General features: G+C 67.9%; 107 protein-coding genes, 1 tRNA gene, 3 rRNA genes, 3 pseudogenes and 1 riboswitch (2 of these 115 only partly in view). Of the genes and pseudogenes, 32 read left to right on the forward strand and 82 right to left on the reverse strand.

From position 1 onward, the window contains the following. Both FY549_RS14990 and FY549_RS14995 read right to left on the reverse strand, forming a co-directional pair. A protein-coding gene (locus FY549_RS14990) for a type 1 glutamine amidotransferase domain-containing protein (RefSeq protein WP_126892905.1) crosses the window boundary here: on the reverse strand, window positions 1-81 show its beginning. Its footprint begins 489 nt before the window's first position; the window shows 81 of its 570 coding nt (coding positions 1-81); it begins with the start codon at window positions 79-81; its stop codon lies beyond the left edge, outside the window. Between the two features lies 1 nt (window position 82). After that, window positions 83-1,249, reverse strand: coding sequence for a glutathione-independent formaldehyde dehydrogenase (locus FY549_RS14995; RefSeq protein ID WP_105950087.1), 1,167 nt, complete (start codon window positions 1,247-1,249; stop codon window positions 83-85). Between the two features lie 208 nt (window positions 1,250-1,457). On the opposite strand from FY549_RS14995, the gene FY549_RS16585 reads away from it, so the two are divergent. Together FY549_RS16585 and FY549_RS15000 are read left to right on the forward strand one after the other, a co-directional pair. Continuing rightward, on the forward strand, window positions 1,458-1,634 hold the full coding sequence (locus FY549_RS16585) for a hypothetical protein (RefSeq protein WP_153244971.1): 177 nt from the start codon (window positions 1,458-1,460) through the stop codon (window positions 1,632-1,634). A gap of 92 nt (window positions 1,635-1,726) precedes the next feature. After that, on the forward strand, window positions 1,727-2,008 hold the full coding sequence (locus FY549_RS15000; RefSeq protein WP_199787650.1) for a hypothetical protein: 282 nt from the start codon (window positions 1,727-1,729) through the stop codon (window positions 2,006-2,008). 295 nt (window positions 2,009-2,303) lie between these two features. Here FY549_RS15000 and FY549_RS15005 read toward each other — a convergent pair whose 3' ends face one another. Together FY549_RS15005 and FY549_RS15010 are read right to left on the reverse strand one after the other, a co-directional pair. Further along, a complete protein-coding gene (locus FY549_RS15005; protein WP_105950089.1) occupies window positions 2,304-2,963 on the reverse strand; it encodes a TMEM175 family protein in 660 nt (219 codons plus the stop codon). Window positions 2,964-2,968: 5 nt separating this feature from the next. Further along, a complete protein-coding gene (locus tag FY549_RS15010) occupies window positions 2,969-3,709 on the reverse strand; it encodes an aldo/keto reductase (RefSeq protein ID WP_238695569.1) in 741 nt (246 codons plus the stop codon). Between FY549_RS15010 and FY549_RS16805 the strand changes: the two genes are divergently transcribed. The 5 genes from FY549_RS16805 (at window position 3,669) to FY549_RS15035 (ending at window position 11,213) form a co-directional block, all read left to right on the forward strand. Beyond that, entirely contained in the window at window positions 3,669-5,705 is a 2,037-nt protein-coding gene (locus FY549_RS16805) for a hypothetical protein (protein WP_162604560.1), read from the forward strand. The two genes, FY549_RS15010 and FY549_RS16805, sit on opposite strands and share 41 nt — an antisense overlap. Window positions 5,706-5,830: 125 nt before the next feature. Next, complete coding sequence (locus FY549_RS15020) at window positions 5,831-7,942, forward strand: site-specific DNA-methyltransferase (RefSeq protein ID WP_105950092.1); 2,112 nt, start codon at window positions 5,831-5,833, stop codon at window positions 7,940-7,942. Next, a complete protein-coding gene (locus FY549_RS15025) occupies window positions 7,942-10,494 on the forward strand; it encodes a DEAD/DEAH box helicase (protein WP_105950093.1) in 2,553 nt (850 codons plus the stop codon). The genes FY549_RS15020 and FY549_RS15025 overlap by 1 nt, the downstream gene beginning before the upstream one ends. Before the next feature lie 103 nt (window positions 10,495-10,597). Beyond that, entirely contained in the window at window positions 10,598-11,008 is a 411-nt protein-coding gene (locus FY549_RS15030; RefSeq protein ID WP_126892903.1) for a hypothetical protein, read from the forward strand. A gap of 4 nt (window positions 11,009-11,012) precedes the next feature. After that, a complete protein-coding gene (locus tag FY549_RS15035) occupies window positions 11,013-11,213 on the forward strand; it encodes a hypothetical protein (protein ID WP_105950095.1) in 201 nt (66 codons plus the stop codon). An 809-nt stretch (window positions 11,214-12,022) separates the two neighbouring features. On the opposite strand, the gene FY549_RS15040 is transcribed toward FY549_RS15035, so the two are convergent. From FY549_RS15040 to FY549_RS15070, 7 genes and pseudogenes are all read right to left on the reverse strand, one after another. Continuing rightward, entirely contained in the window at window positions 12,023-12,307 is a 285-nt protein-coding gene (locus tag FY549_RS15040) for an SDR family oxidoreductase (protein ID WP_199787651.1), read from the reverse strand. Window positions 12,308-12,356: 49 nt separating this feature from the next. Continuing rightward, on the reverse strand, window positions 12,357-12,905 hold the full coding sequence (locus FY549_RS15045) for a DUF488 family protein (protein ID WP_105950096.1): 549 nt from the start codon (window positions 12,903-12,905) through the stop codon (window positions 12,357-12,359). A gap of 70 nt (window positions 12,906-12,975) precedes the next feature. After that, window positions 12,976-13,800, reverse strand: a complete 825-nt coding sequence (locus FY549_RS15050) for an IS3 family transposase (RefSeq protein WP_234024242.1) — start codon at window positions 13,798-13,800, stop codon at window positions 12,976-12,978. A gap of 47 nt (window positions 13,801-13,847) precedes the next feature. Further along, complete coding sequence (locus FY549_RS15055) at window positions 13,848-14,132, reverse strand: transposase (protein ID WP_158698552.1); 285 nt, start codon at window positions 14,130-14,132, stop codon at window positions 13,848-13,850. A 422-nt stretch (window positions 14,133-14,554) separates the two neighbouring features. Then, window positions 14,555-14,632, reverse strand: a pseudogene (locus tag FY549_RS15060) (antibiotic biosynthesis monooxygenase); the annotation flags it as partial. An 82-nt stretch (window positions 14,633-14,714) separates the two neighbouring features. Continuing rightward, window positions 14,715-15,125, reverse strand: a complete 411-nt coding sequence (locus FY549_RS15065) for a GlcG/HbpS family heme-binding protein (RefSeq protein ID WP_105950099.1) — start codon at window positions 15,123-15,125, stop codon at window positions 14,715-14,717. A 130-nt stretch (window positions 15,126-15,255) separates the two neighbouring features. Then, window positions 15,256-15,567 carry a putative quinol monooxygenase gene (locus FY549_RS15070; protein WP_105950100.1) on the reverse strand — a complete coding sequence of 104 codons (312 nt, stop codon included), beginning with the start codon at window positions 15,565-15,567 and terminating at the stop codon, window positions 15,256-15,258. A gap of 107 nt (window positions 15,568-15,674) precedes the next feature. Here FY549_RS15070 and FY549_RS15075 point away from each other — a divergent pair, with 107 nt between their 5' ends. Further along, window positions 15,675-16,616 (forward strand): GlxA family transcriptional regulator, encoded by a 942-nt coding sequence (locus FY549_RS15075; protein WP_105950101.1) that lies wholly within the window; start codon window positions 15,675-15,677, stop codon window positions 16,614-16,616. 557 nt (window positions 16,617-17,173) lie between these two features. Here the strand turns inward: FY549_RS15075 and FY549_RS15080 are convergent. Beyond that, window positions 17,174-17,434, reverse strand: a complete 261-nt coding sequence (locus FY549_RS15080; RefSeq protein WP_126892901.1) for a transposase — start codon at window positions 17,432-17,434, stop codon at window positions 17,174-17,176. A gap of 154 nt (window positions 17,435-17,588) precedes the next feature. After that, the gene (locus tag FY549_RS15085; protein ID WP_105950103.1) at window positions 17,589-20,255 is read right to left on the reverse strand and encodes an excinuclease ABC subunit UvrA; all 2,667 of its coding nucleotides are present in this window, start codon (window positions 20,253-20,255) and stop codon (window positions 17,589-17,591) included. Window positions 20,256-20,280: 25 nt separating this feature from the next. On the opposite strand from FY549_RS15085, the gene FY549_RS16960 reads away from it, so the two are divergent. Next, complete coding sequence (locus FY549_RS16960) at window positions 20,281-20,520, forward strand: hypothetical protein (RefSeq protein WP_158698553.1); 240 nt, start codon at window positions 20,281-20,283, stop codon at window positions 20,518-20,520. A 130-nt stretch (window positions 20,521-20,650) separates the two neighbouring features. Here the strand turns inward: FY549_RS16960 and FY549_RS16595 are convergent, their stop codons facing one another. Together FY549_RS16595 and FY549_RS15090 are read right to left on the reverse strand one after the other, a co-directional pair. Further along, window positions 20,651-20,950, reverse strand: a complete 300-nt coding sequence (locus FY549_RS16595; protein ID WP_105950104.1) for a hypothetical protein — start codon at window positions 20,948-20,950, stop codon at window positions 20,651-20,653. Between the two features lie 246 nt (window positions 20,951-21,196). Further along, a complete protein-coding gene (locus FY549_RS15090; RefSeq protein WP_105950105.1) occupies window positions 21,197-21,796 on the reverse strand; it encodes a hypothetical protein in 600 nt (199 codons plus the stop codon). Window positions 21,797-22,069: 273 nt separating this feature from the next. Here FY549_RS15090 and FY549_RS15095 point away from each other — a divergent pair, with 273 nt between their 5' ends. The 6 genes and pseudogenes from FY549_RS15095 to FY549_RS15115 all read left to right on the forward strand — a co-directional run bounded on the left by FY549_RS15095 (window position 22,070) and on the right by FY549_RS15115 (window position 27,653). Next, complete coding sequence (locus tag FY549_RS15095; protein ID WP_262380993.1) at window positions 22,070-23,041, forward strand: metallophosphoesterase; 972 nt, start codon at window positions 22,070-22,072, stop codon at window positions 23,039-23,041. A 730-nt stretch (window positions 23,042-23,771) separates the two neighbouring features. Further along, window positions 23,772-23,923, forward strand: a pseudogene (locus FY549_RS16810) (IS3 family transposase); the annotation flags it as partial. Between the two features lie 249 nt (window positions 23,924-24,172). Then, window positions 24,173-24,901 (forward strand): VIT family protein, encoded by a 729-nt coding sequence (locus FY549_RS15100; protein ID WP_105950107.1) that lies wholly within the window; start codon window positions 24,173-24,175, stop codon window positions 24,899-24,901. Window positions 24,902-24,974: 73 nt separating this feature from the next. Further along, window positions 24,975-26,384: a ferric reductase-like transmembrane domain-containing protein gene (locus FY549_RS15105; RefSeq protein WP_105950108.1), complete on the forward strand. Its 1,410-nt coding sequence runs from the start codon at window positions 24,975-24,977 to the stop codon at window positions 26,382-26,384. 19 nt (window positions 26,385-26,403) lie between these two features. After that, window positions 26,404-26,859, forward strand: a complete 456-nt coding sequence (locus FY549_RS15110; protein ID WP_105950109.1) for an FMN-binding protein — start codon at window positions 26,404-26,406, stop codon at window positions 26,857-26,859. Further along, on the forward strand, window positions 26,856-27,653 hold the full coding sequence (locus FY549_RS15115; RefSeq protein WP_105950110.1) for an FAD:protein FMN transferase: 798 nt from the start codon (window positions 26,856-26,858) through the stop codon (window positions 27,651-27,653). The genes FY549_RS15110 and FY549_RS15115 overlap by 4 nt, the downstream gene beginning before the upstream one ends. Here the strand turns inward: FY549_RS15115 and FY549_RS15120 are convergent. The 3 genes from FY549_RS15120 to FY549_RS15130 form a co-directional block, all read right to left on the reverse strand. Further along, window positions 27,625-28,608 carry a sensor histidine kinase gene (locus tag FY549_RS15120; protein ID WP_105950111.1) on the reverse strand — a complete coding sequence of 328 codons (984 nt, stop codon included), beginning with the start codon at window positions 28,606-28,608 and terminating at the stop codon, window positions 27,625-27,627. The genes FY549_RS15115 and FY549_RS15120 overlap by 29 nt on opposite strands. Then, the gene (locus tag FY549_RS15125; protein ID WP_105950112.1) at window positions 28,605-29,279 is read right to left on the reverse strand and encodes a response regulator transcription factor; all 675 of its coding nucleotides are present in this window, start codon (window positions 29,277-29,279) and stop codon (window positions 28,605-28,607) included. The genes FY549_RS15120 and FY549_RS15125 overlap by 4 nt, the downstream gene beginning before the upstream one ends. Before the next feature lie 100 nt (window positions 29,280-29,379). Continuing rightward, entirely contained in the window at window positions 29,380-30,630 is a 1,251-nt protein-coding gene (locus FY549_RS15130; protein WP_199787652.1) for a sodium:proton exchanger, read from the reverse strand. Window positions 30,631-31,930: 1,300 nt separating this feature from the next. On the opposite strand from FY549_RS15130, the gene FY549_RS15135 reads away from it, so the two are divergent. The 4 genes from FY549_RS15135 to FY549_RS15150 all read left to right on the forward strand — a co-directional run bounded on the left by FY549_RS15135 (window position 31,931) and on the right by FY549_RS15150 (window position 36,192). Further along, complete coding sequence (locus FY549_RS15135; RefSeq protein ID WP_105950114.1) at window positions 31,931-32,248, forward strand: hypothetical protein; 318 nt, start codon at window positions 31,931-31,933, stop codon at window positions 32,246-32,248. A 13-nt stretch (window positions 32,249-32,261) separates the two neighbouring features. Beyond that, the gene (locus FY549_RS15140) at window positions 32,262-33,182 is read left to right on the forward strand and encodes a hypothetical protein (protein ID WP_105950115.1); all 921 of its coding nucleotides are present in this window, start codon (window positions 32,262-32,264) and stop codon (window positions 33,180-33,182) included. 74 nt (window positions 33,183-33,256) lie between these two features. Further along, window positions 33,257-34,249: a tyrosine-type recombinase/integrase gene (locus tag FY549_RS15145; RefSeq protein ID WP_105950116.1), complete on the forward strand. Its 993-nt coding sequence runs from the start codon at window positions 33,257-33,259 to the stop codon at window positions 34,247-34,249. Beyond that, a complete protein-coding gene (locus tag FY549_RS15150) occupies window positions 34,246-36,192 on the forward strand; it encodes a hypothetical protein (protein WP_149085716.1) in 1,947 nt (648 codons plus the stop codon). The genes FY549_RS15145 and FY549_RS15150 overlap by 4 nt, the downstream gene beginning before the upstream one ends. Window positions 36,193-36,434: 242 nt before the next feature. Here FY549_RS15150 and FY549_RS15155 read toward each other — a convergent pair. After that, window positions 36,435-36,511 (reverse strand) — tRNA-Pro (locus FY549_RS15155). Window positions 36,512-36,619: 108 nt separating this feature from the next. Between FY549_RS15155 and FY549_RS15160 the strand changes: the two genes are divergently transcribed. From FY549_RS15160 to FY549_RS15180, 5 genes are read left to right on the forward strand one after another with little or no spacing between them, the layout of a single operon-like run. After that, a complete protein-coding gene (locus tag FY549_RS15160) occupies window positions 36,620-37,228 on the forward strand; it encodes a GNAT family N-acetyltransferase (protein WP_149085717.1) in 609 nt (202 codons plus the stop codon). Continuing rightward, window positions 37,225-37,680, forward strand: coding sequence for a hypothetical protein (locus FY549_RS15165; RefSeq protein WP_149085718.1), 456 nt, complete (start codon window positions 37,225-37,227; stop codon window positions 37,678-37,680). Before FY549_RS15160 ends, FY549_RS15165 begins: the two co-directional genes overlap by 4 nt. Before the next feature lie 60 nt (window positions 37,681-37,740). Beyond that, window positions 37,741-38,409 (forward strand): lysoplasmalogenase family protein, encoded by a 669-nt coding sequence (locus FY549_RS15170; protein ID WP_149085719.1) that lies wholly within the window; start codon window positions 37,741-37,743, stop codon window positions 38,407-38,409. Then, the gene (locus tag FY549_RS15175; protein ID WP_149085720.1) at window positions 38,409-38,783 is read left to right on the forward strand and encodes an RNA-binding S4 domain-containing protein; all 375 of its coding nucleotides are present in this window, start codon (window positions 38,409-38,411) and stop codon (window positions 38,781-38,783) included. The genes FY549_RS15170 and FY549_RS15175 overlap by 1 nt, the downstream gene beginning before the upstream one ends. 39 nt (window positions 38,784-38,822) lie before the next feature. Beyond that, a complete protein-coding gene (locus FY549_RS15180; RefSeq protein WP_149085721.1) occupies window positions 38,823-40,205 on the forward strand; it encodes an HNH endonuclease signature motif containing protein in 1,383 nt (460 codons plus the stop codon). Window positions 40,206-40,457: 252 nt separating this feature from the next. Here FY549_RS15180 and FY549_RS15185 read toward each other — a convergent pair whose 3' ends face one another. From FY549_RS15185 to FY549_RS15280, 20 genes are all read right to left on the reverse strand, one after another. Beyond that, entirely contained in the window at window positions 40,458-41,405 is a 948-nt protein-coding gene (locus FY549_RS15185; protein WP_149085722.1) for an NUDIX domain-containing protein, read from the reverse strand. Window positions 41,406-41,467: 62 nt separating this feature from the next. Then, window positions 41,468-42,988 carry a ribosome biogenesis GTPase Der gene (gene der, locus FY549_RS15190; protein WP_062633891.1) on the reverse strand — a complete coding sequence of 507 codons (1,521 nt, stop codon included), beginning with the start codon at window positions 42,986-42,988 and terminating at the stop codon, window positions 41,468-41,470. Then, entirely contained in the window at window positions 42,981-43,679 is a 699-nt protein-coding gene (cmk, locus tag FY549_RS15195) for a (d)CMP kinase (protein WP_149085723.1), read from the reverse strand. The genes der and cmk overlap by 8 nt, the downstream gene beginning before the upstream one ends. Then, window positions 43,672-44,808 carry a prephenate dehydrogenase gene (locus FY549_RS15200; RefSeq protein WP_149085724.1) on the reverse strand — a complete coding sequence of 379 codons (1,137 nt, stop codon included), beginning with the start codon at window positions 44,806-44,808 and terminating at the stop codon, window positions 43,672-43,674. The genes cmk and FY549_RS15200 overlap by 8 nt, the downstream gene beginning before the upstream one ends. Continuing rightward, the gene (locus FY549_RS15205; RefSeq protein ID WP_149085725.1) at window positions 44,805-45,602 is read right to left on the reverse strand and encodes a pseudouridine synthase; all 798 of its coding nucleotides are present in this window, start codon (window positions 45,600-45,602) and stop codon (window positions 44,805-44,807) included. Before FY549_RS15205 ends, FY549_RS15200 begins: the two co-directional genes overlap by 4 nt. Beyond that, complete coding sequence (gene scpB / locus FY549_RS15210; RefSeq protein WP_200838801.1) at window positions 45,599-46,222, reverse strand: SMC-Scp complex subunit ScpB; 624 nt, start codon at window positions 46,220-46,222, stop codon at window positions 45,599-45,601. The genes FY549_RS15205 and scpB overlap by 4 nt, the downstream gene beginning before the upstream one ends. After that, a complete protein-coding gene (locus FY549_RS15215; protein WP_149085726.1) occupies window positions 46,212-47,084 on the reverse strand; it encodes a segregation and condensation protein A in 873 nt (290 codons plus the stop codon). Before FY549_RS15215 ends, scpB begins: the two co-directional genes overlap by 11 nt. Next, the gene (locus FY549_RS15220; RefSeq protein ID WP_164498181.1) at window positions 47,068-47,901 is read right to left on the reverse strand and encodes a ParA family protein; all 834 of its coding nucleotides are present in this window, start codon (window positions 47,899-47,901) and stop codon (window positions 47,068-47,070) included. The genes FY549_RS15215 and FY549_RS15220 overlap by 17 nt, the downstream gene beginning before the upstream one ends. Window positions 47,902-48,065: 164 nt before the next feature. Further along, the gene (gene xerD, locus FY549_RS15225) at window positions 48,066-48,968 is read right to left on the reverse strand and encodes a site-specific tyrosine recombinase XerD (RefSeq protein ID WP_149085727.1); all 903 of its coding nucleotides are present in this window, start codon (window positions 48,966-48,968) and stop codon (window positions 48,066-48,068) included. 2 nt (window positions 48,969-48,970) lie between these two features. Further along, window positions 48,971-49,567, reverse strand: coding sequence for an NUDIX domain-containing protein (locus tag FY549_RS15230; protein ID WP_149085728.1), 597 nt, complete (start codon window positions 49,565-49,567; stop codon window positions 48,971-48,973). Next, window positions 49,560-51,254, reverse strand: a complete 1,695-nt coding sequence (locus tag FY549_RS15235) for a CTP synthase (protein ID WP_149085729.1) — start codon at window positions 51,252-51,254, stop codon at window positions 49,560-49,562. Before FY549_RS15235 ends, FY549_RS15230 begins: the two co-directional genes overlap by 8 nt. A gap of 26 nt (window positions 51,255-51,280) precedes the next feature. Beyond that, on the reverse strand, window positions 51,281-52,963 hold the full coding sequence (gene recN, locus FY549_RS15240; RefSeq protein WP_149085730.1) for a DNA repair protein RecN: 1,683 nt from the start codon (window positions 52,961-52,963) through the stop codon (window positions 51,281-51,283). Next, window positions 52,960-53,880 carry an NAD kinase gene (locus FY549_RS15245; protein ID WP_149085731.1) on the reverse strand — a complete coding sequence of 307 codons (921 nt, stop codon included), beginning with the start codon at window positions 53,878-53,880 and terminating at the stop codon, window positions 52,960-52,962. The genes recN and FY549_RS15245 overlap by 4 nt, the downstream gene beginning before the upstream one ends. Then, window positions 53,877-54,674: a TlyA family RNA methyltransferase gene (locus FY549_RS15250; RefSeq protein ID WP_149085732.1), complete on the reverse strand. Its 798-nt coding sequence runs from the start codon at window positions 54,672-54,674 to the stop codon at window positions 53,877-53,879. Before FY549_RS15250 ends, FY549_RS15245 begins: the two co-directional genes overlap by 4 nt. After that, entirely contained in the window at window positions 54,671-54,850 is a 180-nt protein-coding gene (locus tag FY549_RS15255; RefSeq protein ID WP_149085733.1) for a hypothetical protein, read from the reverse strand. The genes FY549_RS15250 and FY549_RS15255 overlap by 4 nt, the downstream gene beginning before the upstream one ends. A gap of 49 nt (window positions 54,851-54,899) precedes the next feature. Next, entirely contained in the window at window positions 54,900-55,940 is a 1,041-nt protein-coding gene (locus FY549_RS15260; protein WP_149085734.1) for an HAD-IIA family hydrolase, read from the reverse strand. Beyond that, entirely contained in the window at window positions 55,941-57,779 is a 1,839-nt protein-coding gene (locus tag FY549_RS16815) for a primosomal protein (RefSeq protein ID WP_262380999.1), read from the reverse strand. It abuts the gene before it with no gap. A gap of 74 nt (window positions 57,780-57,853) precedes the next feature. Then, window positions 57,854-57,970 (reverse strand): 5S ribosomal RNA (rrf, locus tag FY549_RS15270). A 111-nt stretch (window positions 57,971-58,081) separates the two neighbouring features. Next, window positions 58,082-61,185, reverse strand: a 23S ribosomal RNA gene (locus FY549_RS15275). Window positions 61,186-61,597: 412 nt separating this feature from the next. Further along, a 16S ribosomal RNA gene (locus tag FY549_RS15280) occupies window positions 61,598-63,124 on the reverse strand. Together the 16S, 23S and 5S rRNA genes form the textbook arrangement of a ribosomal RNA operon. 588 nt (window positions 63,125-63,712) lie before the next feature. Here FY549_RS15280 and FY549_RS15285 point away from each other — a divergent pair. After that, window positions 63,713-65,050: a CoA transferase gene (locus tag FY549_RS15285; protein ID WP_149085735.1), complete on the forward strand. Its 1,338-nt coding sequence runs from the start codon at window positions 63,713-63,715 to the stop codon at window positions 65,048-65,050. Between the two features lie 9 nt (window positions 65,051-65,059). Here the strand turns inward: FY549_RS15285 and FY549_RS15290 are convergent, their stop codons facing one another. The 4 genes from FY549_RS15290 to FY549_RS15305 are packed head-to-tail and all read right to left on the reverse strand — an operon-like array spanning window position 65,060 to window position 68,704. Further along, window positions 65,060-65,872 (reverse strand): DUF4184 family protein, encoded by an 813-nt coding sequence (locus tag FY549_RS15290; RefSeq protein ID WP_149085736.1) that lies wholly within the window; start codon window positions 65,870-65,872, stop codon window positions 65,060-65,062. A gap of 12 nt (window positions 65,873-65,884) precedes the next feature. Next, window positions 65,885-67,186, reverse strand: coding sequence for a tyrosine--tRNA ligase (gene tyrS, locus FY549_RS15295; protein ID WP_149085737.1), 1,302 nt, complete (start codon window positions 67,184-67,186; stop codon window positions 65,885-65,887). A gap of 52 nt (window positions 67,187-67,238) precedes the next feature. Continuing rightward, window positions 67,239-68,063 carry a hypothetical protein gene (locus FY549_RS15300; protein WP_149085738.1) on the reverse strand — a complete coding sequence of 275 codons (825 nt, stop codon included), beginning with the start codon at window positions 68,061-68,063 and terminating at the stop codon, window positions 67,239-67,241. After that, entirely contained in the window at window positions 68,060-68,704 is a 645-nt protein-coding gene (locus FY549_RS15305) for a SatD family protein (RefSeq protein WP_149085739.1), read from the reverse strand. The genes FY549_RS15300 and FY549_RS15305 overlap by 4 nt, the downstream gene beginning before the upstream one ends. A gap of 59 nt (window positions 68,705-68,763) precedes the next feature. Here FY549_RS15305 and FY549_RS15310 point away from each other — a divergent pair, with 59 nt between their 5' ends. Next, window positions 68,764-69,348, forward strand: coding sequence for a DUF1349 domain-containing protein (locus tag FY549_RS15310; protein WP_149085740.1), 585 nt, complete (start codon window positions 68,764-68,766; stop codon window positions 69,346-69,348). Between the two features lie 42 nt (window positions 69,349-69,390). On the opposite strand, the gene argH is transcribed toward FY549_RS15310, so the two are convergent. From argH to infC, 23 genes and pseudogenes are all read right to left on the reverse strand, one after another. Continuing rightward, a complete protein-coding gene (gene argH, locus FY549_RS15315) occupies window positions 69,391-70,821 on the reverse strand; it encodes an argininosuccinate lyase (protein ID WP_149085741.1) in 1,431 nt (476 codons plus the stop codon). Beyond that, a complete protein-coding gene (argF, locus tag FY549_RS15320) occupies window positions 70,821-71,750 on the reverse strand; it encodes an ornithine carbamoyltransferase (protein WP_149085742.1) in 930 nt (309 codons plus the stop codon). The genes argH and argF overlap by 1 nt, the downstream gene beginning before the upstream one ends. Continuing rightward, window positions 71,747-72,952 carry an acetylornithine transaminase gene (locus FY549_RS15325; RefSeq protein WP_149085743.1) on the reverse strand — a complete coding sequence of 402 codons (1,206 nt, stop codon included), beginning with the start codon at window positions 72,950-72,952 and terminating at the stop codon, window positions 71,747-71,749. The genes argF and FY549_RS15325 overlap by 4 nt, the downstream gene beginning before the upstream one ends. Then, entirely contained in the window at window positions 72,949-73,866 is a 918-nt protein-coding gene (argB, locus tag FY549_RS15330; RefSeq protein WP_149085744.1) for an acetylglutamate kinase, read from the reverse strand. The genes FY549_RS15325 and argB overlap by 4 nt, the downstream gene beginning before the upstream one ends. Then, window positions 73,863-75,020: a bifunctional glutamate N-acetyltransferase/amino-acid acetyltransferase ArgJ gene (gene argJ, locus FY549_RS15335; protein ID WP_149085745.1), complete on the reverse strand. Its 1,158-nt coding sequence runs from the start codon at window positions 75,018-75,020 to the stop codon at window positions 73,863-73,865. The genes argB and argJ overlap by 4 nt, the downstream gene beginning before the upstream one ends. Continuing rightward, on the reverse strand, window positions 75,017-76,075 hold the full coding sequence (gene argC, locus FY549_RS15340; protein ID WP_149085746.1) for an N-acetyl-gamma-glutamyl-phosphate reductase: 1,059 nt from the start codon (window positions 76,073-76,075) through the stop codon (window positions 75,017-75,019). Before argC ends, argJ begins: the two co-directional genes overlap by 4 nt. Window positions 76,076-76,314: 239 nt before the next feature. Further along, on the reverse strand, window positions 76,315-78,462 hold the full coding sequence (locus tag FY549_RS15345; RefSeq protein WP_149085747.1) for a bifunctional hydroxymethylpyrimidine kinase/phosphomethylpyrimidine kinase: 2,148 nt from the start codon (window positions 78,460-78,462) through the stop codon (window positions 76,315-76,317). After that, window positions 78,459-79,307: a hydroxyethylthiazole kinase gene (thiM, locus tag FY549_RS15350; protein WP_149085748.1), complete on the reverse strand. Its 849-nt coding sequence runs from the start codon at window positions 79,305-79,307 to the stop codon at window positions 78,459-78,461. Before thiM ends, FY549_RS15345 begins: the two co-directional genes overlap by 4 nt. Beyond that, window positions 79,298-79,391: riboswitch (TPP riboswitch) on the reverse strand. (Overlaps the previous gene by 10 nt.) Before the next feature lie 7 nt (window positions 79,392-79,398). Next, window positions 79,399-80,370, reverse strand: a complete 972-nt coding sequence (locus FY549_RS15355; protein WP_149085749.1) for an NAD-dependent epimerase/dehydratase family protein — start codon at window positions 80,368-80,370, stop codon at window positions 79,399-79,401. A 241-nt stretch (window positions 80,371-80,611) separates the two neighbouring features. Beyond that, window positions 80,612-81,331 carry a DUF402 domain-containing protein gene (locus FY549_RS15360; protein ID WP_149085750.1) on the reverse strand — a complete coding sequence of 240 codons (720 nt, stop codon included), beginning with the start codon at window positions 81,329-81,331 and terminating at the stop codon, window positions 80,612-80,614. 59 nt (window positions 81,332-81,390) lie between these two features. After that, window positions 81,391-83,896 (reverse strand): annotated as a pseudogene (pheT, locus tag FY549_RS15365) (phenylalanine--tRNA ligase subunit beta). Then, complete coding sequence (gene pheS, locus FY549_RS15370; protein ID WP_149085751.1) at window positions 83,896-84,936, reverse strand: phenylalanine--tRNA ligase subunit alpha; 1,041 nt, start codon at window positions 84,934-84,936, stop codon at window positions 83,896-83,898. Before pheS ends, pheT begins: the two are co-directional and overlap by 1 nt. 45 nt (window positions 84,937-84,981) lie before the next feature. Then, window positions 84,982-85,905, reverse strand: coding sequence for an amino acid ABC transporter permease (locus FY549_RS15375; RefSeq protein ID WP_144882557.1), 924 nt, complete (start codon window positions 85,903-85,905; stop codon window positions 84,982-84,984). Beyond that, window positions 85,902-86,558, reverse strand: a complete 657-nt coding sequence (locus FY549_RS15380; RefSeq protein ID WP_060922531.1) for an amino acid ABC transporter permease — start codon at window positions 86,556-86,558, stop codon at window positions 85,902-85,904. The genes FY549_RS15375 and FY549_RS15380 overlap by 4 nt, the downstream gene beginning before the upstream one ends. A 63-nt stretch (window positions 86,559-86,621) precedes the next feature. Continuing rightward, complete coding sequence (locus FY549_RS15385; RefSeq protein WP_149085752.1) at window positions 86,622-87,530, reverse strand: glutamate ABC transporter substrate-binding protein; 909 nt, start codon at window positions 87,528-87,530, stop codon at window positions 86,622-86,624. Between the two features lie 46 nt (window positions 87,531-87,576). After that, a complete protein-coding gene (locus FY549_RS15390) occupies window positions 87,577-88,323 on the reverse strand; it encodes an amino acid ABC transporter ATP-binding protein (RefSeq protein WP_149086141.1) in 747 nt (248 codons plus the stop codon). Window positions 88,324-88,584: 261 nt separating this feature from the next. Next, on the reverse strand, window positions 88,585-89,547 hold the full coding sequence (locus FY549_RS15395; RefSeq protein WP_149085753.1) for a TAXI family TRAP transporter solute-binding subunit: 963 nt from the start codon (window positions 89,545-89,547) through the stop codon (window positions 88,585-88,587). Further along, window positions 89,544-90,917, reverse strand: a complete 1,374-nt coding sequence (locus FY549_RS15400; protein ID WP_149085754.1) for an ATP-binding protein — start codon at window positions 90,915-90,917, stop codon at window positions 89,544-89,546. The genes FY549_RS15395 and FY549_RS15400 overlap by 4 nt, the downstream gene beginning before the upstream one ends. 3 nt (window positions 90,918-90,920) lie before the next feature. Further along, the gene (locus FY549_RS15405; RefSeq protein WP_149085755.1) at window positions 90,921-91,592 is read right to left on the reverse strand and encodes a response regulator transcription factor; all 672 of its coding nucleotides are present in this window, start codon (window positions 91,590-91,592) and stop codon (window positions 90,921-90,923) included. 23 nt (window positions 91,593-91,615) lie between these two features. Then, window positions 91,616-92,428, reverse strand: a complete 813-nt coding sequence (locus FY549_RS15410; RefSeq protein WP_149085756.1) for a TrmH family RNA methyltransferase — start codon at window positions 92,426-92,428, stop codon at window positions 91,616-91,618. 88 nt (window positions 92,429-92,516) lie between these two features. Continuing rightward, window positions 92,517-92,903: a 50S ribosomal protein L20 gene (rplT, locus tag FY549_RS15415; protein WP_149085757.1), complete on the reverse strand. Its 387-nt coding sequence runs from the start codon at window positions 92,901-92,903 to the stop codon at window positions 92,517-92,519. A 31-nt stretch (window positions 92,904-92,934) separates the two neighbouring features. Further along, window positions 92,935-93,129, reverse strand: coding sequence for a 50S ribosomal protein L35 (gene rpmI / locus FY549_RS15420; RefSeq protein ID WP_025105280.1), 195 nt, complete (start codon window positions 93,127-93,129; stop codon window positions 92,935-92,937). A 72-nt stretch (window positions 93,130-93,201) separates the two neighbouring features. Next, window positions 93,202-93,840 carry a translation initiation factor IF-3 gene (gene infC, locus FY549_RS15425; RefSeq protein WP_149086142.1) on the reverse strand — a complete coding sequence of 213 codons (639 nt, stop codon included), beginning with the start codon at window positions 93,838-93,840 and terminating at the stop codon, window positions 93,202-93,204. 233 nt (window positions 93,841-94,073) lie between these two features. Here infC and FY549_RS15430 point away from each other — a divergent pair, with 233 nt between their 5' ends. Beyond that, window positions 94,074-94,472, forward strand: coding sequence for a DUF1844 domain-containing protein (locus FY549_RS15430; protein ID WP_025105282.1), 399 nt, complete (start codon window positions 94,074-94,076; stop codon window positions 94,470-94,472). An 18-nt stretch (window positions 94,473-94,490) separates the two neighbouring features. Here FY549_RS15430 and FY549_RS15435 read toward each other — a convergent pair whose 3' ends face one another. The 6 genes from FY549_RS15435 to FY549_RS15460 form a co-directional block, all read right to left on the reverse strand. After that, entirely contained in the window at window positions 94,491-95,288 is a 798-nt protein-coding gene (locus FY549_RS15435; protein WP_149085758.1) for an SseB family protein, read from the reverse strand. After that, window positions 95,272-96,018, reverse strand: a complete 747-nt coding sequence (gene priA / locus FY549_RS15440; RefSeq protein WP_149085759.1) for a bifunctional 1-(5-phosphoribosyl)-5-((5-phosphoribosylamino)methylideneamino)imidazole-4-carboxamide isomerase/phosphoribosylanthranilate isomerase PriA — start codon at window positions 96,016-96,018, stop codon at window positions 95,272-95,274. The genes FY549_RS15435 and priA overlap by 17 nt, the downstream gene beginning before the upstream one ends. A 112-nt stretch (window positions 96,019-96,130) precedes the next feature. Beyond that, window positions 96,131-96,766 carry an imidazole glycerol phosphate synthase subunit HisH gene (gene hisH / locus FY549_RS15445; RefSeq protein ID WP_149085760.1) on the reverse strand — a complete coding sequence of 212 codons (636 nt, stop codon included), beginning with the start codon at window positions 96,764-96,766 and terminating at the stop codon, window positions 96,131-96,133. Continuing rightward, window positions 96,763-97,380 (reverse strand): imidazoleglycerol-phosphate dehydratase HisB, encoded by a 618-nt coding sequence (hisB, locus tag FY549_RS15450; RefSeq protein ID WP_060922523.1) that lies wholly within the window; start codon window positions 97,378-97,380, stop codon window positions 96,763-96,765. The genes hisH and hisB overlap by 4 nt, the downstream gene beginning before the upstream one ends. After that, window positions 97,377-98,462: a histidinol-phosphate transaminase gene (locus tag FY549_RS15455; protein WP_149085761.1), complete on the reverse strand. Its 1,086-nt coding sequence runs from the start codon at window positions 98,460-98,462 to the stop codon at window positions 97,377-97,379. Before FY549_RS15455 ends, hisB begins: the two co-directional genes overlap by 4 nt. A gap of 108 nt (window positions 98,463-98,570) precedes the next feature. After that, complete coding sequence (locus FY549_RS15460) at window positions 98,571-98,939, reverse strand: LysM peptidoglycan-binding domain-containing protein (RefSeq protein WP_149085762.1); 369 nt, start codon at window positions 98,937-98,939, stop codon at window positions 98,571-98,573. A 285-nt stretch (window positions 98,940-99,224) separates the two neighbouring features. Here FY549_RS15460 and lexA point away from each other — a divergent pair, with 285 nt between their 5' ends. Further along, entirely contained in the window at window positions 99,225-99,917 is a 693-nt protein-coding gene (lexA, locus tag FY549_RS15465; RefSeq protein WP_149085763.1) for a transcriptional repressor LexA, read from the forward strand. Between the two features lie 63 nt (window positions 99,918-99,980). Here lexA and metE read toward each other — a convergent pair whose 3' ends face one another. Continuing rightward, entirely contained in the window at window positions 99,981-102,290 is a 2,310-nt protein-coding gene (gene metE, locus FY549_RS15470) for a 5-methyltetrahydropteroyltriglutamate--homocysteine S-methyltransferase (protein ID WP_149085764.1), read from the reverse strand. Window positions 102,291-102,311: 21 nt separating this feature from the next. Next, window positions 102,312-103,259 (reverse strand): methylenetetrahydrofolate reductase, encoded by a 948-nt coding sequence (locus FY549_RS15475; RefSeq protein ID WP_149085765.1) that lies wholly within the window; start codon window positions 103,257-103,259, stop codon window positions 102,312-102,314. Between the two features lie 184 nt (window positions 103,260-103,443). Between FY549_RS15475 and FY549_RS15480 the strand changes: the two genes are divergently transcribed. Further along, the gene (locus tag FY549_RS15480; RefSeq protein WP_149085766.1) at window positions 103,444-105,303 is read left to right on the forward strand and encodes a S9 family peptidase; all 1,860 of its coding nucleotides are present in this window, start codon (window positions 103,444-103,446) and stop codon (window positions 105,301-105,303) included. A 10-nt stretch (window positions 105,304-105,313) separates the two neighbouring features. Here the strand turns inward: FY549_RS15480 and smpB are convergent, their stop codons facing one another. From smpB to ftsE, 3 genes are all read right to left on the reverse strand, one after another. Then, a complete protein-coding gene (gene smpB, locus FY549_RS15485; protein ID WP_149085767.1) occupies window positions 105,314-105,790 on the reverse strand; it encodes an SsrA-binding protein SmpB in 477 nt (158 codons plus the stop codon). A gap of 68 nt (window positions 105,791-105,858) precedes the next feature. Further along, the gene (ftsX, locus tag FY549_RS15490; RefSeq protein WP_149085768.1) at window positions 105,859-106,773 is read right to left on the reverse strand and encodes a permease-like cell division protein FtsX; all 915 of its coding nucleotides are present in this window, start codon (window positions 106,771-106,773) and stop codon (window positions 105,859-105,861) included. After that, entirely contained in the window at window positions 106,770-107,876 is a 1,107-nt protein-coding gene (gene ftsE / locus FY549_RS15495; RefSeq protein ID WP_149085769.1) for a cell division ATP-binding protein FtsE, read from the reverse strand. The genes ftsX and ftsE overlap by 4 nt, the downstream gene beginning before the upstream one ends. A gap of 175 nt (window positions 107,877-108,051) precedes the next feature. Between ftsE and FY549_RS16820 the strand changes: the two genes are divergently transcribed. Continuing rightward, the gene (locus FY549_RS16820) at window positions 108,052-109,470 is read left to right on the forward strand and encodes a DUF2510 domain-containing protein (protein WP_149085770.1); all 1,419 of its coding nucleotides are present in this window, start codon (window positions 108,052-108,054) and stop codon (window positions 109,468-109,470) included. A gap of 59 nt (window positions 109,471-109,529) precedes the next feature. Here the strand turns inward: FY549_RS16820 and prfB are convergent, their stop codons facing one another. After that, window positions 109,530-110,639: a peptide chain release factor 2 gene (prfB, locus tag FY549_RS15505; protein WP_149085771.1), complete on the reverse strand. Its 1,110-nt coding sequence runs from the start codon at window positions 110,637-110,639 to the stop codon at window positions 109,530-109,532. Window positions 110,640-110,761: 122 nt separating this feature from the next. On the opposite strand from prfB, the gene FY549_RS15510 reads away from it, so the two are divergent. After that, window positions 110,762-112,006: an MFS transporter gene (locus FY549_RS15510; RefSeq protein ID WP_149086143.1), complete on the forward strand. Its 1,245-nt coding sequence runs from the start codon at window positions 110,762-110,764 to the stop codon at window positions 112,004-112,006. Window positions 112,007-112,053: 47 nt separating this feature from the next. On the opposite strand, the gene FY549_RS15515 is transcribed toward FY549_RS15510, so the two are convergent. The 4 genes from FY549_RS15515 to FY549_RS15530 are packed head-to-tail and all read right to left on the reverse strand — an operon-like array spanning window position 112,054 to window position 113,491. After that, window positions 112,054-112,494, reverse strand: coding sequence for a pilus assembly protein TadG-related protein (locus FY549_RS15515; RefSeq protein WP_149085772.1), 441 nt, complete (start codon window positions 112,492-112,494; stop codon window positions 112,054-112,056). Continuing rightward, window positions 112,491-112,925, reverse strand: coding sequence for a hypothetical protein (locus FY549_RS15520; RefSeq protein WP_200838757.1), 435 nt, complete (start codon window positions 112,923-112,925; stop codon window positions 112,491-112,493). The genes FY549_RS15515 and FY549_RS15520 overlap by 4 nt, the downstream gene beginning before the upstream one ends. Beyond that, window positions 112,915-113,310: a TadE/TadG family type IV pilus assembly protein gene (locus FY549_RS15525; RefSeq protein WP_149085774.1), complete on the reverse strand. Its 396-nt coding sequence runs from the start codon at window positions 113,308-113,310 to the stop codon at window positions 112,915-112,917. Before FY549_RS15525 ends, FY549_RS15520 begins: the two co-directional genes overlap by 11 nt. Before the next feature lies 1 nt (window position 113,311). Continuing rightward, a complete protein-coding gene (locus FY549_RS15530; protein WP_149085775.1) occupies window positions 113,312-113,491 on the reverse strand; it encodes a hypothetical protein in 180 nt (59 codons plus the stop codon). Window positions 113,492-113,682: 191 nt separating this feature from the next. Here FY549_RS15530 and FY549_RS15535 point away from each other — a divergent pair, with 191 nt between their 5' ends. Then, window positions 113,683-114,205, forward strand: the start of a protein-coding gene (locus tag FY549_RS15535) for an alkyl/aryl-sulfatase (protein ID WP_159463229.1). Its footprint extends 1,391 nt past the window's final position; only the first 523 of its 1,914 coding nucleotides appear in the window; the start codon lies at window positions 113,683-113,685; its stop codon lies off the right edge, out of view.

Raw genomic sequence — 114,205 nt, forward strand, 5'->3', positions numbered from 1 at the left:
GCGGGGTTGCTCGAGCTCAACGCGTTCGACTCCGTCGGCGGCGAGGATCGCGACCCTCTTGCCCTGAAGTTCTGCTGCCATCTCAGTTTTCCTTCGTTCCGTTTGACATGCCGGGCTTGATGAGGACCTTAGTCCAACCCTTGGACCTGGCGTCGAAGTTCTTGTAGGCATCGGCAGCCTGGTCCAGCGAGATCTCGTGGGAGACGATCCACGAAGGGGTCGCCTTGCCGGCCGCGATCAAGTCCCGCAGCTGGCGGTTGTACCGCTTGACCGGGGCCTGACCGCTTCCCATGGTCTGCCCCTTGAACCAATGTGTGCCGAAGTCGATGGCCGCCTTGCCCTGCTTGGCCAATTCGCCCTCGGCCCCCGGGTCCTGGGGGACGAACACGCCGACGGTGCCGATCCCTCCGGTGAAGCGGACCGCGTTGATGAGCATGTTCAAGGTGGCGGCGGTGTCCTCGTTGCCCTGCGGATCGTGGGCCTGGTAGCCCACGCATTCGCAACCACGGTCAGCTCCGAGCCCCATAGTCTCGTCCAGCACAGCCTGCACGGGGTCGACCTTGGAGTCGTCGATGGCAATCGCACCGATCTGCTCGGCCAGCGCGAGCCGGTCAGGGTGGCGATCGACCACCATCACCTTTGCTGCGCCCTTGATCATCGCGGACAGGGCGGCCATCAATCCGACCGGACCCGCCCCAGCGATCACAACGCTGTCGCCGGGGATCACGCCGGCCATCTCGGTGGCGTGGTAGCCGGTGGGGAAGATGTCAGAGAGCATGACGTAGTCGTTCTCCCTATCCTCCGCATCCTCGCCCAGGCGCAGCGCGTTGTGGTCACCGAAAGGCACGCGGAGAAGCTCCGCTTGGCCACCGCCATAGGGACCCATGTCGGCGAACCCATAAGCCGCACCGGCGAGTGATGGGTCGGGCTGAGTGGTGAGGCAGTAGTTGGTCAGGCCGCGTTCGCAGTTCTTACAGAACCCGCACGAGATGTTGAACGGGAGCACAACCCGGTCTCCGACCCTGACCTTCTCCACGCCACTACCGACCTCGATGACCTCCCCCATGTTCTCGTGCCCGAACGTCCGGCCCACCTCGAAGGAGGTCCTCCCCTCGTACATGTGGAGGTCCGAGCCGCAGATGTTCGTCGTCGTCACCCTGACCAGGACATCGGTGGGCCGCTCGATCTTCGCGTCCGGGACCTCCTTCGTGCTGACCTGACGGGGTCCCTCGTACACCACTGCTTTCATGTCTACTCCGATCTGATGGTGTTGCTCGGTAGCCTTCTGGCCTTGATAGCCTCCTGGCAGAGCCTTGACAATGCAGCCCTTCGCGAGGTAGCGGACACCCTCGGGAACCACGTGTCAAGGGGCTCGCCTTGCGTTGATGTGTGTAGCGATCGAGCCGGGGTGGTGCCCGGGTCCCGCTGCGCGGAACCCTCTCCCCCAGTCTCAGGGCATGGGGTTCTCGGATCAAAAGAGCCACAGTCGACACCCGACCAGCGTCGTCGATGCCTGGGATACCGCACTCGCGGATCACAGCAAGGAGATATTGATCCGACTGCGGGCCGAGGTTGAGCAGATTCAAGCCGAGGCTGACGCCTCGGACGACCTGGCGGACGAGCACACGAAATAGAACATCTGTTCTAAAATCGATAACCTGGCGGTCCGCAAGGAGGATCGGCAGTGGGTACATCGAAGCGATACGCGTCGGCGGCCGATCGCAGGATGGATACGCGCATCCTCGAGCGGATCGCCGCGGAGGCCGGCCCCCTGCAGTCGCTCTCGAGCGCCGACCTGCGCTTAGACGTAGAACCGGTGACGATCGACCCGCGGCCGAAGCCTGCGAAAGCGTGGGTGCGCTTCGGCGCCACGCCGGCGCTCGTCGACGCGGAGGTCTGCCGGTCGACAGCGGATGCCTGCGCGATCAGGTTCCGCGTGGGCGAGACGGAGATGAAGGCATGGGTATGGGCCTCGGCTGTCACCCCGGCCTCTCCTGCAAGGCGCTGAACGTCCCCTGTGGACGGTTTCTGCAGCGCCGCCAGCATCCTGGTTGCCTGGCATCGTGGATGACGACGAATGGCCGGGCTTCTCCCCTACCTGTGAGCGCTGCCTGGTGCAGCTGCAACCGTCGTGGAACCCGCCGACTTCCCCGGTCTGGCGGTGCCCGAATTGCGGCCTGGTGCGCATGTTCTAGCCGATCTGGCGGACGGCGAGCAAAGCAAGCCCGAAAACGTCGGACGACGGTAGGTCGCTATTCACTCGCAAGGAGCGTGCAGCTCCGAGGTACTATCCGCTCCTTCAGTCAACGAGCCATCTGATCGTGTCCCGGTTCAATACCGGGTCTGAACACGGGCTTTGCGGGGGAAATGACGTAGCTCAACGTTACAATCCCCGCCGCGATCAATCCAACACGCCAATTCCAGAACGCCAAGCCGAATGCCGCCCAATAGGCAGCGGCGGTAAGACCATACTTGATGGTAAGGCGGCGAAGATAAGCCTCGGTTAGCCTTCGATCGGGAAAACCTCTGGCGGTGGCGTACACCCACCGAAGAAACCACCAGGTCGCCGGTGCCGCTGCTATGCCCAGGTACCAAAGGGCGGCGGTCGTGCTGTCCGCATCTCCACCGAAATGTTCGACCAACTGGCGCGCGGGAAATGGAGTGATACTGACCGCAGCCAAAAAGCCGATGGTCAGCAGGTTGTAGCCGTGGTCGGTCTTCTCCAGCAGCTTGCCGCTGAAATGACTGTGGGACCAATAGAGGCCGATGAGGATCACGCTGAGGACGTAGGCGGCGTAGTCCGGTGCCAGCTTCAGGTAGGCCGCGGCGAGGTCGCCATCCTCAGGCCTCGGTGCGCGCAGTTCCACCACAGGGACGGTGATCGCGATCGCAAACACCGCGTCGCTGAACACCTCGAGCCGATCCGTCTCATGTTCGGTTCCCTTGAGAGAGAAGACCGCCATTCGAGCTAGAGCATCTCGAGCGGGCGACGGTCGCGTGGCCGAGGAAATGCCGCGTCGAGTGTCGCAAGATCGGCGTCGGAAAGGACGATATCTGCGGCTGCCCGGTTCTCCCGCACATGTGCGATCGAACTCGCCTTCGGAATCGCAATGAGGCCATCGTGCCGCAACGTCCAGGAAAGTGCGACCTGCGCAGGGGTAGCACCAACCTTAGCTGCGATCTTCACAAGGGAGGGATGGCTCGAGAGTCGTCCCTGCTCGACGGGACTATAGGCCATGACAGGCATTTCATGAGCGACGAGCCACGGCAACAATTCCAACTCAGGGCCTCGACGGACGAGATTGTAGAGAACCTGATCGGTCACGCAGCCATCCCCGCCGGCAGCAACAAGCTCGTCCATGTCGTCAGTATCGAGGTTGCTGACACCCCAATACCGAATCTTCCCGGCCGATTTCAGCGCCTCCATCGCTTCTATCGTCTCAACGAGCGGCACCGATCCCCGCCAGTGGAGCAGGTAGAGGTCGAGCCGGTCGGTGCCGAGACGTCTCAAGCTCGCCTCGCATGCGCGTGAAAGGCGTGCGCGCGAGGCGTTCTGCGGATACGCCTTGCTGACGAGGAACAACCGGCCGCACCGGTCGCCTAGCGCTTCGCAGATCAGCGCTTCCGCCGCGCCGTCGCCGTACATCTCGGCAGTATCAACGAGTGTCATGCCCAGCTCGACACCGGCGATCAACGCGGCGATCGGCAAGGAGAGACGGCGCAAGGACCGAGCGCGCAACCGTCGGAACCTGGACCCAGGAACGACGATCCTCCTTGAGCAGGGCAGCCCTTGGAGCGACGCTCCGACTGCGAAGATCGAGCAACTCGTCATCGCCATCGCGCCGACGGTAATGGGAGCAGGACGCCTCGCTGCCTACCTCCGCAGCGCGCCCCCGCTCGCTTCGTCAAGGGATCAGGCCATGCCACGCGCGGCACAGCGGCTCCTCCGGAAAGCTCGCACCGCAGACCTGAAAGTCGCCCTGCCCGCCTGTGGACAGTGCGGCGAAGAGCGCTTCCTGGAACAGACAAGTCCGACCGGAGAACGGCTCGGCGGGCGCTGCACGAAACGCCGCTACGCTGCGCCCTGCTCTATATGCGACAGGCTTCTACCAATCACGCGCCGCATTGGTGAGTCACAATTCTGCGCCAACTGCTGGCGGCGCGACCCGAGGTCGCGAAGGGAATGCGCGGAGTGTGGGCGGCTACGCACGACCCACTCCATCGTCGGCGACAAGCCGTACTGCAACGACTGCGTGCCGAAACCGCGGATCGTATGTTTCATCTGTCACGAGGTCCGGCGGCTTTACTCCGCACGCATCGGTACTGGAGTCTGTGAGAGCTGCTACATCTCGACCGCCGGGTTTATGAAGCCGTGCCCTGAGTGCGGTGACAAACGTGTGATCGCCCACGACAAGGACGACAGACTGGTGTGTGCAGACTGTGCCGGGAACGCACCACTTTTCACCTGCAATGAATGCGGAGGCGAACGGGGGGCACGGCGGACGCTGTGCTCGGGCTGCGATCTGGTGAAACAAGTCGAGGAGCTATTCTCCGAAGCGTCGGATAGCGACGCGCGTGCTGCCCTCGAACCTCTACGCCACTATCTCCTTTCCTACAAGCACGACGCGGACCGGCTTCTGCGCTGGATGAGCCGCAGCACTAGCATCGCGATCCTGCGGCGGATTCTCGATGGCGAGATCCCCATCAGTCAACGCGCGTTGGAGATGCCCGAGCATCCGCATGCAGCATTGCGCGTTCGGGCTCTGCTTGAAGTCACGGGATGTCTGACAGAAGAACGCGACCCCTGGGCGTCATATGAACAATGGGCGGATCAACTCATCGCGATTTGCCCAAAGGCGAACCGAGAGCAATTTACGATCTTCACCCGTTGGATCGTTCCTGCCACCGCGCGCGTGCAGATTCGACGACGAGGCATCACCGATAGCACCCTCAGCCGGGCCAGAGAGATGAGCCGCGCGGCGCTCGAATTCCTCCAGATGCTCGAAGCGCGGAACCTGTCGTTGCAATCCGCCCCGCAGTCGATCTTCGACGAGTTCGCTGCCTCGCGCCGCAGCAGAGCAATCGCGATCCGTCCTTTCATCCGATGGGCGAAACAGACCGGCGCGATGCGCCGAATCTCCGCCCCGGTACGACCCAAGTCCGCCCCGTCGCTCGCCTACAGCGAGGCCACCCATCATTCTTGGGTGTCTCGCTTCCTCGAAGACGATCAGCTGAACGAGGGAACGAGGCTCGTCGGATTGATGGTCGGTCTCTACGCAGCGCCGATCACACGGCTCGTCAAACTCCAAGACAAGAACATCGTCTATCGAGGCGAAACGGCGACGCTTTCCCTCGGGAACGCTCCGCTCCACCTAGCGCCACGCGTCACCGAACTGCTCGGCATGCAACTGGCGCAGCGCGCTATATCCCCGGAAGGATGGTTATTCCCATCACCCGCCCTTCCTGGCCGACACATCGACCCCTCGACGCTTACCAAACGCCTGAGAGACCTCGGCTGCGAGACCATCCTGCTGCGCGGCGCTGCGATGATCAACCTGACCGCTACCGTCCCGCTCGGACCCTTGGCGGATCTCACAGGGCGATCACTATCGGCGACAGGCAGATGGATCAAGTCATCGGGTAGCACCTATCTGGTGTACCCGGCGATCCGGGATCCCTCCCGTCCTGGTGTGTCCAGCCAGTAGAACACTGCCGGGAACTCGCGGCCTTCGTGTCCTCAGATGCTGTTGAGTAGGCTGAGATCGAGTCCGTGCCACTCGCGCACACGCGAGAACGGACTCGTTCTTGTCCTGCCAGAAGGAGCCCGCCCATGTCGCGCTTGTCGGACCTGCTGCGCACCGTCAATCAACTCGATCCGCAGCTCGCTAAGGACCTCGACAGCGAGATCCAGCCACTCCAGAAGCGTCTACCGTTCGGGCTCAACTTCGAGCGTCATGCGCCGGAGGCGGTGGAGCTTCCCGCGCACAAGATTCGCAAGATGAGCAAGGTTCGAGTGCTCCCTCCGAGAGGGGTGACGGGGCACGGCGACCAGCGCATCTGGACTGTCGATGGAATCAACGGAGAGACCGCCGACATCTCGACGCCGAACGGCGCGAAGATCGAGGCCGCCTCGGTGGCATTGGATGACCTGGTTCTCGTGGCCGAATTCCGTGACCGCATCTACCCCGGCCTGCGCCCCGACGGGACCATCGAGCGCGGCGGCAATAAGCCGTTCCATACGGTCATCAATGGCGAGAACTTCCACGTCCTGGAGCAGCTCACGTTCACGCACGAGAAGTCCGTGGATGCGATCTACATCGACCCGCCCTACAACACAGGATCGCGCGACTGGAAGTACAACAACGATTACGTCGAGGGCGACGACCTGTACCGGCATTCGAAGTGGCTGGCGTTCATGGAGCGGAGGCTGAAGCTCGCCAAGCGGCTCCTGAAGCCCGCGAGCTCCGTGTTGATAGTCACGATCGACGAGAAGGAGTACTTGCGCCTTGGCCTGCTACTGGAGCAGACGTTTCCCGAAGCGCGTATCCAGATGGTGACGAGCGTCATCAGTAGTCAAGGCTCAGTGCGTGACGGAATGTTCAGTCGGTCTGACGAATACATCTTCTTCGTGTTCATGGGGCAGATGGCAGCCGCCCGCACGACTGACGACATGCTGAACGAAGGCCAATCCGAGAGCAAGTCTCAGGTGTGGTTTCAATACGTTCGGACTGGCAAGGGGAACTTGAGGGCAGACTCGCCCAACTTGTTCTTCCCGATTTTTGTAGAGGAAGCAACCGGACGCATTGTTCGGGTAGGGGCGCCGATTCCGCTTGGGACGAGTGTCGAGACGGTGCCAGTCCCAGCGGGTGAGGTCGCGGTATGGCCGAAGACCGCCACGGGCGCGGAAGCTCGCTGGCGCACAGGGGTCGAGGTCGCGCGACGGCGGGTCGAGAAAGGGCTGATCAGAGCCACCAAGTCCCAGCGACGGGGACGAGGCTACTCGATCATGACGGTGAACCAGGGCACCGAGGATCAGATCGAAAAGGGCGAACTCAGTGTGACCGGCCGCAACCCTTTGACTGGCGCAGCCATCATAGACACGTCGATGGTGTCTCGTGATCGTGCAGCAAAGACAACTTGGAACAGGGTCTCTCATAATGCGGGATGGCATGGCTCGAAGCTCGTTGCGGGCCTTCTGCCGGGTCGTTCATTCCCATACCCGAAGAGCCTCTACGCAGTGGAGGATGCCCTGAGGTTCTTTCTATCCGACAAACCAAACGCGGTCATTCTCGACTTCTTCGCTGGTTCCGGGACGACAGCTCACGCTGTCATGCGCTTGAACAAGCAGGACGGCGGCCGCCGTCAGTGCATCTCGGTGACGAACAACGAAGTCTCGGCCGACGAACAGGCCGCTCTGCGCAGGAAGGGCGTGCGGCCTGGCGATCCCGAGTGGGAGAAGCTGGGCATCTGCGACTACATCACGAAGCCGCGCATCCGCGCCGCGATCACGGGCGAGACGCCCGACGGCGCCCCGATCAAGGGCGACTACAAGTTCGTCGACGAGTTCCCGATGGCTGAGGGGTTCGAGGAGAACGCCGCCTTCTTCACTCTGACGTACGAGTCGAAGTGGCTCGTCGGCGTGGACCGCGCGTTCGCGGCGATTGCTCCGATGCTGTGGCTACGCGCCGGTGCGGTCGGCTCTCGCATCGACTGGATCGAAGGCGGATGGGCGATCGCTGACAGCTACGGCATCCTTCGCGACCTTGACCAGGCCGCCGAGTTTGTCGAGGCACTGCGCGGGAAAGGCGGCATTCGGATCGTGTACGTCGTCACGGACGACGAGGGGCGGTACCAGCAGGTCGCCGACGAGATCCGCGGCGTCGAAACCGTCCGCCTATATGAAGACTACCTCCGCAACTGCGAGATGACGGGGGACTTCTGATGCGCTTCACGCTGAAGGACTACCAAGCAGACGCGGTCGGTGACACGCTGCGCGAACTGACCTCTGCGCGGGACTTCTACCGCAGCGCGAGCAGGCGAGTCTCGTCGGTGGCGCTGACGGCTACGACGGGCGCCGGTAAGACGGTCATGGCTGCGGCCGTGATCGAGTCGCTGTTCTGGGGCAGCGACGACTTCAGCATCGCGCCGGACCCCGGCGCCGTCGTGCTGTGGTTCAGCGACGACCCGGCGCTGAACCAGCAGACCAAGCATCGGCTGGAACAAGCGTCGGACCGCCTGCGCAACCGTCTCGTCACGGTCGAGCACCCGTTCAGATACCAGAAACTCCAGTCGGGCAACGTCTACTTTCTGAACACCTCGAAGCTGTCGAAGAACAGCCTGCTCGTGCGGGGCCGCGACGACTCCAACACCCTGCCTGGCTTCGACTCGCATGCAGACACAGTGCCGTTCACGTTCTGGGACACCCTGCGGAACACGATCGAGGACAACGACCTCACGCTCTACATGGTGCTTGACGAAGCACATCGGGGCATGGGCAAACGCCCGTCGGAGACGCCGACCATCGTGAAGCGCCTCATCAACGGCCACAATGACGTGCCGCCGGTGCCGATCGTCTGGGGCATCTCGGCGACTGTGCAGCGGTTCGAGGCTGCAATGAGCGAAGCCGAGGTGCAATCGAATCGTGTGCACCTCGCGACGGTGCAGGTGGACCCTGTGCGTATCCAGGAGTCGGGTCTACTGAAGGACGACATCGTGCTCGACTTTCCCGCGGAGACGGGTGATTTCAATACAGTGCTGCTGCGCCGGGGCGTCCGGAAGGTGAAAGGAATTTCTGCGGCCTGGACGGCGTACGCGAACGATCAGAACGAGGAGCCCGTCAGGCCCCTCATGGTGCTTCAGGTGCCGAACAAGCCGTCGCCGACGGAGGTCGCCTCGGCTATCGACGTGATCCGTGACGAGTGGCCTGAACTGGAGGCGGACGCGATCGCCCACGTCTTTGGCGAGCACACTGCGCAGACGTTCGGCTCGCACAGCGTGCCTTACATCTCCCCGGAGCGCGTGCAGGACGCCTCCTACGTCCGTGTGCTGCTTGCCAAGGACGCCATCAGCACGGGCTGGGACTGCCCGCGCGCTGAGGTCATGGTCTCGTTCCGCCCAGCGAGGGACGAGACGCACATCACGCAGCTTCTCGGCCGGATGATCCGTACACCGCTCGCCAGGCGTATCGAGGGCGACGACCTGCTCAACAGCGTCGAGTGCATCCTGCCGAAATTCAACAAGGCGACGGCCAGCCTCGTGCTGGAGCGGATCATGGGCAACGACCTGACCACGGGCGGCGGGACGGGACAGCGTGTCCTCGTCGACCCACAGGTCATGACGCCGAACCAGGCCGTCCCGGACGAGGTCTGGGAATTGTTCCAAGCCTTGCCTGCCGAGACACTGCCTCGCAAGCATGCGAACCCGATCAAGCGACTCACTTCGCTGGCACACGCGCTCGCGGCTGACCGGCTGCTAGCTGACGCGGGGAAGCTCGCCCACGAGCGCCTCCACGGTGTTCTGAACGGACTCTCGGCTCAGTATGCAAACGACCTGACGAAGGCGCTCAAAGACGTTCAGACGGTTGCTGGCGGCACCGTTCGCGGACAAGCACGCCACGGGCTCCGCCAGGACGAGTCGTGGACGGAGTACGCGGACGACCGCGCCATCCAGGACGCATATCGCACAGGCGCGCGGTCGATCACGCCAGACATCGCCCGTACCTACGTCGAACATCTCGCCGCGGACGCTGAGGACGAGGACGCCTACCGCGACGCGAACGTCCGAGTCGCAGCCCTCGCTATGCTGCCGCAGACCCGTCCCGCGCTCGATACCGAGGCCGACCGCATCGCACACGAGTGGCTCGGCAAGTACCGTGTCGCGATCAAAGACCTCTCCGAGTCAAGGCAGAGCCTCTACGCAGAGATCACCGCCATGAGCACGGACCCTCAGCTCATCTCAATGGCGTTGCCGAAGAACCGCCAGGAGGAGACGAAACGCGTCACCGGCGACTCCGAACAGCTCCTTGAACGACGGGCACTGCACTTGTTGGCCGACGACGAGGGCATGTTCCCGGTCGGGAAGCTGAACCCCGACGAGATCGAGGTGCTGGACGCCGAGATGTCGAGGGGCGGGGCTCTGGCCTGGTATCGGAACCCAACAGGCGGCCGCGATTCGATGAGCATCGCCTACCAGGACCGTCACGGCGAATGGCGCACACTGCGCCCCGACTTCCTCTTCTTCGCCAACGGCGAAGACGGAGTGCGAGCGAGCATCGTGGATCCCCACGGCCACTGGCTCCCGGACGCGGCGTGGAAGCTACACGGCATGGCGAGGTTCGCCGAGGCCTACGGGGACCAGTTCCACAGGATTGAGGCAATCAGCCGGATAGACGGGAAGCTCAGAGTGCTCGACTTGAAGCTCGCCGACGTGCGCGCGAAGGTGCTGAACGAATCCGACGCGCGGTTCGCCTACGACCGCGCCGCCGTGGACTATTGAGCGCAGGATCGTCTGCCACTCGTAGTCGTTACTCACCGGCTGAGATCGCGAATCAATGTCGTTGGTAACCGAGAATCTCAACCACAGGGACGGGGCGTGAGCGATGACAGATCCTGAGGCAACGCAGATGCCGATCTACAGTCAGGCGGAGGCATTCGCGAAGCGGCCTGGAATGTACATTGGACGGCCAATCCGAATCGACCGAGTGATGATCTTTCTGCACGGCTACGAGGTCGCGATCTTCCACGTCCGCTTGGCGCGCTTCCCCGAGATCGCCAAGGTGCACCAGTCGGGCGGTCCACTGTCACAGTTCCGCGCTCAGATGCGGGATGAAGGACGGTTGCGATGGGACAGCGTGGAGCTCACTGCGGTGGCCGAAGCAATCGGCTGGACAGGTGAAGAACCGCCCGTGCTAGATGATCTGACCGAAGAACAGCACCACGCCGCGATCTGGCGTCTTGTACCCCTGCTGGAGCGAATGTTTACATTGCCTGCTGCCGTCGTTGAATCTTGATGCGATGAGCGAACCAAAAATTGAGAACGATCTCGCCCTAATCGAGAAGGCCCAGCAGCTCGCCGGACACTTCCCTGACGCCGACGCACTCGACCGCGCCCGCCGCATCCTCAACGGCAGCACCACCCCGGCCGAGGCATACGCCGAGCTGGACGAGAAGTACGGGTCGAACGTCGAGGACGGGCGAAAGAAGTACGTCCGATGACACGCCCTGCTCAGCGTCAGCGCCCTAACGCCTCCCGAGGTCGCGCGAGCACATTCTGACTGGCCCGAGCTGTTCGAGGGACTCAGCGCTGAGCAAGTAAACGCCGTGCGCACAGTGCTAAGCATCCGGCTGCGCAGCGGGCAGAACCTGGACTACGGCACAGTGCGAGAGCTTGCGGTCCACGCACAGACCTGCCCGTTAGTTCACGCGTAGCACGCCTGCCTCATCCCTTCGAAGGTGCGTCAGCCTCTTCCGGTGGAACGGAGAACTATGGGGTAACAGTTCTCGCCTGGGTATGTCACTTCCACCAGTAGACCACAATCCCCTGCTCGTTCGTCTCTTCATCCCCTTCCCTGATCAACCGTTTTTCTTCGCCTTCCGGCAGACAGAGATAAAACGGAGGCGGAGCGCGCAGCGCGCGCAATGTCGAGCGATATAAGCCCGTAGGGCGCGTTCGAGATTGTAGGAACGGAGTCGCGGGAGCCGACGTATTCTCGACAGCCGGAAAGGTCAAAGAAACAGAGCTTCTGCTGCGCCGTGTCAGCGGCTCCTTCGCGCGTTCGCGCGCTCGTCGTTTGGTTTTCCACGGGATCACCGGATGGGGAGTTCCGTGCCGTCGATCGGGGGGCGGTTGCAGGCGCCCGCGCCGCCGCACAACTCCATGCCGTAGAGGGCGTAGAACGCCTCCGGGTTGACGAAGTTCGCGTAGACGCCCGGGGCCCCTTCCGGCCTGCGAGAGAACCAGCGTGTCGAGCTGGGCGTTGGTGTTGTGCCTCCCGTCCGTCACCGGTCGCGCCGCGACCCGCGTGTCAGCCGTTCTTCGCGGCCAGTCGGTCCGTCTCGCTGTCGTTCCGCCACCCGGCGGTCGCGCCGCCGTCGACGCTGTAGTTCTGTCCGGTCACCCAAGAGGACTCGTCGGAGGCCAGGTAGAGCGCCATGTACGCGATGTCCTCGCCCGTGCCGGGGCGTTGAATGAGCGCGTTGCCGACCTGCCAGGCCTTGCCCTCCGCGTCCACCGCCTTGTCCGTCGCCGGGGTGCTGACGATCGGCGCTTCCGACCCGCCGTAGTGCAGTGTGCCCATGGTGGACGACATCCATTCTCGGAATGACAACTCGGTCACATCGGCGAGAGGCTCGCTATGCCTACGGTTGCCCTTCCAGGTTAGTGGGCGGGTACCAGACCCGCTGCCCGTCCACCGACGCGAACGACGTGAGTGTGTGGGGTTTGGTGGAGGTGGCGCTCATGATGTCCTTCACAGAAATGTGGCGAACGAGCAGCGCATCCGCGATGAGAGACCGGTGGCAGCGCCACGGGACCGCTTCCGCGCACATGATCGCCACAATCTTCTCTTTTGCTCGATCGATCAGACGGTCTATTCCACGCGCGAAGGGCTCGGTTTGCATGTAGTCGGCGTAGCTTCGGAAGCTTTTGTTGCGCCAGGCGCCGTTGATGCTCTCCACATTCACTGGGGTGTGGCGGAGACCGCCGAGTTCTTCCATCCGCGCATAGTGCAGGCCTGCGTGCGTCAGGCTTTCCTCAAGCGCCTGCGCGCCGAATTGCGGGTTATGTCGGGAGCCGGGAACCGTCCGCACATCGATGAGTTGTTGCACGCCGTTGTTTTCGAGCAGCGCTATGAACTCCTCGATCGGGTGTGTGGAGTGACCGATGGTGAACACTGTCGAGGGTTGCATCCTGCTCCTGAACGGTTGCGAGCGGTCGGTGGAGCCTGACCCGGTTTCCCGGACGGTTTCTCTGTGTTGATCATGCCGCGGTTGCGGCGGGGTTGTGAAGTCGTTCGAACTCCACGGGGCTGAGGTTGCCGAGCGCGGTGTGCGGGCGGGTGGGGTTGTAGAAGCCCTCGATCCACTCGAATATCGCCGACGACAGCTCGGTCCGGGATGTCCAGGTTGAGCGGTCGAGGAGCTCGCGTTGCATCGTGGACCAGAAGGACTCGATGAGCGCGTTATCGACCGATGAGGCGACTCGCCCCATCGAGCCGAGCAGTCCGGCTTGCCTGAGTCGGTGGCCGAAGAGCCACGACGTGTGTTGCGCTCCTCGGTCGGCGTGGACCACGGTGCCAGGCTCGGGTCGGCGGCGCCAGCGAGCCATTTCGAGCGCGTCAACGACGATCTCCGCGGTGATTCTGTCTGAGATCGACCAGCCGACGACGCGGCGGGAGAACGCGTCGATCACTGCGGCGCAGTAAACCCACCCGTCTTTCGCGCGATGCTGCGTGATGTCACAGAACCAGAGCCGGTTCGGCTCGTGCGCGCGGAACTGTCGCTTCACGAGGTCCTCGTGCGTCGCCGTGTCCGGCTTCCAGCCTCGTCGTTTGCGTCGATGAGACACCCCGGTCAGGCCATCCAGGCGCATCACCCGGGCGACGCGCTTCTTGCCCACGTGGACACCGAGCCCGAGCCGCAGCTCGGCCAGCACCCGCGGGGCACCATAGGTGCCGCGCGAATCGCGGTGAACCCGCCGGATCGTCGCCGGGGGCGCCCTATCAGCGATCGTCCGCGGCGATGGCGGACGCGACGCCCACTCGTAGTATCCCGAGGTCGACACCCTGAGGAACCGGCAGGCCACCGCGACGGGAACCCCATCCGCGGCAAGCTCCTGGACCAACCGGAACCCTATTTTGGGAGTACGTTCTCCCGAGCGAGATAGGCGCTGGCGCGCTTGAGGATCTCATTCTCCATCTCCAGCACGCGGTTGCGGCGGCGCAGCTCGACCAGCTCCATATGCTCGTCGGTCGTGATCCCGGCCTTGCGGCCGGAGTCGATCGCGTCGCGGTTTATCCAGTTCCGAAGGCACGACTCGCTGATCCCCAGATCACGAGCGGTCTGACCGACAGGGTTTCCCTGGGCGACCAGATCCAGGGCTCGACGCCGGAACTCCGGCGAGTGGGCAGCAGGCATCTCACGGGCTCCTTCCGAGACGATCATCGCCTCAACTCAGGTGTCCGGGAAACCGTGTCAGGCTCCCCCCACGCTCGGCGTTTGCGCAGGTCAGCGGCTCGTTCGCCCAGTGGGCACATCAAGCGATAGACGCAAAGCCGACGTGATGAGGTCGTCGGTTCGATTCCCACAGGGGGCTCCGGCGAACAGCCCCTGACCTGCGGAAACGCAGGGCAGGGGCTGTTCGGGTCTGGTGGTCGCGCGATGCGCTGGCCTCACGGCTCTGCCCGACACCGACGTCGCTCTCCTCTGCGACGGACCCCTCGCGGCCGGCATCCTGTCCGTGTGTCGATAGGCCTCGCACCGCTCGGCAACGCAGCGTGACGTTGCGTCGCGACCTGGCTACGGCTCGGAGGGGCGCGGTTGTCTCGTGCGTTGGCGGACTACGGGAGCTTGGACGCGAGGAGGTCGGCCGCCATGATCTCGGGTGCTGCGCCGAGGAGGTGCTGGTTGGCCGTCAGGTCCGAGCCGTGACCGGCTACGTCGACGACGCACGCATCCAGCCTCGTGCCGGCCGGGGGCCGGGTTCGGTGCGGGTCGGTCTCAGAAGGCGCTGGCGGCGGCTTCGGCGACGGCCTGGTCTTGGACGCCGGTTCCTCCGCTGACGCCGACGGCGCCGACGACCTGGCCGTCGCGCTCGAGCGGGATGCCACCGGCGAAGATCATCACCCGACCGTTGTTGGAGGCGTTGATGCCGTAGAACTGCTCACCGGGTTGGGCGAGGTCGCCGAGGTCTTTGGTGGCTGTGTCGAACGCTCGGGCCGTGAAAGCTTTGTTGATCGAGATGTCGATGCTGCCCAGCCACGCTCCGTCCATCCGTACGTGAGCGACGAGATTGCCGCCGGCATCGACGACGGCGATGTTACTGGGCTGACCCTGCGTGCTGGATTCAGCTTCTGCTGCCGCGATGACACGTTTGGCGTCGTCCAACGACAATGTAGGAATAGATGGCATCAATTGCTCCTTCGAATGTGGCGTGCGCTTTGTGGCTCGAGCCGCTCCATAGCCGCCCGTTGGTTTGCCTGTTGAGTTTGTGACCGGCAGCGCTCGTGTTGTGTTCGCGTTGCGGACGTGCGTTGGCGGACTACGGGAGCTTGGACGCGAGGACGTCGGCCGCCAGGATCTCGGGTGCTGCGCCGAGGAGGTGCTGGTTGGCCATCAGGGCTGCGACGATGGCGCCGTCGGCGTGGGCGTCGCGAGCGGCCTCGTCGGGGAATGCATCGAAGATCCAGAAGGTGTCGGCGTGGGTCCTGACCGCGAACCAGACAATCGTTCCTACTTCTTCGTTGGCGAGTGCGACAGCGCCGGCGAGCAGATCGGCGACCGCGTCGTGCTGTCCATCGGCCGCGACGATCTTGGCGACGAAGGCATACGGAAGTGATGCGGGTGTGGACATGAGGGACTCTCCTTGAAATCGGGGTTCTTCGTGGGACGAGTTCAGCGTATGACGAGCGAGGGCCGGTGGGGAGTGGCGTATACGGCAGTATTGCTATTGTTTACGTCATGCGTATTGGACTGATCGCGATCGACGGCTGCTTCGGTTCGGCTATCGCGTCGATCATCGACATCGTGCGGGTGGCCGAGGGTGCCCGCGGCGATGTCGACCCGCGGATCGACCCGATCGAACTCGCCATCCTCGGACCGAAACGGCGAGTGACCACGACGGCATCGATGACCCTGTCGGTGGACCACCCGCTGTCGGAGTCCGGAGAGTTCGACGTGGTCGTTGTCCCTGCGCTTGGAACCCTTACGGCCGCCGCTACCAACGACGCCCTCCAGAGCCGAGATGCTCGTTCGGTCATCGCCTCGCTCGGGCGCCTCGACGAGGCGACCACCCGGATCGCCGCGGCGTGCACCGGCGTGTTCGCCGTCGCCGAGACCGGACGGATGCATCATCGGCGGGCGACGACCAGCTGGTTCCTGGGGCCGGAGTTCCTGAAGCGCTATCCGACCGTCGCCCTCGATCTCGACACCATGGTCGTGACCGACGGGAACCTCGTCACCGCCGGCGCCGCGTTCGCCCACATCGACCTCGCGCTCTCACTCGTGCGATCGATCAGCCCCGACCTGGCCCAACATGTCGCCAAGCTCCTCATCATCGACGAGCGCCCGTCGCAGGCGGCCTTCGTCGCTTACGAACATCTCCGGCACGAGGACTCGATCGTCGTCGAGTTCGAACGCTTCGTGCGCGCCCGCCTGGACGAACCGTTCAACGTCGCCTTCGTCGCGCAGTCACTTGGCACCAGCCGGCGCACCCTCGAAAGACGAGTCCGTGCGGCGCTCAACCTGACTCCGCTCGGCTTCGTCCAACGGCTTCGCATCGAACGAGCTCGGCACCTCTCAGCAACCACGGACCTCACCTCCGCCGAGATCGCGCTACGAGTCGGCTACGCGAACGCCGAGACTCTGCGCTCCCTCCTGCGTAGGGAGCGACACCGTTCCTGACCTATCGCCATGCCTGTAGCCGGTGTGCCAGTGCTCGACTGGAATCACCTCTCAGCACGTCGCGTCGACGCTCCTGCGTCGCCCCCTGAACGACCCACTCGACACGCCCGCAGCACAGGCCATGTGACGTGTCCCGGCTTCCCGGACGGTCGGAGTTGGGTGGCTGCGATGTCGCTGCGTTCTCGTCGAGAGCATCAGCAGACCCGATCAGAGTCGATTGGGATAGGACGCGAAGGCGGTCAGGTCAGGGCGGCCGAAGCCGGCCGGCGGGGTAGCGTCGGACACGTCGAGGTCTTTCGGATGGATGGCGTAGGAACCTCCATCGTCGGGAGACCTCGACGTCTATCCCGGGACCGCCACGCCAACGCCAACTACACCCTCATCTGGGAAGAGCCCGTTTACGGCACCTTCACCGGGCATTTTTGCGGGACAGTCTTACGGGAATCGAAGGCTTAGGTAGTTGCTGGGTTCTGGTCGTTCACCCGGATGGTCCGCACCTGTACCGGTGGACGACCGGCTATCGGGACAGCGGAAGCGGTGTGCGCGGGGCAGACCCGTCAGGAGCGGTCGAGTTCCTTCGCGAAGAACACGCTCGCGGCCTTGAAGACTTCGTTCGCCTTGCGCAGCTCAGCGTTCTCACCCCGCAGGCGCTTGTTTTCCTCGGCAACATCGGTGGGCACACCGGGACGCTGCCCGCCGTCGACTTCGCGACGGCGATGCCACACCCGCAACGTCTCCGCGCTCATACCAAGAAGCCCAGCGACATGGCGCACCGCGGTTATGAGATTCGGATGCGAGGGCTTCGCCTCGTCCAGCATCCGCAACGCCTTCTCCCGCATCTCGGGCGACTACTTCTGATTCATCAATTCCATCCTTGCTTGAAGAACGGAACGGAACGAAACCCAGAGCGATTCACCTTACCCGGCCAACGACGCACCCTCGACGTCTACACCCCCATCTGCAAAGAGCCGGTCATGCCCCTGACGTCAGCGTCGCGGCCTCGGCGAGGGCGGCGGCGAGATACGGTGCTGAAGCGCTGTTTCTCGACGCGGCGACCTCTGCTGGCGTTCCGGACGCGACCACTGTGCCGCCGTCGTCACCGGCTCCCGGCCCGAGATCGATGACGTAGTCGGCTGCGCCGACCACCCGCATGTCGAGTTCCACCATCACGACCGTGTTGCCCGCATCGACGAGAGTCTGAAGGTGGGTAACTAGACGGTCTGCGTCGGCACAGTGCAATCCGGAGGTCGGCTCATCGAGCACATACAGAGTGTCGCCGCGCTGCGCTCGTTGCAGTTCGGTGGCCAGCTTCACACGCTGCGCCTCCCCACCGGAGAGCTCTGTGGCCGGCTGTCCCAAGCGCAGATAACCGAGCCCGACATCAACCAGCGAGGTGAGTGAGCGCATCACGTCGTACTCGCCGGCGAAGAACTCGTGAGCCTCTTCGACGCTCATCGCGAGGATTTCCGCGATGTTGCGCCCTCGCCAGGTGATCTCCAGGGTGCTCGATTGATAGCGGGTGCCATGGCAGTCGGGACACACGGTGTAGACCGAGGGCAGGAAGAGCAGCTCGACCATCACGGAGCCTTCACCCTCACAGGTCGGGCAACGGCCGCCTGCGACATTGAAGGAGAACCGACCGGGCTTGTATCCGCGTGTCCGAGCTTCCGGCGTCTCGGCGAACCGGCGCCGCACATGATCGAAGAGTCCTGTGTAGGTCGCGACGTTGGAGCGGGGCGTGCGGCCGATGGGTTTCTGGTCGATGCTCACCACACGCCGGACCGTCGTGAGGTCGCCCTCGACCGACCCTCCGAGTTCATCGGACTCGTCAGTGAGGAGCAGGGTGTCGGCCTCTGCGTTGTCCTCCTCGATGCGACGGGTGTCTCCTTGCCTGGCGCCGATGAGGGCTGGCAGGACTTGACTGACAAGGCTGGACTTCCCCGACCCTGACACGCCAGTGACAGCCGTGAGCGTTCCGAGCGGTAGCGCCACAGATACGTCCCGCAGGTTGTTGCGGGTGACGTGCTCCAGCTGCAACCAGTCGTGGGCGGCACGGGGCTGGTGCGGTGGGAGGCCGCTGCCTCCGAAGATGTATCCGCGCGTCACCGACTCGTCGACCTCCGCGAGCCCGTCCGTGGGGCCGCTGTAGATCACGCGCCCGCCGCGTTCCCCGGCTCCGGGGCCGATGTCGACGAGCCAGTCCGCGTGCCGCATGACGTCGACGGAGTGTTCCACGACGAAGAGGCTGTTGCCGCGCTGCTTGAGGCCGTCGAGGATACCCAGCAGCGCGGTGACGTCGTGCGGATGGAGACCGGCTGACGGTTCGTCGAGGACGTAGACGACACCGAACAGTTCCGACGTGAGTTGCGTGGCGAGTCGAAGTCGTTGCAGTTCCCCCCCGGACAGTGTCGGCGTCGTACGGCTCAGCGAGAGGTAGCCGAGTCCGAGGTCGATGATGGGGCGCAGGCGGTCCAGCAGCTCGGCACCGAGGCGGGCTGCCGCGGCGCGCTTCTCGGCGGACCGATTCGGCGTGCGACGGACATCGGGTGCAGCGGAGTGCGCAGACCCGCCTGCAGCGACGCGTTGTGCGACGGCCTCGCGCCTGGTCTCGACGTCTATCGTTGCGCCGGAGGTCTCGTCCTCGAGGTCGGATTCGGCGACGACGGGCACGAGAAGTTCTGCCAATTCACGCAGTGGCAAGGCTGAGAAGTCGGCGATGTCCAGTCCTTCGAACGTGACCGTCAGCGCTTCGGGCTTGAGCTTCTTCCCCTGGCACACCGGGCACACCGCTGCGCTCATGAACTGGGCTACGCGGCGCTTCATCGACGCGCTCTTCGTGTTTGCGAAAGTGTCGAGCACGTATCGTCGCGCGCCGACGAACGTGCCTGAGTAGCTCGGTTCGATCCCCGCTTGGATCGCCCGTCGAGCCTCAGCGAGCGTGAGTCGCGAGTGAACCGGGACGAACGGAGTCTCGTCGGTGTAGAGGATCCAGTCCCGATCCTTCTTCGGCAGATCTTTCCACGGCACATCCACGTCATAGCCGAGCGCGACCAGCACATCGCGCAGCTGGTGGCCGTGCCAGGCGGTCGGCCACGATGCGATGGCGCGTTCCCGGATGGTGAGTGAAGGATCGGGGACCATCCGCTCCTCGGTCACCGCGTACACTCTGCCAATGCCGTGGCACTCGGGGCACGCGCCCTGCACGGTGTTCGCGGAGAAGTCCTCGGCGTAGAGCATCGGCTGACCATCTGGGTATGCACCTGCTCGCGAATAGAGCATCCGAACCACACTCGACAGCGTGGTGATGCTGCCTACAGAGGAGCGCGCGCTGCGCCCTCCGCGCTGCTGCTGCAAGGCGACTGCGGGCGGCATCCCAGTGATGGAGTCGACGTCGGGGACACCCGCCTGGTCGATCAGTCGCCGCGCGTACGGGGCAACTGACTCTAAGTAGCGCCGCTGCGACTCCGCGTACAACGTGCCGAAAGCCAAGGAGGACTTCCCGGATCCGGACACGCCCGTGAACACGACCATCGCGTCACGCGGAACCGTGAGATCGACGTCCTTGAGGTTGTGTTCCCGGGCACCACGCACCCGGACATCGGGCTGGACGTGGGGGGACGCTGAGGAAAGGTGATCCATTTCGGAACTGTACCAAGCGGCTCTCGTGGTAAGCAGGTTCATCGACCGTGGGAGGCAAGATGATGCGGCTGTCTACCGGCTCTTCAAGGTTCGTGGTGAAGGGCGCTTCGTCGGCATCGTCTTTACCAACACGTTCGAGGATTCCCTCCCCTCTACGGGAGCAGATGGGGCAACAGCGATACTCGCGCTGCTTCTTGGTCTCGGCATCCTTGGCGGGGGCGCCTGGCTGGTGACGACAAGTAGGAGGAGACGTCTCACGCGATGAAGAACCTCCCCACCGTCGCCGCCGGACGGAGATCACCGCGGTAGGTCCCTGTCGTCGATCTCACGCCAACCGCATCCGGCTCACTAGGTGGGCGTCTGTCCTGAATGCTCCTTGTAGAACCTCCGGGTTATCACTCAGTTACCGCAGCCCTACACCGAAAATCGACGACGATGGCGATCCTTGCTGGCGTCAAGAGCCACAAAACACATCGCGGATGTTCGACGTGCGGCGGACTCCTCCGCTCCTTGACTTTGTCGATGGCCACGGCACTGAGAATCAGTGCAGGCACGCCAAGCACGCTCCGCATGCTGCCCTGGAGCAGCACCACGTTCAGCTTGGGCGCGAGCTCCAGCAGCCGCAGGATTGTCTGGACACCGGCGTCCAGTTGGGCGATGTTCGGTGCCCGGTTGATGTACCAGGAACTCGGCACACTTGTGCATGCACGAGGAACCCGGGAAGTTCGTCGTCAGTCTTATGAATCTGGCGCTGCCGCACGCCGCACGCCGCACGGGCATGGTCATGGAGTTCACAGACGTACACGCTCCGAGCGTCACCCGCACACCACGAATCAACCTTTAGCAACACGCTCTAGTGGCGGTGGCTAATGGGCCCGAGATGGTCGACACGCCGGAGACGAGGCCGCGTAGAGCTGGGCGACAAGCAGCCGACTACCGGGTCAGAAGGCGACTTCGCCCGCCGGGGTAGCGCCGGCACCCTTTCCGCTCTCCTCCAGGTACCGTGCGTAATCCTCTTCGGGGTCGTACCGGTTCGGGTGGCCGTCGCCCCACAGTTCGTACTTCGTCTCGATCCTGCCGGGCGGGAATGAAGGCCAGCTCCAGTCTTCGCCGCGTGCGTGTGCCCACACCGCAGTTTCCAAGGCGGCGCGCGCGAAGTCGATGGCGGCGAGGACCGAGTCTACGAAGGCACTCCAGCGGTCTCGGTTCGAAGTGGGCCAGCCCCCGGATTCTTCGTCCCAGGAGCGATCTCGGTCTGTGTAGGAGATGCGCTGCGTCGAGAAGGTGGCGAGCTGCGACGCCCAGTCGGCCGGCAATCCCCGGGGAATGCGGAAGTGGATGGTTGCGTACTCGTCCGTCTCGTTGGTAAGTACGCGAACGCCGTAGCCGTCCCAGGTACCGATGACATAGCGAGTGCATGCGAGATGCGAGTAAAGAGGCGACGGGTCGATGTCTCGCACGTACTCGTCAGTGGTGGGGCGGGGGAAGTCCGGCAGTTCGATGTCTGACTGCGGCGTAGTCGAGGCGTGGATGTTAGTCATAAGCAGCTTTCTCTGAGTGGTTTGGACGCCTCCCTATGCGCGACAACATCGAGCCGGCAAGGCTCAGCTGTAGGTCGTCAAGCACGCGTGTTGAGACACCCGCGTTGGACAGAGCTCGCGTCGAGAATCGCCGAACGGAGGACAACGCTCCATGCGAACAGACTCGACGCATGTTTGCTTGAGATGCTTGCAGGATCGCCCGGTGCACGGCCGTGGTGCTCGCCGCTGAACGGAGTCGGGATGAGATTGTCTGAACACACAGAAAGGATCTCTTTGCCCGATCGGCGCGTCGCGGTGTGCGGCGACTGGCACGGCAATGCAGATTGGGCTCGTGTGGTCGCCCGGGCACTCCCGTCGCTGGCACCCGATGTGACGACGCTGCTGCACCTAGGGGATTGGCAGATGTCGCCGCGCGAGGTCGACGCGATCTTCGCCGACACGAACATCGACCGCTTCTACGTGGTCCTCGGGAATCACGACGACTACGGTCAGATCACTCCGCTGCTCGATCGACATCCCGGGGAAGCCGTAAGGGTATCCGAGCTCACCTGGATCCTCCCACGGCCAGCCCGCCTCACCATCGGCGGACGCTCTGTTCTGGCGCTTGGCGGCGCCGCGTCCGTCGATCGCGAGTCCCGCCAAGAAGGGCGGACCTGGTGGCCAGATGAGACGATCACCGATGACCACGTCGCGACAGCTGTCGCCGGTGGGCGGGCGGATCTGATGCTTACCCACGAGTCGCCGGCCAACAACCCCGTCCGCGCCGTTGGCCAGGTCTTGCGCACAAACCCGCACCGGTTTCCGAGGATGGCACTCGAGGCTTCCGCAGCATCACGCGCGCGCGTGAGCGAAGTCTGGGACGCTGTGCACCCGGAGCTTCTCATTCACGGGCACATGCATATCGCAGGAGGCGGACAGACCGATGATGGACGGCGGGTCGCTAGCCTCGGACGCGACGGCCACGAGTGGAACCTCGGGATCCTCGACATGCAGAACCTTCGGATGGCAACGCCGAGTCTCGCCGTCCTCCGCGGACTGGCGAACGACCAAGCTCCCCGCCTCACTCGTGCGCAGCGAATCAACGGCGCCGCAGAAGCCCTGCACTCGGGTGTCTTGGACGGACTCAAGCCGACGCCTCGTGCCCTCCGTGACGCCCAGGACTACGTCGACGGTGTCCGCAGTCTCGAGGAGATACTCGAAGAGGTCCGCCGCCGCCATACTCGAACCCGCCACGATGAGCCTTGACCGAGGAGAAGCCCCTCGCTTCAGGTGCGACCCTGCGCGGGCTAGCTGCAAGCATTCAGCTAGTCGCAGTCGCCACGCGAACAGCATCGACGCTGTTTCCCTCGACGGACGGCCGCAAGTATGTCTGTCGCTGTGCCAACCGTTTTGGTCAGGCTTATACATCGCGACTGTATAAGCCTGCGCCACGGCTCCCGCCGCATCCACCCTCCCCGCTATACGGCACCGCTGGGTGAGAGGCCATCTCCTGTTGCTTCAGCGGGAGGGCGGGAGCGGCAAGGTTCGAGCAGCGTCGAGCACGCATTCGACGGACCAGCAATCCTCCCTGACGAGTCTCTCTGGAGACGAGTGAACGCCTGGGCGTGAAGGTCTGACGAAAGCTCCAGTGCACGAGCAGCCCATCGCGGGACGAAGGCTATGTTCGCCGTGCTTCAGGCGACGAGGAAGAGCGAGCCGACGCTCGCGGCCGTCGAGATGAGTAGTCCGCCCGCGGCGGTCAAAAAGTCGCGCCGAGTCGAGTTGAGCACTCGTACGCCGCAAGAAGGCTTTGTTGTCGTAGGTAGGACGTGTGAGCCCATGTTCGGCGCAAATCGCGTCCCACTTCTCGTCCCTACCGATGAAGAGAACCATTGACGAGGGGTCGCCGGGAGGTGCGAGTTGTCCTCGAACTCGGCCTTCGCGAGCTCTTCCATCTTGCCGATCCGCGCCTGGGCATGATCGAACTCCTTGCGCGCGCCGATGGGCCCCCGGCAACGACTTCCGCCTCGCCATCGTAACCTGAAGCGAACGGACCTACTACCGGCGCCGTCGACAGCGAGCCCTCGGCAAGTTGCGCCCGTCGAATTCGAAGCCATCATGACCACACAGGCCGCATCCGCGGCCTAACACGAAGAGTCACCAAGACCCTCGGCAGTCCCACGGAGCTTCGATCAGACCGGGAGCTCGTCGTACAGCACAATCCACCCGCGGCTCAACGCTTCGGGACAACGGGGGCTGGCACTGGACGCTCCCCATTGACCTGAAGCTTCAGATCACGCCAGCGTTCCAAAGCGAGCCCAGTTGCGGTTTTGTATTGGATCCGCGATCATCTTGAATCAGTCTGCGAAACCAGTCGAAGGATGCTTAGCTAACGCCATGGACGACAACGCGCCTGAGGGCGCCCACCGCAACGAGCCTCACTCTGGCGATCTCGGTGGGCGATTGAACTGGCTGCGGGCAGGCGTACTTGGCGCCAACGATGGCATCGTTTCGGTTGCGTCGCTCGTCGTGGGCGTCGCCGGGGCGACGACGGATTTCGCGCCTCTGGTGACGGCGGGTATCGCAGGGCTGGTCGGTGGGGCGGTCTCGATGGCGCTGGGCGAGTACGTCTCGGTCAGCAGTCAGAGCGATAGCCAGCGGGCGCTGATCGCGAAAGAACGCCAGGAGCTGGTCGATGATCCCGCTGCGGAGCTCGAAGAGCTCACCGGTATCTACCAGGCGAAGGGGCTCACTCCCGAGACAGCACGCAAGGTCGCGGAAGAACTGACCGCCCACGACGTCCTCACCGCGCACCTGGAAGCAGAGCTCGGAATGACCGAAGACCACGTGGTGAGCCCGTGGGCTGCCGCTGGAGCGTCGGCTCTTGCGTTCACTATCGGTGGGTTGCTCCCGTTGCTGGCGATCTTGCTGCCGCCCGTCGACCTGCGCGTCCCGATCACGTTCATCGTTGTCCTGCTCGCGCTGGCGCTGACGGGGTTCGTGAGCGCGAGGATCGGCGGGAACCCTGCGGTCCGGCCGACGGTTAGGGTCGTGGTCGGCGGGGCGCTCGCTCTCGCCGCGACGTTCGCACTCGGGTCGCTTCTCGGAACGACCGGCGTTGCCTGAGAATCACCTATGACAGCTTCAGGTGCACAGCTTTCTTAAAGCTCTCTCAGAGGGCCGCGTGGACGATGGCGTCATGAGCACCCTCCGCACCGCCTCAACGTTCACGCCGACCTTGCGTGTATCGAAGCCCCGGGTCGCCACTTCGTGGTGGCGGGTCGCCGCACTCTGCGTGATCTGGGCGACGAGCTTGTTCGTCGTCGCACTGTGGGTGGCCGGGGGCGGGGTGACCGCCGTACTCAGTTTCTCTGCGGAGAGCGTGACCACTCTGGGACGGCTCTCCGGGCTTGTCGCAGCGAACCTGTTGCTCTATCAGGTGTTGTTGATGGCGAAGGTTCCGCTGTTCGAGCGGGGGTTTGGGCGTGAGGGGATCACGCGGTTTCATCGACAGGTCGGCTTCTGGTCGTTCTGGTTGATGGGTCTGCACATCCTGCTGCTGGTCATCGGGTACGCTGCGGCGGCGGGTGTGGGACTGTGGGATCAGCTGTGGAGTTTCGTCTGGGATTACCCGGGGATGCTGCTGGCAACTGCGGGAACCGGTCTGCTCGTGATGGTCGTGGTCACCTCGATCCGCCGTGCCCGCCGTCGCCTGCGGTACGAGTCATGGCATCTGCTACACCTGTACGCGTACCTGGGCGTCTTCCTCGCTCTGCCGCACCAGTTATGGACGGGAGCCGACTTCCTCGCATCAACACCGGCCACGATCTACTGGTGGTCGCTGTGGGCTATCGCAGCGGCAGCCGTCATGGTGTTCCGCGTCGTCGCACCGCTTGTCCGTTCCCATCGACACGCTCTCCGCGTCGACACCGTCGCACTCGATGGGGCAGCCGGTGTCACCGTGCGCATGTCCGGTCGGGACCTCCGTGCGCTGAAGGCACGGGCGGGCCAGTTCTTCGTGTGGCGGTTCTTGGATGGGCCAGGATGGATGCGAGGGCACCCTTTCTCCCTCTCGGCCGCTCCGGGCGACACCTACGCGCTTACGGCGCGCCTCGTCGGCGACGGCACGACACGACTCGCGTCGCTGCGTCCGGGCACCCGAGTGTTGGTGGAGGGTCCGTTCGGGGAGATGACCGGAGATCGCCGCAGCGGCCGGAAGCTCCTCATGATCGGTGCGGGAGCCGGAGTGGCCCCGCTCGTCGCGCTTCTCGAGGCGGAGCGATACGAGCCAGGTGACGCGGCCCTGGTCGTCCGGGACAGTGCGGACTCTGACGCTCTACTGCGGGAGCCGATCTCGTCGCTGATCCGTGAGCGCGGAGTGCGCCACTTCCCGCTCACCGGCCCCCGCGCGGGCGGCAACTCCCCGTGGCTGCCGGCCACCCACACCGCCTGGAATGGCCCCGATCTGCTCCGCTACATCGCCCCTGACCCGGACGAGTACGACGTCTACCTGTGCGGCCCCGACGGGTGGATGCGCGCACTACGAGAAGACCTCCAAGGCGCCGGCTTCACCGTCGACCGCATCCACTCCGAATCCTTCACTTCCTGAGCACCGAGGGAGCAACGCCATGAAGAAGATCATCTACGCACTCCTCGCGACACTGAGCGGGATCGTCCTCCTGTTCAGCTACCGCACCTCCCTCGACGCTGTTCCCCCCTCCGACATCGCCAGCCCCGCCAGCAGCACCACCCAGGGCACCAGCGGGTCGGCATCGACCACCACCGCCGGGACTACGACGGGGCTCGCGGACGGGACGTTCACCGGCGACACCACCCACACGCGCTACGGGCCCATCCAGGTGCAGATCACCGTGTCGGGAGGGAAGATCACCGACGCGCAAGCGCTCCAGTATCCCGACAGCAACGGTCGAGACCAACAGATCAACGCACACGCGATCCCGCTGCTGGTCTCCGAGACCGTCCAGGGCCAGAGCGCACACATCCAGATGGTGTCCGGCGCGACCTACACCAGCGACGGATACACGAGCTCGCTGCAGAGCGCTATCGATCAGGCACAACAATGACCACGCCAGACATCCACGTGCACGTGGAGCACATCATGGGCACCGCCATCAGCATCCACATCGTCGACCCGCGTGACGACGCTGCGGTCCGGGATGCGGTGCGGGCGTGCGTCTCGGAGCTCCGCGACATCGACCGCGTGTTCTCGCCCTACCGGGCCGAATCCGACATCAGCCGCATCCGGGCCGGTGACCTCCGCATCCAGGACGCTGACCCGCGCGTGGCAGAGGTCGCTGCCGCGTGCGCCGACTACGAACACGAGACCGGCGGGCTCTTCTCCGCATCTTGGCGGGGCGGGTTCGACCCCACCGGGTACGTCAAGGGGTGGGCGGTGGAACACGCGAGCAGACGACACCTCGCCCCTCTCCTCGTATGGTCACGGGCCGTCGGCATCAACGCCGGAGGAGACCTGCAACTGTTCACCGCACAGGGCTCGGACTGGGTCTGGGACGTGGGAATCGCAGACCCGTGTCGCCCCGGGAGCGTTGTCGCGACGATGCAGGTGACGAATGGTGCTGTGGCCACGTCCGGTCCCGCCGAACGTGGCAGGCACATCATTGATCCACGCACCGGTCACCGCGCGCACGGCATCGCCTCCGTCACCGTCGTCGCCGACACTCTCGCTCACGCAGACGTCTGGGCTACGGCCGCCATCGCCGCAGGCTCCTCCGACACCACCTGGATCGCCGCCTCCCGCACGAGGACCGGGCTGCTCGTCACGGATACTGGAGCCACCACACGGTGGATCGGGTCGACGCCCGTCGAGGTCACCTCGGCGTCGTCGTGGGCAGCGTAAGAAGGAACACTGTCCTTCCCGGGGACGTCGATTCGACGACAACGCTCCCTCCGGCGCGCTGTGCGACATCCCGCACCAGCGAGAGCCCGATCCCGAATCCGCGTCCACGGCCGCTGTCGGGAGAGCGAGCGAACCTCTCGAACACCTGAGCGGGGTCGATACCGGAGATCCCAGCCCCGTGGTCGGTCACACGTATCTCCACCCCGCTCGCCGACCGCCGTGCTGAGAGCTCGACCGAGCCGCCTGCCGGTGAGTGCGCGACCGCGTTATCCAGGAGTGCGACCAGAGCCCGCACGAGGGTCACCGGCAGCACCGGCACGACAGCGTCCACGACGTCGACGTCGATCCTCACAGCCGTGTCGTCCGCCAGGGAGCGGATCGCGGCTGTGGCGCCGCGAGCGGCGTCGGCGAGGACCGCTGATTCTCCGGCGAACGACTGTCCTTCTGCGGCGAGGAGCATGTCGGAGAGGACGTCGCGCATGCGATCCGCGTCTTCTCGCAGCTCGCGCGCCGTCGCGGTCACGTCCTCGCCGCGGTCCAGACGGCGCTGCAGGATCTGGATACGGCTCGTCAACGCCGTCAACGGCGTACGGAGCTCATGGCTCGCATCCGCGACGAACTGTCGTTGCCGCCGCAGAGCATCGCTCAACGGGAGTGCTGCTCGCCGCGCGGCGATACTCGCAACCACGGCCAGCAACAGCACCCCCACCGCACCGAGCAGGACCACGGCGGGCACGAGAACACTGATGTCGACGACGAAATCGTCCCCACCCGCACCCGGGAACCACCCGCCCTCGTGCCTCTCGCCCTCACGGCGCGACGACGACAGCACCACCGCGAGAAGAATCAGCACACCTCCGAGGACGATCACCCCGGACGAGACGCCCACCCAGACCGCGACGACCCGAGCCGCCCGCCGCACCTTCTCCGCATCCGGGTCTCTCTGCGCACTCATGACGGGTTCCCCGCACGATACCCGCGCGCTCTGACCGTCTCGATCATCTCCGGAGTCGTCTTCTTCCGCACATAGTGCACATACGTGTCCACGGAGCTCGCGGAATCACCGGCAGGGAACACCGCCCGGAGGATCTCCTCTCGACTGAACACATGGTCCGGACTCCCGCTGAGCACCTCCAGCAACGCGCTCTCCGTCGCCGTGAGCGTGATCCGGTACCCCGACGGGTCAAAGACCGCCTGTGCTGTCGGGGCGAAACTCCACTCACCGAGCTCGCGCCGCGCCCCACCCGACTGGAAAGCCCGCTGCAATGCGCGCAACCGCGCCAGGAGTTCCTCGTAGTCGAACGGCTTGACGAGATAGTCGTTCGCCCCACCGTCGAGCCCCGTGACCTTGTCGTCCACCGCGCCCAGGGCAGTCAGCATGAGCACCGGGGTCGTGATGTGCGCCGTGCGCACCGCGCGAACAAGATCGACACCGTCCATCCCCGGCAGCCGCCGGTCCACCACCATCAGGTCATACCGGGTACCCAGCGCCAAACGCAGGGCGACCTCGCCGTCGGACGCATGATCGACCCGATACGTCTCCGACAACACCTCGACCGTCATCGCCGCGATCAGTGGATCGTCCTCGACATACAGCACAGACGCGAGCTTCGAGGATCCCACCATGAGGTGATACTGCCACGCGCCACGGGCATCACGCTATGACTCACGACAAGCGCACAACGGAATCGAGCATCTCACTCACACAGCAGATGCCGTGCTCACGTCACTGCCAGGCAGCCGTCGGAGTCTCGCTGAGACGTTCCCGAGTAGGGGTGCGGCGGAACGGTGCCGTGAGAGTGGGCAGGATGTGTGCGCGGTGCGCGATGAGCATCCCCACGGCGATCAGCACCTGGATTGCTGAGAGGATGTAGCGGCCGGTGGTGTCGGTGACGAAGAACTGCACAGCGAAGATCGCTGCGAGGGCGACGGCCGAGCGCCAGTGGAAGCGCAGCGCGATGATGATCGCGACGCCCATGAGGGTCTGTGTGCCGGTGAGGACAAACTCTTCGATCTGGCGGGAGTCGAGTGGCAGGTCGCCTCCTCCGCCTCCGAAGAAGTGCGCGATGGGGAGGGATCCGACGAGCAGGCTCCACTGGTTGACCTTCGAGGCGATGAGGGTGCCGATGGCGGCGGCGCCCATGCCGCGCAGCGCGAAGAGCACGGCGATGATGAACTCGGGAGCCTCGGAGGCGAGTGGGGCGAGCCACTGGACGAGGAAGTAGCTGTCGATGCCGAGCGACGTCCCCGAATCCACGAGCGCGGTAGCGAACGGTTCGGCGCAGGCGAGGATGATCGCGGCCGACACGACGAACATCGAGATGACGGTGACGCGGCGGGCACGCGTCGGCATTCCGGCGATGTCGGCTGCCGCTCCGACGAACTCCTCTTCGCCGTCGTCTTCGACCCGGCTCGCGCGCCATAGGTACAGCACGAATCCGGTGATCAGGACGAGGCCGAACCAGATCGGGATGTTGCCCAGCAGCGGGATCGCGAATGCCAGCACCGCGAGGATGCCGAGGAATCCGACGTCGAGGCGCGCAGTCACGGGAAGGCCCAGACTCGACACCCGGCGCGTGTCGCCACGGCCAAGACCTCGATTGGCGACGATGAGGGCGACGATCACGACCAGCGGCCAGCCGAAGCCGAGCAGCAGCCGGTTGGACCCGGTCATGTTCGCGGCGGCGTACTGGGCGTAGTCGGGGTCCGAACCCGAGCGGAACGCGTAGTACAGGTCGACGGCGTACTCGGGGAGCACGGCGATCAGGGCGAGGATCGCAATCGCGAGGGCGCCGGAGATGTCCTTCTGCGCGGCTTCGGCGGCCCAGGCGAGCAGGAAGCTCGCAGCGACCACCGCGGCACCGAACACGAACAGGTCGACTACGGGGTTCGGGTGGAATGCGAGGATGCGGAACACAACGGCCGGGGCGGCAATCGTCAGGCACAACAGGATGCGGGAGATGAGGGCGCGAGGCATCGCGCTCTCCTTTCGGTCGGGCGCGACCGAAGAGACGACACAGCGGAGCTTCGGCCACACAGAGAGGCCGAAGGTCTCGCTCATCCCGGATCGGGACGGGGCACCGGACGATCTCCGTGAACGTCAGTATGTCGATGCACCCTCAGGCGCTACGGCCCGGAGCTACTCCCCTTCGATACCCCCAGTCTTCCGGCCGGCGAGCTTCGAACATGGCCGAGAGAACGGATTCGGAGCTTTTCGGGAGACCTGAAGCGGAATCGTAAGGCCGAAGCTAAGACACTTCTTATCTTTTCGCTGCGCCGAAAGCATGAGCGAGCGTTTCTCAAGCGCCACAGCCGGCGGCGCAGCCACTCAGAGCAACGGATGGCAGCATGACATGGCCTCGCCCAGACTAGCGATTCGGGGTGCGGGGTCGCCCACGGCAATGACGCCGAGACCCGAATGATAATGCTGGCACTTGACGTTCTCGCGTCTGGTAGACAACCATCCTGCAGCCCGACCACTGCTGGATGCGATCAGGCCAGGATTGCGAAGCGTGCACGAAATTCAGCATGTGGGACCGCTCGGGTGCGGCCGGGGTTATGTTCGGCGCGCTTCTCGAATAAGTCGGAGCAACTTCTGAGTACGAGCACGTTCAAGTCGTCCGTTTCGGAGTCGCAGCAATTGACGGCCGAGCCATCGCGCGAGCACGAACTCTGCCCGATCTGCCGCGTGCAATCGAGGAAGGGTGCGATGCGCTGCGACGAATCGTTCGCATTCTTCGAACCTTTCGTTCCACGCGCGATCCAGGGGATCCCACTCGAAAGCGGGTGAGACGTCGAGTCGAGCGCGCTGGTACGCGTTCAGGCCGCCTTCGAAGCGACGCTGATACCGAGCCCACTCGCCGAGATGGCGTTCCTCGTCCATGAGGGTCGTCCTCGCGCGAGTGTTCTCGCGTGGCGCGCGACCGTGGTGTCGCCAGTGATCTTCGTAGGCATGGAGAGAACGGATCCAGGTCGCTGCGCGGCGCTGAGGTACGACTTGGTCGTCAAGAACCAACGTCACCGCCGCGGCGAACCGGTCGGCGACGGGATCGACGGGCCCCTCCGCCCGTCGTAGTTGTTCAGCTTCTTGGTGGAGTTCTGCAGGGGTCGACGCGCGCACAGGGTCCTTTCATGGGCGAGACGGCTCGCCCAATGGACCTATGCGCGGTGTGCACCCGTCGTCAGACCGCGCCGAGCACACGCGTCGCTGTCGCTGAGTCGGCGGAGTCGCCCTAGACGGCTTCGTAGGGTTGCTGACATTTAAAGGAGGCGTCATCGTGCAGATCGACGACGAGCCGCAGGTCCGGGTGCTCGACGAGATGGACGGCGTCTTCGTCGTGACCACAGATGATGGAGTCGAGTACTGCCTCGACATGAACAACCGACAGGTCACCCGCACGGTAGAAGTGCGCACAGGGGTCCGTACGGTGCTCGACCCAGAATCCGCCGCGCTGGTCGCTGTCGCGACGTGCCGAGTCGGCGTTCCGATGGTGCTCCTCATCGACCGAGACGTCCCCGGAGTGTTGTTCACTCGCCGCACGTCCGCCACGGTGTTGAGCATCAACCAGGTGTCACGAACACCACTCCCGCAGTAGGAACAGCTGGACCATGGCCGATACCAAGGTCGACGATGAGGCCGACGACGGAGCCTTCGCGCCGAAGAAGGCGGCACGGTACTGGACGACGCTGGGGCCGGTCGTGACGGCTGCGGTGAACAAGACGGCGAGTCGGACGGGTCGGGAGGCGCGTTCGCTGTATCCGGTCGCGACGGCGTTCGTGCTGTGGGCGTGGCAGACCAAAGGCCTGGAACTCGACGTCGCACAGATGTTCCGGCGTCGACTGGTCGAAGAGTACGTCCACCGAGGGATGGAATCGTTCACGCGCGGGAGCCGGGCCACGTATCGCTCCGTCCTCCTCACCATCGTCGACACCGTGACCCCACCCTCAGAGGCCCCCTTCCCTATTCCTCGGTCTGATCCCACTCCGCCATACAACTCAGCTGAGATCGCTGCCCTCCGGAGCTGGGCCGGCGCCCAGGGGTCGACTGTCCGCCGTCGTGACGCGGCCGCCCTCCTCGCGATGGGGTTCGGAGCAGGCCTCGCGACCCGTGAACTTCTGTCGGTGCGCACCGGGGACATCGACGTGCGCGGGGACGACGTTCATATCCTGGTATGGTCGGGGCGACCACGGCTCGTCCCGGTTCTCCCTGCATGGCAACCCGCACTCCGAGAAGCGATAGAAGAGCTGGGCGACGACCAGTGGGTATTCCGTATTGGACGCACGGGGGTGCGGTCGGCTCAGGTCACCGACTTTTTACATCGGGGGCACAAGACAGAGCTGGATGTTAGGCCGGCGCGGATGCGGACGACTTGGTTGCTCACCCATCTGCAGGCCCGGACACCTCCGGGGGAACTCCTTCGTATCGCAGGGCTCGAGCACCTTGCGGCGCTGGATAGGATTCGACGGTTCCTTCCGTCGCGGGCACCACTTCCGCCATCGAAGTCCGACTTCGAGCGCTCTCGGGACTAGGCCGGTGCGCTGTGCTGCGGGAAGTGCGACACGCCGTACGCACGCTTTGGCGACTGGCCGCGTACACGGTGGTCATGAACCCAAACCACCGACTCAGCGACAACCTCGACGAGACCGCAGCACTACTCGCATCCCACCCGCAGCTGCCCGAGCTGGCCGCGCCCATCATCGTCAAGTACCGGCCCAACAGCGCCGCCCTGGCTGGCGCCTGGACGGCCACACGCTCCTTCACCGTCGAGACCGCAGCCGCGATGCTGCCGCACTCGTTCGATGTGGCTCGCCGGCTGATGACGATGTCCGCGTCGTTCCACATGTGGGTGTGGGCGCGGACGGGTACAGAGCTGACGATCCGTCGGGTCTACACGCAGAGCAACATCGACCGGTTTCTCGAGACGGTCCATAAGAACCGATCCGCGGGTCACCGGTGGGGCGTATCCCGTCAGCTGGTGAAGATCGGTCGCGAGCTCGCCGACGCCGACCTCATCGCCATCACGGCACCGCACGGCAAGGTCCGCTCCCCGTTCACGACGAAGCAGATCGCGTCGATGCACAGCTGGGCGAACTCGCTCACCACCGTGAAGAAGCGCCAGAACGCTCAGGCGCTCCTCGGACTGGCCGGCGGCGCTGGACTGACCGCGGCCGAGATCGTCAACGTCCGCGTCGCCGACATCCACCGCGACGGCGACGTCGTCTTCGTCGATGTCGTCGGCAAGCGTGCCCGACGCGTACCTGTGCGACACGCCTGGGCTCGGGTGCTGCTTCGCAGCATCGACGGCCGGGCCGACGCCGACCAGCGTCTGTTTCGTGGACCGCGGATCGCCGAGTACCCGCCCCGCATCATCCAGTCCTTCCTCACTGACCACCCCGCGCCCGTCCGTCCCACCCCGGCAGCGCTTCGTGCGGCGTGGTTGCTGCACCACATCAACAACAACGTGCCGCTGCCCGTGCTCCGTGAAGTGGCCGGGTTCGAGCACTACTCGACCCTCGTTCGGTACTACGAGCACGCGAACGTGCTGGATGTCGCTGACTTCACTGCTCAGCTCGTCGGAGCGGAGGTCGCACGATGACCTCCGTCGACATCGACTACTACCGCGCCTTCGACGACAACGACGACTGCGGCATCACCGAGCGCGAGGTCCTCGGTCGCGGCCGCGACCTCCAGCAGTTCGACGACTCCACTGTGGCCTTGGCGGAAACCCGCGTCCGGCAGTCCGGCATCCTCGAGCAACTCGACCGTTGGGCCGCTGAAGATGCCAAACGCGACGGTATGGGCGGACGACCCGCGATGATCTCCTACCGCGCCCTGCTCACCGCCCTCCTTCTTCTTGCTCAGGAAGGGGCCCCGCTCCACATCCGGCGTGCCGCGTACGTTCTTCAGCACAGGCTCTCCACGAAGTCCAGCGACCTCCTCGACCTGCCCGAGACGCCCACGAGCTTTGCTACCCATGTCGCCACAACGAAGCGCTGGTACACGAACACGATTCGCGCGTTCCACCGAATGAAGACCCTGATGGACCCCTACCCGCAGGAGCTCTACACTGCCAAGACCCACACTCAGATCCAGGAGATCCTTCGCAATCACGACGCAGAGCGCGCGGAGAAGTACAAGGCGCGCCTGGACGAGTACACCCGCCTTTTTATCCGCATGACGTTCATGCTCCAGCCGCGAGAAGTGCGTCGGGCTTCGAAGCAGATGGATCTCTCCTTCGACCAGACCTACATCGGCACACCCACCACCAAGGGGTACAGCCGCAAGCATCTCGCGAGCAAGGTCAAGGCTGAAAAGGGAGCCGATTTCGGCGAGGTCTCCCCTGGCCCCGTGGACGCCTTCGCCGGGTGGCACGTCAAGAGCGGCAAAGCTGAGCGCGTCGACAACCAGAAGGGCGAGGTCGACCAGACCGCACCTGAACGCGGGAAGTCGGGAGACTACGACTGGGGATGGGTGGCGAACCTGGCCGTTCGCGTCGACGCCGAGCAGCCCAGCTCAAAGCGGTTCCCGAGTCTCGTGGTCGCCGCGTCCCTCAGCATCCCGAACATGGAGGTCGCCGAAGAAGCTGCGCACCTCCTCGAAGCCGCAGCGATGCTCGACCTCGCCCCTGGTGTCGCCGACGCTGACAAGCAGTACTGGGCCAACGCCAAGCCCTTCCGACTCCTGAAGCCGGCATTGAAAACCGGCTTCACTCCGTCCACGGACTACCGATCCGACCGCGTCGGCGTCAAGGGTGGCCAGCACGGCGCCTTGTTCGTCGAAGGCGACGCGTACTGCCCGAGCACGCCGAAGCCCCTCCTGAACGCCACTCCGGATCGTCTCGGCGACGTGATCGACGTCGCAACGCATCGAGCCCGAATCGAAGAGCGGAAGGCCTTCCAGCTGCACGTCAAAGACAAGGCGAAGACGCCTGACGGAAAAGTGATGCTGCGCTGCCCGGCCCTCGGCGCCAGTCCGACGGTCACCTGCCCACTCCGCGAGATGATGCTCAGCGCGGCTAAGAAGGCCCGCCCCGAGGTCGAGCCCGAGACCCTGGAAGAAGAGTTCCTCGACACCATCTGCAAGAAGCACTCGGCCGCGTTCGACCTCACTGAGATGCAGGCCCCGCAGCAGGCCTTCGCCTACGGCACCGAAGAGTGGGAGACCTTCCACGACCACGCCCGCAACACCGTCGAGTCCGGAAACCATCAGCTCAAGGCATCAGGCGACGCAGACATCGAAACCGCCGGTCGCCGCCGCGTCCGCGGAATCGCCGCCGCACAGATCCTCGTCACACTCCTCATCGCGGCCCACAACATCCGGAAGATCGCAGCCTTCTTCAGCGACCGAGAGATCGAACGAGCGCGCACGACTCCACGTGTCCACACCATCCGCCGCCGCGACCGCGTCTGGGCCAATCGCTACACGAAGACCACAGGCAACGGCGACCTCAGTATCCCCCGAGGCGGTCGAGCATCGTCGCTGACGAACACACCGCCCGGCCAACCGAGCGAGCTCGCGCTGACACCAATGCGCACCTGAACGGCTCCGTACACTGACGACGCCCGCCGGCGGCACGCCCGGCACGCTCCCCGCTACACCAGGACAATCGAACGCGCCCGAAAACCGGGCGCGTTCGTGTTTTCGTCCCCAGAATCGTGCGGACTCGACCATATGAACTCGAATCCGATCTCGCAGACGCAGAAAAGGGAAGGGCACCTGCTCGAAGCAGGTGCCCTTCCCTTTCTCTAGCTGTTCTGCAATCAGTATTGCCAACAGCCCATTGGTCGGGCTGACAGGATTTGAACCTGCGACCCCTTGACCCCCAGTCAAGTGCGCTACCAAGCTGCGCCACAGCCCGTTGTTCTGCACTCTCGCGCAGGCAACTCCCCTATCTTAGCCGCACCGGGGGCCGTCTCGCGAACCAGGGCATTGCGGGGTGTCGGACGCTGCTTGTACCGTCGCCTGCATGTCGACGATCACGACCGCGCAGGCGACGACCGCCCGGTGGGACGACGTGCAGCACGCGCTCACCGGCGGCGGTGACGGGGCGAGCTGCCAGTGCATCTGGCCGATACTTCCGAACAAGGACTGGAACCGGACGACCACGCCGCAGCGCACGGAGATGTTCCGCGCCGAGATCGATGAGGGTCCGCCTCCGGGGCTGGTCGCGTACGTCGACGGTGAGGCCGCCGGCTGGATCCGTATCGGCCCGCGCACCCGGCAGGGCCGGATCCCCCGCACCCGCATGATCGCCGCGTCGAGCACCGAGCCATTCGACGACGAGTCCGTGTGGGCCGTGACCTGCTTCGTCGTCCGCAGGGAGAATCGGGGCACCGGGCTCAACGCGGAGCTGCTCGACGCCGCGATCGCCTTCGCGCGGGAGTCCGGCGCCCGTCTCATCGAGGGCTATCCGGTCGACACCCGCGGCGAGAAGCAGCGCGCGAACGATCTGTACCACGGCACGCTCGGGACGTTCCTGCGCGCAGGTTTCACGGAGAAGGCGGTGATGAAGCCGGGGCGCGTGCTCGTCGCCCTCGACCTGGCACGGAGCGGGACCGATAGCGTGAAGGGATGAGCGACGCGAACTCCTCCCTCGATGATCCCGACCTCGGTCCGCTCCACCGGGCGACCTCGGAGCTCGAGGACGGTTCCGTCCTCACGCACGACTGGTTCGTCGGCAGCGTCGAGGCCGACGGCAGCAGTTACGAGCTGATGGTCGAGGGCGCGTCGCCGGACGAGGTCGCGCCGCTGCTCCCCCGGCTGCGCACCGTCGTGGCCGACACGCCGCGACTGCGCCGCGTCGCCTCGGACGCCGTGGTCACGACGTTCAGCACCGGAGACCCAGACCCCACCGAGCTCGACGAGGCGACGGACGACCTGGACCTCGAGACCATCGAGGCCGCCGCCGACGGCACGGTCGTCCTCCACTTCACGGACACCTGCGGCGAGCACTTCCCGGAGGGCTATTGGCCCGCCGTGCACCTCGATGCCGAGGATGCCGTGGCGACGGTCACCGTCGAATCCTGAGACATACCGGGCCTCTCGAGCGTTTCAGGACGACGACGGCTGCGGTCATACGATGGAGGGATGCAGCGCCGCGCCCTCCCTCCCGCGATCGTGTGGGCGTTCGTCCCCTACCTCGTGGTCTCGCTCCTGCACGTCGTGCTCCTCGCGGCAGACCACGACCTCGCTGGCCCAACGAAGCTGCTGCTCATGCCGCTGCTCGCGGTGCCGGTCGTGGTGGGGGCGCGTCGGATCCACCCACCCGTGACGGTGGCCCTGCTCCTCCTCGCCCTGCTCTTCTCCTGGCTGGGGGACGGCGCGGGCGCGCTATTCCCCGCGGCACCCGAGCTTCCGCTCATGCTCGCCTTCTTCGGCCTCGCGCACATCGCCTACATCGTCCTCTTCGTCCGTCACCTGGTGCGCCGCCGCCTCCCGTGGTGGACCGCGATCTACGCCGCCTGGTGGCTCGCGATGATCCTCGTCCTTGGCCCGCACACCGGGCCGCTTCTCATCGGCGTCGCCCTGTACGGCCTGCTCCTCGCGGGCACCGCCGCGTTCGCCGCGCGCTGCCACCCGCTCGTCGCGACGGGCGGCGCCCTCTTCCTGGCGAGCGACACGATCCTCGCCTTCCGCCTCTTCCTGCCCGACGCACTTCCGGCCTGGAGCAGCCCGGCAGTGATGCTCACGTACACGCTCGGCCAGGGGCTGATCGTCGCCGGCACCCTCGTCTCCCTGCAACGGAAGGAACCCTGATGGTCGACAGCGCGCGGGTGGACAGCTGGCTCTGGGCCGTGCGTGTCTACAAGACCCGGTCGGCGGCGACCACCGCATGCCGTGCGGGGCATGTGCGCGTCAACGGCGACAAGGCGAAGGCCGCGCAGACCGTTCGCGTGGGCGATGAACTCCGCGTCCGGATCGCGGGCTTCGACCGGATCCTGATCGTGCGCCAGATCCTCGTCAAACGCGTCGGCGCACCACTGGCCGCCCTCGGCTACGAGGACCGGACGCCGGAACGCGAGCCGCAGGCAGCCCTCGGCGTCCGAGACCGCGGCGCCGGACGGCCGACGAAGCGGGAGCGTCGGGACATCGACCGCCTCCGTGGACGAGGCGATATACAGCACGAGTGAACCCTTCCTCGATTCGAACATACGTTCTAAAATCGGGGTATGACGAATCCACCGACCGCACCCCTCGATCTGGAGGAGCGGCGGCGCGTCCGAGACGCCTGGACGGAGACCCGTCGGCGTATCGCGATGTTGGAGGCAGAAGCTGCGGAGTTGCTGGTGGCGCAGATCGCTTTCCACGACGAGGATGTCGCCTCGGCTCCCCACCACCGCGATGCCATCCACCGCTCGATGGTTGCCGAGTTCGCCACGGCGGCGCGGCTTTCCACCGGCACCATGGAGTTCGCGTTCGCCGACGCTCTCGCCCTGAGCACGGCGCTCCCCCGCGTGCGAGAGGCGTTCCACACGGGTGCTCTGAGCTCCGCGCATGTGCGGGAGATCGCGCGGGCGAGCGCGATCGTAGACGAGGCCATCCGCAACCGCGTCGTCGCTCCCGAGACGATGGCGCTGTTCGAGGCGGCGGTGCTCGTCGTCGCCGAGGCCGAGACCGCGGCGCGCACGCGCGCGCATGCCCGCCGCGTCGCCTCCGCTCTCGTCGGCGAGACCATCACGGAGCGACACCGCCGAGCCGCGGACGAGCGATGCGTCACTGTGCGGTCAGTCGACGACGGCCTTGCGGTCCTGACGGCGATCCTGCCGGAATGGGCGGCGGTGGCGATCGCCGACCGACTGAGTCAGCTCACCCGCACGGTGATCCGGGCCCGTGGTGCGGCTCCCGCGTGCGCCTCGGGGTCTGCCGGTGACGCGGGGGCGACGCCTGACTCTCGCTGTGAGAGCACCATCCTGAGCGCCGACGGCGGAACGTTCGCGCTCGACCCTGAGGCGGAGCCGACCCCCACGGACACCCGCACCTGGAGCCAGGTGCAGGCCGACCTGCTGACCGATCTCCTCCTCACCGCCGACCCGAGTGCGGTCGAGGGCGAGGGCGTCACCGGGGTGCGCGGCCGCCTGCAGGTCACCGTAGCGGCGACGACACTCGGCGGACTCGACGACCGTCCGGCCGAACTGGACGGGCACGGCGCGCTCGACCCGGACATCGCCCGCGCTCTGGCCGGACGCGACGGCGGATGGACGCGCTTGTTCCTCGATCCGCACGGCCAGGTCATCGAGACGGACGCCTACAGCCCGACCGAGAGTATGCGACGACTACTCCGAGCCCGCGACCAGCAGTGCCGGTTCCCGGGGTGCCGCCAGCCCGTACACCGCTGCGACATCGACCACACCTGGGATCACGCGAAGGGCGGCCCGACTCGCGTCGACAATCTCGCGCACCTCTGCCGTGGACACCATGTGCTGAAACACCCCGACATCCCGGAGCCTCAGCGCTGGACGGTGAGGCAGCGCCCCGGTGGAGTTCTCGAATGGCGAAGTCCGCTCGGCGCGGTCCACACCGACCGTGCCCCACGTCGGGTCGCGTTCGTGTGAGTTTCGTGGGTCATCACGTCGACTGCGCGCACAGCGCAAACGTCGGTCAGTCAGTGCCCTGCGTCCGCGTGGGATCCCACAGCGGACGGGGCAAACCACAGCGGCCGAACGAGCAAGCGCCGGAGCCGACCGAGACGGACCGCGACGGCGAACGAGCAAGCCCCGGACCCTGCGGAGACAGACTCCGATGTCGGAAGGAGAAAACCCCAGAGAGCCGATCGGGGCGAATCCGGGAGCCCAGCGTCCCGCTCGCTACGCGTCGAGGAGGCGGAGGAGCCAGCCGCTCGGGCGCACCTGCGCCCCGGCGGCCTCGACGCGAGACTGCAGCTCGCGGTCACTGGTCACCGCGAGAACCGGCCGCGCGCTCGCGACCCGGCGTTCGACCTCTGCCACGATCGCGTCGTCACCGGCGCCCTCCGCGCGCACAACGTCGAGGGCCGAGCTCGCGACACCGGCTTCCGCGGCCGCGGCATCCGCGGGCGATCCCTCGGCGGACGCCTGCGCGATGTCCCGTGCGCGACCTTCCACGACGAGCGCCACCTCCGGGAACCAGGCGTCCCCCGCGAGCCCGAGGTCGTCCGCGGGCACGGAGAGTCCCGTCAGACGATCGCGCAGGCGTGCGGCTGCTCCAGCGCGATCCTTCCACCAGCCGTCCGGGACCGAGCCCACGACGTTGGCCGCGTCGACGACGACCACCGGGTGTGCCGACAGCTGCGCCCGCAGCATCGGCCACGCCGCACCGAAGCCGGGGTGGAGCGGCAGCCCGTCCACCTGCTCGATGGACACCCACGACAGCGCGACGCTCTCGGGGTCGCTGATCACGGGATCGAAGGGGGTCCGCACGTCCGCGACGACGGTGGTGTACGACCAGACGCCGAGATCGAGCACGCTCGTGAAACGCGGCCGCACCGCGCCGTCCGGCACCCCGGCCTCCTCCTGCGCCTCCCGTACGGCACCGACGATGGCTGCCTCACCCTCGTGCAGCGCTCCCCCCGGCAGGCCCCAGGTGCCGCCGAAGTGGCTCCACGCCACGCGATGCTGCAGCAGGATCCCGCGCTTCGGGTCAACGGCGAGGAGACCGGCGGCACCGAAGCGCCCCCAGTACCGCTCGCCCGTCGCCGCCACCACCCAGGCGTCGCCCGGATCGCGAGGCCCCTCGGGGCGACGCGGTTCACCGGCGGCAGGAGGTACGACAGTCACCCCCTCAGCTTTTCACAGCATCGGGGCTCCGGCGCCACCACCGCGACATGCGCGGCAACGACTCAGCGCTGGCGACGCTCCCGCACGCGCATGTTGATGACGATCGGCGTGCCCTCGAACGGGTAGAGCTCCCGCAGCCGGCGCTGGATGAACCGACGGTAGCCCGGGTCGAGGAAGCCGGTCGTGAACAGCACGAATGTCGGCGGGCGGGTCGAGGCCTGCGTGCCGAAGAGGATGCGCGGCTGCTTCCCGCCACGGACGGGGTGCGGGTGCTCGGCGACGAGTTCGGCGAGGAACGCGTTGAACTTGCCCGTGGGGATCCGGCGGTCCCAGTTCTCCAGCGCCATCTCCAGCGCCGGGACGAGTTTGTCGAGGTGACGGCCGGTCTTCGCCGAGATGTTGACTCGCGGGGCCCAGGCCACGTGGGCGAGGTCCTGCTCGATCTCGCGCTCCAGGTAGCGGCGGCGGTCGGCGTTCTCCAGGTCGTCGTCGTTGAGGCGATCCCACTTGTTGAACGCCAGGACGAGCGCGCGACCCGACTCGAGCACGAGGTCGATGATCCGCACGTCCTGCTCGCTGATCGACTCCGACACGTCGAGGACGACGATCGCGACCTCGGCCTTCTCCAGCGCCGCCGAGGTACGCAGCGACGCATAGAAGTCCGCGCCCTGCGCCATGTGCACGCGGCGGCGGATACCGGCCGTGTCGACGAGGCGCCACATCTTGCCGCCCAGCTCCACGACTTCGTCCACGGGGTCGCGAGTCGTGCCGGCGAGATCGTTGACGACGACGCGCTCCTCCCCCGCGGCCTTGTTCAGCAGCGAGGACTTGCCCACGTTCGGACGCCCCAGGATCGCGACGCGGCGCGGACCGCCGATCTCCTGCTTCGCCACCGCGGAGATCTCCGGCAGCTTCTCCAGCACGGCGTCGAGCAGGTCGGCCACACCGCGACCGTGGATCGCGGACACCGGGTGCGGCTCCCCGAGACCGAGGTTCCAGAGGGCGGCCGCTTCCGGCTCCTGACGAGCGTCGTCGATCTTGTTGGCGACGAGGAAGACCGGCTTGCCGCTCTTCCTCAGCAGCTTCACGACGTGCTCGTCGGTCGAGGTGGCGCCCACCATGGCGTCGACGACGAACAGGACGACATCGGACAGGTCGATCGCGACCTCGGCCTGCGCCGCGACCGAACGATCGATGCCGCGGGCGTCCGGCTCCCACCCGCCGGTGTCGACGAGGGTGAACCGACGGTCGTTCCACTCGGCCTTGTACGTGACACGGTCACGGGTCACACCCGGGGTGTCCTCCACGACAGCCTCACGACGGCCGAGGATGCGGTTCACGAGCGCAGACTTGCCGACGTTCGGCCGTCCCACGATCGCCACCACGGGGAGCGCCGGCAGGAACTCGATGCCGTCCTCACCGAGAGCCACCCCGGCGAGGAGCGCGGCGTCCTCGTCGTCGAGCTCGTAGTCGGCGAGTCCGGCGCGCAGGGTCTCCGCGCGCTGCTCGGCCAGCTGGTCGTCGATCTGCTCGAGCTTCTCGGCGAGCTGGTCGGGACCGCCTTCGTATTCGTCGTCAGCCACGGTCTGCTCCTCGGAGTCGTTCGATCACCGAAAGGACGGCGTCGATGGTCTGGGGGAAATCGAGTGCGGTCGAATCGACGACCTCCACGCCCTCGGCGGCGTTGAGGAAGTCGACGACGGCGCTGTCGGAGGCGTCGCGCTTGTGGAGAGCCGCCGCGACGGCGGCGGCGTTCTCGCCCGCGAGCTCTCCCGCACGGCGAGCAGCCCGTACCTCAGGCGCCGCGGTCAGCAGGATGCGGACCGGCGCGTCCGGGGCCACCACGGTCGTGATATCGCGTCCTTCGACGACGACGGCCGGATACGGCGCCTCGGCGACCAGCGCCCGGAAGAGCTCGTTGACCTGACTGCGCACCTCGGGCACGCGGGCCACGCCGCTCACGGCACCGGACACGCGCGGCTCGCGGATCGCCTCCGTCACGTCGACGTCGCCCACGCGCACGGTGCGGTCGTCCGGGTCGAGGCCGAGGCGGACCGGGAACTCGGCGGCCGCAGCACGCACGGCCTCGGCGTCGTCGGTGTCCGCTCCGCGATCGAGCACGTGCCATGCGAGGGCCCGATACGCGGATCCCGTGTCGAGATAGCCGAAGCCCTCGCGGCGCGCGATCGCCTTGGAGACGCTCGACTTGCCGGACCCGGCGGGCCCGTCGATGGCGATGAACTTCGTGGCGGAGACGGTGGAGGTGTCAGTCATTGGTGTTCCCTGCGATGCGCCAGCCGCGTTCCTGGAGCCCGGTGATCGCGCCGTGCAGCGCCGCGGGGTCGACACTGATCTCGGCGAGGCCGAACTGCGCGCCGGGAGAATGCTCCAGCCGCAGGTCCTCGACGTTCACGCCCAGCTCGCCGAGCTCGCCGAACAGGCGGCCGAGCTGGCCGGCGGTGTCGTCGACCATGACGACCAGTGTCTCGAAGCGTCGGTTCTGTCCGTGCTTGCCGGGGAGTCGTTCGACGCCGTCGTTACCCTGGCGGATGGTCTCCGCCAGGACGCGACGGGCACCGGGGGCGCCGGGCGCGCGGAGCGCATCGGCGACCTCACTCAGATCCGTTGCGAGGGCGTCGAGGATCTCGACCACGGGGCCGGCGTTGGCGCCGAGGATCTGCACCCAGAGCTCGGGGGCAGAGGCGGCGATGCGCGTCGTGTCCCGCACACCCTGCCCGGCCAGGCGGAGTGCGCCCTCCTCGGCCCCGGCGAGACGCCCGGCAAGGAGGCTCGCGACGACCTGAGGCACGTGCGAGGTGAGGGCGACGGAGCGGTCGTGCTCCTCGGGGGTCATCTCCAGCGGCATCGCGCCGACATCCAGAGCCAGCGCCTCGACCAGCGCGAGGTCTCGCGCAGAGGTGTCCTCGTCGCGGCACACGACCCACGGCCGTCCGATGAACAGGTCGGCCCGGGCGGAGATCGCACCGCCGCGCTCCCGACCGGCGAGGGGGTGCGAGCCGATGTAGCGGGCGAGGTCCACTCCGCGCTCCCGGAGCGTCCGGAAGGGCTCCAACTTCACACTCGCGACATCCGTCACGACGGCGTCGGGGTAGCGCTCGAGCTCGGCCTGGATCACGTCGGCCGTCACATCCGGCGGCACGGCGACGACGATGAGCACAGGGGCGTCGTCATCCTGCGGGAGACGTCCAGCCCCGTAGTCGACGGCGAGCCGCAACTGCGCCGGGGACGCATCCGTGAGGACGACGTCGATGCCCTTCGCGCGGAGGGCGTGACCGACGCTGGCGCCGAGCAGCCCGGCGCCGACGATGCGCACGGTGCCGGACAGGCGGGGCGCGACGGCACCGGCCTTCCGCGCCGCGGGCGCACTCGTCGTCTGGGTCATTCGGTCTCCTGCTCGCCTGGCGCCGCGGCGACACCGGATTCGCGGCGCGCGAGGGTCAACAGCGCGCCGAGTTCGATTTTACTCAGTTCCCGCGTCCGACCCGCCGGGAGGGTTCCCAGGTGCAGCGGACCGAACTGGCGCCGCACGAGTTCCGTGACGGGATGCCCGACCGCGGCCATCATGCGGCGCACGATCCGGTTGCGTCCTGAGTGGAGCGTGAGCTCGACGAGGCTCGACCCGCGGGAGGTGTCCAGCAGCCGGGCCTTGTCGGCGGCGATGGGGCCGTCTTCCAGCTCGATGCCCTTGGTGAGCATCGAGATGGTCTGCGCGGTCACCGTCCCCTCGACCTTCGCGATGTAGACCTTGGTAACGCCGAACGACGGGTGCGCGAGGACATGCGCGAGTTCGCCGTCGTTGGTGAGCAGCAGCAGACCGCTGGTCTCGGCGTCCAGGCGGCCGACGTTGTACAGCCGCTCGTCGTAGTCCTTCGTGAAGCGCCGGAGGTCAGGACGGCCGCTCTCATCGCGCATGCTGCTGACCACGCCGGTCGGCTTGTTCAGCATCACATAGCGCTTGGACACGTCGAGCTGCACCGCGGTGCCGTCGACGTCGACCAGGTCGCGTTCCGGGTCGATGCGGCGACCGAGTTCGGTGACCGTCTGGCCGTTCACGCGGATGCGTCCCTCGACGATGTACTGCTCGACGACGCGTCGAGAGGCGACGCCGGCAGCCGCCAGCACCTTCTGCAGTCGCACGCCCTCGGGGGCCGCGGAATCGTGGGCGTCGGTGGTCATCGGACCGTCCCTTCGTCGAAGCCGTCGGCGCCGTCATCCAGGAGCGGCGAGATCGGCGGAAGCTCGTCCAGAGAGTTGATGCCGAGATGCTGGAGGAGCGCATCGGTCGTGCCGTAGTTGATCGCCCCGGTCTCGGAGTCGGCGAACAGTTCGGTGATCAGCCCGCGCGCGAGGAGCGTACGGACCACGGAATCGACGTTGACCGCGCGGATCGAGGCGACCTGGCTCCGGGTGACGGGCTGCTTGTACGCGATCACCGCGAGCGTCTCCAACGCCGCCTGCGAGAGCCGGGCCGGAGCCTGACCACCGACGAACTCCGCGACGACCGGGTCGAGGTCCTCGCGGACGTAGAGCCGCCAGCCGCCGCCGACCTCCCGCAGCTCGAACCCGCGCCGCGGCCCCGCGCCCCGCCCGTCGTAGTCCTCGACCAGCGACTCCACGGTCTGCCGTACGGCGGGCACCGGAGCGCCGACCGCCGCGGCGAGGGCCACCAGGCCGATCGGCTCGTCCACGATGAAGAGGATGGCCTCCACGCGCTCGCTGAGTGGGAGACCGGCGCCCGTCACGGTGTCGGAGCCGTCGCGGAGCTCGGTGTCGGGCGCGGTCACATCATCGGTCATAGTCGGCCCCCAGGGTCGCCAGTGTCTCGTCCGACCAGGAGTCGGCTGCCCAGCGGAGCGTGAGCTCCCCGAGCGGTTCCAGTTGTTCGAAGGACAGCGCCGCGTGCCGGTACAGCTCCAGCACCGAGATGAAGCGGGCCACGACGATGCCGGGCTCGGTGACGCCGGCGACGAGCTCGCGGAAGCTCAGCGACTCGGTACCGCGCAGCAGTGTGACGACGATCGCGGCCTGCTCGCGGATGCTGACCAGCGGCGCATGCAGGTGGTCGAGCCCGACGTGCGGGATCTCCTTCGGCGCGAAGGCCAGGAGCGCCACCGCCGCGAAATCGTCGGCCGTGAGCGACCAGACCAGCTCGGGCGTCTGCTTCCGGTGTTTCTCCTCCAGCGGCACCGCCCGCACATGACGCCGGTCCTCTCGCTGCAGGCACCGCGCGAACCACGCCGACACCTCCTTGAACGCCCGGTACTGCAGCAGCCGGGCGAACAGCAGGTCACGGGCCTCCAGCAGAGCGACGGCCTCGGCGTCGACGAGCTCACCCTGCGGCAGCAGCCCCGCCACCTTCATGTCGAGCAGGGTCGCCGCGACGACGAGGAATTCGGACGCCTGGTCCAGCTCCTCTTCGTCCTCCAGGTCGGCGAGGTACGCGATGAACTCGTTGGTGACGGCACTCAACGACACCTCGGTGATGTCCATCTCGTGCTTCGAGATGAGGGTGAGCAGGAGATCGAACGGACCGTCGAAGTTCGTCAGCGAGACCCGGAACCCGGCGGCATCGTCGGCGGGGACAGCCTCCGCAGCGTCGACGGCTTCGGCGGGTGCCGGGAGCTCGGCGGTTCCGAGCTCGTCAGGCGACGGCGCCACGGGCGACCAGCTCCCTGGCCAGCCGCAGGTATGCCTGTGCGGCCGCGTGCTCCGGAGCGAACTCGGTGATCGGGACCCCCGAGACCGACGCATCCGGGAACTTCACGGTACGGCCGATCACGGTCTCCAGCACATCGTCGCCGAACGCCTCCACCACGCGCTCGAGCACCTCGCGCGAGTGCAGCGTGCGCGGGTCGTACATGGTCGCCAGGAGCCCGTCCATCTCGATGGACGGGTTGAGGCGGTCGCGGACCTTGTCGATGGTCTCGATGAGGAGCGCGACACCGCGCAGGGCGAAGAACTCGCATTCGAGCGGGATGATGACGCCGTGCGCGGCCGTCAGGGCGTTGACGGTCAGCAGGCCGAGCGACGGCTGGCAGTCGATGAGGATCACGTCGTACTCCCCCGCCACCTGTCGCAGGACGCGGGCGAGGATGGTCTCACGGGCGACCTCGTTGACCAGGTGCACCTCCGCGGCCGAGAGGTCGATGTTCGCGGGGAGGACGTCGAGTCCTGGCACGTTCGAGTGCACGATCGCATCGTGCGCATCGCGCTTCGTGTCGAGCAGGAGGTCGTAGACCGTCGGGACGTCGTGCGTCTGGATGCCGAGGCCCGCGGACAGCGCGCCCTGTGGGTCGAAGTCCACCGCGAGCACCTTGCGGCCGTATTCCGCCAAGGCCGCGGCGAGGTTGATGGAGGTCGTCGTCTTGCCGACGCCGCCCTTCTGGTTGCAGAGGGCGATGATGCGTGCCGGGCCGTGCGACTTCAGCGGCGCCGGGATCGGAAAGCCCTGATACGGACGGCCAGTGGGTCCCATGGGGGTGTCGTCGGCCTTCTGCGCCTTCGCCCTGGACTTCGCCACTTTCTCAGCCACCGGTTCTCCTGCTCCTTCGTGCTTGCTCGATTGTATCCGCCATGCGTTCTCCGGCCGGCCCGGCGCGCGGCGGGCGGTCTCCGCACCAGCCGGGTATCTGCTCGCGATCAGCGTGCCCGAGGATGCGAGGTCGCGTAGATGTCGCGCAAGGCGTCCACCGAGACGTGAGTGTAGATCTGCGTCGTCGCGACCGAGGAGTGTCCCAGTAGCTCCTGCACCACGCGCACATCGGCACCGCCCTGCAGGAGATGGGTCGCGAACGAATGCCGCAGCGTGTGCGGGGAGACCTCGGCAGTGAGCTGCGCACGGTCGGCGGCGGAACGGATCACCAGCCAGGCGCTCTGCCGGGAGAGCGGGGCGCCGCGTGCACCGAGGAAGAGCCGGGCCGACGCACGTCCCTTCGCCGCGAGGTCGGGACGGACGCGCGTGAGATACGCGTCGACGGCGGCACGGGCGTACGACCCGACCGGGACGATGCGCTCCTTCGACCCTTTGCCCCGGAGGCGCAGCACCTCGCCGTGCGCCATGTCGTCCACGTCGAGACCGACGGCCTCCGACACCCGGGCGCCGGTCGCGTAGAGGAGCTCCAGCAGCGCCCGATCGCGGATGCCGAGGGGTTCCTCCGCCGACGGTGCCGCGAGCAGCCGCTCCACCTGGTCGATCGTGAGGGCTTTCGGCAGTCGGCGCGGGGTCTTCGGCGGGCGGAGCCGTCCGGTCGGATCGTCCGCCTCGATGCCCTCTCTGGCGAGGAAGCGATGCCACCCGCGCACCGAGGATTGCAGGCGCGCGAGACTCGTCGCTGCCGGGGCCGGCTCCGCCGACGCGCGGTCCGCGATGAACCGGTCGACGACCGCGGACGTGACGTCCGCGGTGTCGGAGATGCCCTCCGCCTCCAGCCACTCGCGGTAGAACTCGAGGTCGCGACGATAGGCGGCGATCGTATGGGCGCTGAGTCCGCGCTCGATCGTCACGTGACGCAGGTACGCGTCGAGGGCGCGCTCGAGCAGCATCCTCAGCCCCGGTCGCGCAGCCTCTGCGCCGCGGCCAGCACGCCGATGGAGAGGATGCCGTTGCGAAGACGCCCCTCCATCACCCCGTCGACCGCCTCGGTCAGCGGCACCCAGGCGAGGCGGATGTCCGCCTCCTCGTCCTCGCGGTCGTGCGCGGTCTCGGCAGCGGAGAGCCCGGTCGCGAGGAACACCCGGATCAGCTCGTCGTTGCCGCCCGGCGTCGTCCACGACGACACCAGCGGCTCCCAGTGCGCGGCGACGAGGTCGGCCTCCTCCGCCAGCTCGCGGCGGGCGGCTGCCATCGGCTCCTCCCCCTCGATGTCGAGGAGGCCGGCCGGCAGCTCCCAGTCCCGGTGGCGGATGGGGTGGCGGTACTGCTGGATGAGCAGCACCCGCCCCTCGTCGTCCAGCGCGAGGACCGCGACAGCGCCGGGGTGCGCGACGTACTGCCGAACGATCTCGCCGTCGCCGTACCGCACACGGTCGGAACGCACGTCCCAGACGTAGCCTTCGTACACGAGGTCGCTGCTCACGACCTCCGGCTCGAAGGGTTCATCGCGCAGCGACTCGTCCACCGCCGGTGCCTCCGACTCACTCATCGACGGGCACGTCGAACAGCTCGCTCGCGCGGTGGCGGGCGATGGCCGCGCCGACGAGCCCGCGGAACAGCGGGTGCGGATCGGTCGGACGCGAACGCAGCTCCGGGTGCGCCTGGGTGGCGATGTAGTACGGGTGCACGTCGCGCGGCAGCTCGACGAACTCGACGAGGTCCAGCTCCGGGTTGAGGCCCGAGAACACCAGACCCGCCTCCGACAGGCGATCGCGGTAGGCGTTGTTCACCTCGTAGCGGTGGCGGTGACGCTCGGACACCTCTGCGGCGCCGTAGACCTCGCGGGCCAGCGAGCCCTCGGCGAGAGCCGCCTGGTAGAGGCCGAGACGCATGGTGCCGCCCAAGTCGCCGCCGTCGAGGATCTCGATCTGCTCGGCCATCGTCGCGATGACGGGCTCCGCGGTGTCCGGGTCGAACTCGCTGGACGAGGCTCCCGCGATCCCGGCCACGTCGCGGGCGTACTCGATGACCATGCACTGCAGCCCCAGGCAGAGGCCGAGGGTCGGGATGCCCTGCTCACGCGCGAACTTCAGCGCGCCCAGCTTCCCCTCGATGCCGCGGATGCCGAAGCCACCGGGCACGCAAATGCCGTCCAGCTCCGCGAGCTGCTCCTGCGCGCCCTCGGGCGTCTCGCAGAGGTCGGACGGGATCCAGCGGATGTTGACCTTGGTCTCCTGTGCAAAGCCGCCCGCCTTGAGGGCCTCCGTCACGGACAGGTAGGCATCGGGCAGGTCGATGTACTTGCCGACGAGACCGATGGTGACCTCGTGCTTGGGGTTGTGCACCGCGTGCAGCACCTTGCTCCAGCGCGTCCAGTCGACGTCGGCCGCCTTCTGGTCGAGGCCGAGGCGGCGCACGATGTAGGAATCCAGACCCTGCTCGTTGAGAGTGGAGGGGATGTCGTAGATGCTCGGCAGGTCGACGGTGTTGATGACGCCCTCGACGTCGACGTCGCACATGAGGGCGATCTTGTTGCGGTTGCTCGCACTCACGGGACGGTCGCTGCGGAGCACCAGGGCGTCGGGCTGGATGCCGACCTGGCGGAGGGCCGCGACGGAGTGCTGGGTCGGCTTGGTCTTCTGCTCGCCGGAGGCGCCCATGAACGGCACCAGCGAGACGTGCACGAAGAACACGTTGTCGCGGCCGAGCTCGTGGCGCAGTTGGCGAGCGGACTCGAGGAAGGGCTGCGACTCGATGTCACCGACGGTGCCGCCCACCTCCGTGATGATCACGTCGGGACGCGGGTCCTCCGTCGCCTGCAGCCGCATGCGTCGCTTGATCTCGTCGGTGATGTGCGGGATGACCTGCACCGTGTCGCCGAGGTACTCGCCGCGACGCTCGCGCGCGATCACCTGCGAGTAGATCTGGCCGGTGGTGACGTTGGCCGCCTCGGACAGGTTGATGTCGAGGAAGCGCTCGTAGTGTCCGATGTCGAGGTCGGTCTCCGCGCCGTCGTCGGTGACGAAGACCTCACCGTGCTGGAACGGGTTCATGGTGCCCGGATCGACGTTCAGATACGGGTCGAGCTTCTGCATGACCACGCGCAGTCCGCGGGCGGTCAGGAGGTTGCCCAGGCTGGCCGCGGTGAGCCCCTTGCCCAAAGACGAAACGACACCACCAGTCACGAAGATGTGCTTGGTCGTGTCGTTCTTGGGCCCCGCAGAAGAAGAGTTCATCACGGGCTTCTATCCTAACAGTTCGTTCAGACGCCGAGGCTGAGAAGCTCACGGGCGTGGGTGAGTGCGGCATCGGAGTCCGCGAGTCCGGAGAGCAGGCGAGCCATCTCGGCCTCGCGCTCCTCCCCGTCAAGCCGCCGCACGCTGGAGGCGGTGACGGCGCCGTCGTGCGATTTCACGACGGTGAGGTGGTTGTTCGCGAAGGCGGCCACCTGCGCGAGATGGGTGACGGCGATCACCTGCGACTTCTCGGCGAGTCGGGCGAGTCGCCGGCCGACCTCGATGGCCGCGGCGCCGCCGATGCCCGCGTCGACCTCGTCGAAGACGAAGGTCGGCACCGGATCGGTCGCCGCGATCACCACTTCGATCGCGAGCATCACCCGAGACAGCTCACCCCCGGAAGCCCCCTTGGCGACGGAGCGGGGTTCGGCACCGGGATGCGGGGCGAGCAGGATGGCGACGTCGTCGCGTCCGTGCGTGCTCTCGGCGCCCGGAGACACGGAGACGTCGAGGCGCGCATCCGGCATGGCCAACGCGTGCAGCTCAGTGGTCACGGCCTCGCCGAGCCGGACGGCCGCCTCGCTCCGGGCAGCGGTGAGGGCGTCGGCGCGGGCGTCGAGTTCCGTCCTGGCCGCGTCGCGCTCGGCGGTGAGACGTTCCAGACGCTCCCCGTCGTCGTCGAGTTCGGCCAGCCGCGCGGATCCGGTCTGCCACAGCGCCAGGGCCTCCGCCAGCGAGCCGTGCTGACGGATGAGGACGCCGAGCGCGGCCCGGCGCTCCTCGACGGCGGCCAGCTCGTGCGGACCGGACTCGTCGAGGTCGGCGAGGAAGCCGGAGAGCACGCCGGCGGCGTCGGCAATGCGGTAGCCGATGTCTGCCAGGGTCTCCGCGACCTCCGCGAGCTTCGGGTCGGACACGCGCTCGATCGCTCGGCGCGCTTCTGCGACCAGCGCCGAGGCATCGGGCTCGCCCTCCTCGTTCGAGAGGGCTCCGTGGGCCAAGGCGGCGGCGACGCGGAGTTCCTCCGCGTTCGCGAGGCGCTCGGCACGAGCCGTCAGCTCCTCGTCCTCGCCCTCCTCGGGGGCGGTCGCCTCGATCAGGGCGAGGTCCTCCCGCAGCCGGGCGGCCTCCTCGGCACGCCGGTCACGGTTCGCGGTGATGTCGATGATCTCGGCGTCGAGCGTTCGCCAGCGCTCGAACGCGGCCTGGTACTCCTCCAGCGCCCGGGCGATCGGTTCGCCGCCGAAGCGGTCGAGGGCGTCGCGCTGCGCGGCGGCCGAGCGCAGCCGCAGCTGCTCGGACTGTCCGTGCACGACGATGAGCTCGTCCGCGAGCGAGGACAGCACCCCAGCCGGCGCGGCCCGCCCGCCGACGCTCGCGCGACTGCGGCCCTCGGCGCTGAGGGTGCGCGAGACGTACAGTTCGGCCGTCCCGGCTCCGGCCGGCTCCAGCTCTCCCCCGGCCTCGGCCACGATGTCGGCGACCTCGCCGGTCTCCGGCACGATCCACACGCCCGCGACGGACGCCTGCGCCGCGCCCTTGCGCACCGCGCCGGAGTCGGCACGCTGCCCGAGGAGCAGCCCGAGCCCGGTGACGACCATCGTCTTGCCCGCGCCGGTCTCCCCGGTGATGGCCGTGAAACCGGGACCGAGCGGCAGGACGGCATCGGCGATCACGCCGAGCCCCTGCATGCGCATCTCCTCGATCATGCCTCGCTCCTCCGCTCCTGTCCGCGCCATCCCTCGACGGGGAGCTGGAACTTGCGCACGAGACGATTCGTGAACGCGGTGGGGTGAAGTCGCGCGAGCCGGACCGGTCGCGAGGAACGCCGCACGACGACGCGAGCCCCCGGCGGGAGGTCGTGCGAACGGCGACCGTCGCACCAGAGGATGCCGGAGCCGTCGGTCCGCTCCAGCATCTCGATCGCCACCGCCGCGTCGGGGCTGACGACGAGGGGCTTCGCGAAGAGGGCGTGGGCCGACAGCGGGACGACCGCGATGGCCTCCACGGTGGGCCAGATCACCGGGCCGCCGGCGGAGAAGTTGTAGGCGGTCGAGCCCGTCGGGGTCGAGATGACCATGCCGTCGCAGCCGAAGCTCGACAGCGGCCGCCCATCGATCTCGAGCACCACCTCGATCATGCGCTCCCGGCTCGCCTTCTCGACGGTGGCCTCGTTCAGGGCCCAGGTCTCGAAGACGACGTCGCCTGAGGCATCCTTCACGCGCACCGACAGCGCCAGGCGCTCCTCGACTTCGTAGTCACGGGCGATGACGCGTCGCATCGCGTCGTCCATGTCGTCACGGTCGATCTCGGCGAGGAAGCCGACGTGCCCCATGTTGATGCCGAGCACCGGAGCGCCGCTGTCGCGGACGAGTTCCGCCGCGCGCAGGATCGTACCGTCGCCGCCGAGGACGATCGCGAGTTCGAGGGATGCCGAACCGGCGGAGACATCCAGCACCTCGACGTCCGCGAAGAACGGGTCGACCGCGGTGAGCTCGGCGTGGTCGTCGGCCGCCAGCACGGGACGCACTCCCGCACCCCGGAGGGCATCGATCACCCGACGGGCGGCCGCGACGGTGTCGACGCGGCCCGCGTGGGCGACGACCAGGATCCTGCGCTCGTTCATCGTCCCCCTGCCAGCCGGTTGATGGTGTCCATCCATTCTGTCGGATTGCTGCCGCCGCCCGGCACGAGGTGGACGAGATACTCCGCATTGCCGTGGGTTCCCAGGATCGGGGAAGGAAGGATCCCCGACATCCCCAACCCCGCGTCCCATGCGCTCCACACCACGCGGGCCACGGCGTCGGCCCGGGTCGCGGGGTCGGTCACGAGACCGCCGCGCACGGCCGTCCGGCCGACCTCGAACTGCGGTTTGACGAGCAGCAGCACGTCGGCCCCCGGGGCGGCCACGGCGACCACTGCGGGGAGCACGAGTTCGAGCGAGATGAAGGAGAGATCACCCACCACGAGATCGGGAGCCGAGGACTCGCCCGTCGCCTCCGTCACGATCTCCGGCGACATGTACCGGACGTTGAATCCCTCGACGGCGGTGACGCCGGGATCCGCTGCGATCGACGGCGCGAGCTGACCGTGACCCACATCCACCGCGAGCACGCGCCGAGCGCCGCGCTCCCGGAGCACCTGGGTGAAGCCCCCGGTGGAAGCGCCCATGTCGAGAGCGAGTCGGCCCTTCACCGGGACGTCGAAGCCGTCGAGGCCGGCGATGAGCTTGTGCGCGGCGCGGCTGACGTAGTGGTCGGCGCCGTCGACCGTGATCGTGCTGCCCTCATCGACCGGAGTCGAGGCTTTGACGACCGGGCGGCCGTCGACACTCACAAGCCCCTCGGCGATGAGGGTGGCAGCGTGGGTGCGCGAACGGGCGAGTCCTCGGGACGCGAGGGCGGCGTCGAGTCGCGTCATCGTGATCCCGGGGTCTCCCGCTGGTCGTGCCGGGAGCCGCTCTCGAGACGACGCGAGAGTTCATCGTGCAGGGCGGAGTACGCCTCGGCCCGCGCGGTGAGCGGCTGACCCTCGATCAGGCGCAGGCGGCTCCACAGGCCATCCGTCGGCGCGCTGGTCGTCGTCTCGTCGCTCACCCTTCCACTGTACGCGGCGCCGCCGACGGAAGACGGCGCCACGCGTGGCTCACGGACGGTGGAACGGGTCCGCGTACAGCCGCTCCGGAACGCGGAGGACGAACACCGGGGTGCCCGAAGCCCAGATGGCCGCGGCGCCGGCACGGAGGAGGTCGAGCTGCTCGCCCGATTCCGCCAGGATCTCGACGTCGGCGCCATGGACGCGGACGGCGGCACCGTTCACGTCGAAGATGCCGTCGGTGACGATCGGCTGCGGGTAGGTCTCGTGCAGCCCGCGCAGATCGCCGAGGATGTACGTCGGTCGGGAGCCCTCCGGAGCGGCGAGGACGTGCTTCGGCCGATCGATTCCGGTGAGCACCAGCGCGGAGTCGATGCCCGCACGGCTGGCACCCATGATGTCGGTGTCGAGACGGTCGCCGATGAACAGCGCCTTCGCGGCACCGAAGCGAGCCAGCGCCTCCTCGAAGATCGGGGTCTCCGGCTTGCCGGCGACCGTCGCCAGTCGACCGATCGCGGTATGCACAGCCGAGACGAGGGTGCCGTTGCCGGGCGCGACACCCCGCTCGCGCGGGATCGTCCAGTCCGTGTTCGTGGCGATCCAGGGTATTCCGCCCTCGTCCTCGGGGACCTTGAGGGCGAACGCCGCTTCGGCGAGGTCCGTCCAGGCCACCTCGGGCGCGAAACCCTGTACCACCGCCTGCGGCGCGTCTTCCGCGCTGCGCGTGACGGTGTAGCCGGCCTTCTGCACCTCGTCGACGAGGCCGTCGCCGCCGACCACGAGGATGGTCGCGGGCGCGGGGACGATCCCGGAGAGCAGTCGCATCGCGGCCTGCGGGCTGGTGACGACGTCTCGCGGGGCGACCTCGAGCCCGAGGCTCGTGAGGTGCGCGGCCACGGACGCGTCGGTGCGGGAGGCGTTGTTCGTGATGTAGCCGAGCCGCACCGCGTGAGCCGCCGCGTTCAGACTTTCCACCGCGTGAGGCAGAGCACCGGGTCCTGAGTAGACGACGCCGTCGAGGTCGGCGAGGACGGTGTCCACACCGTCGAGCGGCGTACGGCCCGACGGGCGCTTCCGTGTGAAAAGACCCACCTACGCCTCCGGCTTGTCGGATGCGGACGGCGCGTCGTCCTCCGTCTCGTCCTCGCCGAGCAGCTCGCGCACCTCGTCCTCGATGGACGGCTCCACGGGCTCAGAGGTTCCGTCGAGGTCAGCGGGTGCCGCGACGTCAGGCGCATCCTCATCAGAAGAAGCACCCTCATCAGAAGAAGCACCCTCATCAGAAGAAGCACCCTCATCAGAAGAAGCACCCTCATCAGAAGAAGCACCCTCGTCAGAAGAAGCACCCTCATCAGAAGAAGCACCCTCATCAGAAGAAGCACCCTCGTCAGAAGAAGCACCCTCGTTGAGCTCGTCTTCGATCAGGCCGTCCTCGACGTAGATCTCCTCGTCACCGGCTTCGTCGATACCGAGCGCCTCGGCGGCGACCTCGGCGCGGTGCGCCCAGAACTCCGCCTCGTCCGTCCGCCCCAGGTCTTCCAGAACGGCAGCCCGCGCCGCGAACAGCGCAGGACTCCACTCGAAGGCCCGGTCGGGGTCGAGCTCCGGAATCTCGAGCTCCCCGAGCGCCAACTCCAGATCGCCCTGGTCGAGCCGCGCGCCGGACATCGCGATGGCGAGGGCCACCCGTACCGGCGTGGGGAGAGCCGAGCGGTCGACAGCCCGGCCGGTCTCGAGGGCGCGGTCGGGGCGTCCGATGCCGCGCTCACTGTCGACCATGAGGGCGATCTGGTCGTCCTTGCCGGAGATCCGGCGGTAGGTGCGCAGCTCGCGGAGTGCGAGCGCGAAGTCGCCCGTCGCATAGGCGGTGATGCCGAGGGTCTCCCGAACGATCGCGATACGGCCGGCCCGGCGGGAGGCCGCCAGCGCGTGCTCGTGGGCCAGGGCCGGGTCCTCCTCGATCAGCCGGGACGCCATGGCCAGGTGCCGCGCGACAAACTCAGCGTTCTCCTTGCTCAGCGTCTTCAGCTCATTGCGCGCGGAAGCATGCAGATCACGCGCCGTGACCTCGTCGGGGACGCGAGGCTCGTCGAACCGCGGCCGCTCGTTCGCCGCATTCGCCGGACGCTCACGCCCGGCGCCGCCACGCTGCGGGAAGGACCGGGACCGGTCACTCCCCCGCTCTCGATCGAAGCCGCCTTCCCGTCGCGGTGCGGAGTCACGGTTGTACCCGCCCTCGCGACGCGGGGCGCCACCATCACGGTTGTACCCGCCTTCACGACGCGGAGCCCCGCCACGGTTGAAGCCGCCGTCACGACGCGGCGCACCACCATCACGGTTGTACCCGCCCTCGCGACGCGGAGCACCACCATCACGGTTGTACCCGCCCTCGCGACGCGGAGCACCACCATCACGGTTGTACCCGCCCTCGCGACGCGGAGCGCCTGAGTCACGGTTGTACCCGCCCTCGCGACGCGGGGCACCGGAGTCACGACGCGGAGCACCACCATCACGGTTGTACCCGCCCTCGCGACGCGGAGCACCACCATCACGGTTGTAGCCCTCACGACGCGGCGCACCACCATCGCGGTTGTACCCGCCCTCACGACGCGGCGCACCGGAGTCACGGTTGAACCCGCCTTCGCGACGCGGGGCACCGGAGTCACGACGCGGAGCACCATCGCGGTTGTACCCGCCCTCACGACGCGGCGCACCGGAGTCACGGTTGAACCCGCCTTCGCGACGCGGGGCACCGGAGTCACGACGCGGAGCACCGTCACGGTTGAAACCGCCCTCGCGACGCGGACTGCGGTCACCGGAGCCGGCACGAGAAGCGCCGTCGCGGTACACGGGGCGACCTCCGGAAGGACGTTCGTTGCGCTGCTTCCTGTCGTCATTGCGACGTGGACGGCGCTCTTCCTCTTCCGGCATGGTGCTCCCTGTTCTCTTCGCTCGTAAACGCAAAATGGCCACCCAACGATGGGTGGCCATTTTGACTAAAAGGAGTCCGGCGGTGTCCTACTCTCCCACAGGGTCCCCCCTGCAGTACCATCGGCGCTGTGAGGCTTAGCTTCCGGGTTCGGAATGTGACCGGGCGTTTCCCTCACGCTATGGCCGCCGAAACACTATTGATGTTTCAATCAAACCTAAAGCAATGATGAATCATTGTTGAAGGTAGTTCTCGACCGTACATCGAGAACCACTCAGTGGACGCAAGCACCAACAAACGGTGTGTTATCAAGTCATCGGCTTATTAGTACCAGTCAGCTGCACACGTTACCGTGCTTCCACATCTGGCCTATCAACCCAGTAGTCTGGCTGGGAGCCTCTCACCCGAAGGTATGGAAGTCTCATCTTGAGGCCGGCTTCCCGCTTAGATGCTTTCAGCGGTTATCCATCCCGAACGTAGCTAATCAGCGGTGCTCCTGGCGGAACAACTGACACACCAGAGGTTCGTCCAACCCGGTCCTCTCGTACTAGGGTCAGATCCTCTCAAACTTCCTACGCGCGCAGCGGATAGGGACCGAACTGTCTCACGACGTTCTAAACCCAGCTCGCGTACCGCTTTAATGGGCGAACAGCCCAACCCTTGGGACCTACTCCAGCCCCAGGATGCGACGAGCCGACATCGAGGTGCCAAACCATGCCGTCGATATGGACTCTTGGGCAAGATCAGCCTGTTATCCCCGAGGTACCTTTTATCCGTTGAGCGACAGCGCTTCCACAAGCCACTGCCGGATCACTAGTCCCGACTTTCGTCCCTGCTCGACCTGTCAGTCTCACAGTCAAGCTCCCTTGTGCACTTACACTCGCCACCTGATTGCCAACCAGGTTGAGGGAACCTTTGGGCGCCTCCGTTACTTTTTGGGAGGCAACCGCCCCAGTTAAACTACCCACCAGGCACTGTCCCTGAACCGGATTACGGTTCGAAGTTAGATATCCAGAGTGACCAGAGTGGTATTTCAACAATGACTCCACGGTAACTGGCGTCACCGCTTCAAAGTCTCCCACCTATCCTACACAAGCCACACCGAACACCAATACCAAGCTGTAGTAAAGGTCACGGGGTCTTTCCGTCCTGCTGCGCGTAACGAGCATCTTTACTCGTAATGCAATTTCGCCGAGTTCGCGGTTGAGACAGTTGGGAAGTCGTTACGCCATTCGTGCAGGTCGGAACTTACCCGACAAGGAATTTCGCTACCTTAGGATGGTTATAGTTACCACCGCCGTTTACTGGGGCTTAAATTCTCAGCTTCGCCTTGCGGCTAACCGGTCCTCTTAACCTTCCAGCACCGGGCAGGCGTCAGTCCGTATACATCGTCTTGCGACTTGGCACGGACCTGTGTTTTTAGTAAACAGTCGCTACCCACTAGTCTCTGCGGCCTCCAAACGCTTTCGGAGCAAGTCCTAATACGTCGAAGGCCCCCCTTCTCCCGAAGTTACGGGGGCATTTTGCCGAGTTCCTTAACCACGATTCTCTCGATCTCCTTGGTATTCTCTACCTGACCACCTGAGTCGGTTTGGGGTACGGGCAGCTAGAACCTCGCGTCGATGCTTTTCTCGGCAGCATAGGATCATCCACTTTTTTTATCCGCATCGTGTCTCAGCCTGTATGAGTCGCGGATTTGCCTACGACTCGGCCTACGCACTTGCACCAGGACAACCATCGCCTGGCTTGGACTACCTTCCTGCGTCACACCTGTTAATACGCTAACCGCACCAGCATGGGGTCACGTGCTCCCCTCCACGGTGTCACCCGAAGGCAACGATGTGAAGGCTCGGACGTTTAGCACCACTGGATTAGCTTGGGCGGTTCTTCGCCGGTACGGGAATATCAACCCGTTGTCCATCGACTACGCCTGTCGGCCTCGCCTTAGGTCCCGACTTACCCAGGGAAGATTAGCTTGACCCTGGAACCCTTGGTCTTTCGGAGGACGTGTTTCTACACGTCATTCGCTACTCATGCCTGCATTCTCACTCGTGTAGCCTCCACGGCTGGTTTCCACCGCCGCTTCGCTGGCCACACGACGCTCTCCTACCCATCAACACGGCTGGACCACGAAGGCCTACCAATAATGTCAATGCCACAACTTCGGTGGCGTGCTTGAGCCCCGTTACATTGTCGGCGCGGAATCACTTGACCAGTGAGCTATTACGCACTCTTTCAAGGGTGGCTGCTTCTAAGCCAACCTCCTGGTTGTCAGAGCAACTCCACATCCTTTCCCACTTAGCACGCGCTTTGGGACCTTAGTTGGTGGTCTGGGTTGTTTCCCTCTCGACTATGAAGCTTATCCCCCACAGTCTCACTGCTGCGCTCTCACTTACCGGCATTCGGAGTTTGGCTGACGTCAGTAACCTTGTAGGGCCCATCGGCCATCCAGTAGCTCTACCTCCGGCAAGAAACACGCAACGCTGCACCTAAATGCATTTCGGAGAGAACCAGCTATCACGAAGTTTGATTGGCCTTTCACCCCTATCCACAGCTCATCCCCTCAGTTTTCAACCTAAGTGGGTTCGGTCCTCCACGACGTCTTACCGTCGCTTCAACCTGGCCATGGATAGATCACTTCGCTTCGGGTCTAGGACATGCGACTGAATCGCCCTATTCAGACTCGCTTTCGCTACGGCTACCCCACACGGGTTAACCTCGCCACATATCGCTAACTCGCAGGCTCATTCTTCAAAAGGCACGCTGTCACACCTACCAGGGGTGCTCCAACGGTTTGTAAGCAAACGGTTTCAGGTACTATTTCACTCCCCTCCCGGGGTACTTTTCACCTTTCCCTCACGGTACTTGTCCGCTATCGGTCATCTGGGAGTATTTAGGCTTATCAGGTGGTCCTGACAGATTCACACGGGATTTCACGGGCCCCGTGCTACTTGGGATACTCTCCACGCCAGAACACGCATTTCGACTACGGGGTTGGCACCCTCTATGACCGGCCTTTCAAGACCGTTCGTCTATACGCTTCTGTAACGTCGCCAGCTCGGCAGAACTGACTGGTGAGTCCCACAACCCCGAATATGCAACTCCTGCCGGATATCACACACACTCGGTTTAGCCTGATCCGGTTTCGCTCGCCACTACTAACGGAATCGCGGTTGCTTTCTCTTCCTGTGGGTACTGAGATGTTTCACTTCCCCACGTTCCCTCTACCCGCCCTATATATTCAGGCGGGAGTCACTAGGTCGGCACGCCGCCCAGCGGGGTTTCCCCATTCGGACACCCTCGGATCAAAACTTGCTTATCAGTTCCCCGAGGCTTATCGCAGATTGCTACGTCCTTCTTCGGCTCCAGATGCCAAGGCATCCACCGTTTGCTCTTAAAGACTTGAAATCACATGAGTTTGAATCAAAAACCCGACCAGTCCGAAGACTGAATCAGAAATTGACTAATGATCTTTAAGATCATCTTGCGCAACCAATCCGAAGATCAGTTGCAAGATGCTCGCGTCCACTGTGTAGTTCTCAAAGTACGGGCGGAACCCCCATCCACCTGCCCCCAACAGGGACAAACAGAAAGAGGTCCAGAGGTTCAGACCAGATCCCGAAAGATCCGCATCCGGTCCCTCAGGACCCAACAGCGTGCCGGCACCGAAACCCATCCCCCCAACGTTCCTGCAGCAAGCTGCGTACTAATCAGAGAAACAATCTCGATTCCATGTCAAATGTTCCACCCATGAGCTCCCAGCGAAGAACGTGCGCCTTCGATCTGGGTTCTGGACGCCGAAGCGTCAGATGCTCCTTAGAAAGGAGGTGATCCAGCCGCACCTTCCGGTACGGCTACCTTGTTACGACTTAGTCCTAATTACCGATCCCACCTTCGACGGCTCCCTCCACAAGGGTTAGGCCACCGGCTTCAGGTGTTACCGACTTTCATGACTTGACGGGCGGTGTGTACAAGACCCGGGAACGTATTCACCGCAGCGTTGCTGATCTGCGATTACTAGCGACTCCGACTTCATGAGGTCGAGTTGCAGACCTCAATCCGAACTGGGACCGGCTTTTTGGGATTCGCTCCACCTCACGGTATTGCAGCCCTTTGTACCGGCCATTGTAGCATGCGTGAAGCCCAAGACATAAGGGGCATGATGATTTGACGTCATCCCCACCTTCCTCCGAGTTGACCCCGGCAGTATCCCATGAGTTCCCACCATTACGTGCTGGCAACATAGAACGAGGGTTGCGCTCGTTGCGGGACTTAACCCAACATCTCACGACACGAGCTGACGACAACCATGCACCACCTGTTTACGAGTGTCCAAAGAGTTGACCATTTCTGGCCCGTTCTCGTATATGTCAAGCCTTGGTAAGGTTCTTCGCGTTGCATCGAATTAATCCGCATGCTCCGCCGCTTGTGCGGGTCCCCGTCAATTCCTTTGAGTTTTAGCCTTGCGGCCGTACTCCCCAGGCGGGGAACTTAATGCGTTAGCTGCGTCACGGAATCCGTGGAATGGACCCCACAACTAGTTCCCAACGTTTACGGGGTGGACTACCAGGGTATCTAAGCCTGTTTGCTCCCCACCCTTTCGCTCCTCAGCGTCAGTTACGGCCCAGAGATCTGCCTTCGCCATCGGTGTTCCTCCTGATATCTGCGCATTCCACCGCTACACCAGGAATTCCAATCTCCCCTACCGCACTCTAGTCTGCCCGTACCCACTGCAGGCCCGAGGTTGAGCCTCGGGATTTCACAGCAGACGCGACAAACCGCCTACGAGCTCTTTACGCCCAATAATTCCGGATAACGCTTGCGCCCTACGTATTACCGCGGCTGCTGGCACGTAGTTAGCCGGCGCTTTTTTTCTGCAGGTACCGTCACTTTCGCTTCTTCCCTGCTAAAAGAGGTTTACAACCCGAAGGCCGTCATCCCTCACGCGGCGTTGCTGCATCAGGCTTGCGCCCATTGTGCAATATTCCCCACTGCTGCCTCCCGTAGGAGTCTGGGCCGTGTCTCAGTCCCAGTGTGGCCGGTCACCCTCTCAGGCCGGCTACCCGTCGACGCCTTGGTGAGCCATTACCTCACCAACAAGCTGATAGGCCGCGAGCCCATCCCCAACCGAAAAATCTTTCCAAACGCAGACCATGCGGTCACGTCACATATCCAGTATTAGACGCCGTTTCCAGCGCTTATCCCAGAGTCAGGGGCAGGTTGCTCACGTGTTACTCACCCGTTCGCCACTGATCCCACAGAGCAAGCTCCGTGTTCACCGTTCGACTTGCATGTGTTAAGCACGCCGCCAGCGTTCATCCTGAGCCAGGATCAAACTCTCCGTAAAAAGAAATTGCATACGAACCGGGGAAAAACCGGAACGCAGCGAGTTTGATGCTGACCAAAGAGATAAATCATTGCTGACTATCCGTTGCCAACCCCACAAGGAGGTTGGTCTTTGATCCAAAGGAATCTCATCCAACCGAAGCTGAATCGAGGTTATTTGGCATTTGACAAGTGCACGCTGTTGAGTTCTCAAGGATCGGATGCTCCCACGACCCAGCCATCACAACCAGGCCCGCAGGGCAACTTCTCTATCTTAGCCATCCCGACCCGCTTGTCAAATCGGCGCGCCGTGCGGATTGAATCCGCCGCGCAGCCGGTGACAGCCGCAGAAGGGGTGGATCTCCCATCCTAGACGCAAGCGCCTAATCTCTCAAGTGAGACTGGATCGGGAGTGGTTCTCCGCTTGAGGGGGGTGAAGCTCTGGGCTTCTCCGCTTCCCTGTGGGGCGAACAAGTAATAAGTTACGTGGATTCCCGGGGTCTGGCAAATCGGGCGCACACCCCCGGGCGTGTCGGCCCTGCTCGTTCGCCGTATTCTCCCGGGTCAGCCCTGGTTTCCGGTCGTGTCGACGGCGGAGTAGCATCGCGCCATGGCTTCCGCTCCCTCCTCCGCGGCCGCGGAACTGCTCGCCCGTGTGTGGCGCGAGATCGGTGGTGACGAGGCGCGTCTCCCCTCGGCCGCGGCGGTCCGTGCTCTGGGAACGGTCCCCCTCCCGTCGCGGACCGCGACCGCCGACCTCGCACTCGCCAGCGTTCTCGCGGCGACCATCGCGGCGGGCATCGATCCCGCCCGTGTCGACCTCGACCGGGTGGCCACGGCCTACCGGAGCGACAGGCATCTGCGGGTGGACGGGGCTCCCCCGCCGGTGTGGGCGCCGCTGTCCGGTTTCTGGGAGAGCGCCGACGGGTGGATCCGGACGCACGGCAACTATCCGCACCACGCTCGCGCGCTCCGCACCGCGCTCGGTCTGGACGACACGGTCACGCCGGAGGTCGTCGCCCGCGCGGTCAAGGCCCTGCCCACCGTGGAGGCGGTGACACGGATCTCTCGCTCCGGCGGTCTCGCCGTCGCCGTCCGCCCCGAGAACCGGGGAGCGGACGACGCTCTGCGGCGTTCGCCGCTCGTCGACGTCGTGGTCCCGGAAGAGGCAGAAGCACGACGGCGACGGCTCCAGCGGACCACGACGCGCGACCCATCCGCGGGCGCTCCCCTCGACGGCGTCCGGATCCTCGACCTCACACGCGTCATCGCGGGGCCGGTCTGCACCAGGACGCTCGCTCTCCTCGGGGCGGACGTCCTCCGGGTCGACCCGCCGCATCTCCCCGAGCTTCCGTGGCAGCATCTCGACACCGGACACGGTAAGCGCACCACAGTGCTCCATGCCCACGCACGCGAGCTGCGTGAACTGGTCGAGAGCGCCGATGCGATCGTGCTCGGCTATCGGCCCGCCGCTCTGGAGCGCCTCGGCCTCTCCCCCGACGCGCTCGTCGAACGATATCCGGGTCTGCTGGTCGCACAGCTCAGTGCCTGGGGGACGGATCAGCCGGAGCGCGCCGGCTTCGACAGCCTCGTCCAAGCGGAGAGCGGCATCGCACTGATCGAGGGAGACGGTGGCCGGCCAGGTACTCTTCCGGCCCAGGCTCTCGATCACAGCGCCGGGTACCTCCTGGCCGCCGCCCTCACCCAGCTCCTGCGCCGGCGCGACGGACGCTCCGTCGTCGTGCGGACCTCGCTCCGGAGAGTCGCCGCCGAGTTGCTGGGCATGCCTCGGACGGCTGACGCGCCGGTGCTTCCCGAGGTCGACGCATCGGCCCACATCGCCCGCTTCGACGTCGACGGGATCCCGCTCGTGACGGCGGCACCGGCGATCCCCGGTGCGATGTTCGCGTCGCCTCACGTCTGGGGCTCGGACGCCCCGCGCTGGTAAGCCCCGGAATCAGGCGACGGAACGCGGCCGACGCACGGCCAGCACGACACACAGGATCAGGGTGAGGACGCCCCACACCGCACACGCGGGCGGCAGCACCCGATAGGCGAGGTGCTGCACCGTGAAGTCCGCGGACAGCGGCCCGAACGCGAGCAGCCCGCCGACCCACGCGGCGATGAGGATCACCGGGAGCGACGCCCACCAGGCGATCCGCAGCGCGGCCGGAAGGCTTCCCGGTGCGTCCGACCGTGGTGTCGCGCGGCGCAGCCACAGCGCGGCCCAGATCGCCAGTCCCAGCAGTCCCAGCGCACTCGACCCGTACTGGAGCCACTTGTAGCCGTCGAACGGGCCCCACCCGTCCGCAAGCGCGGGCAGCAGCTCGACACCCCACCGCGACTCGTGCGTGAAGGCATCCCAGAAGATGTGCGAGAGGACGCCCAGCATCGTTGAGAACACGAGCAGGAAGGGGTAGAGCGGGCGCCACGCCGCGTACCGCGGTCGATCATCCCGGCTCAGTGCCTCGGTCACCGCGCGCAGTCCGCGGACACCCCACCCGGCGGGAAGCCGGACGGCGACCCACGTCGGCAGCAGCTCGGGCGCGGCCGGGCGCAGCAGCACCCGCCAGAGCAGGAAGAGCACGAGGGCGAGCAGCGTCGTCCACACGAGGTTGAGCGGATCGTGCAGGAAGCCGTAATCGAGCCCGACATTGCGCAGGAACAGCGAGATGTCGGGCGTCATCGCTCCGATCGCGATCGCGGCAGGCACGAGCGGCGTCCGCACGAACGGCAGAGCGACGATCGCATGGCTCGGAGTGAACGGCATGCGCAGCCCGGGTCAGCCCAGGAACACGCCGGCGAGGGTCTTCTTGCCGCGACGCAAGACCGACACCCCTCCCGGGAGGGTGCCCCGCACGGTCGCGGTATCGTCCTCCACCCGTTCGCCGTCGAGCGAAACGCCGCCCTGGGCGATGGCGCGCCGCGCCTCCGACAGGCTGGAGACCAGTCCGGTCGCGACGAGGGCGTCGACGACGGGAGTGCCGGGGGCGACCGTGGCATGCGGGAGTTCGTCGAGCGCCGTGCGCAGCGTCGCCGCGTCGAGCGTCGTCAGATCGCCCTGCCCGAACAACGCCTCGGACGCCGCGATCACCGCCGCCGTCGCCTCGGCGCCATGCACCGTCGCGACGACCTCGAGCGCGAGGCGCTTCTGTGCGGCGCGGCGGAACGGCTCGGTCGCGACGAGCTCGGCGTACTCCTCGATCTCGGCCCTGGTCAGGAACGTGAACACCTTGAGGCGCTCGATCACGTCGGCATCGGCCGTGCTGAGCCAGAACTGGTAGAACGCGTACGGGCTCGTGAGCTCCGCATCGATCCAGATCGCGTTGCCCTCGCTCTTGCCGAACTTGGTGCCATCGCTGTTGGTGATCAGCGGCGTGCCGATCGCATGCACCGAGACCCCCTCCACGCGGTGGATGAGGTCCGTTCCGCTGGTGAGGTTGCCCCATTGGTCGGAGCCACCCGTCTGCAGCACGCAGTCGTACTGACGGTAGAGCTCCAGGAAGTCGAGGCCCTGGAGGATCTGGTAGCTGAACTCGGTGTAGCTGATGCCCGCATCGGAGTTCAGGCGCGCGGCCACCGCGTCCTTCTTCAGCATGGTGCCGACGCGGTAGTGCTTGCCGATCTCGCGCAGGAAGTCGATGGCGGACAGGGGCGCCGTCCAGTCGAGGTTGTTCACCATGCGGGCCGCGTTCTCGCCCTCGAAGCTGAGGTAGCGCTCGACCTGGCCGCGCAGCCGGTCGACCCACTCCGCGACGGTCTCGCGGGTGTTGAGCGTACGCTCGGCGGTCGGCCGCGGGTCGCCGATCAGCCCCGTGGAGCCGCCGACGAGACCGAGCGGCTTGTGCCCCGCGAGCTGGAGGCGGCGGAGCAGCAGCAGCTGGACGAGGTGCCCGAGGTGGAGGCTCGGTGCCGTCGGGTCGAAGCCGCAGTAATACGTGACGGGGTCTCCCGCGAGCAGGGCGCGCAGCGCCTCCTGGTCGGTGGACACGTGGACGAGGCCACGCCACACGATCTCATCCCACACGTTCTCGAACGTGGGGTCGATCGCCTGCGGCGCGGTCGTCAGAGGCGGAGTTGACACGCGCTCCAGGCTAGCAGCGCGCGACCGTCGCCCTGCGTCGTCCGAGAAGCGGTCAGCTGTGGGCGGCCCACCACACCAGGAACGCGGCCCCGAGTCCGATGACCCAGCTCACCAGGCTGCCGACCAGGAAGTACTCGGCTCTCGCCCCCGTCTCCCCGTCGCGGGAGATCTCCGGGAACCGGACGATGCCCTTGGCGGCAAGCATCGCGGCGAGGACCGGGTAGGCGGCGGCCAGCGTGAGGATCATCACGAGGACGCGTTCGAGGGGGCCGATCAGGCGGCCCCCTTTGAATCCGTGGCGCGGATCGGCGGGGACCACGGCGGACGACGGAGGAGCCGCGGTTCCAGACCCTGCGGCGACGGCCGGCGTCGCCGGCGAAGCGACGGCCGGCGTCGCCGGCGAAGCGGCGACCGGCGCGATGGGCTCCGAGACGTCCGCGGGGCGCCACGTGTGCTCGCCGTCGAGCGCCGCCCGCACGACGAGATTGGCAGATTCGAGCAGGAAGACGCCGGCGCCGAGCGCGAGGACGGCGAGGTCGAACGACACCTCGCCGAAGGGCGAGCGCAGCGTCCAGAGCTCGCCGATGAGACCGGCCCCGTTCCTCGGCCCCGTCCAGACCACGGCTCCGATGCTGAGGGCGGCGAGCGCGACGGCCGGCCAGAACCCAGCCCGCGACGGGCCTTCGTCCGGCATGCTCCAGGCCCACAGCGCTCCGGCACCGATGCCGACGAGCGCCGGCAGCAGCGCGTCTCCGCCGATGCCGAGGAGGATGACGGCGGCGAGGGCCACGACGTAGCCGATCCAGCGCCGCGGCGCGAACTGCCGGACGAGGTCGGTCGCACCGACGGCGAGGAGGACGAAGCCCGCGAGGATCATGCGGCCTCCCCTCGGAGCGCGGCCACGCCCTCGATCAGGGCGGCGGCCCCGGCATTGCGCAGCGACTTGGACACGCTGGGCTGCGAGATGCCCTCCTGCGCCGCGAGCTCCTGCTGGGACCGGCCGAGGAGACGCCCGTAGGTGAGGTGGCGCTCGCGCTCGCTCATCGCCCCCACGATCTCGTCGCGTGCGAGGACATAGGCGTTGGACGCGGCGATCACGGTCTCCATGACCTCATCCTGACCCGGAGCCCCGACAATCCAGGTGCGCGTGCGCGGCACGGCGCGCTGTTCCCGGGCATGTACCGTCTCGATCGCGGCGCGCGCGGCGTACCAGCCGGGTCCGTCTGCGAGCTCGCCGTGCACCGACGCCACCGCGCGGACCTCGCCGACGCCGAGACCGAAGCGGAAGGCGAGCCCCTCCGGGAGCCGGAGTTGCACCATGAGGAGCGAGAGGAGCGCGTCAGGAAGGGAGCGGTAGACGCCCTGCTGCTCGTCCCCTACCGTGGGCGTGAGCGGTTGGACCGCCAGCGCGCGGTCCCGTTCCACCTGGGCGATGGTCTCGTCCAAGGCACGCTGCGCAGCACTGCGGTCCCCGAGTTCTCGGGAGCCCACGATGTCGGCGATCACGGCGATGACCATGAGATAACCGTAACATGAATATCGACAATTTATGCCTAATACGGCTATAGATGGGAAATATGCCTGATACACGCATGATCCGCTGGGGCGAAGGCACCTGGACCCACGCCCCCGCCGAGATCCGGATCGACGGACACCTCGACGTCACCGCCGTCGAAGGCAGCGACGCCTGGCGTCACACCGCCTACGGCTTCGTCCATGACTCGGAGCACGCCTTGCTCGCTCCCCTCGCCGTCGGGGACGCGGTCGAGGTCGCCTTCCGCGCTCCGTGGGAAGGCCAGTTCGACCAGGCGGGTCTCTTCGTGCGCGCCGACGATGAGCACTGGGTCAAGGCGGGCGTCGAATTCGCCGATGGCCACCTCGGCCTCGGCGCCGTCGTGACCGCGGGACGCTCGGACTGGTCGATCGGCTACGTCGACGACTGGCGCGAGAGCGAGATCACCGTCCGCGCCAGCCGCTGGGCGGATGCGATCATCGTTCGGGCGCGCGCCGACGCGGGACCGTGGCGCTTGGTGCGGGTCGCCCCCTTCGACGGCGACGCGGTGGCTTCCGCCGGACCGTTCCTGGCATCGCCGACCCGCGCTGGCCTCACCGTCCGGTTCACCCGGTGGGAACGGTCGGCCGCCGACCGCGATCTGCACTGACGCGCTCCCGGGTCCGCCGAGCGCGGCGACGCCCGAGCCCGACTACAGCCCGAGCGCGTGCGCCGCGGCCTGGCTCCGGGCGACGAGCTCCGCTCGCTGTTCCGCGACCCGCTCCGGAGCGGTCCCGCCGGCCCCCGACCGCGATGCCACCGAGCCCTCGATCGTGAGGACCTCGCGCACCTCGGGGACCAGATGCGGCGACACGGACAGCAGCAGCTCGTCGGAGGCGTCCTCCAGCCCGATCCCCTGCTCCTCGCAGGCCCGTACGAGGGCCCCGGAGATCTCGTGGGCATCCCGGAACGGCACGCGCCGCTTCACCAGCCACTCGGCGACATCGGTCGCCAGGGAGAACCCCTGGGGCGCGAGCTCGGCCATGCGCTCCGTGTGGAAGCGCAGCGTCGAGATCATCCCGGCGAACGCCGGAAGCACGACCTCGAGGGTCTGCACGGAGTCGAAGACCGGCTCCTTGTCCTCCTGCAGATCCCGGTTGTAGGCGAGGGGCAGCCCCTTCAGGGTCGCCAGCAGGCCGGACAGGTTGCCGATGAGGCGCCCCGACTTGCCGCGTGCGAGCTCGGCGATGTCGGGGTTCTTCTTCTGCGGCATGATGCTGGAGCCGGTGGAGTAGCCGTCGTCGAGAGTGACGAAGCCGAACTCGCGGGTGTTCCAGAGGATGATCTCCTCCGAGATCCGGGACAGATCGACCCCCGTCATCGCCGCGATGAACGCGAACTCCGCGACGACGTCCCGCGCGGCGGTGCCGTCGAGCGAGTTCTCGGCCGGCCGGTCGAGACCGAGCTCTGCCGCGACGAGCGCGGGGTCGAGGCCCAGGGTGGATCCGGCGAGCGCACCGCCGCCGTACGGCGAGACACCGGCACGGCGTCGCCAGTCGACGAGGCGTTCGAGCTCACGCACCAGTGGCCACGCGTGTGCCTGGAGGTGATGGGCGAGCAGCACCGGCTGGGCGTGCTGCAGATGGGTGCGTCCCGGAAGGATGGCCTCGGGATGCGCCTCCGCCTGCGCCACGAGCGCGTCGATCACTCGAAGGAGGTCGCGCGCGATGACTCGGGCGTGATCGATCAGGTACATCCGCACGAGCGTCGCGATCTGGTCGTTCCGGCTGCGGCCTGCGCGAAGACGCCCGCCCAGCTCCGGGCCGAGCTCGGCGATCAGCGCCTGCTCGAGCGCACCGTGCACGTCCTCGTCGGTGGGCAGCGGCCGCAGGGTGCCGTCGGCGACCTTGCGCGCCACGGCGTCCAAGCCCTCGTGCATGCGGGCGGCCTCATCCGGCTCGAGGTACCCCGCGGCGGCCAGGGCGGTGGCGTGCGCGTGGGAACCCGCGATGTCGTACGGCGCCAGGATCCAGTCGAAGTGCGTCGATCGGCTCAGCTCGACGAGCTCGGGCGACGGACCGGTGGCGAACCGCGCGCCCCACAGCGCGCCTTCGTTGGTGCCCTCGTGGGCGGAACCGGCCATCACGCGTCCTTCTTCCCGAGCAGCCATACCAGCAGTGCCTTCTGCGCGTGCAGACGGTTCTCCGCCTCGTCCCAGACGACGCTCTGCGGACCGTCGATGACGGCGGAGTCCACCTCGTAGCCACGGTCGGCGGGGAGGCAGTGGATGAAGATCGCGTCGTCCTGCGCGAGCTCCATGGTCTCGGGGGTGACCTTGTAACCGCCGAGATCGCGGATCCGCGCGAGCTTCTCCTCCTCCTTGCCCATCGACACCCACGTGTCGGTGACGACGACGTCGGCACCCGCGGCCGCCGCGACCGGGTCGGTGAAGAGGGTGATCGAGCCCCCGGTCTCACCGGCGCGGCGGTCCGCCGCCTCGATGACGTCGGCCCGCGGCGCGTAGGCCTCGGGCGAGGCGATGCGCACGTGCATCCCCGCCGTCACGCCCGCGAGTGCGTAGGAGTGGGCCATGTTGCTCTGGCCGTCGCCGAAGAACGTCAGCGTGAGACCCTTCAGCTCGCCCTTGTGCTCGCGGATCGTGAGCAGGTCGGCCAGGAGCTGGCAGGGGTGGAAGTCGTCAGACAGCGCGTTGATCACGGGGACCCGCGTGCCGGCGGCCATCTCCTCCAGCCCCGACTGCGCGTACGTGCGCCAGACGATCGCCGCGACCTGCCGCTCGAGGACCCGGGCCGTGTCGGACGGCGTCTCCTTCCCGCCGAGCTGGCTGCTCGCGGTGGAGATGATGAGCGGGGAGCCGCCGAGATCCGCGATGCCCACCGCGAACGACACGCGCGTGCGGGTGGACGACTTGTCGAAGATCACGGCGACGGTCTGCGGGCCGGCGAGGCTCTTGTCGGCCCAGCGGTCCTTCTTGAGCGCGAGGGCGAGATCGAGGATCTCCGCCTGCTCGGCGGGCGTCAGATCGTCGTCGCGCAGCAGGTGGCGGGTCATGCGGGGACCTTTCCGGTGGCGGAGGCGTGGACGTCGGAGAGAGCGGCGGTGAACAGCTCGCGGAACTCCGCGAGCTCTGCGTCTCCGATGGTGAGGGCCGGCGCGACGCGCACGGTCTCCGGATTGGCGGCGTTCACGATGAGCCCGCGGTCCTGGGCGGCCGCGACCACCGCGCCGGCCACGGGCTGCGTGAGCGCGACGCCGACGAGGAGTCCGCGCCCGCGCACGCCCGCGACGAGCGGAGAGTCGATGCCCAGGATGATCTCCCGCAGTTCCGCGCCGCGGCGAGCCGCGTTGTCCACGAGGTCGGCGCGCTCGATCTCTGCCAGCACCGCATCCGCCACCGCCGTCGCGAGCGGATTTCCACCGAAGGTCGAGCCGTGCGACCCCGGGGTGAACAGCTCGCTCGCGGCACCGTAGGTGACGAGGGCGCCGATCGGGAATCCTCCGCCGATGCCCTTCGCGAGCGTGATCGCGTCTGGGGTGATGCCCTCGTGGCTGAACCCGAACCAGGCGCCCGTGCGGCCGGCTCCGGTCTGGATTTCGTCGACGATGAGCAGGGCCCCGTGTGCGAGGGTCAGCGAGCGCGCCGCGGCGAGGTAGCCCTCGGGGAGCTCGACGACACCGGCCTCACCCTGGATGGGCTCCACGATGACGGCGGCGACACGGTCGTCCAGCGCGGCTTCCAGCGCCTCGACCGTCGCCGGGAGGTGCTCCACCCCTCCGGGCATCGGAGCGAACGGCGCGCGCATCGACTCCTTGGCCGTGAGGGCGAGCGAGCCCATCGTCCGGCCGTGGAAGCCGTTCTCCAGGGCGAGGATGCGGGGGCGGTCCGCACCGCCGTGCAGCCGGGCGAGCTTGAACGCGGCCTCGTTGGCCTCGGCGCCCGAGTTCGAGAAGAAGACGCGACCGTCGAGCCCCGCTCCGGCGAGGCGCTTGAGGCGTGCGGCGAGCGCGAGCTGCGGCGGGGTCGCGAAGTAGTTGGAGACGTGCGCGAGGGTGGCGGCCTGGCGCGACACCGCATCGACGAACACCGGATGCGCGTGCCCGAGCGAGGTCACCGCGATGCCGGCGAGGAAGTCGAGGTAGCGTCGGTCATCGGCGTCCCACAGGTACGAGCCCTCACCGCGGGTCAGCAGCGCGAGGCGCTCCCCCGCGTTGAGCACGAGATCACGTGCCGCGTCGTCCTGCCAGACGGTCATGCCGTCGCCCCTTTCTCTCCCCGGACCACTTCGGTCCCGATTCCCTTGCTGGTGAACAGTTCGACGAGCACCGAGTGGGGCACCCGTCCGTCGATGATCGCGGCCGCGTCGACGCCACCCTCGACCGCGTCGAGGCACGCACGCATCTTCGGGATCATCCCCGACTCCAGACGCGGCATCATCTCGATGAGCGCGCCGGAGGTGAGGTGCGAGACGAGCGAGTCCCGGTTGGGCCAGTCGGCGTAGAGACCGGGGACGTCGGTGAGGATGACCAGCTTGCGGGCACCCAGGGCCACGGCCAGGGCGGCCGCGGCGGCGTCGGCGTTGACGTTGAGCGACTGACCGGGGTGGTCCAGGTCGGGCGCGATGCTCGAGACGACGGGGATCCGGCCGGCGGCGAGGTGGTCGAGCACCGGCGTCGGGTCCACCTGGACCACGTCGCCCACGCGGCCGAGGTCCACCTCTTCCCCGTCGATCACGACGCCGCGACGGCGTCCGCCGAAGAGGCCGGCGTCCTCCCCGCTCAGGCCGGTGGCGATGGGGCCGTGCGAGTTGATCTTCGACACGAGCTGCGGGTTCACCTGGCCGGTCAGCACCATCCGCACGACGCCGATGGCCTCGGTGTTGGTGACGCGGTACCCGCCCTTGAACTCGCTGGGGATCTCGAGCCGCTGCAGCATGTCGGAGATCTGCGGTCCGCCCCCGTGCACGACGACCGGCTGCACGCCGACGTACCGGAGGTACGCGATGTCCTGGGCGAAGGCCTCCTGCAGCTCGTCGGACACCATGGCGTTGCCGCCGTACTTCACGACGACGATCTGGTCGCGGAACTTCTTGAGCCACGGCAGCGACTCGATGAGCGTCGTCGCCTTCTGCGCCGCGATGTCCGGTGTCGTGTCCTGGATGTCGGTCATGAGGCGTAGGCGCTGTTCTCGTGCACGTAGTCGTGGGTGAGGTCGTTCGTCAGGACCGTGGCGGTCGCCTCCCCGACCTTGAGGTCGATCATCAGGTGCGTGGCACGCGGCGTCAGGTCGACCTCCTCGCGCGGGCGGTCCGGGCCGCCGGCGGTGCAGACGCGCACCCCGTTCATCCACACGTCGACGTCGTAGGGGTCGAACTGCGCGGCGGTCGTTCCGATCGCCGCGAGCACCCGGCCCCAGTTCGGATCGTTGCCGAAGATCGCGGCCTTGAAGAGGTTGTTGCGGGCGACCGAGCGCCCGACCTCGACGGCGTCCTGCTCGGAGACGGCGTGCTGCACCTCGATCGTGATGTCGTGGCTCGCCCCCTCCGCGTCGCCCTGCAGCTTGACCGCGAGTTCCTGGCACAGCGCGGTGAGCGCGTCGGCGAAGTCATCGAGGTCGGGTGCCACCTCGCAGGCGCCGTTGGCGAGCAGGGTGACCTGGTCGTTGGTGGACATGCAGCCATCGGAGTCGAGGCGATCGAACGTGCGACCCGTCGCCCGGCGCAAGGCCTCGTCGGCTTGAAGCGGCTCGAGCACTGCGTCGGTGGTGAGCACCACGAGCATCGTCGCCAACCCGGGCGCGAGCATGCCTGCGCCCTTGGCCATCCCGCCGATCGTCCAGCCGTCGCGACCGATGACCGCCGTCTTCGCGACCGTGTCGGTCGTCATGATGGCGTGCGCGGCGCTCTCACCCCCGTCGGCGCTGAGCTCGGCGATCGCCTGCGTGGTGCCGGCGAGGACCTTCTCGCGGAAGACCTCGTCGCCCGTCCCGATGAGCCCGGTGGAGCAGACCAGCACGTCGCCCGCGCTGATGTCGAGCAGCTCGGCCGCCCTCTCCGCGGTCTGATGCGTGGTCTGGAACCCGAAGCTCCCGGTGAAGCAGTTCGCGCCGCCGGAGTTGAGGACGACGGCCTCGACCACCCGGTCGGCCACGGCCTGCTGGGACCAGATGATGGGGTTGGCCTTGGCACGGTTGCTCGTGAAGACGGCAGCGCCGACCTTGCGGGGACCGCGGTTCACCACGACGGCGACATCGGGCTTGCCGGTGGACTTGAGTCCGGCGGCGACTCCGGCCGCCTCGAATCCTGCGGGGGCGGTGACGCTCACGGGGCGACTCCGTTCACTGAGAGGGCGCGGGACTCCGGAAGCCCCAGCGCGATGTTCATGGACTGGACGGCAGCTCCGGCGGTGCCCTTGGCGAGGTTGTCGACGGCCGTGACCACGGTCACCCGGTTCGCCGCGCGATCGATCGCGAGACCGATGAGGGCCGTGTTCGCCCCGAGCACGTCGGCGGTGCGGGGGAAGCTTCCCTCGGGGAGCAGCTGGACGAAGGTCTCGTCGCCGTAGGCGCTCTCCCATGCCTGGCGGATCTCGGCGTCGCTCACACCGTCCGCGATCGGCGCCGTGGAGGTGGCGAGGATGCCGCGCGACATCGGAACGAGGACCGGCGTGAAGGAGATCCGGATGTCCGGGGTCCCTGATCCCGTCGAAAGCGCTGCGGCCAGGGCCTGGCGGATCTCGGGGATGTGCCGGTGGGTGCCCCCGACCGCGTACGGGTTCGCGGAGCCGAGGATCTCGGAGGCCAGGAGGTTCGTCTTCAGGCTCTTACCAGCCCCGGACGGGCCCACGGCCAGCACCGAGACGATGTCGCTCGGATCGATGACACCGGCCGCGACGCCGGGCGCCAGGCTCAGGCTCACGGTGGAGGCGTTGCACCCGGGCGCGGCGATCCGGGTCGCGCCGCGGAGCGCCTCACGCTGCTTGGCACCGCCGACGAGGAGTTCGGGCACGCCGTAGGTCCACGGTTCGTGGAACGATCCGCCGTAGAACGTGTCCCATTCCGCTGACGACGTGAGCCGGTGGTCGGCGCCGGCGTCGATCACGAGCGGAGTGTCGCCGAGGGCGTCCGTGTACTGCCCGGACTGGCCGTGCGGAAGAGCGAGGAACACGATGTCGTGTCCCGCGAGGATCTCCGGCGTGGTGTCCTGCAGCGTGAGGTGGGCGAGGGAGCGGAGGTGCGGCTGGTGGGCGACCAGGGGCTGTCCGGCGTTCGAGTGCGCCGTGACGGTGCGGATCTCGACGTCGGGGTGATCGGCCAGGAGGCGCAGGATCTCGCCGCCTGCGTAGCCGGAGGCGCCGGAGACGGCGACGGAATACGTCATGCTTCTACCTTAACGGTCGGGTCCTCGACGATCTCGGGACCGGGGGCGGGGCCGGAGGCGGCGACACCAGCACTCGACCGCCGCGCGGACGCAGGCAGAAGGGCGGGGTCGCCTAGGATCGGCGGCCGCGACGTCGGCGCACGGCGATGACGCTCGGGACGAGCGTCGAAGGAGCGGTGGCGACCGAAGGCATGCGGCGACGATAGCGCGAGCGCGTTCGGCACCGCAAATCCGCCCCGTCATACGTCGGCGCGGGCAGACGGCGCGGCGAAGAAGGCGTGTTCGTGCGCGCTCGAGGTGAGGAAGGCTCGCCGCATCCGTTCCCGGCCGGCGCCGTCGGCCCTCGCGGCCGCGTCGGTGACGTACGCGACGGCGCGCCGGGTGGCATCCGCGAAGCCGGGATCCGCGTAGGTCGCCAGCCACGACGCGTAGGGGTGCCGGGGGTCGCGGGGCGCCGCGCCGAACGCCCCCGCGTGGAGCCGCTCCCCCAGGTCGGTGTAGAGCCAGAAGCACGGCAGCACGGCCGCGATCAGCGCGGCATAGTCGCCGCCGAACGCGACGGCTCGCAGATGGTCGAGGTAGGCGACCGTGGCCGGGGCGGGCTCGGCGGCGAAGGTGGCGTCGCTCAGCCCGGTCTCCGCCGTCAGCCACGACGCGTGCAACTCCAGTTCTCCGCGGATCGCGCCGTGGGCGGCATCCGCCCAGAAGGCCTGCTCCGCCGGAGTGGGGGCGAGACGTGACGCCTCCGCGAGCACCCGGGCGTACTCGCGGAGGTACAGCGCGTCCTGTGCGAGGTAGAAGAGGAAGGCGTCACGGTCGAGCGTCCCCTCGGCCAGGCCGCGGATGAAAGGCAGCGCATCGATGTCGGAGCGGATCGCGGCGGTCTCGTCCCACCACGCCGCGGCCACCTCCTCCGCCGTCGGGCGGGTCTCGACGCCCCCGCGAACCCAGAGCCCCGCGAAGTGATGAATCGGGCCATGACCCTGACCGACCGCCAGGTCGTCCGCTGCACGCAGCGACTCCCGCAGCCACGCGCGCGCGGCGCGGACCGCGGTGGTGGGGTCGTCGCCCGTGGCCAGCCTGGTGGCGAGAGCCGCGGACAGCGAGCAGCCGGTCCCGTGCGTGTGCTCGGTCCGGATGCGCGCCCCGGGGAACTCCGCGTGCGTACCGGCTGCCGTGTCGATCAGGGCGTCGGGAGCCTCATCCCCCGGCAGGTGACCGCCCTTCACGAGCACCGCGGTCCCCGTGTCCGCCGACAGCTCGTGCGCGGCGGCGAGCGCGTCCGCCCAGTCCGCCACCTCGCGGCCGACGAGGACCGCGAGCTCGGCGAGGTTCGGGGTGACCACGGTCGCCAGGGACAGCAGACCCCGCAGCTCCCGCTCCGCCTCCGGATGGAGCAACCGGTCGCCCGAGGTCGCGATCATCACGGGATCCAGCACGACGATCGGAGGCTGCGCCGCCGTCAGCCACGCCGCGACCGTCCGGATCACCTCGACGTCCGCGAGCATGCCGATCTTCACGGCGTCGATACGGATGTCGTCGGCGACGGCGTCGAGCTGCGCTCGCAGGAACCGGGCCGGAGGTACGTGCACGTCGCGGACGCCCTGCGTGTTCTGGGCGGTCAGCGCCGTGAGAGCCGCCATGCCGTAGCCGCCGTTCGCGGCGATCGCCTTGAGGTCGGCCTGGATGCCGGCACCGCCGGACGGATCGCTGCCGGCGATGCTGAGCACGTGCGGCACCGCGCGCCCGAGCCACTGCCGACGGAAGGCGGCGGCTGCGGCCCGAGGGTCGTCCGCCGCACAGAGCGCCGAGACCACCGCGATCCCGGCCGCGCCGGCCTCGCGCAGCGCCGCCGTGTCGTCGAGATCCACCCCGCCGATGGCGACGCACGGCAGCGGACTGCGCGCAGCGAACGCGGCGAAGCCGTCGATGCCGAGCGGGGCCGGGTGGTCGGGCTTCGTGCGCGTGGGACGGATGACGCCGACTCCGAGGTAGTCCACGGTTCCCGGTGGCAGCGCGTTCACGGCGTCGAGGTGGGCGGAGGTGTTCGCCGTCAGCCCGATCAGTGCTTCCGCGCCGAGGAGCTCCCGCGCGCGAAGGACGGAGGCGTCCGTCTGACCCAGGTGCACACCGTCCACCCGGGCGCCGCGGCGACGAGCCTCGACGGCCGCATCGAGGCGATCGTTCACCACGAGCAGCGCGCGCCCGCCGATGACCTCGGACAGGGCGAGGAGCTGATCGACGGTCTCCCCGTCCGTCGCCTCCTTGTCGCGCAGCTGCACGACGCGGACGCCACCCGCGACGGCCTCCCGGACGGTCTCGACCACTCCGCGTGCGCCGCACAGCGACCGATCGGTGACGAGGGAGAGGGACAGGTCGGCGATCATCGCGTCTCCTCCTCGACGCGAGCGCGGGCGCGCAGATCCGCCGGGCTCACAGCGGACAGGGCGTCGAGCAGTCCGACGGCGAAGCTTCCCGGTCCGCGGGAGCTCTCCGCCGCCCGCTCGGCCGCCACCGTGTAGACGAGCGTCGCCGCGGCCACCGCGGTCAACGCGTCCGTCTCGGTGCCGGAAGCCGCTCCGAGGAACGCCGCCATCACGGCCCCCAACGCGCAGCCGCCGCCGGTCACCCGCGTGAGCAGCTCGTGCCCGTTGGCGATGCGGATCACCCTCTCCCCGTCCGTGAGGAGGTCGACCGGGCCGGAGACGGCAACCACGGAACCGTGTCTGTCCGCGAGCTCGCGGGCGGCCGCAGCGGCCGCCTCGGTGTCGTCCGTCGCGTCGACGCCGCGGCCGCCACTGCTGTGTCCCGCCAGCGCGAGGATCTCGGACGCGTTGCCGCGGATGGCGGTGGGACGCTGCGCGGCCAGCTCATGCGCGAGCGCCGTCCGCACCGGGAGGGTGCCGATCGCGACGGGATCGAGCACCCAGGGCGTGCCGCCGGCAAGCGCTCCGGCCACCGCCTCCCGGCTGGCCTCGCGTTGCTCCGGGGTCGGCGTCCCGAGATTGACGAGGAGCCCCGAGGCGGCACCGGCGAACGGCTCGGCCTCGCCGACGATGTCGACCATGGCCGGCGCTGCCCCGAGCGCGAGGAGCACGTTGGCGGTGAACCCCGTCACGACGGCGTTCGTGATGCAGTGCGTCAACGGCGGCGCAGCTCGGACCTCCTCCCGGAGCCTTCCCGCCGTGGCGGCGAGGTCGAAGACGGATTCCGGACGCACAGGATCGCTCATTGCGACATCCCTTCGCTAGTACGAACTAGATCAGGTTCGACGGGTGTGATCTCAGCCGCGGATGCGGCACCCCGTGTCACTGCCTCGCAGTCTAGCGAGCGAGGGCATCGAGCAGCGCCCGCTCCTCCGTCCGCGTGAGTCCAGCGCGGCGCTCCCGGTCCGCACCCCGTTCGCGCTCGTCCGCCACGACGCGTTCCGCCGTCTCGTCGAGGGGCCGCAGCCTGCCTCCGCTGCGCCGGTACCGCGCGTTCGAGCGGGTCATGAATCCGCTCATCTCGGACGGCAGCCACAGCGGCAGCGAGCGAGGCCCGGCCCAGTACGCGACGCTTTCCGTGACGAGGAACTCCTCTGAGGCGACGACGACCGGCCCGGTGTGCCCCGCGGCCGCGCGCACGGTCCGCAGCACGTCCTCCAGGTCGCGCACGTCTCCGATCGCGTTCACGGCACCGGTGACGGTGGCGGACAGGACGAAGGCGGCGACGTCCTCGACATCGATGACCTGTGCCGCGCGCCCCTCGAGCGGCGGGAGCAGCACCGGCTCGTCCAGGGCCCGGAGAAACGCCGCCGCCCAGTAGCCGAAGCGATCGCTCGGGTCGCCGTCGCCGACGATGAGGCCGGGACGGACGATGAGTGCGCGGTCGCCGATGCCCTCCTGCACGGCATCCTCCGCCGCGACCTTCTGCCGCGCGTAGTCGTCCTCCTCGCCCGGCTGCGCCGCCGGGTGCCGCGGGGCCGACTCGTCGGTCCCGACCGTCTCGTCGTCGCGGTACACCGACATCGATGAGATGTACGTCCACCGGGCGGCGTGGTCGGCGAGTGCGCGGACGGCTGCGGCGACGTGATCGACGCGGGAGGAGACGTCGACGACGTGGTCCCAGTCGGTGCGCGAGACGACGTCGTAGGCGGCCTCCGCGTCGCGGTCCGCCAGCACGAGGGTCGCTCCCGGCGGTGCCGGCCGACCGCCGCGGGCCAGGCAGGTCACCGACGCCCCCGCTCCCAGTGCGTGCGCGGCGATACGCCCCGACAGCCACCCGGTTCCCCCGAGGATCAGCACATCCGTCATGTGCCCATGTCATCAGGATCGACGACGCGGGGGAAGGGCCTCCGCTCAGAGCGGAGCGGCACGACCGGCCATCACGCGAGTACAGGCCACCACGCGAGCACAGGCCCCCATGCGAGCACAGGCCACCACGCGACGACAGGCCACCACGCGACGACAGGCAGTCGGCGCCGCTGTCGCCTGCTGGCGCGCGAACGCCTGTCGCCGCACAGCCTCGGCGCCGTCGCGGAAGGCCCCGAAGCGGTCAGGGGACCACGATCTCGTCGAGGCCGTCCAACACCGGGATCGTCCACGACGGATCGGGTCGCCAGTCGATCCACTCCCGATCGAACGGCCAGTCGCCGGCGTGGAACGACGCAATCGCCGCAACCGCGTGCCGCTCGATCTGCCCGGCCTGCGCGGCGGTCAGCCGTCCCTGGTCCACGGCGGCGACCAGCTCGTCCTCGTCCTTCATCGCCACGTGCCCGTCCTGTGCGATCTCGACATCGAGGACGTGATCGGAGGTGTAGGTGGCGCCGTCGGTGCGCAGGTGCGCGTTCTCGAGGTTGACGTACCAGCCCGCGAAGTCCCACGCCGTCCCGGTGGCCGCGCTCCAGAACAGCCAGACCGACCATGGCACTCCCGCGGGCGCGATGCGCAGGATGCCGTTGCCCCACCACTCCTCGATGATGCGGCGCCGGGGCTCCCGCCACCGCCGATCGAGCGGGACGGTCCGGATGCGCTCCCCGTTGCGCGTGCCCTGGCCCTCCTGCCGCGTTCCGGCGGCGAGCCACGCGACGAGACCGCGCTCATCGTCACGGACGACGCGCATGGGGGTGACGGTCGCCGCCTCCCCCGTGGTCCACCCCGGCTTGCGGTAGTGCCAGTCGAGCTGTGCTCCCGGTTCGAGGAACGGCCCCTCCCCGAGTGATCGCGCTCCGGCGGGGACCGAGGGCGGCGTGGGCTGCAGGACGAGGCTCGTCATCCGGCCACGTTATCGCGAGAGCGCACGGCTTCCCTGAACGGGGCCGTGCGCTCTCCCGATCAGTCGCGGAGGGCGGCGCCGAAGCGCTCCGCGGCCACGGCGACGCCCGCCAGCTTCGCCGCGGAGGCCTGCCGCGGCGGTCAGCGTGCGGTCGTCGGCGCGGAAGCGCAGGGCGAATGTCAGCGACTTCGATCCCTCGGGCACGCCCTCGCCGCGGTAGTCGTCCACGAGCCGGACGGACTCCAGCAGTGCGCCGGCGCCCTCGACGAGAGCCGCGCGGACCTCGCCCGCCGGCACCTCGGCCGGCAGCGTGAGCGAGACATCCTGCGTCGCCGCTGGGAACGTGGAGAGCGATGCCGCCACGATGCGCCTTCCGGCGAGGGTGAGCAGACGGTCGAGGTCGATCTCCAGCACGGTGGCGCGACCCGGCAGATCGGCCTCCTCCGCGACGGCGGGATGCAGCTCTCCGACGTAGCCGACCTCCTCACCGTCCGCGACCAGCGCACCGGTGCGTCCGGGGTGGAGCGCCGCGCGCTGCGTCTGCACGACGTCGATCTCGATGCCCGCGGCGGCCCCGATGACGCGGACCGCGTCGAGCGCCTCGACGAGTCCGGCGGCCTCGGCGGCACGTCCCGGCTGACGCGGCGACACGTTGCCCGTCAGCAGCACCGCGACGTGGCGCTCCTGCGGCGGGATGGAGGCGTCGAGCTCGGCGAGCACCTCGTCGGACGGCCGGACGCCGAGCGGCGGGACCTCCGCGGTGCCGTACTCCACACCGGGCTCCGGGACGAACACGGCCCCGGCCTCGAAAAGCGCCAGATCCGTGAGCCCGCGCGAGATGTTGCGGTGCGCGGTCTGCAGCAGGCCCGGGATGAGCGTGCGCCGCAGGAACGGCACCTGTCCGTCGAGCGGATTCGCGAGGCGGATGCTGGGCAGGTGCTCCCCCGAGGCCGAACCGTGCAGATCGTTCTGCGCCTCGGTCGTGAACGGGAACGCCGGGGTTTCGACGAACCCGGCGGCCGCGAGGGCGTTCGCCACGCGGCGACGCCCCTGCTGGTGCGCCGTGAGGCCGCGGCCGGAGGGCGGCGTCGGCAGCACCGAGGGGATGCGGTCGAGCCCGTGGATGCGGGCGACCTCCTCGGCGAGTGTCCACTTGTCGGTCAGGTCGGGGCGCCAGGTCGGCGGAATGACGGTCCACCCGCTCTCCGCCGCGGAGACCTCGGCCCCGATCGTCGTGAGCGCGCCCGTGATCTCGTCGTCGGTGTAGTCGACGCCGATCAGCCCCTGCACGAAGCCGCGCGGAAGCTCGATCTCGGCGACGAAGACTTCGGCGAAGAGAGCGCCGCCCTCCTCCGTGAGCGTGCCACCCGCGAGCTCGACCATGAGGTCGGCGGCACGTCGGGCTGCGACGAACGGGATCAGGGGGTCCACGCCGCGCTCGAAGCGCTTGGAGGCCTCGCTCGGGAGCTTGTGCCGGCGAGCCGTCCGGGCGATGGTCGTCGCGTCGAAGGTCGCCGCCTCGATGAGGACGTTCCGCGTGGTGTCGCTCATCTCGGTGGTGCCACCGCCCATGACGCCGGCGAGGCCGATGGGTCCGGAGTCGTCGGTGATGAGGAGGTCCTCGACGTGGAGGTTCCGCTCCACGCCGTCGAGGGTGGTCATCTTCTCCCCCGACGTCGCGCGACGGACGGTGATGCCGCCCGTGAGCTTGTCGAGGTCGTAGCCGTGCAACGGCTGACCGAGCTCGAGCATGACGTAGTTCGTGATGTCGATGAGCACACCCAGCGACCGCATGCCGGCGAGGCTCAGGCGCGCGATCATCCACGGCGGGGTGGGCCGCGACGGATCGACGTCGCGCACCACACGGGTGACGAACTCGCTCGCACCGACCTTGCCCCGCACCGGCGCCCGGTCGTCCACCACGGCCGTGTGGCCGGAGCCGGGCTGCAGTTCGGCGAAGTCTCGCTCGGCGGGGTCGCGGAACGCCGCGCCGGTGGCGTGCGCGTACTCGCGGGCGACGCCGCGCACCGAGAACGCGTAACCGCGGTCCGGCGTCACGTTGATCTCCACCGCCACGTCGTCGAGGCCCAGCAGCGCGATCGCGTCGGTGCCCACGGGCGCATCGATGCCGAGGTCCGACAGCACGACGATGCCGTTGTGCTCATCCCCGAGCCCCAGCTCGCGCGCCGAGGCGATCATGCCGTCGGACACATGGCCGTAGGTCTTGCGGGCGGCGATGGGGAACGGGCCAGGCAGGACAGCGCCGGGCAGGGTCACGACGACCTTGTCTCCGACGACGAAGTTGTGCGCGCCGCACACGATCCCGCGGACGCCGCCGTGCTCGGGACCGACGTCCACCTGACACCAGTTGATCGTCTTGCCGTTCGACTGGGGTTCCGGCTCGAGCGAGACGACCTGGCCGACCACCACGGGACCCGTGATGTCGAATCGGTGCACGTCCTCCTCCTCGAACCCGACGGTCACGAGAGCCGCGAGGACATCCTCGGGCGTGGCATCCGCTGCCAGATCGACGTACTCACGCAGCCACGAAAGCGGGACGCGCATCACACCACCATCCCGTACTGCTCGCTGAAACGGACATCGCCCTCGGCCATGTCGCGCATGTCCTGCACATCGCTGCGGAACATCAGACCGCGCTCGATGCCCATGCCGAACGCGAAGCCGCTGTACACCTCGGGGTCGATCCCGGCCGCGCGCAGCACGTTGGGATTGACCATGCCGCAGCCACCCCACTCGATCCAGCGCGCGCCGCCCTTGAAGGTCGGGTGCCACAGATCGAGCTCGGCGGAAGGCTCGGTGAAGGGGAAGTAGTTGGTGCGGAAACGGGTCTTGGCCTCCGGGCCGAAGAGCTGCTTCGCGAAGTGGTCGAGGGTGCCCTTGAGGTGCGCCATCGTGATGCCCTTGTCGACGACCAGACCCTCGAACTGCGTGAAGACCGGGAGGTGCGTGGCGTCGAACTCGTCGGTGCGGTACACGCGACCGGGGCACAGCACGTAGATGGGGACCTCGCGGTCGAGCATCGACCGCACCTGCACCGGGCTCGTGTGCGTGCGCATGACGAGGTGGCGAGAGGTCGGGTCCACGTAGAAGGTGTCCTGCTCCTGGCGGGCAGGGTGGTCGACGTCGAAGTTCAGGGCGTCGAAGTTGAACCACTCGTGCTCGAGCTCCGGCCCCTCCGCGATCTCCCATCCCATGCCGACGAAGATGTCCTCGACGTGGTCCTGAAGGAGGGCGAGCGGGTGCCGAGCGCCCACGCGCGTCCGCGACGGGACGGCGGTGATGTCGACGCGCTCGGCCTCGAGGCGCGCGGCGACCTCGGCCGCGGCCAGCTCGGCCTCCTTCGCGGCGAGTGCCTGGTTCACACGACCGCGGCCCTGACCGACGAGCTTGCCGAACGTGGCCTTGTTCTCGGGGGCGACCTGACGCATCGAGGCGTTCAGGATCGCGAGCGGCGATCCCTCCGCGACGTGCGCCGCACGGGCGGCTTTCAGCGCGGCGGTGTCGGCGGCCGCCTCGATCGCCGTGAGGGCGTCGGCGACAGCGGCTTCGACCGCTTCGGGGGTGATTTCCGGAGACTCTGACACGGGAGTCGAGTCTACCGGCGCGGGCCGCGCGTCCCGCGCCGATACTCACTCGCGCTTGGAGCGTCGCGACCGGCTGTCACCTTTCTGCAGCGTGAGCAGCTGCGTGTCGGTACCGCCCTCGTGAAGTCGCGGATCGAGCTCAGGATCGACCGTGCCGCCAGCGAGAACCTTCGCGGAGCGGCGCGTGCGCACCTCCACCCAACGTGCGATGCCGGAGAGGATCAGGCACATGATGATGTAGATGCCGCCGATGACGAAGGCGGACTGCAGGATCGGGCGCCCCTGCTGCGAGGTCAGCTGCTTCGCGAAGTAGAGCAACTCGGGGTACGTGATGATGAAGCCGAGGGCCGTGTCCTTCATCGTGACCACGAGCTGGGCGACGATCACAGGGAGCATCGCGCGAATGGCCTGCGGCAGCAGGATGAGGCGCATCACGCCGCTCTTGCGCAGTCCGATCGCGTAGCCCGCTTCCTTCTGCCCGCGCGGGAGCGACTCGACTCCGGCACGGAGCACCTCGGCGAGCACGGAGCCGTTGTACGCCATGAGGGCGAGGACGACCGCCCAGTATGGGTCCATCTTCACGCCCACCACGGGGAGCCCGTAGTAGAGCAGCATCATGAAGACGAGGACCGGAACGGCGCGGAACAGCTCCGTGATGATCGTGACAGGGACGCGGACCCACGCGTGGTCAGACAACCGCCCGATCGCGAGGACGAAGCCGAGGATGAGGCTGAGGACCGCGGCCAGCGCGAAGGCCGCCAGGGTGTTCACGAGAGCACGCGCGATGCCTGCCCAGACGTTGGTGAAGGTGAAGACGTACCACTTCTGCGGGGAGAACTGCCCCGTTTCGATCATTCGATAGATCACGAAGCCGAAGGCTGCCAGCACCACGAGGATGGTCACGACAGCGATGATCCGGTTGCGCGCGATGGCACGAGGGCCAGGGACGTCGTACAGTACGGAGCTCATCGGGCGATCCTCCATCGGTTCTCGAGATACCGCTGACCCCAGCTCATCAGCATGACAAGGGCGACGAAGACCACCGCGACCCAGAGCAGGACCTCCATCGGGTTGCCCGGGCGATCGGCCGAGTCGTTGACCGTCGAGCGCAGGGCCGCGAGCTCCGCGATCGAGAAGCCGGCGGCCACCGTGGTGTTCTTCAGCAACGCGATGAAGACACTCATCATGGGTGGGACGACCGAGCGGAAGGCCTGCGGCAGTATGACGAGCGTCATCACCTGCCCGAACGGGAGGCCGATGGCCCGTGCGGCCTCCGCCTGCCCGACGGGGACGGTGTTGATACCGGCACGCAGCACCTCGGCCACATAGGTGGCCGTGTAGATGCCGATCGCGAGAATGCCCAGCACGGTGTTCGACAGCTCGGGCAGACCGAGCTGGGGATACCCGAACACGAAGAAGAAGAAGACCAGTGTCAGTGGCGTGTTACGCACGATGTTGACGTACACCGTGCCGACGCCACGCGCGATCGGCACGGGCGAGACGCGCATCGCGCCGACGATGATTCCCAGGACCAGGGCGATGATGCCGCCCGCGAAGAAGACGAGCAGCGTGTTGCTGATCGCCTCGCCCCACAGGTCGAGGTTCCCGAAGATGACGTCCACGCCACCCTCCCCTTCTCGGTTCAAGCTGTGGGGCGGCCCTTGGAGGAGGGCCGCCCCATCGGATCAGTACGCGTCGACCTCGGGCTGCTCGACCTCGATGCCGCTGGAGCCGAGGTTCTTGTCGAAGATCGCCTGCCAGATGTCACCACCGTCGGTGAAGAGCTCGTTGATGTGAGCGCGGAAGACGTCATCGCCCTTGGCCAGGCCCACACCGTAGCGCTCCTCCGTGAACAGGCCGCCGGTGACCTTCACGTCGTCCGGATACTGCGCCGCGTAACCGATCAGGATCGCCTGGTCGGTGGTGACGGCGTCGACCTTGCCGTCGATCAGGTCCTGCACGCACGCGGAGTACAGGTCGTACTCCTGCGTCTTGATGTCGGGGAAGTTCGCCTTGATGTTCTGGATCGGGGTGGAGCCGGTCGCCGAGCAGACGGTCTTGCCGTTGAAGTCCTCGAGCGCATCCGCGTCCTCCGCATCGGCGGCGACGAGGAGGCCCTGCCCGGTGATGAAGTACGGCCCGGCGAAGTCGATCTGCTCCTTGCGCTTGTCGTTGATCGAATAAGTGCCGACGTAGTAGTCGATGTCGCCGTTCACGATCGCCTGCTCGCGGTTCGCGGAGGCGATCGGCTTGAACTCGATCTTGTCCTCGTCATAGCCGAGGGACGCCGCGATCCAGCGCGCGATGTCGACGTCGAAGCCGGTGCGCTCGTTCGTGGTCACGTCGAGGTAGCCGAGGCCGGGCTGGTCCTCCTTGACACCGACGACGACCTTGCCGCGCTCCTCGATGGCATCGAACGTCGGGCTGCCTTCGAGCTGCACGTCCGAGGCCACCTCGAACCAGGTGCTGTCTTCGCCCCCATCGCCGTCACCCCCACCTCCGGGGTTCGACGGCGTGCCGCTGTTGCAGGCCGTGAGCGCGAGCAGCGCCACCGTGGCGATCCCGAGTCCGGCCAGTGTCCGTGTGCGTCGCATGTGCGTCTCCTTCGTGTGCTGTGCTGTGGGTGCGGGGTCTGGGAAGTCAGTGCGTGAGGAGCTTCGAGAGGAAGTCCTTGGCGCGGTCGCTCTTCGGGTTCGTGAAGAACTCCTCGGGCTTGGCCTCCTCGACGATCCGGCCGTCCGCCATGAAGACGACGCGGTCGGCCGCCTTGCGGGCGAAGCCCATCTCGTGGGTGACGACGATCATCGTCATGCCCTCCTGGGCGAGCTCGACCATGACGTCGAGCACCTCGTTGATCATCTCCGGGTCGAGCGCGCTGGTGGGCTCGTCGAACAGCATGACCTTCGGCTGCATGGCGAGGGCGCGGGCGATCGCGACGCGCTGCTGCTGGCCGCCGGAGAGCTGCGCGGGGAGCTTGTTCGCCTGCTGAGCGACGCCGACGCGCTTGAGGAGCGTCATCGCCTCCGCTTCGGCGTCGGACTTCTTGAGGCCACGCACCTTGATCGGGCCGAGCGTGACGTTTTCGAGGATCGTCAGGTGCGCGAACAGGTTGAAGGACTGGAAGACCATGCCGACGTCGGCGCGCAGGTGTGCGAGAGCCTTGCCCTCCGCGGGCAGTTCCTTGCCGTCGATACGGATCGAGCCGCTGGTGATGGTCTCCAGACGGTTGATCGTGCGGCAGAGCGTCGACTTGCCCGAGCCGGAGGGGCCGATCACGACGACGACCTCCCCCGCGTTGACGGTGAGGTCGATGTCGCTGAGCGCCTGGAACTCGCCGTAGTGCTTCTGGACGTTCTCGACGACGACGAGCGGGGTTTCAGAGGTCATCATTTCTCCAAACTAGCCACGCGATGCGCGTGGTTCCAGGCACCACGGTGAGGTTTACACGTTCGTAATCACCTGATCGCGGCGCCAATGCGTCTTCGCAAGGGCGCCCCACGGCCCGCCCCCTCGGGCCGCGGGATCGCCCTGCTGCCACGCTCCCAGCGACAGCAGGCAGCAGGTGTCCGATCGTGTGCGATCGACCTCACCCTGGCAGAGCGGGCGCACGGCTGTCAGGGATCTTGAGGATTTCTTGAGGGGCGCAGGTCACCGGCGCAGATCGCGGTAGTACTCCTCCGCACCGGGGTGCAAGGGCACCGGCCCGGTGAAGATCGCCGACCGGCGGTCCAGCAGAGCCGCCGCCGGCACGTCGGCAGCGAGCGTCGTGCGCGCCGCGAACAGGCCCGCGACGATGTCGCGGACGACGCCGGGCGGGGTGCTGCCGGCGGTGACGAGGTAGTTCGGCACCGCCAGAGTGGTCACCGCGGTGTCGAGACCGTAGGCGCCCGCGGGCACGTCGGCGGGGCGATAGGCGTGCGAGTACCGCTCGTTGACCGCGTTCACCCAGTCCTGCTCCACGGGGAGCAGCCTGACCGCGACGGTGTCGGCGAGCCCCACGATGCCGGGTGTGGGCAGCCCGCCCACCCAGAAGAACCCGTCGATCTCACCCCGCTCCATCGCCGCGATCGATCCTCCGAGGTCGAGCTGAGGATCGTCGATCGCCTCGATCGCGACGCCCGCCGCGTCGAGCACGCGCCCCGCGATGACGTTCACTCCGGAGTTCTCCGCCCCGAGCGAGATCCGGCGGCCGGCGAGGTCAGCGATGTCGTCGATGGCGGAGTCCTCCCGCACCACCACCTGGAGGTACTCGTCGTAGAGGCGCGCCACGGCCTCGATGTCCAACGGCGCGGAGAACGCGCCCGTCCCGGCGACGGCATCGGCCGCGGCGTCGCCCTGCGCGAACCCGAGCAGGGCCGCCCCCGAGCTCACGCGCAGGAGGTTGTCGACCGACCCGGCTGTCTCCTCCGCCACCACGTCCACATCCAGGCGCACGGACAGCTCCGTCGCGAGACGGCTGCCGTAGTCGTGATAGACCCCGGTGGGGCTGCCCGCGGCGATCACGGATGTCGACTCCGGCCACCCCTCGGAGCGCGGGCCGCACGCGCTCACCATCGCCGCCGTCACGACCACGAGCAGCCCGGCGAGCAGACGCCGCCCTCCCGCACTCACGAGACCACCTCGGTCGGCAGGACGAGCGTCACGAGGAGCCCACCGCCGTCCGCGGCACTCACGCGAAGCGCGCCGCCGACCGTCTCGAGGAGGTCGGTCGCGATCGCGAGGCCCAGCCCCGTTCCCGGCATGTCGCCGCTGTCCGGGCTGCGCCAGAAGCGGTCGGCGGCCGCGGAGGCCTGTTCGTGCGTGAGGCCGGGGCCGTGGTCGCGCACGGTCAGCCGACACTCGTCGCCCGCGCGCTGGGCACCCACCTCGATGGCGGAGCCCTCCGGCGAGTACTTCACCGCATTGTCGATCGCCGCATCCAGGGCACTCTCCACGATGGTCCGATCCGTCACGGTCAGCACCGACGGCTCCCCCGTGCACGTCAGCGCGATCGCCCGCTGCGCCGCGACGTCCTGCCAGGCCTCGACGCGCCGGGCGGCGACGGCGCCGAGATCGACCGCCGACATCGTGGAGTCGGTACGGCCTCCACGGGCCAGCCCGAGCAGCGTCTCCAGGATCCGCGTCATCCGCCGTCCCTCCTCCCGCGTCTCCTCGACGTCGGGCGCCCACTCCCTGCCCAGGCCCGTCGCCAGATGCTCGACCCGGAGCAGGAGGGCGTTGAGAGGGTTGCGCAGTTCGTGGGATGCGTTCAGCGCGAACTCCTGCTGCCGGGTCATGACCCGTTCGATCTCATCGGCCATGCCGTTGAACACTCTCGTCATCCGGCGGAGCTCCGGCGGCCCCGTCCCCTCTGCCACGCGGGCGTCCATCTCGCCGCGCTCGATCGCCGCCATCGCCTCATCCAGCCGGCGCACCGGCGAGAGGACCCACCGCGCGAGGCCGGCGACCAGGAGCACCCCGAGGCCGCTCAGCAGCAGGACGACCGCGCCCAGCACGAGGGTCTGCCGCACGATGACGCCCTGTGGAACGTCGGTGCCACCCGTGACGAGCACGGCCCCGATCACGTCGCCGTCATCGAACACCGGCTCCACGAGAGCCGCGTCCGGCACGACCCAGGCCGAGGACGCCGGCTGTTCAGCGCGCCGGCCGGAGAGCGCCAACCGTACCCGCTGCGCATCCTCCTCCGACAGGACGGCATCGCCGTGATCGCCCGCCGCCCACGGGCTGCCCGTGAGATCGAACACGGACACCGCGATCCCGTAGACCTCCTGGAAGCGGCGGACTTCGGCGTCCATCACCGCCGGGCTCCCCGAGCGGAGCGCCTGCCTGGCACTCGTGGCGAAGTAGCCGAGGTCGCCGAGCTGCTCCGCGTAGAACGACTGCTGGACGCTGCGTGCCGCGCTCCACCCGGTCACGCCGCCGAGCGCGACGAGCACCACGATCAGCGGCACGAGGAAGACGACGATGAGACGGCGCCGCATATGTCAGGACCCCGCGAGCCGATAGCCGACGCCGCGCACGGTCTCGATGAACGCGCGATCCCCGCTCTTCTTCCGGATCGCGGCCACATGCACCTCGAGCGAGTGGCCGAAGCCGCGCCAGTCGGTGTTCCAGACCTCGCGGATGAGCCGGTCCTTCGGCACCGCGACGCCCGGATACCGTGCGAGGACGCCGACGATGTCGAACTCTTTGCGGGTGAGCCCGAGGGGCACCCCGCCGACCCGGACCTCGCGTGCGACGAGGTCGATCTGCACGCTCCCGTCGTGGAGCAGCACCCGGGTGTCCGGCTCGGCGCGCAGTGGCCGCGATCGCCGCGTGACGGCCTCGATCCGCGCGAGGAGCTCGTGCACGTCGTAGGGCTTCACGACGAAGTCGTCGGCTCCGGCGCGCAGTCCCTTGATGCGCTCGGCGACCTGGTTGCGCGCGGTCACGATCACGATCGGGACGTCGGACCGTCCGCGGATCCGCCGGCAGAGATCGATTCCGTCGACGTCGGGCAGCCCGAGGTCGAGCAGCACCACCTCGGTGTCGGCATCGAGGTACTCCATCGCCGCCGCGCCGTCGGCCGCATGCACGGTGGCATACCCGGAGCGCGTGAGGAAGGCCTGCAGCGCCCCCGCCACCCGCTCGTCGTCCTCGACGATCAGTACTCGCATCCCGCGTTCCGTCCGTCGCCCGGTCAGCCGGTGGAGGCAGCGCGTTGGGCGAACGCGCTCTCGTAGAGGCAGACGCTCGCCGCCGTCGCCAGGTTCAGCGACTCGGCACGCCCGAAGATCGGCAGCCGCAGCACACGGTCGGCCCGGGTCAGCGCGTCGTCTTCGAGCCCGCGCGCCTCGTTGCCGAACAGCCAGGCGGTCGGCTCGGCGAGGACGCCGTCGGCGCGCGCAGCCAGGAGGTCGTCACCCTTCACGTCCGCGGCGAGGACCCGCAGCCCGGCATCGTGCGCACGCTGCACGACCTCGTCCAGCTCGCCGCCCACCGACACCCGGAGGTGGAAGAGCGATCCCGTCGTGGCCCTCACGACCTTGGGGTTGTATGGATCGACCGTGCGTCCCGTGAGCACGACCGCGTCGGCGCCGGCAGCGTCCGCCGCCCGGATGATGGTGCCCAGGTTGCCCGGGTCGCGCACCTCTTCGCAGATCGCGACGAGCCGCGGCTTCGCATCGAAGATCTCCCGCACCGACGACGGCGTCTGGCGCGCGACGGCGACCAGTCCCTGCGGCGTCACGGTGTCGGCCATCGCGTTGAGAACGTCCTCGCTCACGTACTCGACGTCGATGCGCGCGTCCGCGGCCTTCGTGCGGATGTCAGGGTGCTTCTCCCAGCCGTTCGGGGTGGCGAACAGCTCGATGATCGCCTCCGGCCGGTACGTCAGCGCCTCGCGGACGGACTGCGGACCTTCCAGCAGGAACAGCCCGGTCTCGGTACGCGCGCTGCGCTTGGTCAGCTTGGCGACGGCACGGACTCGGGGGGAACGGGGGTTCTCCAGCACGATCTCAGTCTACGGTCAGCCCGCCACCGCCCGGATACGCAGAACGGGCGCCTTCCCGGAGGAAGACGCCCGTTCGGAAGCGAGGTGCTTACGCGACCGACTTCGGCGCGTTGACGTCGGAAGGCAGAGCCTTCTTCGCCGTCTCGACCAGCGTCGCGAACGTCGCCGCGTCGTTGACCGCGAGGTCGGCGAGCATGCGACGGTCGACCGTGACACCCGCGAGGCCCAGACCCTGGATGAAACGGTTGTAGGTCATGCCGTTCTGGCGGGCAGCGGCGTTGATGCGCTGGATCCAGAGACGACGGAAGTCGCCCTTGCGCTTGCGGCGGTCCCGGTACGAGTAGACCAGGGAGTGGATGACCTGCTCCTTGGCCTTCCGGTAGAGGCGCGAACGCTGACCGCGGTAGCCGGAGGCGCGCTCGAGGATGACCCGACGCTTCTTGTGGGCGTTGACCGCCCGCTTGACTCTTGCCATTTTCCTGTGTTCCTATCGTGCGTTCGGCGCGTCAGCGACCGAGAAGCTTCTTCGCGACCTTGAAGTCCGCCTTCGCGAGCACCTGGTCCTGGTTCAGACGGCGGGTGCGGCGGCTCGACTTGTGCTCGAGGTTGTGGCGCATCCCGGCCTGCTGCTTCTTCAGCTTGCCGCTGCCGGTGATCTTGAAGCGCTTCTTAGCACCCGAGTGGGTCTTCTGCTTCGGCATCTTCTCTTCCTTCGTATGGCGCCTTCTCAGGCGACGGTGTCAACCCGCGGTGCGGGAGTTCTGGGGGCGGACCTACTCCGCCGGAGCCTCGGCGGAGGCGTCCGCGTCGTGCTTCGCGTCGCGCGCGGCCTGCTTGTTCGCAGCACGCACGGCGTTCTGCTCCTGCTTCGCCTCGGACTTGCTCTTCAACGGCGCGACGACCATGACCATGTTGCGGCCGTCGATGGTTGGGTTCGACTCGACCGTGCCGAACTCGGCGACGTCCTCCGCGAACTTGCGCAGCAGTCGAACACCCTGCTCCGGCCGCGACTGCTCGCGACCGCGGAACAGGATCATGGCCTTGACCTTGTCGCCGGCCTTGAGGAAGCCCTCGGCGCGCTTGAGCTTCGTCGTGTAGTCGTGCGCCTCGATCTTCAGACGGAAGCGGACTTCCTTCAGGATCGTGTTCGCCTGGTTGCGACGCGCTTCCTTTTCCTTCTGCGCGGCCTCGTACTTGAACTTGCCGTAGTCCATGATCTTGACGACGGGCGGCTTCGAGTTCGGGGCGACCTCGACGAGGTCGAGATCGGCTTCCTGTGCGAGACGCAGCGCTGCCTCGATGCGGACAACGCCGATCTGCTCACCCGCGGGGCCGACGAGGCGGACCTCGGGGACGCGGATGCGCTCATTGGTACGGGGATCGCTGATGCGGAGCTCCTTAGACGATGTGATTCGGCCACCGTGATGCTGTCTGCATCCCGGGCGAAATCGGAGTCGTCCCCCACCCACCGGCTCTCAGACGCCGGCTTCGCACCCTGTCTACCGGTCCCGTCGTGACGAGCGGAGCCGGCGGAGTGCAAGACCCGGTAGCCTGGAACGGCAAGCGCGGGTGGGAAGTGAATCCTCTTTCGTTCCGGAGCATGACGCTCCGGAGCCCGCCAAAGTCTAACAGAAAGCAAGGCGAAGTGACGAACCAGGCATCGGACGAGGCAGCGCGCGAGCGCGAGGAGCGATGGGCACGTCAGGAGGAAGCCGCCTCATCGGCCGTCCGTGACATCGCCGACGTCCCGGCCGTCGAGGTCATCACCACCGCGGCCGTGCATCTCATGAGCGCCGCGGCCGTCAAGCTCGGACTCGCGGACGACCCGGACGCAGCAGCCCAGCTCGACCTGGACGAGGCGCGCAAGCTCATCAACGCCCTGGCGGGGCTCATCACCGCCGGCGCGCCGGAGATCAGCGACATGCACGCCCGCTCGCTGCGTGACGGCCTCCGCTCGCTGCAGCTCGCCTTCCGCGAGGCGTCGACCATCCCCGACCCGATCGGCAAGGGCCCTGGCGAGAAGTGGACCGGTCCCGTCACCTGACCTCGGCAGCGCTCCGCCTCATGCGCTGCGGCGGAGCTTGACCGTCAGCGAGTCCGCGAGAACGGCGATGCGGTCGTCCGCAGCCCAGCGCTGGGCCAGCCGCGCGAGCACCGCGTCCAGCACCTCGCGCTCCAGACCGTCGACGAGTTCCAGCACGACGATCAACTCCGGCCCGCGCAGGCGGGCGTCCGGATCCCCCGGGGCGACCGCGACGTCGATGACGGCGAGCTCGTGGGCGATGCTTTCCCGGAGCGCCGTGAACACCTCCGGCGAGAGGAAGCTCGGCTCCCACTCATGCCCCTGCGCCACGGCCCAGACGGCGGGCCGGCGGATCACGAACTCCGTGTCGGACGTCGGGTCCAGCACGATGAGATCGGTGTCCTCCGACGACGCGGCCAGGGCGGCACGCACCGCCTCGACCGGAATCGGACGGGCCGACGGATCCCAGCGCCGCATCGTCTCGACGGAGGAGAACACCGGCTGGACGCGGCGCCCGTCGGGTGCGGCGACGGTCACGATCGAGAGCTCCTGCGTCTTGTCGACCGCGAGACCGCTGGGGGCCACCCCCTCCTCGCCCTTCTCGGCGATCAGCGGGATCAGCACCCGGGCGGAGCGGAACGCGTCGACGACCTCGGCCTGACTCCCCTCCCCCGCACGGAAGCGGTGCAGCGCGGCGAGGAGTGCGGGATCCGCCGAGCCGTCGTCCGCGGCGTGCGGGTTGGACTCGAAGCTGCGTCCCTCCCAGGGCACGCCGGCGGAATCGGCGCGGTTGTGGGATGCGGGACCGCAGGCGTGCGGGTCAGTCTCCGGCGACATCCAGGGCCTCCGCCAGCGTGAAGGCGCCGGCGTACAGGGCCTTGCCGACGATCGCACCCTCGACGCCCAGTGGGACCAGGTCGCGCAGGGCGGCGATGTCGTCGAGGTTCGAGATGCCGCCCGACGCGACCACCGGCTTCGGCGTCCGCGATGTGACCTCGCGCAGGAGCTCCAGGTTCGGACCACGCAGCGTGCCGTCCTTGGTGACGTCGGTGACGACGTAACGGCTGCAGCCGGCGTCCTCCAGACGATCGAGGACCTCCCAGAGGTCGCCCCCCTCCTTCGTCCAGCCGCGTGCCGCGAGCGTCGTTCCCCGCACGTCGAGCCCGACCGCGATCGCTTCGCCGAAGCGGCTGATGACGTCCGCCGCCCACTCGGGGTTCTCGAGCGCGGCGGTGCCGAGGTTGATCCGGGCAGCGCCGCTCTCCAGCGCCGCCTCCAGGCTGGCGTCATCGCGGATGCCGCCGGAGAGCTCGACGTTGACGTTCTTGAACTGCTTGATGACCTTGCGCAGGATCGGGGCGTTGCTGCCCCGCCCGAACGCCGCGTCGAGGTCGACGAGGTGGATCCACGTGGCTCCCTGGGAGACCCATTCCCCCGCGGCGTCGAGCGGGTCGCCGTAGCTGGTCTCGGTGCCGGCCTCCCCCTGCGTGAGACGGACCGCCTTGCCGCCGGCGACGTCGACCGCGGGAAGGAGCGTGAGCGAGGGGGACTGCGCGAAGTCGTTCATGGGGTCCTTGGTTCGGGTGGCTCTGCGGCCCGAGAGGGCACGAGAGACGAGGGTAGTCCGCCGCGCGGCGCGGGACAAACCGCGTGACGCCCGACCGGGGCCGGGTACGGGCTCAGAGGCTCTGCACCCAGTTCCGAAGCAGCTGGATGCCGGCATCTCCGGACTTCTCCGGGTGGAACTGCGTCGCCGAGAGCGGGCCGTTCTCCACGGCCGCGAGGAACGGGTCCCCGTAGGTCGCCCAGGTGAGCACGGGCTGCGGGAACGGCGGGATCACGTCGAGAGTCCAGGACTGCGCCGCGTAGGAGTGCACGAAGTAGAAGCGCTCCTGCTCGATGCCGCGGAACAGGACGCTGTCCTTTCCCGGTTCCACCGTGTTCCAGCCCATGTGCGGCAGGACCGGAGCGTTGAGCTCGGTGACCGCGCCCGGCCATTCTCCGAGGCCCGCCGTGTCGTGCCCGCGCTCGACGCCGTGCTCGAACAGCACCTGCATGCCGACGCAGATGCCGAGCACCGGACGGCCGCCCGCGAGACGGCGGCCGATGATCTCGTCGCCGCCGTGGGCGTGCAGAGCGTCTCGGACGGCCTGGAACGCTCCGACGCCCGGCACGACGAAGCCGTCGGCCTCGAGCGCTTCGGAGCGATCACGGGTGAGCACGGCGTCGGCGCCGGCGGCGGCGAGGGCCTTCACCGCGGAGTGGACGTTGCCGGACTCGTAGTCGAAGACGGCGACCCGGGGCGTGGCGCTCACAGGGCACCCTTGGTGGACGGGATGCCGTCCACGAGCGGGTCCAGGGCCTTGGCCTGACGGAACGCCCGGGCGAAGGCCTTGAACTCGGCTTCCGCGATGTGGTGCGGGTCGCGTCCTCCCAGCACCCGCACGTGCACGGTGAGGGCGGCGTTGAACGTGATGGCCTCGAAGACGTGCCGCACGAGCGACCCGGTGAAGTGCCCGCCGATCAGGTGGTGCTCGAAGCCCGCGGGCTCCCCCTCGTGCACGAGGTAGGGACGACCCGAGATATCGACCACCGCCTGTGCGAGCGCCTCGTCCAGCGGCACGAGGGCATCGCCGTAGCGAGAGATCCCCGACTTGTCCCCGAGGGCGGCGAGGATCGCCTGACCGAGCACGATCGAGACGTCCTCCACCGTGTGGTGGGCGTCGATGTGGGTGTCCCCGGAGGCGCGCACCGTGAGGTCGGTCAGCGAGTGCTTCGCGAACGCCGTGAGCATGTGGTCGAAGAACGGCACCGAGGTGTCGATACGGCTCGCCCCGGTGCCGTCGAGGTTCAGCTCGACCTCGACGGTGGACTCCGACGTGCTACGCACGCGGCTCGCGGTGCGTGCGGTGGGCGCGGGGATGGTCATGATCCCGATCCTATCGAGGCCAGGGCGTCCAGGAACGCCGTCGTCTCCGCCTCCGTGCCGGCGCTGACGCGCAAGTGGCCGGGGATGCCCACGTCCCGGACGAGCACCCCCCGCTCGTAGAGGTGCTGCCAGGTCGCCTGCGGATCTGCGACGCCGCCGAACAGCACGAAATTGGACCACGACGGGTGGGGCGTGTAGCCCAGGGCTTCCAGCGTCGCGCTGATGCGGTCGCGCTGCTCCACGATCTCCTGCACCATGCCCAGCATGACGTCGGCGTTGCGGAGGGCGGCCACGGCGGCCGCCTGCGTGAGGGTGCTCAGGTGGTACGGCAGGCGCACGAGTCGCAACGCGTCGATGAACGACGGGTCGGCGGCGAGGTAGCCGACGCGGGCGCCCGCGAAGGCGAACGCCTTGCTCATGGTGCGGGAGACCGCGAGCCGCGGCCGGCCCTCGAGGAGCGTCAGCGCCGAGGCGGCATCGCGGGGCGCGAACTCCTGGTAAGCCTCGTCGACGATCACGACCCCGCGGGCCGCCTCGTAGACCGCCTCCACGACGTCGAGTCCCAGCGGTGTGCCCGTCGGGTTGTTCGGGGAGCAGAGGATCACGATGTCCGGGTCGGCATCGCGGACCTGCTGCGCCGCCTCCTCGGCGGTCACCGTGTAGTCGGGCTGACGGGTGCCGGCGATCCAGGACGCCCCCGTCCCCTTCGCGATGAGGGGGTACATCGAGTACGTCGGCCCGAAGCCGAACGCCGAGCGACCCGGTCCGCCGAAGGCCTGGAAGATGTGCTGCAGAACCTCGTTCGAACCGTTGCCGGCCCAGATCTGCTCCACCCTCAGGCCGTGCCCCAGGTAGTCGGCGAACGCCTCCCGCAGCGTCGTGAACTCGCGGTCGGGATACCTGTTCACATCCCGGATCGCCACCGCGATGTCATCGAGGATGTCACTCGCGACCTCGTCCGGCACCGGATGCGTGTTCTCGTTCACGTTGAGAGCCACCGGAAGTGGGGCCTGCGGCGCCCCGTACGGAGTGAGTCCGCGCAGATCGTCGCGGAGCGGGAGATCGTTGAGGGAGATGGTCACCCTTCCCATGTTAAGAGGCCGGCGCGGCACCGAGGCCATCGTGACGGCCGCAGCGAGACCACCGGAACCTGCCTGCCTCTTCCAGGATCGAGGCGCGCCCTACCGCTGTCAGTCCGTGTAGCGAGCCGGAAGCGCGAGCTCCTGGCCGACCTGAAGCTCGCCGCCGCGCAGCAGGTTCATGCGGCTGATCTCGCCGATGACATCACGGGGGTCTGCCTCGGGCGCGATCGTGCTCGCGATGGACCAGAGGGTGTCGCCGGGCATGACCGTCACCGTCTCGACGGAGGCAGCCGGTACATCAGCGCCGGACGCGATCGCACTACCTCCGCTGAGGGCGGCGAAGGCGATGCCCGCCGCGAGCGGGAGGGACGCGAGTGCGAGCAGGGTGCGCCGGCCGCGTGCCGTGATCCGCAGCCGGGTGGCCGGTCGGGCCGATGCCGGAAGGGCGGTCGCGGTGCTGAGGCTGATGCTGCTCATGTCTGCTCCTTAGCTGTCCCGGCGCCGTCGGCCCGGGGAGGTTGGTGTAGCTGTCGCATCCGCGTCTCGGCCGGGAGCCGCGAATGCGAAGCTACGTTCCGAAGATATCTTCGATTTCGAACATCTGTCAAGCTGTCTTCGAAACCCGATTCGAGGAATCGCCCGACACGCTCGAACAGATCTTCCAGATCCGCGCTCTTCTCGGATACGGTTTCGATAAGGACACCCCACCACGAGCCACCGACATTCGAAGCGGCACGTCGGATCACGCAGTGAAGGAGCACCATGAGCGACACCTCAGCCCTCGAGTCGGAGGCGCCGCGCACCCGCCGTCGCAAGAGCCTCAGCCCGAAGCAGATGGCGATCCTCGAGGTCATCCAGACGTCGATCGCGCAGAACGGCTACCCGCCGAGCATGCGCGAGATCGGCGACGCCGTGGGTCTGAAGTCCCTGTCCAGCGTCACCCACCAGCTCGGGCAGCTCGAGCTCAGCGGCTATCTGCGCCGCGACCCGGGGAAGACGCGCGCCATGGAGGTGCTCATCGACCTGCCCGGCACCGGCACCGGCACCGAGAACCCTGCGGACGTCGCGACGCCCGTCGGTGACGCCGCCCTGGTCCCCCTGGTCGGTCGGATCGCCGCCGGAGTCCCCATCACCGCCGATCAGCAGGTGGAGGAGATCTTCCCCCTCCCCCGGCAGCTCGTGGGCAAGGGGGATCTCTTCATGCTAAAGGTCTCCGGCGAGTCGATGATCGACGCCGCCATCTGCGACGGCGACTGGGTCGTCGTGCGCTCGCAGAACACCGCGGAGAACGGAGAGATCGTCGCCGCGATGCTCGATGGCGAGGCGACCGTGAAGGTCCTCCGGCGTCGCGACGGCCACACCTGGCTCCTCCCCCGCAACTCCGCGTTCGAGCCGATCCTGGGCGACGAGGCCGTCGTGCTCGGCAAGGTCGTCGCCGTCATGCGCGCCGTCTGAGACGCACGACGAAGGCCCTCCCGGTGCGCCGGGAGGGCCTTCGTCGTGTCGGGGATCGCCGCGTCAGGCCGTGACGACCACGTCCTCGCGCACTCGGCGCGTGGCCTCGACGATGTTGCGGAGCGATGCCGTGGTCTCGGCGTACCCACGGGTCTTCAGTCCGCAGTCCGGGTTCACCCAGAGCTGGCGGAGGGGGATCTCGTCGACCGCGCGCCGGAGCAGCGACTCGACCTCCTCGACCGTGGGCACGCGCGGCGAGTGGATGTCGTAGACGCCGGGGCCGATGCCGTGGTCGAAACCGACCTCCGCGATGTCCGCGACGACCTCCATGCGGCTGCGCGCCGCCTCGATCGACGTGACGTCGGCGTCGAGCGCACGGATCGCGTCGATGACGACGCCGAACTCCGAGTAACAGAGGTGTGTGTGCACCTGCGTGGCCGCCGCCGCGCCGCCCGTCGCCAGCCGGAAGGAGGCCACGGACCAATCGAGGTACGCCGGCTGGTCGGCCTGCTTCAGCGGGAGCAGCTCCCGCAGTGCCGGCTCGTCGACCTGGATCACCTGGATGCCCGCGGCCTCCAGGTCGGCGATCTCGTCGCGGAGAGCGAGCGCGACCTGGTTCGCCGTCTCACTCAAGGGCTGATCGTCACGGACGAACGACCACGCGAGGATCGTGACCGGACCCGTGAGCATGCCCTTCATGTGCTTCGCTGTGAGCGACTGCGCATAGGCCGACCAGGCCACCGTGATGGCCTCCGGGCGCGAGACGTCGCCCCAGAGGATGGACGGACGCGTCGCTCGAGAACCGTAGGACTGGACCCAGCCGTGCTCCGTGACCGCGAAGCCGTCGAGATGCTCCGCGAAGTACTGCACCATGTCGTTCCGCTCGGGCTCGCCGTGCACCAGGACGTCGAGGCCGAGGTCCTCCTGCAGGGAGACGACCGCCGCCACCTCGCGGCGCAGGAACTCCTCATAGTCGTCCGCCGGGATCTCTCCGCGGAGGAACCGGGCGCGGGCGCGGCGGATGTCGCCGGTCTGCGGGAAGGAGCCGATGGTCGTCAGCGGCAGCGCCGGCAGGCCGAGCGCGTTCTGCGCCTCCTCCCGCTCCGGGTACGGCACGCGGGAGAAGTCGGCGTCGGTCAGCTCGCGGGCACGCACCGCACCGTCACGCACGCCGGGAGCCGAGAGGCGATCCTGCAGCGCGGCAGACGCGGCCTCCAGCTCGGCATCGATCGCCGAGCGGCCCTCGGTCAGCCCGCGGGCGAGGGCGACGACCTGCTGCACCTTCTGATCCGCGAACGCGAGCCACGACACGAGGCGCTCGTCGAGAGCCGTCTCGTCGTCCACGTCGTGCGGCACGTGCAGCAGCGACGTCGAGGTCGAGGCCGACACGGGAGCGCCGAGCGCGCGGAGCGCCTCCAGCGAGGAGAACGCCGCGGCGAGGTCGCCCCGCCAGATGTTGTGCCCGTCGATCACGCCGCCGACGAGGGTCTTGCCCTCGAGACCAGGGGCCCCTGCCGGGACGGTACCGCGCACGAGGTCGACGGCGATGGCCTCGACGGGGGCGGCGGCCACGGTCGCGAACGTCTCACCGAGGCTCGCGTACGGCGCCGCGACGAGGATCGACGGACGCTGCTCAGCGCTCCCCAGGACCGCGAGCGCGCGCTCCGCGGCCGACGCGAGCTGCGTGGCGGTGGCGGGGAGGGACTCGCTCACGAGTGCGGGCTCGTCGAGCTGCACCCACTCGGCACCCGCGGCGCGCAGACGTGCGAGCAGGTCCGCGTACACCGGCAGCACGTCATCCAGCCGCGAGAGCGGCTCGAAACCCTCCGGCGCGTCGTCCGACGCCTTGGCGAGCGCCAGCAACGTGACAGGGCCGACGACGACCGGACGGGTCACGAATCCGTCGGCGACCGCTTCCGCGACCTCACGCACCAGTCGGTCGCTGGCGAGGGAGAACGCGGTCTCCGGCCCGATCTCTGGCACGAGGTAGTGGTAGTTCGAGTCGAACCACTTGGTCATCTCGAGGGGCGCCCGGTCGCCCTCGCCACGGGCGACGGTGAACAGCGCCGGCAAGCCGATCGTGCCGTCGGCATCTCGGAGGTCGTCGAAGCGCGCGGGGATGGCGCCGACCGTGACAGCGGCATCGAGGACCTGGTCGTAATACGAGAAGGACTCCGGGATCGCCGAGTCCGTCCGCCCGAGGCCGAGAGCGGCGAGACGCTCACGGGTCGCCGCGCGCAGTTCCGCGGCCGTCTGCTCCAGCTCCTGCTCGTCGATGCGGCCCGCCCAGAACGCCTCGACGGCCTTCTTGAGTTCGCGGCGGCGGCCGATGCGGGGGTAGCCGAGGATGGTGCCCTCGGGGAATGCGGTCATGGTGTTTCCTTTCGGCGGGGACTAGTGCCGGAGAGCCGGGACGATGCCGGCTTCGGCGAGGACGGTCAGGACGGTCTCGTGCTGGTTGAACGCGTAGAGGTGGACGCCGGGAGCGCCGCCGGCGACGACGTCGGCGGCGAGGCGCGCGGCCCAGGCGATCCCGATCTCCCGGCGCCCCTCGGCGGTCGGCTCGACGTCGAGGGCGATCGCCAGCTCGCTGGGCAGGTCTTCCCCTGTCAGCTCCAGCACGCGCGCCAGTCGCGCCGGCGACGTGATCGGCATGATGCCGGGGAGGATCGGGATAGTGACGCCGCCCGCCCTGGCGCGCTCGACGAAGGCGAGGTAGTCGTCCGGGTGGAAGAACAGCTGCGTGATCGCGAAGGTCGCCCCCGCCGCCTGCTTCGCCAGCAGCGCCTCCACGTCCTGTGCGCGGTGCGTGGCTCGCGGATGCCCCTTCGGGAAGGCCGCGACGGCGATGTCGACCTTCTGGCGCGGCGCAACGAGCGCGGCTCCCGGTAGCCCGGGCACCGGCGACTCCTGGTAGGGGGCGCGCTCGGCCTGGACCCGATCGATGAGCTGCACGAGCTGCGCGGCGCTCTCCAAGTCTCCGAGGAAGGGCTCGCGCTGTCCCGCGGGCGGGTCGCCGCGGAGGGCGAGGAAGCGGAGGATGCCGGCGTCGAGGAACTCCCGGATGAGCGCCGTGGCCCCGGCGTACGTGTTGCCGACGCAGGTGAGGTGGGCCAGGGGCTCGACATCGGTGTGCTCGCGGATGAACCGCAGCACGTCCAGAGAGCGACCTCCCGTCGAGCCGCCGGCTCCGTATGTCACGGAGAGGAACTCGGGGCCGGCGGCGGCGAGGCGACGGACGGTCTCGTGCAGCGCATCCTGGCTCGAGTCCGAACGCGGCGGATAGAGCTCGAAGGAGAACGGCACACGGGAGGCACGGGAGGCGTCGATCGTGGAAGACATCTTCTCTCCAAGGGACAGGGGCCGGGGTCCGCGCACGACGAAGAACACGTCGTTCGCGGGCGGGTGCCGGGCTCGGCTGTCGCTCCACGCCCGGGGTGGACCGGGCGTTTCCAGAAACCTAGAACACCCTCTCGGTCCCGTGCACGAGTGTGACGCCCTGTGTCACGGCCCATAGGCTCGAGGCATGTCCACCCCGTTCGGTTCCTGGTCCTCCCCGTTCACCGCCGCTGCCGTCGCCGGGGCGGCTCCGCGCATCGACGGCGCCCGTTTCGCGGGTGACGAGGTGTGGTGGGGCGAGTCGGTGCCGGCCGAGGGCGGACGGGTGACGGTGCGCAGCTCGACGGGAGCGGAGATCCTCCCCGCGCCGTGGAACGCCCGCTCCCGCGTACACGAGTACGGCGGCGGCGCGTGGACGGCGGACGGCGACACGCTGTACTTCGTGTCGGGCGCGGACCAGCGGGTGCATCGCATGGACCGCGGCGCGCAGCCGCTGCCCCTCACCGCCGAGGGGCCCGCGTACGGCGGGCTGCGTGTCCAGAGCGGCCGTCTGCTGGCGGTCCGCGAGGATCTCTCGGCCGTCCCGCACCTCCGCGCGGTCGTGGAGATCCCGGTGGACGGGTCGGCCGCCGACGACCCTGCGGCGGTCCGCGTGATCACCGAGGGTCCCGGGTTCTTCGCCCACCCCGCACTCTCACCGGACGGCAGCCGCCTCGCGTGGGTCGAATGGCAGGCCGACAGCATGCCCTGGGAGAGCGCGACGCTCGCGATCGGAGCGTCCGCCGGCGGGACCGTGACACGGGTGCCGACCTCCGCAGCCCTGCAACCGGAGTGGGTCGACGACGACGCCCTCGTGTTCGCGGACGACACTTCGGGTCGCTGGCAACTCCAGCGTCTTGCGCTCGACGGCCTCCGCCCCGGTCCGACGAAGGCGCTGACCTCGTCGGACGCCGATACCGGGTACGGCCTCTGGGTGCTGGGCAACCGATGGTTCCAGGTGCTTGAGGACGGACGCCTCGTGGCCGTCCGCACGAACGGTCGCGACGCGGTGCAGCTCGTGTCCTCGGAGGGCGAGATCCGAACGATCGCCGTGCCTGGCGACGGCCACCTCAGCGTGGACGACGTCTCCGGCTCCCGCGTGCTGCTCAGCGGGGACGGCTCCGCCGTGACCTCCGGCGTCTGGTGCGTCGATGTCGCGACGGGCGCCGTCGACACGGTGACCGGCGGCGCCCCGGTCGACGAGGACTGGATGCCGGGGGCGCAGCAGCTCGTCGTCGAGGGGGCGCACGGCCCGGTCCACGCGTTCGCGTATCCGCCCGCAGCGCCAGGGGCGACGGGCACCGAGGGCGAGCTGCCGCCCTACGTCGTCCTCGTGCACGGCGGTCCGACGGCCCACGTCACCGGGGCCGCCTCCGCCACGATCGCCTTCTTCACCAGCCGCGGCATCGGCGTGCTCGACGTCAACTACGGCGGGTCGACAGGCTACGGGCGCGCGTACCGTGACCGCTTGCAGGGGCAATGGGGCATCGTCGACGTCGACGACGTGATCGCGGCGGCCCGCGGCCTCGCGGACGCCGGGCTGGCCGATCCCGCCCGTATCGCGATCCGAGGCGGCTCGGCGGGCGGCTGGACGGTGCTCTCCGCGCTCGTGCGTGGCGGGACGTTCGCCGCCGGGATCAGCCGCTACGGTGTCGCGGACCTGCGGATGCTGGCCGCCGAGACGCATGACTTCGAGGCGTCCTACCTCGACGGCCTCGTCGGACCACTGCCCGCCGCCGAGGACGTGTACATCGAGCGCTCGCCCCTGACGCACGCCCACCGCATCGATGTGCCGGTGCTCCTGCTCCAGGGCGAGGACGACCGTGTCGTGCCGCCGTCCCAGTCGGAGGTCATCCGCGACGCGCTGGTCTCGAACGGCATCGACCACGAGTACGTGCTGTATCCCGGCGAGGGCCACGGATTCCGCAGGGCGGAGACGATCGTGGACGCGCTGGAAAGAGAGCTGGCGTTCCTCGGCCGGGTCTTCGGCTTCACCCCGCGTCCCTGAGCCGGGACGGCTACTCCCCCATCCGGTTGCGCAGGCGCATGGCGCGTTCCGCCTCCCGCGAGTCCTGACGCTCGCGGAGAGCCTGGCGCTTGTCGTACTCGCGCTTGCCCTTCGCGAGGGCGATCTCGACCTTGGCGCGACCATCAGAGAAGTACAGCTTCAGCGGGATGAGCGTGTAGCCGCCGGCGGAGACGGCGTGCGCGAGCTTCGCGATCTCCTCCCGGTGCAGGAGGAGCTTCCGGATGCGCTTGGCCGAGTGGTTGGTCCAGTGGCCCTGCGAGTACTCCGGGATGTGTACGGCGTCGAGGAAGACCTCGTTGCCCTTCACGAAGGCATACCCGTCGCTGAGGTTCGCGCGGCCCTGGCGGAGCGACTTGACCTCGGTGCCGGTGAGCACCATCCCCGCCTCGTACGACTTCTCGATGTTGTAGTCGTGACGCGCGCGACGATTGGTCGCGATGACCTTCTCCCCGCGTTCCCTAGGCATGATGATCTCCTGTGCTGTGGTGCTGTGGACGGCTCGACAGCGGATCGGTCGAGCAGCCTTTCAGGGTATCAGGTGCGCAGCCAGCGACGGATCGCGAAACCGGCGGACAGTGCGGCCAGCACGACACCGATGCCCACGAGGACCGGGACCACGAGGATCGCATCCTGCATGGTGACCCAGGTGGTGATGAAGGGCACCCGCCCGCGCAGGTAGCCGTTCACCCCGAAGTGCATTCCGGCGATCACGGCCGCGCTGGCGAGGGCCGAGCCCAGCAGCGCCGCGAACACCCCCTCCAGCACGAACGGCGTCTGGATGAACCGGTTCGAGGCGCCAACCAGGCGCATGATCCCGATCTCCTTGCGCCGCGCGTACGCCGACAGCCGGATGGTCGTGCCGATGAGCAGGGTCGCTGCGATGAGCATGAGGACCGCGATCCCGACGGCGATGTAGGTCGCCACGGTGAGCGCGGAGAACAGCGGTTCGAGGTATTGGAGCTGGTCCTGCACCTGCTCCACTCCGGCCTGACCGCTGAACGCCTCGGCGAGCACCTGCGACTGGCCCGGGTCCTTCATGGTGACGAAGAAGACCTCGAACGCCTGATCCGGTGAGAGCACGCTCGCCTGCTCCTCGCCGACCTGCTCGACGAGCTTGGCGTAGGTCTCCTCCTTCGTGTCGAAGGTCAGCGAGCTGATGAGCGGCGACAGGGCGTCGCCCTCGAGCTGAGCCCGCACGGCGGCGACCTGCTCCTCGCTCGCGGCGCCGTCCACGCAGGTGTCCGATTCCGACACCGCGGAGCACATGTAGACGGCGACCTGGGCGCGCTCGGCCCAGTAGCCGCGCATGACACCGATCTGGGACTGCATGAGGATCGCGGCGCCGACGAACGTCAACGACACGAAGGTGACGAGGACGACGGAGATCACCATCGAGATGTTTCGCCGCAGGCCGACGAGGGCCTCGGTCAGGATCAGGCCGATTCTCATGAGGTCGGGCCCACTTCCTCGTCGTCCTGGTCGGACAGTCCGAGGCGGTCTGCGACGCCGAGCTCGGCGACATCCACCTCCGGGAGCGCGATCGGATGCGTGCGCGGCCCGGCGGCCGCCGGCCGCTCGGCGACAGACCGCGGCTGGACGGGGGGCTCCGCGGCGTCCGGCGGCTCCACGACGCCCGGCTCCCGTTCGGGTTCCGGGGGCTCCACGAGCTGCGGCGCCGGGTCGGCGGCGGGTCTGGTCACGGCGGGCGACGCTGCGGCCGCACGGCGCTGGGCGTCCAGCTCCTCGGCCAGTGCGGCGCGGACCACGGAGAGGTCGGCGGTCTGGCGCTGCACCTCCTGCACGGCGGTGAGCGCGGCGGCCGCGGCGGCGCCGCGCACCTCCTCGGGCACCAGGCGCGGGATGTTCGAGGTGTCGCCGTAGCCACCGTGCACCTCATCGCGCACCATCTCGCCGTCGCGGAGCTCGATGACACGACGGCGCATCTGATCGACGAACCCGGCCTCGTGCGTGGCCATGAGCACTGTCGTGCCACCGGCGTTGATCCGCGCGAGCAGCTGCATGATGTCGACGGAGGTCGCGGGGTCGAGGTTTCCGGTCGGCTCGTCCGCGAGGAGCACCTGGGGACGGTTGACGAGCGCCCGCGCGATCGCGACACGCTGCTGCTCGCCGCCCGAGAGCTCGTGCGGCATGCGCTTCTCCTTGCCGTCGAGCCCGACGAGCGCCAGTGCCTCCGGCACGGCCTGCTGGATGAACCCCCGCGAGGAGCCGGTGACCTGCAGTGTGAAGGCGACGTTCTGGTAGACGGTCTTGGACGGCAGCAGCCGGAAGTCCTGGAACACCGAGCCGATGTGACGGCGGAAGTAGGGGACCTTCCGGTTCGCGAGCGCCCGGAGGTCGCGACCGAGGACGGCGACCCGACCGGTCGTGGGCACGTCCTCGCGGAGGATGAGCCGCAGGCAGGACGATTTGCCGGACCCGGAGGCGCCGACCAGGAAGACGAACTCCCCGCGCTGCACCTCGAAGTCGACACCGGAAAGCGCGGGCTTCGACGTCCCGCGGTAGCGTTTCGTGACGTTCTCGAACCGAATCATGGCGATTCGAGCCTAAGCGCGCCATCTGTCCCGGCCGCGCGCGACACCCCGCCGCGGGGCACGCCGGATGGGTAATCCTCCCCGTCCTCTCACCCCACCGACGTCATCCCCGGCTGCTATACAGAGAGTGTCGATTCGCGTCGACCGCGCGAGCGCGCACACGGAGGGGACCCCCATGACGACACCTGCTGGCTGGTACGACGACGGTTCCGGGCGCCTGCGCTGGTGGGACGGCCAGCAGTGGACCGAGCATTTCGCGCCCGTCGAGCAGACGCCCGCCGAGCAGACACCTGCCGAGCAGACACACGCGGAGCAGACGCCCGCGGAGCAGACGCCCGCGGAAGACACCCCCGTGGAGTCGGCTGTCGCGCCCGCGGACGGCCTCGCAAGCGAGTCCCTCACGGAGCAGCCGGCCGCATCGACCGGGCACCCCGCCCCCGAAGGGGTCGCCGCCGAACGCGAGATCGCCCCGGACGAGCCCGCGACGGACTTCATCGTTCCGCCCGAGCCCGCGCAGGACTGGACGGCGCCGAGCAGCGGCGCGCACGACCTCCCTGGCGCGGCGCCGATCCTCCCCCCGTCCTCGAGCGGAGCCGACACCGGGCACGCCGCCTCTCCGCCCGCGGCACCGTCGCACCCCGGCCAGGGCGGGTATCCGGCTCAGGAGGCGCCCGTCGACCAGGCCCCGTACCCGAGCCAGGCCCCGTACCCGAGCCAGGCCCCGTACCCGAGCCAGACCGCTTACCCCGGCCAGGCGCCGTCCGTCGGCCAGCCCGCATACCCGGGTCAGGCAGCGTACCCCGGGCAGCCGTCGTACCCGGGACAGACCGCCTACCCCGGGCAGCCGTCGTACCCGGGCCACCCGGCCGCTCCCTCCGGCCCGAAGAAGGTGTCCGTCCTCGGCCTCGTCGGCCTCGGGCTCGCCGCTCTCGGCCTCATCCTCGCCTTCATTCCGGTCACGCTTCCCTTCGCCTGGTTCCTCCTCGCGGCGGGCTTCATCGTGTCGCTGATCTCGCTGTTCCTGAAGGGCACCAAGTGGCCGGGGATCACGGGCCTCGGGGTTTCCGTCCTCGGCGGGATCGTCGCCGTCGTGGTGAGCATCGTCTTCGTCCTCGCGATCGCGAACTCCGTACGTCCCGACAGCCTTCCCGGGGTCGACCAGGGCACGAGCGAGAGCCCGGACGGCGGCACGGACGAGGTCGTCGAGGGCACCATCGGCGAGCCCGTCACCGTGTCGCAGATGTCCGGTACCGCCGAGGTGACGATCCGGTCCGCCACCTGGGGGCCGTCCAACGGCTCCGACTTCGAGGCGACCAACGGCGGTTATCTGGTGATCGACCTCGTCTGGGAGACGCTCGACGGGACGACCAACGTCAATCCGCTCTACTTCGCGGTCGAGACCGCAGACGGCACGGAGGGCGACTACGACATCTTCGGCGATGCCACGCTCGAGTCCGGCGAGCTGACGGCCGGGACGTCGGCGGAGGGCACGATCTCGTTCGATGTCGCCCAGAGTTCGTCCTACGTCGTCGTCATCACCGACGAGCTGCTGCAGGAGGTCGCCCGCGTGACCGTCGAGGCCACGGCCCGCTGACGCACGCCGCTCGCTCTCATGACGAAGGCCCCGGGGATCCCGGGGCCTTCGTCATGGGGTCAATCCTCGTCTTTGCGCTTGCGCCAGCGGATGCCGGCCGAGATGAAGTCGTCCAGGTCGCCGTCGAACACGGCCGCCGGGTTGCCGGACTCCTGGCCCGTGCGCAGGTCTTTCACGAGCTGCTGGCCGTAGAGGAAGTAGGAGCGCATCTGGTCGCCCCAGCTCGCCGTGATGTTGCCGGCCAGCTCCTTCTTCTTGGCGGCTTCCTGCTCCTTCTGCAACAGGAGGAGGCGGTTCTGGAGCACGCGCATGGCTGCTGCGCGGTTCTGGATCTGCGACTTCTCGTTCTGCATCGACACGACGATGCCGGTCGGGAGGTGGGTGATGCGCACGGCGGAGTCGGTGGTGTTCACGGACTGTCCACCGGGGCCCGAGGAGCGGAAGACGTCGACCCGGATGTCGCTTTCGGGGATGTCGACCTCGGTCGCCTCCTCCATGAGCGGGATGACCTCGACGGCGGCGAACGACGTCTGACGCTTGTCCGCCGAGCCAAACGGGCTGATGCGCGCGAGGCGGTGCGTACCGGCCTCGACCGAGATCGTGCCGAAGGCGTAGGGCGCGTCGATCTCGAAGGTCGCCGACTTGATGCCCGCGCCCTCCGCGTACGACGTGTCCATGACCTTCACGGGGTACTTGTGACGCTCCGCCCAGCGCAGGTACATGCGCATGAGCATCTCGGCGAAGTCGGTGGCGTCGTCGCCGCCGGCGCCGGAGCGGATGGTGACGATCGCGCTGCGCTCGTCGTACTCGCCGTCGAGCAGCGTCTGCACCTCGAGCTGGTTGATGAGGTCGGTGAGCGTCTGGAGCTCCTTGCGCGCCTCGATCGCCGACTCCTCGTCGCCCATCTCGTTCGCGAGGTCGACGAGCACTTCGAGGTCGTCGAGGCGCTGGGAGATGCCCGTGATGCGGGCCAGCTCCGACTGGCGGTGGCTCAGGGCGCTCGTGACCTTCTGCGCGTTCTCGGTGTCGTCCCACAGGTCGGGGGCACCGGCCTCCTCGCTGAGGCGCGCGATGTCCTCGCGGAGACGGTTGACGTCGACGACCTCGCTGATGTCGCCGAAGGTGTGCCTGAGCGCCTGGATTTCGGCGGAGAGATCTAGTTCGAGCATGACACCTCAGCCTAACGTGCCGTCCGCTCCCGCGGCGACGTCCGGGACCGGGGCGCGATCCCGGTCGGGGTAGCGTGAGGGGCGTGAGCAGCGCATCCACGGTCCTCCGTCAGTTCGGGCCGATGGTGTACCTGCCCACCGTCCTCTTCTCGCTCGGCGAGGGAGCGGTCATCCCCCTCATCCCGGTCATCGCGGCGTCGATGGGTGCGGACGTGGCCTTCGCGGCCCTCGTCGCCTCGGCGCTCGTGGTCGGCCAGCTCTGCGGCAACCTCCCCGCCGGGTGGGCGGTGGGCCGGATCGGCGAACGCTTCACGATGGTGATCGCCGGTGGCATCGCGATCCTCGCCGCAGCCGGCATGGTGTTCGCGCCGTCACTCGGGGTCCTCGCGGCATCGGTGTTCCTTCTCGGACTGTGCGCGGCCGCGTTCGGGCTCGCCCGCCACGCGTTCATGACCACGCGGGTGCCGCTGGCGTTCCGAGCCCGCTCGCTCTCCCTGCTCGGCGGCAGCTTCCGCCTGGGCATCTTCATCGGTCCGTTCGTCTCGGCCGGGTTGCTGCAGCTCTTCGGCACCGAGGCCGCAGCGATCTGGTTCTTCCTCTCCTGCCTCGTGGTGATGGTCGTCCTGGTGCTCTTCGGCCCCGATCCGGAGAAGACCGTCGCCCCGCTGCGGACGACCGTCCGGTTCGCGGAGGACAGCGGCGAGGCCGTGAGCGGGTCGATCCCGACGGTCGAGCGGGCGGGGATCTTCCAGACGATGTGGCGGCAACGCGGAGTGCTCGGCCGGCTCGGACTCGCCGCGGCCTCGCTATCGGCGGTGCGATCGGCACGGCAGGTCGTCCTGCCGCTGTGGGGCCTGTCGCTGGGTCTCGACGCCTCGACCATCGCCCTCGTCGTCGGCGTGTCCGGAGCCATCGACTTCGCCCTGTTCTACGCCAGCGGCCAGGTCATGGACCGCTTCGGCCGACTCTGGGCGGCGATGCCCGCGATGGTGCTCATGGGTGCGGGCTTCCTCGCCCTGTCGTTCACGCACGACCTCGACTCCGCGGTGCTGTGGTTCGGGATGTTCGCGGCCGTGCTCGGTGTCGGCAACGGACTGTCGAGCGGCATCCTCCTGACCCTCGGCGCCGACGTCGCCCCGAAACGCGACCCCGCAGCCTTCCTCGGCTCGTGGCGGACGCTGACCGACGCCGGGGGCGCGGTCGCTCCGCTCCTCGTCTCGGGCATCACGGCGATCGCGTCCCTGTCGTTCGCGGCCGGGGCGATGGGCCTGATCGGGCTCGTCGGCGCGGCCGGGTTCCTCCGCTGGATCCCCCGGTTCGTCCCCCGCACTCCCCCGGGCGCACCGGCTCGCCCGGAGGGCGACTGAGCGGTCGCGCGCCTCCGGGCTCGATCCACGCTCCGAGAGATCGGCATTCAGTGCAGAGCCGTGCGACTCGTGGCGGTCGCCTGGAGCGGCACTCCGTCGGGCACGAACGGCGAGATCAGCGGCGGGCGCCAGGTCGCCGCGACCGTGACGCGGGCACTGACACCGTCGGGCGTGCCCGCCTCGACGACGGCCGCCTCGAAACCGGCATCGTGGACGAACGGACGAACCTCCTCCGAGACTCCGTCGTCGGTGAGCGCCGCCCGCAGCGTCTCCCCCTCCGCCTGAAGAGTGAAGCCGTCGGCCCCCGCCAGCGCCGCCGCATCGGCGAGTCCGTCGAGGCGCTTCTGGGCGATGTAGAGGTCCGTCGCGCAGACGCAGACGAAGACGACGGCGAGCGCGAGGACCACGTAGCCGAGGACGAGCAGCAGAACACTTCCCTCGTCGGCCCCTCTCGCTCGCTGTCGCGGGTCGCGCGCTCGCGACGTCACTCCGCGCCCCCTCTCCGCGACGCCTTGTGCACCGAGACCGCCTCGACGGGGACGGAACCCGCCCGGTCGAATCCGGGGACCTCGGGAACCAGAGGCAGCGGCACGCGCGCCGTGAGCTTCACCACCACGGTCGCACCGGGCGAGGGGCACGCCGACGCCCGGGGGACGCAGGACACGGCGACATCCATCCCTCGGGGATCGATACCGTACTCGGCGGCGATCTCGCCCAGGACGCGCTCGCCGCGGGTGGCCGCCTCGGCGGTGCTGGGTGCCGAGGCGACGGCACGAGCCGCCTGACGGGCCGCCGCCACGAGCCCCAAGGACTGCTCCTGCACCGCCCCGAGCGCGATCACCAGGTACAGCAGCGGCACGAGCAGAATCACCCCGACGGCGACGAACTCCAGGGAGCTCGAGCCCGACTCATCTGGCATCGAACGACTCCGCCGGTGCGTGAGCTTCCACATCCAGACCGGCCGGGACCCCGAGCAGGCCGAAGACCGGGAGAGTCGTGCGGATCCGCACGCCGACGGTCTCCTGGCCGTCTCGCCGCGACATCGTCACCGCGATGTCGTCCGCATAGGAAGCGCCGACGGCACGGGTGATGACCGCGCGCGCCCGCTCCTCCCCCTCCGCGAGGGCGGTGTCGGCCAGGGCGGCGTGATAGGCGCCCTCGACCGCCGCATCATGGACGACGTTGCGCACGTAGATCGCGAACGCGACCTGCAGCACCGCGAGAGTGAGGGCGGTGAGAAGCGTGCCGACGAGCACGAACTCCACCGGGTTCGACCCACGCTCCTCGTCGATCGCTGCGGGCACGTCAGAGCCCCGACACCCGTTGGATGGCTTGCTCGAACAGGGAGGTGAGCGCCGGCCCTGCGACCGCCCAGATGAGCACCACGAGCCCGGCGGTCATCAGTGTGACGAGGACCCAGCCGGGGACATCGCCCCGTTCGTCGTTCCAGAAGGCACGGAGCGTCGCATGCGCACGAGAGATCATGCCGGCCAGTGTGGCGCGGGTCCCCCGATCGGCGCGGGAGTTATCCACAGGCCCCCCGCGACGAGACGGAGAGGGGGGGAAGGCCCCGGTCCAGCGCACATCCCGCGGGAGTGGTGCCGGTGAGAAACCGGATAGCTATGCTGAGCGCGAAAGACGGCCATCGATGCGGCGGGGAAGAAGGAGAGTGTGAAATGGGAGTGGATACTCAGGGCGCCAAGCCGGCGACGGAGTGGACGCGGCGGGCGAACGCCGAAGCCGCCAAGGGTTTGCCCTTTCATGATCGTCGAGACTTCGACGACGCTGCGCGAGGGTTTCTCGGGACACTCGAGGATCCGGTCATCCGTCGCGCGGACGGCGTTCCCCTCTTCGACACGACGGCGCACGACTTCCTCTCCGACGCCGAGGCGCCGGACACGGTGCACCCGAGCCTCTGGCGGCACGCACAGGCCAATCATCACCACGGGCTGTTCGAAGTCACGACCGGCATCTACCAGGTCCGCGGCGTCGACCTCGCCAACATGACGATCGTGGAGGGCGACGAGGGCATCGTCGTGATCGACCCGCTGTCGTACGTGGAGACGTCGTCCGCAGCGCTCGCGCTCTACCGGAAGCATCGCGGCGACCGCCCCGTGCGCGCGGTGATCTTCACGCACAGCCACGTCGACCACTACAACGGCGCGCGGGGCGTCGTCGACGACGATGACATCGCCTCCG

Origin of the sequence: Microbacterium sp. 1S1 (assembly GCF_008271365.1) — a bacterium.
Lineage (GTDB): Bacteria > Actinomycetota > Actinomycetes > Actinomycetales > Microbacteriaceae > Microbacterium.

Coding starts and splice junctions, on each gene's coding strand:
- FY549_RS14995 (WP_105950087.1), bottom strand. CDS start 1,249: ATGAAAGCAGTGGTGTACGAGGGACCCCGTCAGGTCAGCACGAAGGAG.
- FY549_RS16585 (WP_153244971.1), top strand. CDS start 1,458: ATGGGGTTCTCGGATCAAAAGAGCCACAGTCGACACCCGACCAGCGTC.
- FY549_RS15000 (WP_199787650.1), top strand. CDS start 1,727: ATGGATACGCGCATCCTCGAGCGGATCGCCGCGGAGGCCGGCCCCCTG.
- FY549_RS15005 (WP_105950089.1), bottom strand. CDS start 2,963: ATGGCGGTCTTCTCTCTCAAGGGAACCGAACATGAGACGGATCGGCTC.
- FY549_RS16805 (WP_162604560.1), top strand. CDS start 3,669: ATGCCCAGCTCGACACCGGCGATCAACGCGGCGATCGGCAAGGAGAGA.
- FY549_RS15020 (WP_105950092.1), top strand. CDS start 5,831: ATGTCGCGCTTGTCGGACCTGCTGCGCACCGTCAATCAACTCGATCCG.
- FY549_RS15025 (WP_105950093.1), top strand. CDS start 7,942: ATGCGCTTCACGCTGAAGGACTACCAAGCAGACGCGGTCGGTGACACG.
- FY549_RS15030 (WP_126892903.1), top strand. CDS start 10,598: ATGACAGATCCTGAGGCAACGCAGATGCCGATCTACAGTCAGGCGGAG.
- FY549_RS15035 (WP_105950095.1), top strand. CDS start 11,013: ATGAGCGAACCAAAAATTGAGAACGATCTCGCCCTAATCGAGAAGGCC.
- FY549_RS15040 (WP_199787651.1), bottom strand. CDS start 12,307: ATGTCGTCCACCATGGGCACACTGCACTACGGCGGGTCGGAAGCGCCG.
- FY549_RS15045 (WP_105950096.1), bottom strand. CDS start 12,905: ATGCAACCCTCGACAGTGTTCACCATCGGTCACTCCACACACCCGATC.
- FY549_RS15055 (WP_158698552.1), bottom strand. CDS start 14,132: ATGCCTGCTGCCCACTCGCCGGAGTTCCGGCGTCGAGCCCTGGATCTG.
- FY549_RS15065 (WP_105950099.1), bottom strand. CDS start 15,125: ATGCCATCTATTCCTACATTGTCGTTGGACGACGCCAAACGTGTCATC.
- FY549_RS15070 (WP_105950100.1), bottom strand. CDS start 15,567: ATGTCCACACCCGCATCACTTCCGTATGCCTTCGTCGCCAAGATCGTC.
- FY549_RS15075 (WP_105950101.1), top strand. CDS start 15,675: ATGCGTATTGGACTGATCGCGATCGACGGCTGCTTCGGTTCGGCTATC.
- FY549_RS15080 (WP_126892901.1), bottom strand. CDS start 17,434: ATGCTGGACGAGGCGAAGCCCTCGCATCCGAATCTCATAACCGCGGTG.
- FY549_RS15085 (WP_105950103.1), bottom strand. CDS start 20,255: ATGGATCACCTTTCCTCAGCGTCCCCCCACGTCCAGCCCGATGTCCGG.
- FY549_RS15090 (WP_105950105.1), bottom strand. CDS start 21,796: ATGACTAACATCCACGCCTCGACTACGCCGCAGTCAGACATCGAACTG.
- FY549_RS15100 (WP_105950107.1), top strand. CDS start 24,173: ATGGACGACAACGCGCCTGAGGGCGCCCACCGCAACGAGCCTCACTCT.
- FY549_RS15105 (WP_105950108.1), top strand. CDS start 24,975: ATGAGCACCCTCCGCACCGCCTCAACGTTCACGCCGACCTTGCGTGTA.
- FY549_RS15110 (WP_105950109.1), top strand. CDS start 26,404: ATGAAGAAGATCATCTACGCACTCCTCGCGACACTGAGCGGGATCGTC.
- FY549_RS15115 (WP_105950110.1), top strand. CDS start 26,856: ATGACCACGCCAGACATCCACGTGCACGTGGAGCACATCATGGGCACC.
- FY549_RS15120 (WP_105950111.1), bottom strand. CDS start 28,608: ATGAGTGCGCAGAGAGACCCGGATGCGGAGAAGGTGCGGCGGGCGGCT.
- FY549_RS15125 (WP_105950112.1), bottom strand. CDS start 29,279: ATGGTGGGATCCTCGAAGCTCGCGTCTGTGCTGTATGTCGAGGACGAT.
- FY549_RS15130 (WP_199787652.1), bottom strand. CDS start 30,630: ATGCCTCGCGCCCTCATCTCCCGCATCCTGTTGTGCCTGACGATTGCC.
- FY549_RS15140 (WP_105950115.1), top strand. CDS start 32,262: ATGGCCGATACCAAGGTCGACGATGAGGCCGACGACGGAGCCTTCGCG.
- FY549_RS15145 (WP_105950116.1), top strand. CDS start 33,257: ATGAACCCAAACCACCGACTCAGCGACAACCTCGACGAGACCGCAGCA.
- FY549_RS15150 (WP_149085716.1), top strand. CDS start 34,246: ATGACCTCCGTCGACATCGACTACTACCGCGCCTTCGACGACAACGAC.
- FY549_RS15160 (WP_149085717.1), top strand. CDS start 36,620: ATGTCGACGATCACGACCGCGCAGGCGACGACCGCCCGGTGGGACGAC.
- FY549_RS15165 (WP_149085718.1), top strand. CDS start 37,225: ATGAGCGACGCGAACTCCTCCCTCGATGATCCCGACCTCGGTCCGCTC.
- FY549_RS15170 (WP_149085719.1), top strand. CDS start 37,741: ATGCAGCGCCGCGCCCTCCCTCCCGCGATCGTGTGGGCGTTCGTCCCC.
- FY549_RS15175 (WP_149085720.1), top strand. CDS start 38,409: ATGGTCGACAGCGCGCGGGTGGACAGCTGGCTCTGGGCCGTGCGTGTC.
- FY549_RS15180 (WP_149085721.1), top strand. CDS start 38,823: ATGACGAATCCACCGACCGCACCCCTCGATCTGGAGGAGCGGCGGCGC.
- cmk (WP_149085723.1), bottom strand. CDS start 43,679: ATGACTGACACCTCCACCGTCTCCGCCACGAAGTTCATCGCCATCGAC.
- FY549_RS15200 (WP_149085724.1), bottom strand. CDS start 44,808: ATGACCCAGACGACGAGTGCGCCCGCGGCGCGGAAGGCCGGTGCCGTC.
- FY549_RS15205 (WP_149085725.1), bottom strand. CDS start 45,602: ATGACCACCGACGCCCACGATTCCGCGGCCCCCGAGGGCGTGCGACTG.
- scpB (WP_200838801.1), bottom strand. CDS start 46,222: ATGACCGATGATGTGACCGCGCCCGACACCGAGCTCCGCGACGGCTCC.
- FY549_RS15220 (WP_164498181.1), bottom strand. CDS start 47,901: ATGGGACCCACTGGCCGTCCGTATCAGGGCTTTCCGATCCCGGCGCCG.
- xerD (WP_149085727.1), bottom strand. CDS start 48,968: ATGCTGCTCGAGCGCGCCCTCGACGCGTACCTGCGTCACGTGACGATC.
- FY549_RS15230 (WP_149085728.1), bottom strand. CDS start 49,567: ATGAGTGAGTCGGAGGCACCGGCGGTGGACGAGTCGCTGCGCGATGAA.
- FY549_RS15235 (WP_149085729.1), bottom strand. CDS start 51,254: ATGAACTCTTCTTCTGCGGGGCCCAAGAACGACACGACCAAGCACATC.
- recN (WP_149085730.1), bottom strand. CDS start 52,963: ATGATCGAGGAGATGCGCATGCAGGGGCTCGGCGTGATCGCCGATGCC.
- FY549_RS15245 (WP_149085731.1), bottom strand. CDS start 53,880: ATGAACGAGCGCAGGATCCTGGTCGTCGCCCACGCGGGCCGCGTCGAC.
- FY549_RS15250 (WP_149085732.1), bottom strand. CDS start 54,674: ATGACGCGACTCGACGCCGCCCTCGCGTCCCGAGGACTCGCCCGTTCG.
- FY549_RS16815 (WP_262380999.1), bottom strand. CDS start 57,779: ATGCCGGAAGAGGAAGAGCGCCGTCCACGTCGCAATGACGACAGGAAG.
- FY549_RS15285 (WP_149085735.1), top strand. CDS start 63,713: ATGGCTTCCGCTCCCTCCTCCGCGGCCGCGGAACTGCTCGCCCGTGTG.
- FY549_RS15290 (WP_149085736.1), bottom strand. CDS start 65,872: ATGCCGTTCACTCCGAGCCATGCGATCGTCGCTCTGCCGTTCGTGCGG.
- FY549_RS15300 (WP_149085738.1), bottom strand. CDS start 68,063: ATGATCCTCGCGGGCTTCGTCCTCCTCGCCGTCGGTGCGACCGACCTC.
- FY549_RS15305 (WP_149085739.1), bottom strand. CDS start 68,704: ATGGTCATCGCCGTGATCGCCGACATCGTGGGCTCCCGAGAACTCGGG.
- FY549_RS15310 (WP_149085740.1), top strand. CDS start 68,764: ATGCCTGATACACGCATGATCCGCTGGGGCGAAGGCACCTGGACCCAC.
- argH (WP_149085741.1), bottom strand. CDS start 70,821: ATGGCCGGTTCCGCCCACGAGGGCACCAACGAAGGCGCGCTGTGGGGC.
- argF (WP_149085742.1), bottom strand. CDS start 71,750: ATGACCCGCCACCTGCTGCGCGACGACGATCTGACGCCCGCCGAGCAG.
- FY549_RS15325 (WP_149085743.1), bottom strand. CDS start 72,952: ATGACCGTCTGGCAGGACGACGCGGCACGTGATCTCGTGCTCAACGCG.
- argB (WP_149085744.1), bottom strand. CDS start 73,866: ATGACCGACATCCAGGACACGACACCGGACATCGCGGCGCAGAAGGCG.
- argC (WP_149085746.1), bottom strand. CDS start 76,075: ATGACGTATTCCGTCGCCGTCTCCGGCGCCTCCGGCTACGCAGGCGGC.
- FY549_RS15345 (WP_149085747.1), bottom strand. CDS start 78,462: ATGATCGCCGACCTGTCCCTCTCCCTCGTCACCGATCGGTCGCTGTGC.
- thiM (WP_149085748.1), bottom strand. CDS start 79,307: ATGAGCGATCCTGTGCGTCCGGAATCCGTCTTCGACCTCGCCGCCACG.
- FY549_RS15355 (WP_149085749.1), bottom strand. CDS start 80,370: ATGACGGATGTGCTGATCCTCGGGGGAACCGGGTGGCTGTCGGGGCGT.
- FY549_RS15360 (WP_149085750.1), bottom strand. CDS start 81,331: ATGACGAGCCTCGTCCTGCAGCCCACGCCGCCCTCGGTCCCCGCCGGA.
- FY549_RS15375 (WP_144882557.1), bottom strand. CDS start 85,905: ATGAGCTCCGTACTGTACGACGTCCCTGGCCCTCGTGCCATCGCGCGC.
- FY549_RS15385 (WP_149085752.1), bottom strand. CDS start 87,530: ATGCGACGCACACGGACACTGGCCGGACTCGGGATCGCCACGGTGGCG.
- FY549_RS15390 (WP_149086141.1), bottom strand. CDS start 88,323: ATGACCTCTGAAACCCCGCTCGTCGTCGTCGAGAACGTCCAGAAGCAC.
- FY549_RS15400 (WP_149085754.1), bottom strand. CDS start 90,917: ATGCGGCGCCGTCTCATCGTCGTCTTCCTCGTGCCGCTGATCGTGGTG.
- FY549_RS15405 (WP_149085755.1), bottom strand. CDS start 91,592: ATGCGAGTACTGATCGTCGAGGACGACGAGCGGGTGGCGGGGGCGCTG.
- rplT (WP_149085757.1), bottom strand. CDS start 92,903: ATGGCAAGAGTCAAGCGGGCGGTCAACGCCCACAAGAAGCGTCGGGTC.
- rpmI (WP_025105280.1), bottom strand. CDS start 93,129: ATGCCGAAGCAGAAGACCCACTCGGGTGCTAAGAAGCGCTTCAAGATC.
- FY549_RS15435 (WP_149085758.1), bottom strand. CDS start 95,288: ATGTCGCCGGAGACTGACCCGCACGCCTGCGGTCCCGCATCCCACAAC.
- priA (WP_149085759.1), bottom strand. CDS start 96,018: ATGAACGACTTCGCGCAGTCCCCCTCGCTCACGCTCCTTCCCGCGGTC.
- hisB (WP_060922523.1), bottom strand. CDS start 97,380: ATGACCATCCCCGCGCCCACCGCACGCACCGCGAGCCGCGTGCGTAGC.
- FY549_RS15460 (WP_149085762.1), bottom strand. CDS start 98,939: ATGAGCAGCATCAGCCTCAGCACCGCGACCGCCCTTCCGGCATCGGCC.
- lexA (WP_149085763.1), top strand. CDS start 99,225: ATGAGCGACACCTCAGCCCTCGAGTCGGAGGCGCCGCGCACCCGCCGT.
- metE (WP_149085764.1), bottom strand. CDS start 102,290: ATGACCGCATTCCCCGAGGGCACCATCCTCGGCTACCCCCGCATCGGC.
- FY549_RS15475 (WP_149085765.1), bottom strand. CDS start 103,259: ATGTCTTCCACGATCGACGCCTCCCGTGCCTCCCGTGTGCCGTTCTCC.
- FY549_RS15480 (WP_149085766.1), top strand. CDS start 103,444: ATGTCCACCCCGTTCGGTTCCTGGTCCTCCCCGTTCACCGCCGCTGCC.
- smpB (WP_149085767.1), bottom strand. CDS start 105,790: ATGCCTAGGGAACGCGGGGAGAAGGTCATCGCGACCAATCGTCGCGCG.
- ftsX (WP_149085768.1), bottom strand. CDS start 106,773: ATGAGAATCGGCCTGATCCTGACCGAGGCCCTCGTCGGCCTGCGGCGA.
- ftsE (WP_149085769.1), bottom strand. CDS start 107,876: ATGATTCGGTTCGAGAACGTCACGAAACGCTACCGCGGGACGTCGAAG.
- FY549_RS16820 (WP_149085770.1), top strand. CDS start 108,052: ATGACGACACCTGCTGGCTGGTACGACGACGGTTCCGGGCGCCTGCGC.
- prfB (WP_149085771.1), bottom strand. CDS start 110,639: ATGCTCGAACTAGATCTCTCCGCCGAAATCCAGGCGCTCAGGCACACC.
- FY549_RS15510 (WP_149086143.1), top strand. CDS start 110,762: ATGGTGTACCTGCCCACCGTCCTCTTCTCGCTCGGCGAGGGAGCGGTC.
- FY549_RS15520 (WP_200838757.1), bottom strand. CDS start 112,925: ATGCCAGATGAGTCGGGCTCGAGCTCCCTGGAGTTCGTCGCCGTCGGG.
- FY549_RS15530 (WP_149085775.1), bottom strand. CDS start 113,491: ATGATCTCTCGTGCGCATGCGACGCTCCGTGCCTTCTGGAACGACGAA.